This is a genomic window from Rhizobium sp. BR 250 (assembly GCF_047445855.1).
GTDB classification, from domain to species: Bacteria; Pseudomonadota; Alphaproteobacteria; order Rhizobiales; family Rhizobiaceae; genus Agrobacterium; species Agrobacterium tumefaciens_I.
Window position 1 is genome coordinate 1 of the sequence record NZ_JARWKW010000014.1, and the last position, 115,343, is coordinate 115,343.

At 60.0% G+C, this 115,343-nt stretch carries 108 protein-coding genes and 2 tRNA genes (1 of these 110 running past the window's edge); 65 read left to right on the plus strand and 45 right to left on the minus strand.

Features of this window, described 5'->3' with window-relative positions; translation table 11 throughout:
* Window positions 1–133: 133 nt before the first annotated feature.
* Window positions 134–210 (plus strand) — tRNA-Met (locus tag QD336_RS20375).
* A 160-nt stretch (window positions 211–370) separates the two neighbouring features.
* Here QD336_RS20375 and QD336_RS20380 read toward each other — a convergent pair.
* The 6 genes from QD336_RS20380 to QD336_RS20405 form a co-directional block, all read right to left on the minus strand.
* Entirely contained in the window at window positions 371–772 is a 402-nt protein-coding gene (locus QD336_RS20380; RefSeq protein WP_499172059.1) for an FCD domain-containing protein, read from the minus strand.
* Window positions 720–1,619, minus strand: coding sequence for a bifunctional methylenetetrahydrofolate dehydrogenase/methenyltetrahydrofolate cyclohydrolase FolD (folD, locus tag QD336_RS20385; protein WP_499171980.1), 900 nt, complete (start codon window positions 1,617–1,619; stop codon window positions 720–722). The genes QD336_RS20380 and folD overlap by 53 nt, the downstream gene beginning before the upstream one ends.
* Window positions 1,620–1,642: 23 nt before the next feature.
* Window positions 1,643–2,179, minus strand: coding sequence for a sarcosine oxidase subunit gamma family protein (gene soxG / locus QD336_RS20390; RefSeq protein ID WP_499171981.1), 537 nt, complete (start codon window positions 2,177–2,179; stop codon window positions 1,643–1,645).
* On the minus strand, window positions 2,172–5,135 hold the full coding sequence (locus QD336_RS20395; RefSeq protein WP_499171982.1) for a sarcosine oxidase subunit alpha: 2,964 nt from the start codon (window positions 5,133–5,135) through the stop codon (window positions 2,172–2,174). The genes soxG and QD336_RS20395 overlap by 8 nt, the downstream gene beginning before the upstream one ends.
* Entirely contained in the window at window positions 5,132–5,407 is a 276-nt protein-coding gene (locus QD336_RS20400; RefSeq protein WP_499171983.1) for a sarcosine oxidase subunit delta, read from the minus strand. The genes QD336_RS20395 and QD336_RS20400 overlap by 4 nt, the downstream gene beginning before the upstream one ends.
* A 77-nt stretch (window positions 5,408–5,484) precedes the next feature.
* A complete protein-coding gene (locus QD336_RS20405) occupies window positions 5,485–6,735 on the minus strand; it encodes a sarcosine oxidase subunit beta family protein (protein ID WP_499171984.1) in 1,251 nt (416 codons plus the stop codon).
* Window positions 6,736–6,824: 89 nt separating this feature from the next.
* Between QD336_RS20405 and QD336_RS20410 the strand changes: the two genes are divergently transcribed.
* The 29 genes from QD336_RS20410 to QD336_RS20550 all read left to right on the plus strand — a co-directional run bounded on the left by QD336_RS20410 (window position 6,825) and on the right by QD336_RS20550 (window position 34,429).
* Complete coding sequence (locus QD336_RS20410; RefSeq protein ID WP_499171985.1) at window positions 6,825–7,799, plus strand: GlxA family transcriptional regulator; 975 nt, start codon at window positions 6,825–6,827, stop codon at window positions 7,797–7,799.
* A 34-nt stretch (window positions 7,800–7,833) separates the two neighbouring features.
* Window positions 7,834–8,511 (plus strand): helix-turn-helix domain-containing protein, encoded by a 678-nt coding sequence (locus tag QD336_RS20415; RefSeq protein ID WP_269341364.1) that lies wholly within the window; start codon window positions 7,834–7,836, stop codon window positions 8,509–8,511.
* Between the two features lie 96 nt (window positions 8,512–8,607).
* Window positions 8,608–9,513, plus strand: a complete 906-nt coding sequence (locus tag QD336_RS20420) for a class II glutamine amidotransferase (protein ID WP_499171986.1) — start codon at window positions 8,608–8,610, stop codon at window positions 9,511–9,513.
* 37 nt (window positions 9,514–9,550) lie between these two features.
* Window positions 9,551–10,237, plus strand: a complete 687-nt coding sequence (locus QD336_RS20425; protein ID WP_269340122.1) for a GXGXG domain-containing protein — start codon at window positions 9,551–9,553, stop codon at window positions 10,235–10,237.
* Window positions 10,238–10,253: 16 nt separating this feature from the next.
* The gene (locus QD336_RS20430) at window positions 10,254–11,582 is read left to right on the plus strand and encodes an FMN-binding glutamate synthase family protein (RefSeq protein ID WP_010973662.1); all 1,329 of its coding nucleotides are present in this window, start codon (window positions 10,254–10,256) and stop codon (window positions 11,580–11,582) included.
* A gap of 85 nt (window positions 11,583–11,667) precedes the next feature.
* On the plus strand, window positions 11,668–12,975 hold the full coding sequence (glnT, locus tag QD336_RS20435) for a type III glutamate--ammonia ligase (protein ID WP_269340124.1): 1,308 nt from the start codon (window positions 11,668–11,670) through the stop codon (window positions 12,973–12,975).
* A gap of 89 nt (window positions 12,976–13,064) precedes the next feature.
* A complete protein-coding gene (gene purU, locus QD336_RS20440) occupies window positions 13,065–13,949 on the plus strand; it encodes a formyltetrahydrofolate deformylase (RefSeq protein WP_418137686.1) in 885 nt (294 codons plus the stop codon).
* 154 nt (window positions 13,950–14,103) lie between these two features.
* Window positions 14,104–14,799: a GntR family transcriptional regulator gene (locus QD336_RS20445; protein WP_173989702.1), complete on the plus strand. Its 696-nt coding sequence runs from the start codon at window positions 14,104–14,106 to the stop codon at window positions 14,797–14,799.
* A gap of 184 nt (window positions 14,800–14,983) precedes the next feature.
* The gene (locus QD336_RS20450) at window positions 14,984–15,844 is read left to right on the plus strand and encodes an ABC transporter substrate-binding protein (RefSeq protein WP_499171987.1); all 861 of its coding nucleotides are present in this window, start codon (window positions 14,984–14,986) and stop codon (window positions 15,842–15,844) included.
* A gap of 75 nt (window positions 15,845–15,919) precedes the next feature.
* Window positions 15,920–16,609, plus strand: coding sequence for an amino acid ABC transporter permease (locus QD336_RS20455; RefSeq protein WP_046799979.1), 690 nt, complete (start codon window positions 15,920–15,922; stop codon window positions 16,607–16,609).
* A 29-nt stretch (window positions 16,610–16,638) separates the two neighbouring features.
* Entirely contained in the window at window positions 16,639–17,370 is a 732-nt protein-coding gene (locus QD336_RS20460) for an amino acid ABC transporter ATP-binding protein (RefSeq protein WP_269341365.1), read from the plus strand.
* An 80-nt stretch (window positions 17,371–17,450) separates the two neighbouring features.
* Window positions 17,451–18,629, plus strand: coding sequence for an iron-containing alcohol dehydrogenase (locus tag QD336_RS20465; protein WP_499171988.1), 1,179 nt, complete (start codon window positions 17,451–17,453; stop codon window positions 18,627–18,629).
* 117 nt (window positions 18,630–18,746) lie between these two features.
* Window positions 18,747–19,349 carry an amino acid synthesis family protein gene (locus QD336_RS20470; RefSeq protein ID WP_006316014.1) on the plus strand — a complete coding sequence of 201 codons (603 nt, stop codon included), beginning with the start codon at window positions 18,747–18,749 and terminating at the stop codon, window positions 19,347–19,349.
* Window positions 19,350–19,360: 11 nt separating this feature from the next.
* The gene (locus tag QD336_RS20475) at window positions 19,361–20,206 is read left to right on the plus strand and encodes an alpha/beta fold hydrolase (RefSeq protein ID WP_499171989.1); all 846 of its coding nucleotides are present in this window, start codon (window positions 19,361–19,363) and stop codon (window positions 20,204–20,206) included.
* The gene (locus QD336_RS20480; RefSeq protein ID WP_499171990.1) at window positions 20,203–21,141 is read left to right on the plus strand and encodes a flavin reductase family protein; all 939 of its coding nucleotides are present in this window, start codon (window positions 20,203–20,205) and stop codon (window positions 21,139–21,141) included. The genes QD336_RS20475 and QD336_RS20480 overlap by 4 nt, the downstream gene beginning before the upstream one ends.
* Window positions 21,138–22,178 (plus strand): LLM class flavin-dependent oxidoreductase, encoded by a 1,041-nt coding sequence (locus tag QD336_RS20485; protein WP_499171991.1) that lies wholly within the window; start codon window positions 21,138–21,140, stop codon window positions 22,176–22,178. The genes QD336_RS20480 and QD336_RS20485 overlap by 4 nt, the downstream gene beginning before the upstream one ends.
* A 4-nt stretch (window positions 22,179–22,182) precedes the next feature.
* On the plus strand, window positions 22,183–23,649 hold the full coding sequence (locus QD336_RS20490; protein ID WP_499171992.1) for an aldehyde dehydrogenase: 1,467 nt from the start codon (window positions 22,183–22,185) through the stop codon (window positions 23,647–23,649).
* Window positions 23,650–23,653: 4 nt separating this feature from the next.
* A complete protein-coding gene (locus QD336_RS20495; RefSeq protein WP_499171993.1) occupies window positions 23,654–23,968 on the plus strand; it encodes an NIPSNAP family protein in 315 nt (104 codons plus the stop codon).
* Window positions 23,969–24,024: 56 nt separating this feature from the next.
* Window positions 24,025–25,035, plus strand: coding sequence for an ABC transporter substrate-binding protein (locus tag QD336_RS20500; protein WP_499171994.1), 1,011 nt, complete (start codon window positions 24,025–24,027; stop codon window positions 25,033–25,035).
* Window positions 25,036–25,095: 60 nt separating this feature from the next.
* Window positions 25,096–25,971, plus strand: a complete 876-nt coding sequence (locus QD336_RS20505; protein WP_499171995.1) for an ABC transporter permease — start codon at window positions 25,096–25,098, stop codon at window positions 25,969–25,971.
* 1 nt (window position 25,972) lies between these two features.
* Window positions 25,973–26,773 (plus strand): ABC transporter permease, encoded by an 801-nt coding sequence (locus QD336_RS20510; RefSeq protein ID WP_173989717.1) that lies wholly within the window; start codon window positions 25,973–25,975, stop codon window positions 26,771–26,773.
* Window positions 26,770–27,852, plus strand: a complete 1,083-nt coding sequence (locus tag QD336_RS20515; RefSeq protein WP_499171996.1) for an ABC transporter ATP-binding protein — start codon at window positions 26,770–26,772, stop codon at window positions 27,850–27,852. The genes QD336_RS20510 and QD336_RS20515 overlap by 4 nt, the downstream gene beginning before the upstream one ends.
* A 12-nt stretch (window positions 27,853–27,864) precedes the next feature.
* Window positions 27,865–29,319, plus strand: a complete 1,455-nt coding sequence (locus tag QD336_RS20520; protein ID WP_499171997.1) for an NAD-dependent succinate-semialdehyde dehydrogenase — start codon at window positions 27,865–27,867, stop codon at window positions 29,317–29,319.
* Window positions 29,320–29,853: 534 nt separating this feature from the next.
* Window positions 29,854–30,546, plus strand: a complete 693-nt coding sequence (locus QD336_RS20525) for an aspartate/glutamate racemase family protein (RefSeq protein WP_269340144.1) — start codon at window positions 29,854–29,856, stop codon at window positions 30,544–30,546.
* Window positions 30,547–30,755: 209 nt separating this feature from the next.
* Complete coding sequence (locus tag QD336_RS20530; protein ID WP_499171998.1) at window positions 30,756–31,346, plus strand: TetR/AcrR family transcriptional regulator; 591 nt, start codon at window positions 30,756–30,758, stop codon at window positions 31,344–31,346.
* A gap of 69 nt (window positions 31,347–31,415) precedes the next feature.
* Window positions 31,416–32,045, plus strand: coding sequence for a hypothetical protein (locus tag QD336_RS20535; RefSeq protein ID WP_499171999.1), 630 nt, complete (start codon window positions 31,416–31,418; stop codon window positions 32,043–32,045).
* A gap of 92 nt (window positions 32,046–32,137) precedes the next feature.
* Window positions 32,138–32,986: a cytochrome b/b6 domain-containing protein gene (locus QD336_RS20540; protein WP_499172000.1), complete on the plus strand. Its 849-nt coding sequence runs from the start codon at window positions 32,138–32,140 to the stop codon at window positions 32,984–32,986.
* Window positions 32,983–33,759, plus strand: coding sequence for a molybdopterin-dependent oxidoreductase (locus tag QD336_RS20545; protein ID WP_499172001.1), 777 nt, complete (start codon window positions 32,983–32,985; stop codon window positions 33,757–33,759). Before QD336_RS20540 ends, QD336_RS20545 begins: the two co-directional genes overlap by 4 nt.
* Window positions 33,760–33,853: 94 nt before the next feature.
* Window positions 33,854–34,429 (plus strand): DUF308 domain-containing protein, encoded by a 576-nt coding sequence (locus tag QD336_RS20550; RefSeq protein WP_499172060.1) that lies wholly within the window; start codon window positions 33,854–33,856, stop codon window positions 34,427–34,429.
* A gap of 118 nt (window positions 34,430–34,547) precedes the next feature.
* Here QD336_RS20550 and QD336_RS20555 read toward each other — a convergent pair whose 3' ends face one another.
* Entirely contained in the window at window positions 34,548–36,584 is a 2,037-nt protein-coding gene (locus QD336_RS20555) for an oxidoreductase (protein WP_499172002.1), read from the minus strand.
* A 143-nt stretch (window positions 36,585–36,727) separates the two neighbouring features.
* Between QD336_RS20555 and QD336_RS20560 the strand changes: the two genes are divergently transcribed.
* From QD336_RS20560 to QD336_RS20575, 4 genes are all read left to right on the plus strand, one after another.
* Window positions 36,728–37,366: a TetR/AcrR family transcriptional regulator gene (locus tag QD336_RS20560; protein WP_499172003.1), complete on the plus strand. Its 639-nt coding sequence runs from the start codon at window positions 36,728–36,730 to the stop codon at window positions 37,364–37,366.
* Window positions 37,367–37,523: 157 nt separating this feature from the next.
* Complete coding sequence (locus QD336_RS20565; RefSeq protein WP_269340154.1) at window positions 37,524–38,198, plus strand: response regulator transcription factor; 675 nt, start codon at window positions 37,524–37,526, stop codon at window positions 38,196–38,198.
* Complete coding sequence (locus tag QD336_RS20570) at window positions 38,195–39,646, plus strand: sensor histidine kinase (protein WP_499172004.1); 1,452 nt, start codon at window positions 38,195–38,197, stop codon at window positions 39,644–39,646. The genes QD336_RS20565 and QD336_RS20570 overlap by 4 nt, the downstream gene beginning before the upstream one ends.
* Before the next feature lie 274 nt (window positions 39,647–39,920).
* Window positions 39,921–40,550 carry an outer membrane protein gene (locus QD336_RS20575; RefSeq protein WP_499172005.1) on the plus strand — a complete coding sequence of 210 codons (630 nt, stop codon included), beginning with the start codon at window positions 39,921–39,923 and terminating at the stop codon, window positions 40,548–40,550.
* A gap of 134 nt (window positions 40,551–40,684) precedes the next feature.
* Here the strand turns inward: QD336_RS20575 and QD336_RS20580 are convergent, their stop codons facing one another.
* On the minus strand, window positions 40,685–41,071 hold the full coding sequence (locus tag QD336_RS20580) for a hypothetical protein (protein WP_269340157.1): 387 nt from the start codon (window positions 41,069–41,071) through the stop codon (window positions 40,685–40,687).
* Between the two features lie 142 nt (window positions 41,072–41,213).
* On the minus strand, window positions 41,214–41,645 hold the full coding sequence (locus QD336_RS20585; RefSeq protein ID WP_269340159.1) for a MarR family winged helix-turn-helix transcriptional regulator: 432 nt from the start codon (window positions 41,643–41,645) through the stop codon (window positions 41,214–41,216).
* A gap of 205 nt (window positions 41,646–41,850) precedes the next feature.
* On the opposite strand from QD336_RS20585, the gene graD reads away from it, so the two are divergent.
* The 7 genes from graD to QD336_RS20620 all read left to right on the plus strand — a co-directional run bounded on the left by graD (window position 41,851) and on the right by QD336_RS20620 (window position 48,489).
* Window positions 41,851–42,390 carry an FADH(2)-dependent resorcinol hydroxylase reductase component gene (graD, locus tag QD336_RS20590; protein ID WP_499172006.1) on the plus strand — a complete coding sequence of 180 codons (540 nt, stop codon included), beginning with the start codon at window positions 41,851–41,853 and terminating at the stop codon, window positions 42,388–42,390.
* A 38-nt stretch (window positions 42,391–42,428) separates the two neighbouring features.
* On the plus strand, window positions 42,429–43,658 hold the full coding sequence (graA, locus tag QD336_RS20595) for an FADH(2)-dependent resorcinol hydroxylase oxygenase component (RefSeq protein WP_499172007.1): 1,230 nt from the start codon (window positions 42,429–42,431) through the stop codon (window positions 43,656–43,658).
* 46 nt (window positions 43,659–43,704) lie between these two features.
* Window positions 43,705–44,688 carry a gamma-resorcylate decarboxylase gene (gene tsdA, locus QD336_RS20600; RefSeq protein ID WP_499172008.1) on the plus strand — a complete coding sequence of 328 codons (984 nt, stop codon included), beginning with the start codon at window positions 43,705–43,707 and terminating at the stop codon, window positions 44,686–44,688.
* Window positions 44,689–44,691: 3 nt separating this feature from the next.
* Window positions 44,692–45,747 (plus strand): maleylacetate reductase, encoded by a 1,056-nt coding sequence (locus QD336_RS20605; protein WP_499172009.1) that lies wholly within the window; start codon window positions 44,692–44,694, stop codon window positions 45,745–45,747.
* Between the two features lie 12 nt (window positions 45,748–45,759).
* Window positions 45,760–46,647 carry a hydroxyquinol 1,2-dioxygenase gene (graB, locus tag QD336_RS20610; RefSeq protein ID WP_499172010.1) on the plus strand — a complete coding sequence of 296 codons (888 nt, stop codon included), beginning with the start codon at window positions 45,760–45,762 and terminating at the stop codon, window positions 46,645–46,647.
* Window positions 46,644–46,973: a YciI family protein gene (locus QD336_RS20615; protein WP_499172011.1), complete on the plus strand. Its 330-nt coding sequence runs from the start codon at window positions 46,644–46,646 to the stop codon at window positions 46,971–46,973. The genes graB and QD336_RS20615 overlap by 4 nt, the downstream gene beginning before the upstream one ends.
* A 229-nt stretch (window positions 46,974–47,202) precedes the next feature.
* Window positions 47,203–48,489, plus strand: a complete 1,287-nt coding sequence (locus QD336_RS20620; RefSeq protein ID WP_499172012.1) for an MFS transporter — start codon at window positions 47,203–47,205, stop codon at window positions 48,487–48,489.
* 98 nt (window positions 48,490–48,587) lie between these two features.
* Here the strand turns inward: QD336_RS20620 and telA are convergent, their stop codons facing one another.
* From telA to mprF, 3 genes are all read right to left on the minus strand, one after another.
* Window positions 48,588–49,916, minus strand: coding sequence for a telomere resolvase TelA (telA, locus tag QD336_RS20625; protein WP_499172013.1), 1,329 nt, complete (start codon window positions 49,914–49,916; stop codon window positions 48,588–48,590).
* Between the two features lie 280 nt (window positions 49,917–50,196).
* Window positions 50,197–51,582 carry a virulence factor gene (locus tag QD336_RS20630; RefSeq protein WP_269340170.1) on the minus strand — a complete coding sequence of 462 codons (1,386 nt, stop codon included), beginning with the start codon at window positions 51,580–51,582 and terminating at the stop codon, window positions 50,197–50,199.
* Complete coding sequence (gene mprF / locus QD336_RS20635; protein ID WP_499172014.1) at window positions 51,579–54,179, minus strand: bifunctional lysylphosphatidylglycerol flippase/synthetase MprF; 2,601 nt, start codon at window positions 54,177–54,179, stop codon at window positions 51,579–51,581. The genes QD336_RS20630 and mprF overlap by 4 nt, the downstream gene beginning before the upstream one ends.
* A 277-nt stretch (window positions 54,180–54,456) precedes the next feature.
* On the opposite strand from mprF, the gene QD336_RS20640 reads away from it, so the two are divergent.
* A complete protein-coding gene (locus QD336_RS20640) occupies window positions 54,457–54,750 on the plus strand; it encodes a hypothetical protein (protein ID WP_269340173.1) in 294 nt (97 codons plus the stop codon).
* A gap of 59 nt (window positions 54,751–54,809) precedes the next feature.
* Here QD336_RS20640 and QD336_RS20645 read toward each other — a convergent pair whose 3' ends face one another.
* The gene (locus QD336_RS20645) at window positions 54,810–55,850 is read right to left on the minus strand and encodes a dipeptidase (RefSeq protein ID WP_499172015.1); all 1,041 of its coding nucleotides are present in this window, start codon (window positions 55,848–55,850) and stop codon (window positions 54,810–54,812) included.
* 234 nt (window positions 55,851–56,084) lie between these two features.
* Between QD336_RS20645 and QD336_RS20650 the strand changes: the two genes are divergently transcribed.
* The 7 genes from QD336_RS20650 (at window position 56,085) to QD336_RS20680 (ending at window position 64,059) form a co-directional block, all read left to right on the plus strand.
* Window positions 56,085–57,680: an ABC transporter substrate-binding protein gene (locus QD336_RS20650; protein ID WP_499172016.1), complete on the plus strand. Its 1,596-nt coding sequence runs from the start codon at window positions 56,085–56,087 to the stop codon at window positions 57,678–57,680.
* A gap of 2 nt (window positions 57,681–57,682) precedes the next feature.
* Window positions 57,683–58,696 carry an ABC transporter permease gene (locus QD336_RS20655; protein WP_269341367.1) on the plus strand — a complete coding sequence of 338 codons (1,014 nt, stop codon included), beginning with the start codon at window positions 57,683–57,685 and terminating at the stop codon, window positions 58,694–58,696.
* Complete coding sequence (nikC, locus tag QD336_RS20660) at window positions 58,693–59,595, plus strand: nickel transporter permease (RefSeq protein ID WP_004433196.1); 903 nt, start codon at window positions 58,693–58,695, stop codon at window positions 59,593–59,595. The genes QD336_RS20655 and nikC overlap by 4 nt, the downstream gene beginning before the upstream one ends.
* A gap of 3 nt (window positions 59,596–59,598) precedes the next feature.
* The gene (locus QD336_RS20665; RefSeq protein WP_004433197.1) at window positions 59,599–60,429 is read left to right on the plus strand and encodes an ABC transporter ATP-binding protein; all 831 of its coding nucleotides are present in this window, start codon (window positions 59,599–59,601) and stop codon (window positions 60,427–60,429) included.
* Window positions 60,426–61,166 carry an ABC transporter ATP-binding protein gene (locus QD336_RS20670; RefSeq protein WP_004443516.1) on the plus strand — a complete coding sequence of 247 codons (741 nt, stop codon included), beginning with the start codon at window positions 60,426–60,428 and terminating at the stop codon, window positions 61,164–61,166. The genes QD336_RS20665 and QD336_RS20670 overlap by 4 nt, the downstream gene beginning before the upstream one ends.
* 231 nt (window positions 61,167–61,397) lie before the next feature.
* Window positions 61,398–62,909: a serine hydrolase domain-containing protein gene (locus QD336_RS20675; protein ID WP_499172017.1), complete on the plus strand. Its 1,512-nt coding sequence runs from the start codon at window positions 61,398–61,400 to the stop codon at window positions 62,907–62,909.
* 253 nt (window positions 62,910–63,162) lie between these two features.
* The gene (locus QD336_RS20680; protein WP_499172018.1) at window positions 63,163–64,059 is read left to right on the plus strand and encodes a LysR substrate-binding domain-containing protein; all 897 of its coding nucleotides are present in this window, start codon (window positions 63,163–63,165) and stop codon (window positions 64,057–64,059) included.
* 66 nt (window positions 64,060–64,125) lie between these two features.
* On the opposite strand, the gene QD336_RS20685 is transcribed toward QD336_RS20680, so the two are convergent.
* From QD336_RS20685 to QD336_RS20725, 9 genes are all read right to left on the minus strand, one after another.
* Entirely contained in the window at window positions 64,126–64,992 is an 867-nt protein-coding gene (locus QD336_RS20685) for a D-amino-acid transaminase (RefSeq protein ID WP_499172019.1), read from the minus strand.
* A 19-nt stretch (window positions 64,993–65,011) separates the two neighbouring features.
* Entirely contained in the window at window positions 65,012–66,070 is a 1,059-nt protein-coding gene (locus QD336_RS20690; protein WP_499172020.1) for a DmpA family aminopeptidase, read from the minus strand.
* 140 nt (window positions 66,071–66,210) lie between these two features.
* A complete protein-coding gene (locus QD336_RS20695) occupies window positions 66,211–67,170 on the minus strand; it encodes a sugar kinase (RefSeq protein WP_499172021.1) in 960 nt (319 codons plus the stop codon).
* A gap of 111 nt (window positions 67,171–67,281) precedes the next feature.
* Window positions 67,282–68,340, minus strand: coding sequence for an ABC transporter ATP-binding protein (locus QD336_RS20700; RefSeq protein WP_269340190.1), 1,059 nt, complete (start codon window positions 68,338–68,340; stop codon window positions 67,282–67,284).
* A gap of 103 nt (window positions 68,341–68,443) precedes the next feature.
* The gene (locus QD336_RS20705; RefSeq protein ID WP_170985890.1) at window positions 68,444–69,265 is read right to left on the minus strand and encodes a carbohydrate ABC transporter permease; all 822 of its coding nucleotides are present in this window, start codon (window positions 69,263–69,265) and stop codon (window positions 68,444–68,446) included.
* Window positions 69,266–69,279: 14 nt separating this feature from the next.
* Window positions 69,280–70,218: a carbohydrate ABC transporter permease gene (locus QD336_RS20710; RefSeq protein ID WP_499172022.1), complete on the minus strand. Its 939-nt coding sequence runs from the start codon at window positions 70,216–70,218 to the stop codon at window positions 69,280–69,282.
* On the minus strand, window positions 70,218–71,549 hold the full coding sequence (locus QD336_RS20715; protein ID WP_499172023.1) for an ABC transporter substrate-binding protein: 1,332 nt from the start codon (window positions 71,547–71,549) through the stop codon (window positions 70,218–70,220). Before QD336_RS20715 ends, QD336_RS20710 begins: the two co-directional genes overlap by 1 nt.
* Before the next feature lie 102 nt (window positions 71,550–71,651).
* Window positions 71,652–72,308: a GntR family transcriptional regulator gene (locus tag QD336_RS20720; protein WP_499172024.1), complete on the minus strand. Its 657-nt coding sequence runs from the start codon at window positions 72,306–72,308 to the stop codon at window positions 71,652–71,654.
* A gap of 20 nt (window positions 72,309–72,328) precedes the next feature.
* Window positions 72,329–73,213, minus strand: coding sequence for a dihydrodipicolinate synthase family protein (locus QD336_RS20725; RefSeq protein WP_269340195.1), 885 nt, complete (start codon window positions 73,211–73,213; stop codon window positions 72,329–72,331).
* Window positions 73,214–73,520: 307 nt separating this feature from the next.
* On the opposite strand from QD336_RS20725, the gene QD336_RS20730 reads away from it, so the two are divergent.
* From QD336_RS20730 to rutF, 7 genes are all read left to right on the plus strand, one after another.
* Complete coding sequence (locus QD336_RS20730; protein ID WP_499172025.1) at window positions 73,521–74,132, plus strand: biliverdin-producing heme oxygenase; 612 nt, start codon at window positions 73,521–73,523, stop codon at window positions 74,130–74,132.
* 395 nt (window positions 74,133–74,527) lie between these two features.
* Window positions 74,528–75,619: a pyrimidine utilization protein A gene (gene rutA / locus QD336_RS20735; protein WP_269340197.1), complete on the plus strand. Its 1,092-nt coding sequence runs from the start codon at window positions 74,528–74,530 to the stop codon at window positions 75,617–75,619.
* Window positions 75,616–76,356 (plus strand): pyrimidine utilization protein B, encoded by a 741-nt coding sequence (gene rutB, locus QD336_RS20740; RefSeq protein WP_269340198.1) that lies wholly within the window; start codon window positions 75,616–75,618, stop codon window positions 76,354–76,356. Before rutA ends, rutB begins: the two co-directional genes overlap by 4 nt.
* A 26-nt stretch (window positions 76,357–76,382) precedes the next feature.
* The gene (gene rutC, locus QD336_RS20745) at window positions 76,383–76,769 is read left to right on the plus strand and encodes a pyrimidine utilization protein C (RefSeq protein ID WP_003492069.1); all 387 of its coding nucleotides are present in this window, start codon (window positions 76,383–76,385) and stop codon (window positions 76,767–76,769) included.
* 12 nt (window positions 76,770–76,781) lie between these two features.
* Window positions 76,782–77,573 (plus strand): pyrimidine utilization protein D, encoded by a 792-nt coding sequence (gene rutD, locus QD336_RS20750; protein ID WP_499172026.1) that lies wholly within the window; start codon window positions 76,782–76,784, stop codon window positions 77,571–77,573.
* A 16-nt stretch (window positions 77,574–77,589) separates the two neighbouring features.
* Window positions 77,590–78,180, plus strand: coding sequence for a malonic semialdehyde reductase (locus tag QD336_RS20755; RefSeq protein WP_269340200.1), 591 nt, complete (start codon window positions 77,590–77,592; stop codon window positions 78,178–78,180).
* Between the two features lie 26 nt (window positions 78,181–78,206).
* On the plus strand, window positions 78,207–78,731 hold the full coding sequence (gene rutF / locus QD336_RS20760) for an NADH-dependent FMN reductase RutF (RefSeq protein ID WP_499172027.1): 525 nt from the start codon (window positions 78,207–78,209) through the stop codon (window positions 78,729–78,731).
* Between the two features lie 130 nt (window positions 78,732–78,861).
* On the opposite strand, the gene QD336_RS20765 is transcribed toward rutF, so the two are convergent.
* The 3 genes from QD336_RS20765 to QD336_RS20775 all read right to left on the minus strand — a co-directional run bounded on the left by QD336_RS20765 (window position 78,862) and on the right by QD336_RS20775 (window position 83,974).
* Complete coding sequence (locus tag QD336_RS20765; RefSeq protein WP_269340202.1) at window positions 78,862–80,307, minus strand: NAD(P)(+) transhydrogenase (Re/Si-specific) subunit beta; 1,446 nt, start codon at window positions 80,305–80,307, stop codon at window positions 78,862–78,864.
* A gap of 20 nt (window positions 80,308–80,327) precedes the next feature.
* The gene (locus QD336_RS20770; protein ID WP_499172028.1) at window positions 80,328–81,902 is read right to left on the minus strand and encodes a Re/Si-specific NAD(P)(+) transhydrogenase subunit alpha; all 1,575 of its coding nucleotides are present in this window, start codon (window positions 81,900–81,902) and stop codon (window positions 80,328–80,330) included.
* A 188-nt stretch (window positions 81,903–82,090) separates the two neighbouring features.
* Window positions 82,091–83,974 carry an MFS transporter gene (locus tag QD336_RS20775; RefSeq protein ID WP_499172029.1) on the minus strand — a complete coding sequence of 628 codons (1,884 nt, stop codon included), beginning with the start codon at window positions 83,972–83,974 and terminating at the stop codon, window positions 82,091–82,093.
* A 498-nt stretch (window positions 83,975–84,472) separates the two neighbouring features.
* On the opposite strand from QD336_RS20775, the gene QD336_RS20780 reads away from it, so the two are divergent.
* Together QD336_RS20780 and QD336_RS20785 are read left to right on the plus strand one after the other, a co-directional pair.
* The gene (locus QD336_RS20780) at window positions 84,473–85,507 is read left to right on the plus strand and encodes an aspartate-semialdehyde dehydrogenase (RefSeq protein ID WP_003522626.1); all 1,035 of its coding nucleotides are present in this window, start codon (window positions 84,473–84,475) and stop codon (window positions 85,505–85,507) included.
* 220 nt (window positions 85,508–85,727) lie between these two features.
* Window positions 85,728–86,543, plus strand: coding sequence for a lytic murein transglycosylase (locus QD336_RS20785; protein WP_269340205.1), 816 nt, complete (start codon window positions 85,728–85,730; stop codon window positions 86,541–86,543).
* Between the two features lie 191 nt (window positions 86,544–86,734).
* Here the strand turns inward: QD336_RS20785 and QD336_RS20790 are convergent, their stop codons facing one another.
* Entirely contained in the window at window positions 86,735–87,376 is a 642-nt protein-coding gene (locus QD336_RS20790) for a carbonic anhydrase (RefSeq protein ID WP_269340206.1), read from the minus strand.
* Between the two features lie 175 nt (window positions 87,377–87,551).
* The gene (gene pdxY, locus QD336_RS20795; protein ID WP_269340207.1) at window positions 87,552–88,427 is read right to left on the minus strand and encodes a pyridoxal kinase PdxY; all 876 of its coding nucleotides are present in this window, start codon (window positions 88,425–88,427) and stop codon (window positions 87,552–87,554) included.
* A 293-nt stretch (window positions 88,428–88,720) separates the two neighbouring features.
* On the opposite strand from pdxY, the gene QD336_RS20800 reads away from it, so the two are divergent.
* Together QD336_RS20800 and QD336_RS20805 are read left to right on the plus strand one after the other, a co-directional pair.
* On the plus strand, window positions 88,721–90,181 hold the full coding sequence (locus QD336_RS20800) for a phospholipase D-like domain-containing protein (protein WP_499172031.1): 1,461 nt from the start codon (window positions 88,721–88,723) through the stop codon (window positions 90,179–90,181).
* A 49-nt stretch (window positions 90,182–90,230) separates the two neighbouring features.
* Entirely contained in the window at window positions 90,231–91,076 is an 846-nt protein-coding gene (locus tag QD336_RS20805) for an endonuclease/exonuclease/phosphatase family protein (RefSeq protein ID WP_269340209.1), read from the plus strand.
* Between the two features lie 33 nt (window positions 91,077–91,109).
* Here QD336_RS20805 and QD336_RS20810 read toward each other — a convergent pair whose 3' ends face one another.
* From QD336_RS20810 to QD336_RS20825, 4 genes are all read right to left on the minus strand, one after another.
* Window positions 91,110–91,307 (minus strand): hypothetical protein, encoded by a 198-nt coding sequence (locus QD336_RS20810; protein WP_269340210.1) that lies wholly within the window; start codon window positions 91,305–91,307, stop codon window positions 91,110–91,112.
* 291 nt (window positions 91,308–91,598) lie between these two features.
* The gene (locus QD336_RS20815; RefSeq protein WP_269340211.1) at window positions 91,599–94,793 is read right to left on the minus strand and encodes an efflux RND transporter permease subunit; all 3,195 of its coding nucleotides are present in this window, start codon (window positions 94,791–94,793) and stop codon (window positions 91,599–91,601) included.
* 130 nt (window positions 94,794–94,923) lie between these two features.
* The gene (locus QD336_RS20820; protein WP_269340213.1) at window positions 94,924–96,114 is read right to left on the minus strand and encodes an efflux RND transporter periplasmic adaptor subunit; all 1,191 of its coding nucleotides are present in this window, start codon (window positions 96,112–96,114) and stop codon (window positions 94,924–94,926) included.
* A gap of 118 nt (window positions 96,115–96,232) precedes the next feature.
* A complete protein-coding gene (locus QD336_RS20825) occupies window positions 96,233–97,039 on the minus strand; it encodes an alpha/beta hydrolase fold domain-containing protein (RefSeq protein WP_269340215.1) in 807 nt (268 codons plus the stop codon).
* 248 nt (window positions 97,040–97,287) lie between these two features.
* Between QD336_RS20825 and QD336_RS20830 the strand changes: the two genes are divergently transcribed.
* Window positions 97,288–98,187, plus strand: a complete 900-nt coding sequence (locus QD336_RS20830; protein ID WP_269340217.1) for a LysR family transcriptional regulator — start codon at window positions 97,288–97,290, stop codon at window positions 98,185–98,187.
* Window positions 98,188–98,294: 107 nt separating this feature from the next.
* Here the strand turns inward: QD336_RS20830 and QD336_RS20835 are convergent, their stop codons facing one another.
* Both QD336_RS20835 and QD336_RS20840 read right to left on the minus strand, forming a co-directional pair.
* A complete protein-coding gene (locus tag QD336_RS20835) occupies window positions 98,295–100,253 on the minus strand; it encodes a methyl-accepting chemotaxis protein (RefSeq protein WP_499172032.1) in 1,959 nt (652 codons plus the stop codon).
* A gap of 306 nt (window positions 100,254–100,559) precedes the next feature.
* Window positions 100,560–100,634: transfer RNA gene (locus QD336_RS20840), tRNA-Gly, on the minus strand.
* Between the two features lie 376 nt (window positions 100,635–101,010).
* Here QD336_RS20840 and QD336_RS20845 point away from each other — a divergent pair.
* On the plus strand, window positions 101,011–101,232 hold the full coding sequence (locus QD336_RS20845; protein WP_269340219.1) for a hypothetical protein: 222 nt from the start codon (window positions 101,011–101,013) through the stop codon (window positions 101,230–101,232).
* 70 nt (window positions 101,233–101,302) lie between these two features.
* Here the strand turns inward: QD336_RS20845 and dps are convergent, their stop codons facing one another.
* The 9 genes from dps to QD336_RS20890 all read right to left on the minus strand — a co-directional run bounded on the left by dps (window position 101,303) and on the right by QD336_RS20890 (window position 109,524).
* Complete coding sequence (gene dps, locus QD336_RS20850; protein WP_499172033.1) at window positions 101,303–101,791, minus strand: DNA starvation/stationary phase protection protein Dps; 489 nt, start codon at window positions 101,789–101,791, stop codon at window positions 101,303–101,305.
* Between the two features lie 122 nt (window positions 101,792–101,913).
* Entirely contained in the window at window positions 101,914–102,672 is a 759-nt protein-coding gene (locus QD336_RS20855) for an iron ABC transporter ATP-binding protein (RefSeq protein WP_499172034.1), read from the minus strand.
* A complete protein-coding gene (locus QD336_RS20860; protein WP_499172035.1) occupies window positions 102,669–103,637 on the minus strand; it encodes an iron chelate uptake ABC transporter family permease subunit in 969 nt (322 codons plus the stop codon). Before QD336_RS20860 ends, QD336_RS20855 begins: the two co-directional genes overlap by 4 nt.
* Entirely contained in the window at window positions 103,630–104,595 is a 966-nt protein-coding gene (locus QD336_RS20865; protein ID WP_499172036.1) for an ABC transporter permease, read from the minus strand. The genes QD336_RS20860 and QD336_RS20865 overlap by 8 nt, the downstream gene beginning before the upstream one ends.
* Window positions 104,596–104,795: 200 nt before the next feature.
* The gene (locus QD336_RS20870) at window positions 104,796–105,734 is read right to left on the minus strand and encodes a siderophore ABC transporter substrate-binding protein (RefSeq protein WP_499172037.1); all 939 of its coding nucleotides are present in this window, start codon (window positions 105,732–105,734) and stop codon (window positions 104,796–104,798) included.
* Window positions 105,735–106,127: 393 nt separating this feature from the next.
* Complete coding sequence (locus tag QD336_RS20875) at window positions 106,128–106,388, minus strand: hypothetical protein (RefSeq protein ID WP_499172038.1); 261 nt, start codon at window positions 106,386–106,388, stop codon at window positions 106,128–106,130.
* A 128-nt stretch (window positions 106,389–106,516) separates the two neighbouring features.
* Entirely contained in the window at window positions 106,517–108,034 is a 1,518-nt protein-coding gene (locus QD336_RS20880; protein WP_269340227.1) for a tripartite tricarboxylate transporter permease, read from the minus strand.
* 93 nt (window positions 108,035–108,127) lie between these two features.
* Window positions 108,128–108,619 carry a tripartite tricarboxylate transporter TctB family protein gene (locus tag QD336_RS20885; protein ID WP_499172039.1) on the minus strand — a complete coding sequence of 164 codons (492 nt, stop codon included), beginning with the start codon at window positions 108,617–108,619 and terminating at the stop codon, window positions 108,128–108,130.
* Window positions 108,616–109,524, minus strand: a complete 909-nt coding sequence (locus tag QD336_RS20890; protein WP_442864871.1) for a Bug family tripartite tricarboxylate transporter substrate binding protein — start codon at window positions 109,522–109,524, stop codon at window positions 108,616–108,618. The genes QD336_RS20885 and QD336_RS20890 overlap by 4 nt, the downstream gene beginning before the upstream one ends.
* A gap of 334 nt (window positions 109,525–109,858) precedes the next feature.
* On the opposite strand from QD336_RS20890, the gene QD336_RS20895 reads away from it, so the two are divergent.
* A complete protein-coding gene (locus QD336_RS20895; protein WP_499172040.1) occupies window positions 109,859–110,854 on the plus strand; it encodes an alpha/beta hydrolase in 996 nt (331 codons plus the stop codon).
* A gap of 2 nt (window positions 110,855–110,856) precedes the next feature.
* Here QD336_RS20895 and QD336_RS20900 read toward each other — a convergent pair whose 3' ends face one another.
* Entirely contained in the window at window positions 110,857–111,924 is a 1,068-nt protein-coding gene (locus QD336_RS20900; RefSeq protein ID WP_499172041.1) for an ABC transporter substrate-binding protein, read from the minus strand.
* An 81-nt stretch (window positions 111,925–112,005) separates the two neighbouring features.
* Between QD336_RS20900 and QD336_RS20905 the strand changes: the two genes are divergently transcribed.
* Together QD336_RS20905 and QD336_RS20910 are read left to right on the plus strand one after the other, a co-directional pair.
* Complete coding sequence (locus QD336_RS20905) at window positions 112,006–112,686, plus strand: response regulator (RefSeq protein WP_003491888.1); 681 nt, start codon at window positions 112,006–112,008, stop codon at window positions 112,684–112,686.
* Window positions 112,683–114,077, plus strand: a complete 1,395-nt coding sequence (locus QD336_RS20910) for a sensor histidine kinase (protein ID WP_499172042.1) — start codon at window positions 112,683–112,685, stop codon at window positions 114,075–114,077. The genes QD336_RS20905 and QD336_RS20910 overlap by 4 nt, the downstream gene beginning before the upstream one ends.
* A 37-nt stretch (window positions 114,078–114,114) precedes the next feature.
* Here the strand turns inward: QD336_RS20910 and purU (QD336_RS20915) are convergent, their stop codons facing one another.
* Both purU (QD336_RS20915) and QD336_RS20920 read right to left on the minus strand, forming a co-directional pair.
* Entirely contained in the window at window positions 114,115–114,999 is an 885-nt protein-coding gene (gene purU, locus QD336_RS20915) for a formyltetrahydrofolate deformylase (RefSeq protein ID WP_269340238.1), read from the minus strand.
* Between the two features lie 204 nt (window positions 115,000–115,203).
* Window positions 115,204–115,343, minus strand: partial view of a YbaY family lipoprotein gene (locus tag QD336_RS20920; RefSeq protein WP_269340240.1) — the 3' portion only. 637 nt of this gene lie beyond the right edge of the window; only the last 140 of its 777 coding nucleotides appear in the window; its start codon lies beyond the right edge, outside the window; the stop codon is at window positions 115,204–115,206.

Genomic DNA, 115,343 nt, shown 5'->3' on the forward strand with positions numbered 1-115,343 from the left:
TCTCAAGACGCGGGAGAGTAGGTCGCTGCCAGGTCTGCAAAACGCAACTTCAAATCTTCTCATTCACAAAAACGGGCTCAACCCCAATCAAAAGGCCGCTACTGCGGCCTTTATGCTATAATAAAACTATCAACGCGGGGTGGAGCAGCCCGGTAGCTCGTCAGGCTCATAACCTGAAGGCCGCAGGTTCAAATCCTGCCCCCGCAACCAAATTTATCTAGAGATTATCAAAGGGCTCCGGGGAAACTCGGAGCCCTTTTTGCGTTGCTGCTCCAGCTCAAACTCGCCGCTACGAAGCTTATCCACGTAGTCGTCGCGCTTCAGCACCTCGAACTACTTATCCATGATCGTCGGTGATACCTTTTCTGGGTTATCTTCTTACGATGATCCGGTCGCTTGCGAATGATACGGGTAGTCCAATTGGAATGGTATGCGACTGTTTTAAAGGTCGTCGGGCTTGGGAGCGTGACCATCGGAATAGATTGTCGAGAATGGCGCCCAGCCGGCGGCTGCCGGCCATCACCGCGATCTGCCTGTGAAAACGGGCGTCTGGCTCAAGATGGGCTCGGGCATTGCTGCGCTCGAGCCGATAGGCGTCGGTCAATTCGTTGCGGTGGCCTTGCAGCTTCTTGATGGTAGCGGCTTCCGGGCGGCGCGATAGGCGGCCGGAATTTCCAGAAGGAAGCGAAGCGAGAACAGCAGCGTATCCTTTGCCAAAATCAGAGCAGCGGTGGTTTCTCGCCAGCGGCTCGATATGCAGAAATCGCAGTATTTGCCATCAGCATGGCGATCGTCATCGGCCCGACGCCACCCGGAACCGGCGTTATGGCGGCTGCGAGGTTCCTGGCTTCATCAAAGGCAACGTCGCCAACAAGGCGTGTCTTGCCTTCTCCCTTTTCGGGTGCTGGAATCCGGTTGATACCGACATCGATGACCGTTGCGCCAGGCTTCACCCAATCACCCTTGACCATCTCAGGGCGGCCGACGGCTGCGACGAGAATATCGGCGTTGCGGCAGATGGCCGGCAGATTCTTGGTACGCGAGTGAGCGATGGTAACTGTGGCGTTGGCGTTTAGCAGTAGCTGCGCCATCGGCTTGCCGAACAGGTTCGAGCGGCCAATGACGACGGCGTTGAGGCCTGAAAGATCCTCCCCGTGCGTGCGACGAACGAAGACCATGGCGCCGGCCGGCGTGCAGGACACCAGGCCGGTTTCAAGATCGCCGGTGGCGAGTTTGCCGGCATTGACGACATGCAGGCCATCGACATCCTTCTCCGGCAGGATTGACTGAATGATCGGCTCGCTGTTCAACGGCTTCGGCAGCGGTAGTTGCACGAGGATGCCGTGGATCGACGGATCGGCATTCAACGAGGCGACAAGCGAGCCTAGTTCCTTCTGGCTGGTTTCCGCAGTCAATGTGTGCTGCACGGATTTGAAGCCGCATTCCCTGGCAATTCGGCTTTTGGAGTTAACATAAGCATGGCTCGCCGGATCGTCACCGACTATGATGACGGCCAGTCCTGGCCTGACGCCGCTGCGTTCTTCGAGCGTAGCGCTTGCCTGCCTGACGGTATCGATCACCGAACTGGCGGTTGCTTTTCCATCAATGATTATTGTCACGTCCGTATCTCTAATTGCGCGTCTCAATTGAACTCGAGGCTCATCCGGGCAAGATCGTCCCACAGGCTTTCGGCAAAACCGCGTAGCACGATGACTTCGAAGACCTGTCCGTCAACGCGGGTGAGGTGGGCGGCGATGTGGCCGATCAGCGTCGTGGTGGCGCGTCCCACCGGGAAGGCTGCGAGAGACAGGTCGACCGCCGTGCCTTTGGCCAGTACCCGGTCGCTCAGCCTGCCTTCGATGCGGATGCGCACGCGCCCCTGGCTCTGGTCGACACCCGTTGCCTGAGGTTCGAGCGCTGTAAGAAGCGCTTTCATATCAGCGTGAGGCAGAGGCTGTTCACCGACGATGAACCATTGGCCCGGTGAGACCGCGCGTACATCGCCTATGGTGAGGCCGCGAAGGCGGGCTTCCAGATCCGCTGCGCCGGGTGCGGCCAGAACGTGGATGATCGCGCCTTCCGGCAAAGGGAAGAGTTTGATGGCGGTGGAGGCAATCGCTCCCTTTGCGCCCAGCACCGGGCGGAGCGCCGGCCGGAAGTCAGACTTGAAATCAGACATGGAGTTTCTCGTTTTGAGGATCGACAAAAACCGGGTTGCAAAGGCGGGCTTGGGTAAATTCGTTGCGCAGGCCGTTCCAGACCATGACCTCCTCACCATGTCTTTCCGGACCGTTCTTGACGAGGGCGAGACCGATGGTTGAGCCTAGATGGGGTGAGAATGCGCTGGAGGTGACATAACCCTGATCGTTCTCCAGCGTTGCCGCGGCATCTCTGGCGAGAATATGCGAACCGGTGCGGAAGGACTGTTTTGGATCAAGCGGCAGGACACCGACGAGGCTCGGACGGTCGGTGGCGGAAAGCCCCTCGCGCTCCAGCATCCGCCGGCCAATGAAATCGGCCTTGGTGGTGGAGACCATCTTGCCGAAGCCGAGGTCGGCGGGCACCACCGTGCCGTTGATCTCGTTGTGGGTGACATGGCCTTTTTCGATGCGCAGCACGCCAAGCGCCTCGACACCATAGGGCATGATGTTCTCCGGCTTTCCTGCTTCCATCAGTGCATCGGCAACGCTTTCACCGTAACCGGCCGGGACGGCAAGCTCGTAGGCCAGTTCGCCGGAGAAGGAAATCCGGAACAGGCGTCCGTGCAATTGCCCGCCAAATAGTGAGACTTCTTTGGCCGCAAGAAAGGGGAAAGCCTCGTCGGAAATATCCTCATCGACGATTCTTTGCAGAATGGCGCGTGCCTTCGGCCCGGCAATCGCCATTTGCGCCCATTGATCGGTGACGGAGGCAAGCCGAACGTCGAGACCCGGCCAGAGCGCCTGGGCGCAGAATTCCAGATGGTTCATGACACCTGCCGCATAGGCCGTGGTGGTCGTCATGAAGAAGCGGTTTTCCTCCAGCCGGCTGGTGGTGCCGTCATCATAGATCATGCCGTCTTCACGCAGCATCAGGCCATATCGTGCCTTGCCGATGGGCAGCTTTAGGAAAGCGTTGCAATAAACCCGGTTAAGGAATTCGGCGGCGTCGCTGCCGCAAATCTCGATCTTGCCGAGCATTGAGACATCGCAGAGGCCGGCATTTTTGCGCACATTCAGAACTTCGCGGTCAACGCTTTCCCGCCAGCTGCTTTCACCTTTGCGGGGAAACCAGGAGGAGCGATACCAGAGACCGGTTTCAACGAAGATGGCTCCATTTTTTTCGGCCCAGCCGTGCAGTGGCGATTTGCGTACCGGCTGGAAATGATGGCCGTGATAAGCGCCGGTGAGCGCACCAAAGGAGACGGGTGTGTAGAACGGCCGGAACGTGGTGGTGCCGACATCCGCCGGGGAAACGCCGCGCGCTTCGGCCAGCAGCCCGATGGCGTTGACGTTGGAAAGCTTGCCCTGATCAGTCGCCATGCCGTTCGTGGTGTAACGTTTGGCCAATTCGACATGGCCGTAACCTTCGCTGACGGCGAGACCGAGATCTTTGCGATGAACATCATTCTGGTAATCGACAAAGGCTTTGGCCTTGATGCCGGGGATGGACCAGAGTGCCTTCGTGGGCGGGGCAACGACATCATTTTCCACGCCGCCGAATGTCGGTGTTGTTGCCGTAAAACCGAGATCCTGCGCAAGCGCCGCACCCTTTCGCGCGCCATCCTCAAGGCAGGCGGCGATGCCATTTATCGCGGATACTGCGCCGGCGAGTTCGAGCCCCTTGAGATTGGCGGGTGCGAGGAAGGCAACATTGTCTTCCGACCAGACCGGTTTTCCGCCGCGATGGCAGGCAAGATGGATAACGGGGCTGAAACCGCCCGACATGGCGAGCGCATCGATATTCATGCTTTCCGTGCGGCCATTTGCATATATCTCAATGGCGGAAAGCGCCTTGCCACCCTGCGCATTCGAGACGACGCCACCTTTGATGACACGCGCCTTGCCTTCGTAGCGCGGATTACCCTGCTCACGGCTGTCGATGATGGCGGCAAGAGCGATGCCCTGCGCCTCCAGATCGCGGGCAAGCGCATATCCGCTGTCGTTGGTGGTGAAAATTGCCGTCGTCGTACCGGGGCTTACGGCATAACGGTTGAGATAGCTGCGCATGGCGCCCGCCATCATCACACCGGGAACATCGTTACCGCCGAACACCAGCGGCCGTTCTTCCGCACCGGTTGCAAGCAGCGCTCGTTTGGCGATGATGCGCCACAGGCGCTCCACGGGCACATGTGCTTTCGGATCGGGCAGGTGCTTTTGCACCCGTTCCACCGCGCCGAAGACGTTGCCGTCATACCAGCCGAAGGCCGTGGTTCGCGTCAGCACCGTTACATTCGACAAAGCGTCGAGTTCGGCGACGCATTGCGCCGCGAAATCCGGAGCGCTCTTGCCGCCGATGGCCGCTGTCTCGGAAAGAAGCCCGCCGCCGGCGAGGGAATGTTCATCCACAATGATGACGCGCGCGCCGGCGCGTCCTGCGGCAAGGGCTGCGGCGAGCCCGGCCGCGCCGGAACCGATCACCAGCAGGTCGCAATGCGCCCAGCATTTGTCATAGGTATCCGGATCGGCTTCGTAGCTTGCTTTGCCAAGACCGGCGGCTTTGCGGATGAAGGGCTCGTAGACCTTTTCCCAGAAGGCGGCAGGCCACATGAAGGTCTTGTAATAGAACCCCGCGCCGAGGAAGGGCGACAGAAGGCCGGTCAGCGCGCCGATATCGAAATCGAGAGAGGGCCAGCGGTTCTGGCTTCTGGCTTCCAGCCCGGCATAAAGTTCCTGCATGGTGGCGCGGGTGTTCGGCTCTGTACGGCCGTCGCGGCCGATGGTCATCAGCGCGTTCGGCTCGGCTGCACCCGCCGTCAATATACCGCGTGGGCGGTGGTATTTGAAACTGCGGCCTACGAGTTGCTGGCCATTGGCGAGCAGGGCGGAGGCAAGGCTGTCGTCCGCAAAGCCTGACATCGGCTTGCCGTCGAAGGTGAAGGAAAGTGGTTTGGAGCGGTCGATCAGACCGCCGGTCTTCAGGCGGTTGGAACTCATGCGCTTGTCACTTTCGTCTTGTCGGCCGCGTCGCGGCAGGCGGATATCTCATGGGTGACGGTATCGCGGGCGACGACCAGCCAGCGGCGGCAGCCGGAGGTGTGATGCCAATATTCCTCGTAGGTTCCGCGCGGATTGTCGCGCAGATAGACGTAGTCGAACCATTCCTCAGTGCCGGCATCTGCCGCAGGCCTTTGAAGGGCAGCACCCTTGATGGTGAATTCTTCCTTGGGTCTTGGCCCGCAATGCGGGCAGGGCACGAGACTTGCCATTTCGAATGTCCTTGATCCGCGAGATAGCGGGATGGCGAAAAGTGTGAGCGGTTTTCGCCTGAAATCCCGCTTTGGATTTAGTGGAGGTTGGGCTGGGCGCCCTGGCCCTTTTCATCGATGAGATTACCGCGCCGGAAGCGGTCCAGCCGGAAAGCAGTCGCCGTTTCCTGGGGTGCGCCGCGCGCCAGAAGATGGGCGAAGCAGAAACCGGAGGCGGGCGTTGCCTTGAAGCCGCCGTAACACCAGCCGGCGTTGAGATAGAGATTGTCGATCGGGGTCTGGTCGATGATCGGCGAACCATCCATCGACATATCCATGATGCCACCCCAGGAGCGCAGCACCCGGACGCGGGAGAGTGCGGGTATCATCGCCTTGCCGGCTTCCGCCACATGCTCGACCGTCGCCAGATTGCCGCGCTGGGCGTAGGAATTATAGCCGTCTATATCGCCGCCGAAGACGAGGCCGCCCTTGTCCGATTGCGAGACGTAAAAATGGCCGGCACCGAAGGTGACGACGCCGTCGATGAAGGGCTTCAGCCCTTCCGACACGAAAGCCTGAAGGACATGGCTTTCGATTGGCAACTTCAGCCCGGCCATGGCGGCGACCTGAGAGGAATTGCCCGCCGCCGCCAGCGCCAGCTTGCCGCAACCGATGAAGCCGCGGCTCGTCTCGACGCCCACGACCGCGCCGTTTTCCCGGCGAATGCCCGTCACCTCGCAGCCCTGGATGATATCGACGCCGCGGCTGTCTGCGCCGCGCGCATAACCCCAGGCCACGGCATCGTGACGGACGGTGCCGCCGCGCCTTTGCAGCAATCCACCCTGAACGGGAAAGCGTGCATTATCGAAATCGAGAAACGGCAGCATAGTCTTTACCGAGGCGCGGTCCAGCAACTCGGCGTCGACACCGTGCAGCCGCATGGCATTGCCGCGCCTCGTATAGGCATCACGCTGCGCATCCGAGTGAAAGAGGTTCAACACACCGCGCTGGGAAACCATGGCGTTGAAGTTGAAATCCTGCTCCAGCCCTTCCCACAGCTTCATCGAAAGCTCGTAGAACGGATTATTGCCCGGCAGCAGGTAATTGGAGCGGATGATCGTGGTATTGCGGCCGACATTGCCGGAGCCGATATAGTTTTTCTCCAGCACCGCGACATTGGTGATGCCGAATTCCTTGGCGAGATAATAGGCCGTCGCCAGCCCATGCCCGCCGCCGCCTACGATGATGACGTCATAATGCGGTTTCGGTGACACATCCCGCCATGCGGGTTTCCAGGATTTGTTGCCAAAAAGGCCGTTCTTGAAAATGGAAAAGGCGGAATAGCGCATCTGCGTACCTCGAACGATATCGCACAAGCTTACTGAGGCCATTCGAAAGACGATTGCAGATAAGGGACATTATGATCTAGAAAAGAGACATGACGGTTATCGAGCAAAAAAACACGCAGCGTATCGGTTTTATCCTTGTCCCGAATTTTGCGCTGATGTCCTACGCCTCGGCGGCGGAGCCGCTTCGGGCCGCCAATCTCATCGCCGGGACTGATCTTTATGAGGCCGTGCCTTTGTCCTTCGGTGGTGAAGCCATCAGAAGTTCGTCGGGAATCCTCGTTGACTGCCAGTCACTCCCCGTGGTGGGCGAGCGATGCCATACGATCTTCGTTTGCGCCGGCGGTGGACCGCAGGACTGGGTGGTGGCGGAAGGTTCGTTCGGCATGTTGCGGCGACTGGCGCGCCAGGGCGTCAGGATTGGCGGTATTTCCAGCGGCGCTTACCTGCTGGCGGCGGCAGGCCTGCTGGATAATCGCGATTTCACGATCCACTGGGAACACGCGCCGGTGCTCCGGGAAGCGTTCGCCCATCTCACGCCCAGACAAGCCCGCTTCGTCATTGATGGAGACCGCATCACCTGCGCCGGCGGCGTCGCGCCCCTCGACATGATGCATGCGATGATTTCGCAGAGAATGGGCGCCCATTTTGCAAGGCGTGTCAGCGACTGGTATCTGCATACGGCCGTGGCCGAACCCGGTGCACCACAACGCGGCTCTTCGGCGGAGCGTTATGGTACCAACCATCCGGCCTTGCTGACCGTGCTGGAAAAAATGGAAACGACCATTGAAAGCCCGCTCGACCGGCAGACCATGGCAAAGCTGGCGGGCACAAGCGCGCGCCACCTCGACCGGCTTTTCGCGACGCATATGAAGTCGACATTTCTGGAGACATACCGCGCAATCCGCCTCGACCATGCTCGGCGATTGCTGGAGCAAAGCCCGCTCTCCATCGCGGAAGTGGCCTTCGCCACCGGCTTTTCCAGCGCCGGACATTTTTCGGGAAGTTTTAAGGCCCGGTTCGGTCAAACGCCGAATGCCATGCGGCAAAGATTTCCTCGGGATTAAAATAGTTTTCCTGTAAGGAAGGGAAAACACGATACTGCCGGAGGACACCATGGCCAAGGATGCCACCAAGACCGAAGCTGCGTTCCCGTCGCAGGACCCGCATGCCGTTCGCGAGCCAAGGGTCAACAATCTGGAAATGGCGATCGGCCACGAGGTGCGCGCCTACCGCAAGAAGCTCGGCATCACTGTCACCGATCTTGCTTCGGCCACCGGCGTTTCCGTCGGCATGCTTTCCAAAATCGAGAACGGCAATATCTCCCCGTCGCTCACCACGCTGCAGACGCTTTCAAAAGCGCTCGGCGTGCCGATCACGGCCTTCTTCCGCGGTTTCGAGGAGCCGCGCAGCGCCACCTTCGTCAAGGCGGGGCAGGGCGTGAATATCGAGCGCAGGGGCACCCGCGCCGGCCATCAATACAGCCTGCTTGGCCATATCGACAACAATACCAGCGGCGTCACAGTCGAGCCTTATCTCATCACGCTGACCACGGATTCGGATGTGTTCCCGACCTTCCAGCATGAAGGCATGGAGTTTCTCTACATGCTGGAAGGCGAGGTGGTTTACCGCCACGGTGAGCAGCTTTTCACCATGCAGGCCGGCGACAGCCTGTTTTTCGACGCTGATGCGCCGCACGGGCCGGAAGAGCTGGTGAAACTTCCTGCCCGTTATCTGTCGATCATTTCCTATCCGCAAAGGCGGATGACCAACGATTGAGAATTTGCCTTAGAAGAAAAAAATATTCCTGATAGTTGACGGAACGGAATTCCATATGTTAGCCCTTCATTCAGAAACGAATGGAGGTGCCTGTCGATGTGCGGCATTGTTGGACTATTCCTGAAAGACAAAAGCCTTGAACCGCAGCTGGGTCAGCTGCTCTCGGACATGCTGGTCACCATGACCGATCGCGGGCCGGATTCGGCCGGGATCGCGATCTATGGAAGTGCGGCCGATGGCCGTGCGAAAGTGACGATCCAGTCTGCCGATCCCGCCGCTGATTTTTCCGGTCTCGCCGAGGCGCTGAAGGAAAACGGCGTTGACGCCTCGGTCACGGTGAAAAGCACCCATGCGGTTCTGGATATTCCGTCCGAAAAGCTGGATGGTATCCGTGCGGTTCTTGCCGCTATCCGCCCGAATGTGCGGGTGATGGGCTCCGGTGATAGCGTAGAAATCTACAAGGAAACCGGCCTGCCGAAGGATGTGGTCACCCGCTTTGACGTGCGCTCCATGGCTGGCACCCATGGCATCGGCCACACCCGCATGGCAACGGAATCGGCAGTGACGACGCTTGGTGCGCATCCCTTCTCCACCGGCGCCGACCAGTGCCTGGTGCATAACGGTTCGCTTTCCAACCACAATAATCTGCGCCGCGAACTGGTGCGCGAAGGCATGACGTTCGAGACCCAGAACGACTCGGAAGTCGCCGCCGCCTATCTCACGGCGGAGATGGCCAAGGGGAAGGATCTGGGCGAGGCGCTCACGGGCGCGCTCGATGATCTCGACGGTTTCTTCACCTTCGTTGTCGGCACCAAATCCGGTTTCGGCGTGGTGCGGGATCCCATCGCCTGCAAGCCTGCGGTGATGGCCGAGACCGACCAATATGTCGCTTTCGGTTCGGAATACCGCGCGCTCGTCAACCTGCCCGGCATTGAAAACGCCCGCGTGTGGGAGCCGGAACCGGCGACCGTCTATTTCTGGGACCATGAAAAGGCCGCCTGAGACCCGTCATCGGCGCCTGTTTTGAAAGTCATAATCCATGCCAGTTTTTGATCTCTCCCACACGCCTTTGCGTGAATTGAATAGCGCACTTCACGGCCTTTCCTCCGGTGTCAACGATACCGAATTCGAAGTCGTCAATCCGCGCGGCCACCATGCCGTCGCTGTCGGCATCGACAGCCCCGTCACCGTCGATGTGCACGGTTCGGTCGGTTATTATTGCGCCGGCATGAATGATGGCGGTACCGTCACCGTTCACGGCTCGGCCGGGCCGGGTGTCGCTGAAAACATGATGTCCGGTACCGTCGTCATCGAGGGTGATGCTTCGCAATATGCCGGTGCCACCGGGCGCGGCGGGCTTCTGGTCATCAAGGGCAATGCCGCTTCCCGCTGCGGCATTTCCATGAAGGGCATCGATATCGTCGTGAAAGGCAATATCGGCCACATGTCCGCCTTCATGGGCCAGTCCGGTCACCTCGTCGTCTGCGGCGATGCGGGCGATGCGCTGGGTGACAGCCTTTATGAGGCAAAGCTTTTCGTGCGCGGCTCGGTGAAGAGCCTGGGTGCCGATTGCATCGAAAAGGAAATGCGGCCCGAACATCTCGAAAAGCTTGCAGAACTCCTCGAAAAGGCCGGCGTCACGGATGTCAGCCCTGGTGAGTTCAAGCGCTATGGCTCGGCCCGCACGCTCTACAATTTCAACATCGACAACGCCGACGCGTATTGAGGCGAGGGATATTCCGATGAGCTATCACAACCCCTTCACCCCGCCGCGCAAATCCGCAACCTTTGACGATCATACGCTGGCGGAAATCCGCCGCGCGGCGGCGACCGGCATTTATGACATTCGCGGCGCCGGCACGAAGCGCAAGGTTCCGCATTTCGACGACCTGCTGTTTCTCGGTGCTTCCATCTCGCGTTATCCGCTCGAAGGTTACCGCGAGAAATGCGATACGACCGTCACGCTCGGCACACGTTTCGCCAAAAAGCCGATCACGCTGAAAACGCCGATCACCATTGCCGGCATGAGCTTCGGCGCCTTGTCAGGCAATGCTAAGGAAGCGCTCGGCCGCGGCGCGACCATCGCCGGCACGTCTACGACGACAGGCGATGGCGGCATGACGGATGAGGAGCGTGGCCACAGCCAGACGCTGGTCTATCAATATCTGCCCTCGCGTTACGGCATGAACCCGAAAGACCTGCGCCGTGCGGACGCCATCGAGGTCGTGGTCGGCCAGGGCGCGAAGCCGGGCGGCGGCGGCATGTTGCTTGGCCAGAAGATTTCTGATCGTGTCGCCAATATGCGCAACCTGCCGAAGGGCATCGACCAGCGCTCCGCCTGCCGTCATCCCGATTGGACTGGCCCGGACGATCTGGAAATCAAGATTCTCGAACTGCGCGAAATTACCGACTGGGAAAAGCCGATCTATATTAAGGTCGGCGGCGCGCGGCCCTATTACGACACGGCGCTGGCGGTAAAGGCCGGTGCCGATGTGGTGGTGCTGGATGGCATGCAGGGCGGCACGGCGGCCACGCAGGATGTCTTCATCGAAAATGTCGGCATGCCAACGCTGGCCTGCATTCGGCCAGCTGTTCAGGCGCTGCAGGACCTCGGCATGCACCGCAAGGTGCAGCTCATCGTCTCCGGCGGCATCCGTTCGGGTGCCGATGTTGCCAAGGCACTCGCACTCGGCGCCGATGCTGTCGCCATCGGTACTGCGGCGCTGGTTGCACTGGGCGACAATGATCCGCATTGGGAAGAGGAATATCAGAAACTCGGCACAACGGCCGGCGCTTATGATGACTGGCACGAGGGCAAAGACCCCGCCGGCATCACCACGCAGGATCCGGAGCTTGCCGCCCGCCTCGACCCCGTCGCGGCCGGTCGCCGCCTTGCCAATTATCTGAAGGTCATGACGCTTGAAGCGCAGACCATCGCGCGCGCCTGCGGCAAGAACCATCTCCACAATCTGGAGCCGGAAGATCTGGTGGCGCTGACCATGGAGGCGGCTGCCATGGCGCAGGTTCCGCTGGCGGGAACGAACTGGTTCCCGGGGAAAGGCAGCTTTTAAGCCATAAAGAACGGACGGGCGCATTTGGGAGGATGTGCCCGTCTTTTTTCAATGAAGTGTCTGATACCAAAAAAAGGGGAATGACGTGACACTGGACCTCTCCAAATTTGCTGCCGAAAAGGGCATCAAATATTTCATGATCAGCTATACCGATCTCTTCGGCGGCCAGCGCGCCAAGCTGGTGCCGGCGGAAGCGATCGCCGATATGCAAAGGGGCGGCGCGGGTTTTGCAGGTTTCGCCACATGGTTCGATCTGACGCCTGCCCATCCTGATCTTTTCGCCGTGCCCGATGCCTCTTCGGTCATCCAGCTTCCCTGGAAAAAGGATGTCGCCTGGGTCGCTGCCGATTGTGTCATGGAAGACCAGCCGGTGGAGCAGGCGCCGCGTGTGGTTCTTAAGAAGCTCATTGCGGAAGCGGCGGGCGAGGGGCTGCGGGTCAAGACAGGTGTCGAGCCGGAATTTTTCCTGATTTCGCCTGACGGTGCGAAAATCTCCGACGAATACGACACGGCGGAAAAACCCTGCTACGATCAGCAGGCCGTCATGCGCCGTTACGATGTGATCGCCGAGATTTGCGATTACATGCTGGAGCTTGGCTGGAAGCCCTATCAGAACGACCATGAGGACGCGAATGGCCAGTTCGAGATGAACTGGGAATATGACGACGCGCTGCAGACCGCCGACAAACATTCCTTCTTCAAGTTCATGGTCAAGTCCGTTGCCGAAAAGCACGGACTGCGCGCCACCTTCATGCCCAAACCGTTCAAGGGGCTGACCGGCAACGGCTGCCACGCCCATATCTCGGTCTGGGACCTCGACGGCAAGGTCAATGCCTTCGCCGACAAGGCAATGCCGTTCGGACTGTCGGCCAAGGGCAAGACCTTTCTTGGCGGCATCATGAAACACGCATCCGCTCTTGCGGCCGTCACCAATCCGACAGTCAATTCCTACAAGCGCATCAACGCGCCGCGCACCATTTCCGGCGCGACCTGGGCGCCGAATACGGTGACCTGGACCGGCAATAACCGCACCCATATGGTGCGCGTGCCGGGGCCGGGGCGTTTCGAACTGCGCCTCCCGGATGGTGCGGTGAACCCCTATCTGCTGCAGGCCATCATCATCGCCGCCGGCCTCTCCGGCGTTCGCTCCAAGGCCGATCCCGGACGGCACTACGATATCGACATGTATCGTGAAGGCCATACCGTCACGGATGCACCGAAGCTGCCGCTCAATCTTCTCGATGCGCTGCGCGAATATGAGAAGGATGCGGAGTTGCAGCAGGCGCTCGGCATGGAGTTCTCGAAGGCCTATCTGAAGCTCAAGCAGGGTGAGTGGAACAGCTATTGCGCGCAGTTCACCGCCTGGGAGCATCAAACCACGCTCGACGTCTGAGCCCGGTTTTCCCCGCCGCCCTTGCGGCTTTTCCCGCGCGTGTCAAACCGCGCGGGTTTTTCCCATATCGATGACAGAGAGATCGCCAGATGACGAACTTCGTCCTGACCGTAACATGCAAATCCACCCGTGGCATCGTTGCCGCCCTTTCAGGCCTGCTGGCGGAGAAAGGCTGCAACATCGTCGACAGTTCGCAGTTCGATGATCTCGGCACCGGTCGCTTCTTCATGCGCGTGGGTTTCATCTCCGAGGAAGGTGCGACGCGGGATGAGCTGATGGCGGGGCTGGCACCAATTTCGAAGACATTCGGCATGGAGGTGGCGCTGCACGACCAGTCCGAGCGGATGAAGGTTCTGCTGATGGTCTCGCGTTTCGGTCATTGCCTTAATGACCTGTTGTATCGCTGGCGTATCGGAGCGTTGCCGATCGATATTGTCGGCGTCGTCTCCAACCATTTCGATTACCAGAAGGTGGTCGTCAATCACGACATCCCCTTTCACCACATTCCGGTGACGAAGGAGAACAAACCGCAGGCCGAAGCCCGGATCATGGAGATTGCTGAAAGCACCGGCACGGAACTCGTCGTGCTGGCGCGCTACATGCAGGTGCTTTCCGACAGGATGTGCGAGGCCATGTCGGGCAAGATCATCAATATCCATCATTCCTTCCTGCCGTCCTTCAAGGGCGCAAACCCTTACAAGCAGGCCTATCAGCGCGGCGTGAAGCTGATCGGTGCGACTGCCCATTATGTGACGGCCGATCTGGATGAAGGACCGATCATCGAGCAGGATATCGTGCGCATCACCCATGCCCAGTCGGCCGAGGATTATGTCTCGCTCGGCCGTGACGTGGAGGCGCAGGTGCTGGCGCGCGCCATCCACGCCCATATTCATCGGCGTGTATTTTTGAACGGCAGCCGAACGGTGGTGTTTCCGCCCAGTCCCGGCTCCTATGCATCGGAAAGGATGGGATGAGGTATTCCGGGCTGGTCAGGCTGCCCGCCGTGCGTCCGCTGTTGCCATAAAGGTGATGCGCGGCTAAATAAGTTGGTACGCCATAATATCAAGAGCCAGAACCTGCTTCGGCGTGCGGCGAGCGCAGGCGGGATGTGCCAAACGAGGTGATACCATGACCGGTGCTTTGCAGGGAACTGCCATTCGTGTTGAGCGTCCGACAAAGACGCTGAGGGAACTCGCGCTCGACAAGGTGCGGGACGCGATCGTGAATGGTTATTTCCGCCCCGGCGACCGTCTCGTGGAGCGTGATCTCTGCGCCCAGCTCGGTGTTTCCCGCACCATCGTGCGCGAAGTTCTGCGGCATCTGGAATCCGAAGGGCTGGTGGCGAACCTGCCGAACAAAGGCCCGATGGTTGCGCTGCTCGATCTCGACGAGGCCAAGCAGATCTACGAAATCCGTGGTGCGCTGGAGGGAATGGCGGCGCGTCTTTGCGCCGAACGCCGGGACCCGGCCATTGTCGAGGCACTGGAGGTTTCACTCAAGCACATCCGCGAAAGTTATGTCGCGAAGGATATGCCGGGCGTGCTGGCGCATACCTCGTCCTTTTACCAGACATTGTTTAGCAAGATCGACCGGCACGTCGCCTGGGGCGTCGTCAATCTGCTGACGGTGCGGATCAATCATCTGCGCTCCATGACCATCAAGACGAAAAGCCGTGATACCGAAGGTCCGGCCCAGATGGAAAAGATCGTCGAGGCCATCCGGAAGGGTGACGGGGACGCCGCTTATAAAGCCGCGCTTGATCACGTGACCAGCGCCTGTGCCATTGCCGAAGCCGTTCTGACGGCGCAAAAAACCGCCGACTGACGGATTTTTCGGCTGAGATCTACCCATCCTTGTGGCTTCCCGCCGGGAGCCGCACGGATGTGGTTTTTCTTATTTTATTGTTGTTTTACAATAATTTAGAAAATCAATTTTCCGCTTCTTGACAGGCTAAACCATTTGATGTGATGGTATGCCATAATCAATAATATAAAGAGCGGAGCTTAATATGAACTGGAATCCGATTTCCCGGAAATGCATAGTCGTGCGCGCCAAAACCCTGTTGGCCGGTGCCGCACTCACTCTTTTTGCCGGTGCCGCCGTGGCACAGGACTGCACGCCGAAAATATCCGACGACCACCTCATCAAGCCCGGTCACCTCGTCATGGCCACCAGCCCGACCCTGCCACCGATGGCCTATGCCGATCAGCAGGGTGTGTTGAAGGGGCTTCGTATTGAACTCGGCTATGAGATAGCCAAGCGGCTTTGCCTGAAACCTGAATATATCAGCACTGAATATGCCACCATGGTGCCGGGTTTGCAGGGCGGGCGCTGGGACATGATCAACGCCGGCCTGTTCGTCACGGCGGAGCGGCGCAAGATCCTGTTCATGATCCCCTATGAAAACCTTGCCATCAGCATTTCCACGGCCGTCGGCGCGTCCGATCCCATCACCAAGGTTGATGATCTCGCGGGCAAGGCCGTCAGCACCGATATTGGCGGTTATGCCGAGCGCAAGATCAAGGAACTGAACGAGGACTTCAAGAAGCGCGGTCTCGCGCCGATGACGATCAATCTGTTCGATAACTACGCGACGGTTTATCAGGCGCTGCGCGCCGGTCAGGTGCAGGCGGCGGTCTCTATCGATCCTGTCGCCAAGCAATATCAGGATCGCGGTGAATTCACCCACGCGCTATCAGGCATGTATCCGACCCCCGGTTCGCTTTCCTTCGGCAGCAAGGACGTGGCCGATGCCGTCTCCGCTGCGCTGAAGGAGATGAGGGCAGACGGTTCGCTCGAAAAGCTGATGGGCGGTTACGGCGTCAGCATGGCGCCGGGCGACCTCGCCGTTCTCGGCCCGGAAGGCTGAATTCCATCCATCTGAACTGTCATCGCGGCGGAAAAACTTTCGCCGCGACCGTTCCCGCATGAATTGGAGAAAGACGTGAAGGGTTGGAACTGGGAAGGTTTCTTCGAATATCTGACGAATTATTATCTGTTCGAGGGCGCGCTGGTGACGCTCGGCCTCACGGTCTTCGCCATGACGGCGGGTCTTGCGCTGGGTTTCGTCATTGCTGTCATGCGCATGTCGAAATACCGGTTCCTGTCCGGGCCGGCCTATTTCTACACCTGGATTTTTCGCGGCACGCCGCTTCTGGTGCAGCTCATCATTATCTATACCGGCCTGCCGCAGATCGGCATCAAGCTCACCGTCCTGCAATCCACCCTGATCGGCCTGTCGCTCTGTGAGGCGGCCTATCTCTCGGAAATCGTCCGGGCGGGTATCGCAGCCGTTCCGAAAGGCCAGATCAATGCCGCCCGCGCCATCGGCATGACCGAGGCGCAGGTGATGCGGTACATCGTTGCCCCGCAGGCCTTCCGCATCATCATTCCGCCGCTCGGCAATTCCGTCAACGGCGTGCTGAAGACGACGTCGATCGCCTCGATCATCTCCATGGAAGAGCTTCTGCGCCGCACGCAGGTGCTCATTCAGGAAAAGTTCCTTGTTCTGGAGCTCTTCATGGTCGCGGCCCTTTATTACCTTGCCATGACGACCGCCTGGGAACTGATCCAGCGCCGGATCGAAAAGCGGTTCGGCAAGGCCTATGGCCCCATGTCGACTGACGTACATTAAGGAGCGGTCCGATGTCGCAAGCAACCAGCATGATCGAACTGCAATCCGTCAATAAATGGTACGGGCCAAGCTTTCAGGTTCTGACCAATTGCAGCCTGAATGTCGCCAAGGGTGAAGTCGTCGTCATCTGCGGCCCATCCGGCTCCGGCAAATCGACCCTGATAAAATGCGTCAACGCGCTGGAGACGATCGGCAACGGCGTCATCATGGTCAACGGGGTGGAGGTGACCAACCCGAAGACCGACATGCCGAAACTGCGCTCCAAGGTGGGCATGGTGTTCCAGCATTTCGAACTTTTCCCACATATGACGATCCTCGAAAATCTCTGCATCGGGCAGGAGAAGGTTCTGGGCCGCTCACCCGCTGAAGCGCTGGCCAAGGCCAATGCGCTGCTTGAGAGGGTGGGGCTGACGGCGCATGCAAAAAAATATCCCGGCCAATTGTCGGGCGGGCAGCAGCAGCGTGTTGCCATTGCCCGCGCGCTGGCGATGGACCCGGTCGCCATGCTGTTCGATGAGCCTACATCGGCGCTCGATCCGGAGATGATCAACGAGGTCCTCGACGTCATGGTCTCGCTCGCCCAGGAGGGCATGACGATGATGGTGGTGACGCATGAGATGGGATTTGCCCGCAAGGTGGCGGACCGCATCGTCTTCATGGACGGCGGCGAGATCGTCGAGATCGGGGAGGGCGACAGCTTCTTCACCGATCCGAAAACCGATCGCGCGCGCTCCTTCCTGTCGAAAATCCTGGCCCACTAGGTCCATGCATGCCGGAGCAGGTGTCTAAACCCGCTTCGGCCATTCCGAACAACACAGTCCGATAGTGGCGGAGAACCGCAATGATAAACCGTGTCCTGATGCCCCGCGAAATGCTCATCGGCGGCGGCAGCCGTTTTCGATTGCCGGCCGTGGTAAAATCGCTTGGCGTCCATCGGCCGCTGCTGGTCTGCGATCCTGTGATGCAGAAGCTTGGCCACGCCGAGGCGCTTTTGCAGGCGCTTGCCGGGGAGGGCATCGAGGCTTCGGTCTTCTCCGACGTTGTCGAAGACCCGACGGATATATCCATCGTCGCTCTGGTGAAACGTATTTCCGATGGCGGCCATGACAGTCTTGTCGCACTCGGCGGCGGCAGCGCCATGGATACGGCCAAGGCGGGCGCCATCGTTGCAACGAGCGGGGAGGATCTGCGATCCCTGAAAGTGCCGCGGATCGTGGATTTCGCCGTCATGCCGGTGATTGCCATTCCCACGACGGCCGGAACCGGCTCGGAAGTCACGCGCGCCGCCGTCGTGACGGATACGGTCGCGAGTGAAAAAATGCTGATCCTCGGCACTGCCGCTTTGCCGGTCGCGGCCATCATCGACTATGAGCTGACGCTGACATGTCCTTACCGTGTCACGGTCGATACCGGCATCGATGCGCTGACCCATGCACTGGAGGCGCTGGTCAACCGCAACGGCAATGCCCATTCCGAGGCGCTGGCGCTTTCCGCGCTGAAGCTGATCGGCGCCAATCTTGAAAGAGTGGCGAACAACCCGGATGACAGGGATGCGCGTGAAGCGATGATGCTGGGCGCAACCCACGCCGGGCTTGCCGTCTCCAATACGTCCACGGCACTGATCCATGGCCTCAGCCGGCCGGTCGGCGCCTTTTTCCATGTGCCGCATGGCATGTCGAATGCGATGGTGCTGCCGCTGGTCACGCGGTTTTCGCTGAACTCCGCTCTTCCACACTATGCGGCGGCCGCACGGGCGCTTGGCTGTGCCACCGCGGCCGATAGCGACCAGATCGCCGGCGCGAAGCTGGTTGAGGCTTTCATCGGACTGAACAGGCGGCTGAAGGTGCCGACCCCGCAGGAATTCGGCATCGACAGGAGCCGTTATGTCGATCTTGTGCCGGAAATGGTGCGCCAGGGCCTCGCTTCCGGCACACCGGCAAATAACCCCCGAGTGCCCACAGTTGCGGAAATGACGCGTCTGTACGAGCTCGCCTATGACGGAAGCATCGCGGAATTTTAGTCCATAAATCGCTGTTAAAATTGATGATTTTCGACTTTCTGACGAAAAATCATGCGGCACTTGACAGTCATATATTATGGCATACCATAAGACATCATATTTACGGAGAGAACGCCCATGTCCATCCAGATCCGCAAGACCCTGCTGCAGGTCGAAACGACGTTGATTGAGGGAGGCAAGGCCGCCGCAACGCCTCTGAAACTGTTCAGCGCCATCGCGGTGGTGAAAAATCCCTGGGCGGGAAAAGGCTTCGTGGAAAATCTGAAGCCGGAAATTCATGCGGGTGCGCCGGTGCTCGGTGAGTTGCTGACGAAGATGATCCTCGATGCGGTCGGTTCCGGCGAAGCTGTTGAGGCTTATGGCAAGGCAGCGGTCGTCGGGTTGGATGGCGAAATCGAACATGCTTCCGCGCTCATTCACACGCTGCGCTTCGGCAATCACTATCGCCAGGCAGTGGGAGCCAAGTCCTATCTCGCCTTTTGCAACACCCGCGGTCCGGGCAATGCGCCGATCATGATCCCGCTGATGGACAAGAACGACGAAGGTCGCCGTTCGCATTATCTGACGATCCAGACCGCCATTCCCGATGCACCGGCTGCGGACGAGATCGTCGTTGCGCTTGGTGCTTCGGTTGGCGGCAGGCCCCATCACCGCATTGGCGACCGCTACCAGGATCTGCAGGATCTCGGTCAGGACGTCGCCAATCCGGCCGGCGTCTGAGGGCGCAGCCAATGCAAGATGCCGCCGCTACCTCACGGGTCAATGTTGCAAAGGCAGGTGCTGCCGCGCTCCCTCGCAGGACGACAGAGGGTGGGGCGGCCTATTTTGAAGCCGGTGCCGGCGAGGACCTGATCCTCATCCACGGCGTCGGCATGCGGCTCGAAGCCTGGGAGCCGCAGATCGATGTCCTTTCCCGGACCCACCGCGTCATCGCGGTCGACATGCCGGGTCATGGCGGCAGCGAACGGTTACCTGCGGGCAGCACGCTTACGGATTTTGTCGGCTGGTTCGGCCGTTTTCTGGACGATATGCGGATCACCCGCGCCAATGTCGCCGGGCATTCCATGGGGGCGCTGATTTCCGGCGGCGCCGCTGCGAGCTTCGGTGATCGTGTCGCGCGCGTCGGTTACCTGAACGGTGTCTATCGCCGTGATCCTGCCGCGAAGGCGGCGGTGCTCGCGCGGGCTGCGGCCATCCGCACCGAGGGCGTGGACAAGGAAGGCCCGCTGCTGCGCTGGTTCGGTGATGACGCCAAGAGCCAGCATGCGCGGGAACTGACACGCGGCTGGCTGGAAATGGTCGACCCGGAAGGTTACGCGGTTGCCTATACGGCCTTTGCGGGTGGAGATGAGACCTATGCGGATCGCTGGCCGTCCGTCACCTGCCCGGCGCTGTTCCTGACCGGTTCCGACGATCCGAATTCGACGCCGCTGATGGCCGAGCAGATGGCGGCGATCACTCCGCGTGGTTACGCTCGCATCGTCGAAGCGCATCGGCATATGGTCAATCTGACCGCACCTGAAACTGTCAATGCATTGATGGCCGAATGGCTGGCTATTGAGGAGGAGCCGCAATGACTGTTGCAACGCTTGACCCGCGCACCTTGCGCGACGCCTTCGGCGCTTTCGTGACGGGAGTAACGATCGTGACCACGCGGGATGATGCGGGAAAGCCCGTGGGCTTCACCGCAAATTCCTTCACTTCCGTTTCGCTCGACCCACCGCTGCTATTGATCTGCCTCGCACGTACCTCGCGCAATTTTGCGACAATGACCGGCGCGAAAAACTTCGCCGTCAACGTTTTGTCGGAAAGCCAGAAGGACCTGTCCAATACCTTTGCGCGCCCGGTGGAGGATCGTTTCGCCGCCGCCGAATGGTCGGATGCGCCGCAGGGTTCACCCGTGTTCGCCGATGTCGCGGCGTGGTTCGAATGCACCATGCAGGAGGTTATCGAGGCGGGTGATCATGTCATCCTGCTCGGCCGCATCGGTGCTTTCGACAATAGCGGCCTGAATGGTCTCGGTTATGCGCGTGGCGGTTATTTCACGCCGATGCTGGCCGCCAAGGCGGTGTCGGCGGCGGCTGAGGGCGAAATTGTCGTCGGCGCGGTGCTGGAGCGGCGTGGCGAGATTTACCTTGTCGGCGAGGATGTGCTGTCGCTTCCCGGCTGTGTTGTGGCGGGTGGCGATCCGGTCGCTGCGCTGACGTCGCGGCTTGAGGAACTTACCGGACTGTCAGTCCGTACTGGCTTTCTTTATTCGGTCTATGAAAACAAGACGGATGGCCGCCAGCATATCGTCTACCACGCACTTGCCGAGGGCGATGATGCCCCGCGTCAGGGCCGCTTCCTGTCGCCCGGCGCGCTCGGCTCCGCAAAATTCGATTCCGGCGCAACGGCGGATATCGTCAGTCGTTTCGCGCTGGAAAGTTCCATCGGCAATTTCGGTGTCTATGTCGGCGACGAGACCGCCGGCAAGGTCCATCCCATTTCCATGAAGGGGGCAAACCCATGAAATTTTCGCTCTTCGTTCATATGGAGCGGCTGGACGCCTCGCAGGATCACAAGACCCTCTATGAGGAGTTCGTTACCCTTTGCGAAATCGCCGATCGCGGCGGCATGCATGCCATCTGGACCGGCGAACATCACGGCATGGATTTCACCATTGCCCCGAACCCCTTCGTGACGATTGCCGATCTGGCTCGTCGCACGAAGACGGCGCGTCTCGGCACCGGCACTGTCATCGCGCCCTTCTGGCATCCGATCAAGCTTGCCGGCGAAGCGGCGATGACCGACCTCATCTGCGATGGTCGTCTCGATATCGGCATTGCCCGCGGCGCCTATTCCTTCGAATATGAGCGGCTGCTTCCCGGCCTCGATGCCTGGGGCGCCGGCCAGCGCATGCGTGAACTGATCCCCGCCGTCAAAGGCGTGTGGGCGGGCGACTATGCCCATGATGGCGAGTTCTTCAAATTCCCGGCCACGACTTCCGCTCCCAAGCCGCTGCAGCAGCCGTTTCCGCCGATCTGGGTGGCGGCGCGCGATCCGAATTCTCACGAATTTGCCGTTGCCAATGATTGCAATGTGCAGGTGACGCCGCTGTGGCAGGGTGATGACGAGGTGGAGACCCTGATGGGCCGCTTCAACGATGCCTGCGCCAAGAACCCGGAAAAGCAGCGGCCGAAAATCATGCTGCTGCGCCATACCTATGTCGGTTCCGACGAGGCCGATATCGCGCAGGCCGCCCATGAGATGAGCGTCTATTACAATTACTTCTTCGCCTGGTTCAAAAACGAGAAGCCGGTTCATCAGGGGCTCATCGAGCGTATTTCACCGGAGGATATTGCCGGAAATGCCATGCTCTCCGGCGACGTCATGCGCAAGAACAATGTCGTCGGCGATGCCGATGAGGTCATTGCCCGGCTCAAGGCGTACGAGGCCATGGGTTATGACGAATATTCCTTCTGGATCGATACGGGCATGAGTTTCGAGCGGAAGAAGGCGTCGCTGGAACGTTTCCTGTCCGATGTCATGCCGGCTTTTGCGGAGTAAGATGATGCGCCGTTTTCAGTGCTATATCGATGGACGTTTCGAGGATGGCGAGGCGAGTTTTTCGAGCCTCGATCCCGCAACCGGCCAGCCCTGGGCTGAGATGCCGGAAAGCCGCGAGATGGATATCGGCCGCGCCGTCGAGGCTGCGCATCGGGCGCTTTACGAGGATGCGGCCTGGTCGAAACTGACGGCGACGCAGCGCGGCAAGCTGCTTTACCGGCTGGCCGATCTGGTTGCGGAAAATGCGAAGACGCTCGCTGAACTTGAAACCCGCGATACCGGCAAGATCATCCGCGAAACCTCGGCGCAGATTGCCTATGTCGCTGATTATTATCGTTATTATGCGGGTCTGGCCGACAAGATCGAGGGCGCCTACCTGCCGATCGACAAGCCGGATATGGATGTCTGGCTGCGACGCGAGCCGGTTGGTGTGGTGGCGGCGATCGTGCCGTGGAACAGCCAGCTGTTTCTCGCCGCCGTGAAGATCGGTCCAGCACTGGCCGCAGGCTGCACCATTGTCGTCAAGGCTTCGGAAGACGGGCCGGCACCGCTTCTGGAATTTGCCCGGCTGGTGCATGAGGCTGGTTTTCCTGCTGGTGTCGTCAACGTTGTTACCGGTTTCGGTGCCTCGTGCGGCAATGCGCTTACCACCCATCCGAAGGTGGCCCATATCGCGTTTACCGGCGGTCCGGAAACGGCGCGTCACATCGTTCGCAACTCGGCGGAAAACCTTGCCTCCATATCGCTGGAACTGGGCGGTAAATCGCCGATCCTCGTTTTTGCCGATGCCGATCTCGAAAGTGCCGCCAACGCCCAGGTGGCAGGCATCTTCGCGGCGACCGGCCAGAGTTGCGTTGCCGGTTCGCGGCTGATCATCGAAAAAAGCGTCAAGGACCGTTTCCTCCAGATTCTGGCAGCAAAGGCTGAGGCGATCCGCATCGGTTCGCCGCTGGATATGGCGACGGAAGTGGGGCCGCTTGCAACGGAGCGTCAGAGGAAGCACATCGTTTCGCTGGTTTCCGCTTCGGTAGATGCCGGCGCCAAGGTGGTGACAGGCGGCGCACCCGTTGACGGTGATGGTTATTTCTACCGTCCGACCATTCTCGATTGCGACGGCATCCGATCCCCCTCGATGGAGAAGGAGTTTTTCGGCCCTGTTCTTTCGGTCGTTTCCTTCGAAACCGAAGCGGAAGCCATCGCGCTGGCCAATGACACGGTCTACGGCCTCGCCTCCGGCGTCTTCACGCAGAACCTGACACGGGCTCACCGGCTGATGAAGGCGATCCGCGCCGGTATCGTCTGGGTGAATACCTATCGCGCGGTTTCGCCGATTGCGCCCTTTGGCGGCTTCGGCCTTTCAGGAGATGGCCGTGAGGGTGGGCTTGCGGCAGCGCTCGATTATACGCGCACCAAGACGATCTGGCTCAGAACCTCCGACGATCCGATCCCCGATCCTTTCGTGATGCGGTGAGCCGATGTTTTACGAGATCCGCACCTATCGGCTGAAGAACGGCACCATCCCGGCCTATCTCAAGGTCGTGGAAGAGGAGGGTATCGAAATCCAGAAGAGCCATCTTGGCGAACTGGTGGGTTACTTCTTTTCCGAGATCGGTCCGATCAACGAGATCGTCCATATCTGGGCCTTTTCCAGCCTTGACGATCGCGAGGAACGGCGCGCCCGGCTGATGGCCGATCCACGCTGGTTATCCTTCCTGCCGAAAATCCGCGATCTCATCGAGGTCGCGGAAAACAAGATCATGAAGCCGGCACGGTTTTCACCGTTGAAGTGAAAGGCGCCGGCCAAGACGTGCATGCCAACAACAAACTCTAAATGGAGTAAGGGAACATGAGATCGAAACTGGTATTGTCGACATGCGCAGCACTTTTCGCCCTCGCGGCATCCGCTGAGGCGAGTGACCTGGTTTTTTCCAGCTGGGGAGGAACCACGCAGGACGCCCAGAAGGCGGCCTGGGCTGAGAAATTCATGGTCGAAACCGGCATCAACGTGCTGCAGGACGGCCCGACCGATTATGGCAAGCTGAAAGCCATGGTCGAGGCAAACGGCGTGACATGGGATGTGGTCGATGTCGAAGGCGACTATGCTGCGCAGGCCGGTCCCAAAGGCCTCCTGGAAAAGCTCGATTTCAGCGTCATCGATAAAACGAAGCTCGACCCCCGCTTCGTGACGGATTATTCCGTCGGCAGCTTCTATTATTCCTTCGTCATCGGCTGCAATGTCGATTCAGTCGCTGCCTGCCCCAAAAGCTGGGCCGATCTTTTCGATACGGCTAAATTTCCGGGCAAGCGCACCTTCTACAAGTGGTCAGCGCCGGGTGTGATCGAAGCAGCACTTCTGGCCGACGGCGTTACGGCCGACAAGCTTTATCCGCTTGATCTGGACCGCGCTTTCAAGAAACTCGACACGATCAAATCCGATATCATCTGGTGGTCCGGTGGCGCGCAGTCGCAACAGTTGATTGCGTCGGCGGAAGCACCCTTCGGCAGCGTCTGGAATGGCCGTATGACCGCTCTCGAGCAGAGCGGCGTCAAGGTGGAGACATCCTGGGCGCAGAATATCACCGCGGCGGATTCGCTTGTCGTCCCGAAGGGAACGAAGAACAAGGATGTGGCGATGAAGTTCATCGCCCTGGCGACTTCCGCGCAGGCGCAGGCGGATATGGCGACGGCGACGGGTTATGCCCCGGTTAATATCGAATCCGCCAAGCTGATGGATCCAAAAATCGCCAAGTCCCTGCCGGACCAGCAGACGGCAAGCCAGGTCAATGCCGATATGAACTACTGGGCGCAGCATCGCGATGAAATCGGCGAGCGCTGGTACGCCTGGCAGGCGAAATAAGATAACGGCGCGGGCTGCCACCGGCGCCCGCGCAATTTTCCACGTCCGGGAGGTTTGGACATGGTCTCGCTTACCGATGAAACAGTCAGGACAAGGCCGAAGGCGTGGACGCCCTTCCGGGCCGGCAATTTTGCCGCCACCCTGCCGGCGCTTGGTTTGCTCATCCTGTTTTTTGTCGTTCCTGTCCTCATCCTGCTGTCGCGCAGCGTGACCGAACCCGTCTTCGGCCTTGGCAACTATGCCGAACTTCTGGGCAGTTCCACCTATCTGAAGATTTTCTTCAATACTTTCGCGGTGTCGGCGCTGGTGACGATCGTGTCGCTGGCAATCGGTTTTCCGGTCGCCTGGGCGCTCGCCATCATGCCTTCGCGGCTTGCCTCCATCGTTTTTGCCATCCTGCTTCTGTCTATGTGGACCAATCTTCTGGCACGCACCTATGCCTGGATGGTGCTGTTGCAGCGCACGGGCGTCGTCAACAAGACGCTGATGGGGCTGGGCATCATCGACAAGCCGCTGGCGCTGGTCAACAATCTCACCGGCGTGACGATCGGCATGACCTATATCATGCTGCCGTTCATCATCATTCCGCTCTATGGCGTCATTCGCAAGATCGATCCGGCCATTCTGCAGGCGGCGTCTCTGTGCGGAGCCACCCGCTGGCAGGCACTGACGCGTGTTCTCATTCCTCTTGCTGCACCCGGCATGATGGCCGGCGCGCTGATGGTCTTCGTCATGTCGCTCGGTTATTTCGTCACCCCGGCGCTGCTCGGCGGTACGGCCAACATGATGCTGGCCGAACTCATCGCCCAATTCGTGCAGTCACTGGTCAACTGGGGCATGGGCGGGGCAGCCGCCTTCGTCCTGCTGGTGGTCACTCTCGCTCTTTATGCGGTGCAGCTGAAATTCTTCGGCGCGGCCGGGGCAGGGGGGCGCTGAGATGCTTTTGAATTATAACAGCCTCGGCCTCTGGAAATGGCTGCTTCTCCTCATCACCGTGCTGACCTCGGCATTTCTGATCCTCCCGATCGTTTTCATCGCCGCTTTGTCCTTCGGCTCGTCACAATGGCTGATCTTTCCGCCGCCCGGCTGGACGCTGAAATGGTATGCGGATTTCTTCGCTGACCCCAGATGGCTGGAGGCCGCCTGGACGAGCCTGCGCATCGCGCTGATGGTCACGGTACTCTCCGTGCTGATCGGTCTCGTGGCGTCGTTCGGGCTGGTGCGTGGCCGGTTCATCGGGCGCGGCACGCTGCGCGCGCTGTTCATGACGCCGATGATCCTGCCCGTCGTGGTTCTTGCGGTGGCGCTTTACGCCTTTTTCCTGAAACTCGGCCTTGCGGGTACCACCACCGGTTTCGTCATCGCCCATCTCGTCGTTGCGCTGCCTTTCTCCATTCTGGCGCTGACCGGCGCGCTTGAGGGTTTCGACAAGTCGATTGAGGATGCGGCGGTGCTGTGTGGCGCCAGCCCGTTGCAGGCGAAAATCCGCATCACACTTCCCGCCATCAGCCACGGGCTGTTTTCGGCGGCGATCTTTTCCTTCCTCACCTCCTGGGATGAGGTGGTGCTGGCGATCTTCATGGCAAGCCCGACATTGCAGACGCTGCCGGTGAAAATCTGGGCGACCCTGCGTCAGGATCTGACGCCCGTCATCGCCGCAGCCTCCACGCTTCTCATCGCGGTGACCATCATTCTCATGCTGCTTGTCGCGGCTGTGCGAAAAGGACTGAAAACATGACCAAACCGCTCCTGCAAATTCGCGGAATCCGCAAGCAATACGGACCGGTCGTCGCCGTTCAGGATGTCAATCTCGACGTGCAGCCGGGCGAGTTCATGACATTTCTCGGCCCTTCCGGTTCGGGCAAGAGCACCACGCTATACATCCTTGCCGGTTTCGAGCAGCCGACCGCAGGTGACATCCTGCTGAACGGCGCGAGCCTGCTTTCGACGCCGTCGCACAAGCGCAATATTGGCATGGTCTTCCAGCGGTATACCCTGTTTCCGCATCTGTCGGTCGGTGAGAACATCGCCTTCCCGCTGAAGGTTCGCCGCAGGAGCAAGGCGGAAATCGACACCAAGGTGAAAGAGATGCTGCGGCTCGTTCGCCTCGAAGGTTTCGAGGACAGGAAGCCTGCGCAGATGTCGGGTGGCCAGCAGCAGCGCGTGGCGCTGGCGCGGGCACTTGCTTATGACCCGCCGGTGCTTTTGATGGATGAGCCGCTATCGGCGCTCGACAAGAAGCTGCGCGAGGAAATCCAGTTCGAAATCCGTCGCATTCACCAGCAGACGGAGGTGACGATCCTTTATGTCACCCACGATCAGGAAGAGGCGCTTCGCCTTTCCGACCGGATCGCGGTGTTTTCAAAGGGGGTGATCGACCAGATCGGCACGGGCCCTGAGCTTTATGCTCATCCGACCACCCGTTTCGTAGCCGAATTCATCGGTGACAGCGATTTCATCGCCTGCGACCTGCTTGCAGCATCCGGCGGCAAGGCGACGGTTTCAGTGGGTCGGGATATCGTCTTTGATCATATTCCGATGCATGGCGAGGCTGCGCCGGGCAAGAAAGCGGCGCTGATGCTGCGTCCGGAACGCCTGCAGCTCAGCCGCAACCGGCCGGCTTCTTCCGCCGGTTTTCAGGCCACCGTCAGCGACATCACCTTCCTTGGTAACAACGTCCATGTGGTTGCCCATACCGGTTCGGGCGAACCGCTTGCCGTGCGACTGCCCTTCGGCCACGAAGCGATTTCCGGTCTCAACCGAGGCGATCTCGTGCACTTGGCGTTCGACCCGGCGTCAGCCCAGGTTTTCTGTTGAGGGATCGGCTCCATGCACCTGAATGACCCCACACTCCTAGGTGAAAAAGTGCCCGTGGCCGGACGCTGGATCGGCTGCGATGGCCGCGAAACGGTGATGATCCGCAATCCCGCGACGGGGGAGATCGTCGGGCAGGTTCCCGAACTCGGCGCAACGGAAACGCAGGAGGCAATCGCTGCCGCCGTGATTGCCCAGAAGGCATGGGCGCGCCGCACAGCCGGCGAGCGTGCGACGATCCTGAAGGCGTGGCACCGGCTCGTCATGGAAAACCGGGATGATCTCGGCATGATCCTGACGCTGGAACAGGGCAAGCCCCTGGCGGAAGCCAAAGGCGAAATCGCTTATGGTGCAAGCTTCATCGAATGGTTCGCCGAAGAGGCACGTCGCATCAATGGTGAGACGGTGCCCGGCCATCAGCCGGACAAGCGCATTCTGGTTCTCCGCCAGCCGGTCGGCGTCATCGCGGCCATCACGCCGTGGAATTTCCCCAATGCCATGATTACCCGCAAAGTCGGCCCGGCGCTMGCCGCCGGCTGCGCGGTGGTGCTGAAACCGGCGCCGCAGACGCCGTTTTCGGCCATAGCCCTCGCCATCCTCGCCGAGCGCGCGGGCCTGCCGCTCGAACTTTTCAGCATCGTGATGGGACCCGCCGCGGAAATCGGCGGCGTGCTGACCGCAAGCCCGGATATCCGTCTCCTGACCTTCACCGGCTCGACGCGCACGGGAGAACATCTTTATCGGCAATGCGCGCCGACGATCAAGAAACTCGGGCTGGAGCTCGGTGGCAATGCGCCCTTCATCGTGTTTGATGACGCTGATCTCGATGCCGCGGTGGAAGGGGCGCTGATTGCCAAGTTTCGCAACAATGGCCAGACCTGCGTCTGCGCCAACCGGCTTTATGTGCAGAGCGGTGTTTATGATGCCTTCGCTGAAAAATTCGCACGGGCGGTATCCGCGCTGAAGGTTGGCAACGGATTGGAAGAGGGAAGCATCCTGGGGCCGCTCATCGATGGCAACGCTGTTGCCAAGGTGGAAGCCCATATCGCCGATGCGCTTTCAAAAGGCGCTCAAATTGCCTCGGGCGGCAGCAGGCATGCACTCGGCGGCAATTTCTTCGAGCCGACGATCCTGCGCAACGTGACTGCCGGCATGCAGGTCGCTCGTGAGGAAACATTCGGGCCACTCGCCCCGCTTTTCCGTTTCGAAGACGAAGAGGATGTGATCGCGCAGGCCAACAATACCGATTTCGGTCTTGCCTCCTATTTTTATGCACGTGACCTGTCCCGAGTTTTCCGGGTCGCCGAGGCGCTCGAATATGGCATGGTCGGCGTCAATACGGGCGCTATTTCCACCGCTGAAGCGCCTTTTGGCGGTGTCAAAATGTCAGGTCTCGGCCGGGAGGGGTCACGCCACGGCATCGAGGAATATACCGAACTTAAATATGTCTGTATCGGTGGCATCGGCTGAGACCGGACCTTGAAGAATGATGCCTATGTCAGCAGCCCGCGCATGATCAGGTCAAGATGAACCTTAAGAACGGCCTGCCTGCCCGGTACCTGCTGGCGAACCCGTATTTCCGTTTTCTCTCGAAAAGCCCGCTTCCAAGCGGGCTTTTTGCGTTCGGGCACTATCGGCCATCGTTCCTGTCACCTGGCAGCATGACATCGCCGTTCGTGGGCGCACCGATTTCATCAAGAATCCCCACAAAAGGAAGTAGAAACTGGCGGCGGGTTACGGGGATGTTAGCCATGACATCTCGTCGCGATCATGTGGTTGATGTGTTCAATACGCACAATTCAGCGGCAATCGCCACTAGTTAAACTGATGGTTGATTCTGGGGAGACGAGACAAGCGACGGCGCTACCAAGCGTAGCGAGCATCGGCGGGGCCGAGATAGGTTCTTTCCGTGCCACTTGTTTTTGCCTATGTTGCAGGCCCACCTGCGGCCGGATCAAACTCCAAGATTTAACGGCCTTTGAAACCTCCTGACGGATTCATGTGATGAAAGTCATCGGCATATTGGGCGGCATGTCGGCCGCCTCGACGCAGATCTACTACCGCAAACTTTGTGAGATCACCCGAGACCGGCTTGGTGGCCTCCATTCCCCCGAGCTTTTGATCCGCTCCCTCGATTTTGCGAAAATAGAGGCCTTGCAGGTGAGCGGCAATTGGGATGAAGCCGCACGCATATTGAATGCAGAGGCAAGGGCGCTGGAGCGCGGCGGCGCGGAAGTCCTGGTGCTTGCTACTAACACGATGCACAAGCTCGCTGAAGCGATGATGGAGGCCGTGTCCATTCCGCTGCTTCATATCGCGGACGCCACTGCGGAGCGAATAGTCAAGGCAGGCCTCAAACGGCCAGGGTTGCTGGCGACGGCTTTTACCATGGAGCAGGGCTTCTATGTGGACCGGCTAAAGGCGGCATCGCTGCATCCGGTTCTCCCGGACGCAGCTGATCGCGGAGAGTTGCATCGCATCATCTATGAGGAGCTTTGCAGGGATATCACCACAGATGAGAGCCGATCCATCTACGAAAACATCGCGCGGCGCGTGGCTGAAGCGGGCGCTGACTGCATGATCCTCGGCTGCACCGAGGTCGGTATGCTGCTCCACGAGGGGAATGTCCCGGTTCCGGTCTTCGATACCACGCTGATCCATTGCGAGGCCGCCATAGATATGGCTTTGTCAGGGTGACGAGCGATCGCATCCCTGCGATCCTCTCATACCGTTTGACGACTTTTCGGATGACGAAGCTGAGGGGATGTCCTCCGTCAGATGCGGATCGAACTCTCAGCCACGTCCATGAACAGCAGCGGCCGGTGGCGGGGAAGCGGATTGAGCCAGCCGGAACGCTATTGACTTAACGCTTGACATGGCTACCTACCGGAAGGTAGGTAGACGATATGAGCAATTTATCGACAACCTCCGACGACATTCTGGCTTCCGCACGGGCTCTGATCATGAGCGGTGGGTATAATGGTTTCAGCTATGCCGATATTGCCGAGGTTGTTGGCATCCGCAAGGCGAGCATTCACCATCATTTCCCGAGCAAGGTTGACCTTGTCCGGACGCTCGTCTCACGTTATCGCGAAGACGCTCAAAACGGTGTCGCCGCGCTTGAGCGGAATGTCGAGCAACCGCTTGAGATTTTGCGGGTCTATGCGGATCATTGGGCGAAATGCATAGAGGATCAAAGCCGGCCTTTCTGCGTCTGTGCCCTGCTGGCAAGTGAACTGCCTTCGCTGCCACCGGAAGTCGCCACCGAGGTAACCGCTTTCTTTCGTTTTCTTTCAAAATGGCTGACCACGGTCATGGAGCGTGGTGCGGAAGCGGGCACTTTGGCCCTGTCTAGCACGCCTGAGGTTGAGGCCGAGGCTTTCATGGCCTGCGTGCATGGTGCGATGCTGTCGGCTCGCGCCTATGGGCGGGCGGATGTGTTTGCCAACATACTTGCGCCGACATTAAAGCGCCTGTCCGCAACCGCCGTTCAGTAATTCCTTTGGCGAAAGTCGCCAAAGGCAAAACTGCGCATCGCAAACCTATCAACTAGTAGGAAGATTCCAATGATCAAGAAATCCATTTCCGCCATGGCGCTCGTGCTTTCAGCCATGTCGCTGGCGACGATGATGTCTGCACCCGTCCGCGCCGAGGGTGCCGCAGGCAATCATGTCAATGTGCGGGGCAACATCGTATCCCACGCTGGTTCCACCTTGACCGTGAAAACCCGCGAGGGCGAGACCCTTGATATCAATCTTGCCGAAGACTTGCAGGTCTCGGCTGTCGCGAATGCCAGGATCGAGGATATCAAGCCGGGTGACTTCGTCGGCATCGCATCTTTGCCCAAAAAGGATGGCGGCGACGGCGCGCTTGAGGTTCTCATTTTTCCGCCGGCGCTCAAGGGGGCGGGCGAGGGCAGTTATGGCTGGGATTTGAAGCCCAACAGCAGCATGACCAACGCAACCGTTGCCGATGCCGTCACGGGTGTCGATGGCCGAACGGTCACGGTCTCCTACAAAGGCAAGGAAAAGAAGATCTCGATCCCTGACGGGACGCCGGTTGTTACCCTCGCGCCAGCCACAAAGGAGGATCTGGTTCCGGGAGCCGTCGTTTTCGTGCCGGCCGAGAAGGCTTCCTCCGGCACTGTGGCCCAGCGGCTTGTCGTCGGAAAGAATGGCGTGGTTCCGCCCATGTGACCACGTCGGCGGCCGGTCGGCCGGAGTACTCTCCCGTCGACCGGCCGCCGCCCCCTTCGCAAACCTAGACAATGCAAGGAGCAGGGTCGGACATGGATGCCACCGACGACAACATTCAACATCCGCGGACGATCTTCATCCGTCGCCACGCGCTTGTGACCCGCATCACGCACTGGCTGAACGTGCTTTGCCTGAGTTTTCTGCTGATGAGCGGCCTGCAGATATTCAATGCGCATCCCGAGTTGTATTGGGGGCACTATGGCGCGGACGGCGACCCTGCCTTCCTGACGATCGGTTCCGCAGGGGGTGGTCCTGACGCCCGAGGCTTCCTGCGGATGGCTGGCCTCGAGGTTACGACCACGGGCGTGCTCGGAATTTCCGATATGGATGGCCAGGCCGTGGCGCGAGCGTTTCCGGTCTGGGCGACAATTCCCTCGTTTCAGGATCTGGCGGCCGGCCGCCGCTGGCACTTCTTTTTTGCCTGGCTGTTTCTCATCAACGGCCTTGTCTATGCGGCCTCTGGTGTTCTTGGCGGCCACTTCAGGAAAGATCTGGCGCCGAAGGTCAGCGAGCTTTCTCCTCGCCATCTCTGGCATGAGATCGTCGATCATGCGCGCCTGCGTTTCCCCAGGGGAGAAGAGGCAAGACACTATAATGCATTGCAGAAACTGACCTATCTCGCGGTGATCGCGGGTCTTCTTCCACTGATGATCCTGACGGGCCTGACGATGTCACCCGGCATCAATGCCGCTCTCCCCTGGCTTGTCGATCTCTTTGGCGGTCGGCAGTCCGCGCGGACGATCCACTTCATAACGGCGTTGCTGCTGGTGCTCTTTGTCATCGTGCATATCGCAATGGTCGTGCTGTCAGGCACCTGGAACAACATCCGGTCGATGATCACCGGCCGTTACGCCATCAAAGAAACGGGGCCGAATTCATGAGCCATCTTCTTACCCGCCGTCGGTTTCTGATCGGCAGCACACTCGGCGCCGGTGCCGTGACCATTTCCGGCTGCGATCTTCTCGATCAGAACACCGACGTCTTGAACCTCGTCCGCTCGGCAGAAACGCTGACGATGAAGGCGCAGCGCCTGCTGCAAGGGCGTGATGCCCTGGCCCGGGAGTTCACCGAAGCTGACATTTCTCCATCCTTTCGTGTCAACGGCACGAGCGCTCCCGATAGCGAGGAATATGCGGAACTCGTCGAAAGCAAGTTTGCGAATTGGCGGCTCAGGATCGATGGGCTGGTCGAAAGGCCGCTGCAGATTTCGCTTGCCGAACTCAGGATGCTGCCGGCCCGCACCCAGATCACCCGCCACGACTGCGTGGAAGGTTGGAGTGCCATCGGCAAGTGGACAGGCGTGCCGTTGGGCATGCTTCTGAATACGGCTGGACTTGCGCCAACCGCCCGCTTTGCCGTTTTCCATTGCGCCGACGAACTCGAGAAGACGCTGGACGGAAGCGGCCGCTATTATGAAAGCATCGACCTGGTCGACGCCTTTCATCCGCAGACCATCCTTGCATACCAGATGAACGGACAGGATCTCACTGTCGGTCACGGTGCGCCGCTGCGGCTGAGGGTCGAGCGGCAGCTTGGGTACAAGCAGGCCAAATATCTCATGCGGATCGAGATCGTGGACAGTTTCACCGGCTTCTGGGGCGGTAATGGCGGCTTCTGGGAAGACCGCGGATACGAATGGTACGCCGGGATCTAGCGGCTTCAGCGCCTGCGCATGTCCCGACCCGGCAGAACAGGAATGGCCTTTCTCGGACAGAGGCCGGAACCCTCCAAGAACAAGGAATAACGCCATGGGCAACCGAACATCAGCCATCGTCAATGACAATGAATATTGGCTGAAGCGCTATTATTTCATCCGCGCGGCATTCTCCATCATTTGGGTTATCGCAGCACTCACCGCGGGAAGGCAGTCCTTTGGTATCGCAGCTTTCCTGCTGGTCATTTATCCCGCGTGGGATGCGGTGGCGAATTTGATCGATGCCATGCGAAACGGCGGGCCGGCGAAAAATCGCAGCCAGACGTTTAATGTCGCAGTCAGTTCGCTGATGACCGTGATCGTGATCTTCGCCTTGCGCATGAGCATGAATTGGGTGCTCGCGGTCTTCGGACTATGGGCGATTTTTTCAGGCCTGCTCCAGTTGAGCGCCGCCGTTCGCCGTTGGAAACATCATGGCGGGCAGTGGGTGATGATCCTGAGTGGCGGACAATCCGCCGTCGCAGGCATCTTTTTCATTCTGCAGGCGCGCGTGCCGGATGAGCCATCGATCGCGACCATCGCCGGATATGCGGGACTGGGTGCATTTTATTTCCTCGTCTCTGCCATCTGGCTGAGCGTCAGCCACCTGCGGCGCGAGGCAAAAGCATAAGGTCATCCACAATGTGATGGCCGATTGCCGTGGATGGCGGTAGTTGCCGGACAGCTTGTCGCCGGACCGCGCACGGCTGAACGGCGATTATCTGACCTCACGGCAGGGTTTGCGGGCCTCAGATGTCCTTTGCCAGACGCAGCGCATCGTAGATCGCCGCATGGGTATTGCGTGCGGCGACCGCATCACCGATCCGGAAGAGCTGGTAAGTGCCGGCCGGATTACGCTCCACCGTCTGGGCCGTTCCTTCCAGCAAGTCGTCATAGGAGATTTCGCCGAGATTCTTCGAACCGGGTTTCAGTTCGAAATAAAGGTCGTCCAGCGGAACCGTGCCATGATTAACGACGATCTGATCCACGGTCCGTGATTTCGTCACGCCGCCATAGTCGCTGCCGACGCGGACAACGAGTTGATTGCCGTTTCTTTCCGCCGCTTCCAGCCGATAGGTGACGGTGAAGGTGACATCGAGTTTTTGCAGTGCCCGCATATAGGGAACGAGGTTCATGGCCATGACTTCCGGGGCGAAGGCCCGGTCCGGGGTCATGATCTCCACTTTCGCGCCCGCCTTTGCCAGGAATTCGGCGGCCTGCAGGCCGGCATGATCGCCGGCATCGTCGAAAACCAGCACAGTCGCGCCCGGCTTGACGTCCCCGGAAATGATATCCCATGCCGAAACGACGAGATCGTTGCCCTTGGAAAGCACCTCGGTATGCGGCAATCCGCCGGTGGCGATGATGACCACGTCCGGGTTTTCCGAAAGGACCGTATCCGCCTCCGCCCAGCTGTTGAAATGGAAGGTGACGCCAAGCCTTTCGCACTGGCTCATGCGCCAGTCGATGATGCTGATCATCTCACGGCGGCGTTCGCTTTGCGCGGTGAGGCGGATCTGGCCGCCGGGATCGTTCGCGGCCTCGAAGACGACCACCTCATGGCCACGCTCGGCGCAGACACGTGCGGCCTCAAGGCCTGCCGGGCCGGCGCCGACGATCACCACCCTGCGCCGTTCCGCCGCCCTGGCGATCTCATGCGGCATGGTCTCCTCGCGGCCCGTTGCCGCATTATGGATGCAGAAGGCGAGGCCGCCCTGATAGATGCGGTCGAGGCAATAATTGGCGCCCACGCAGGGGCGAATGTCGTCCTCCCGTTTTTCCATGATCTTGCGCACGATATGCGGGTCGGTCATGTGGGCGCGCGTCATGCCCACCATGTCCACCTTGCCGGAGGCGATGGCGTGGCGGGCGGTGGCGACATCGGGGATCTTGGCGGCATGGAATGTCGGGAAACCGGTCGCGGCGCGGATTTCACCGGCAAAGTCCAGATGCGGCGCATTGGCCATGCCCTGAATGGGAATGACGTCCGTCAGGCCCGGATCGGTGTCGATGTGACCGCGAATGACATTGAGATAGTCGATCAGGCCGCTATCCTTCAGCCGTCTGGAGATTTCGAGGCCCTCCGCCTTTCCGGTGCCGCCCTCAAGACATTCGTCGGCGGTATAACGAACGCCGAGGATGAAATCGTCGCCCACGCGTTCGCGCATCGCCCTGAAGACGTCAAGACAGAAGCGCATGCGGTTTTCCAGCGAACCGCCATAGGAGCCATCCAGCTCGTTGGTCAGCGGTGAGACGAACTGGTCGATGAGGTGGCCATAGGCCTCCAGCTCCACCCCGTCCATGCCGCCCGCCTTCATGCGTTCCGCGGCGTCGGCGAAGTCCTTGATGATGCGTTCGATATCCCAGTCCTCGATCTTCTTCGGAAAGGCGCGGTGGGCGGCTTCCCGATGATGCGAAGGGGCCAGCACCGGCAGCCAGTCGCCCTTGTCCCAGCGGGTGCGGCGGCCGAGATGCGTCAGCTGGATCATGATTGCCGCGCCCTGTTCATGCACGGCGTCGGTCATCTCCCGGATCCACGGGACGATTTCATCCTTGTAGGCGAGCAGGTTGTTGAAGACGGGTGGGCTGTCCCTGGAGACGGCGGCCGAGCCGGCGGTCATCGTCAGGGCCACGCCGCCCCTAGCGCGCTCCACCGTATAGGCGCGATAGCGCCCTTTCGGCATGCCGTCTTCGGGATAAGCGGGCTCATGCGAGGTGACGATGATGCGGTTGCGCAATGTGAGATGCTTGAGCCGGTAGGGCTGAAGAAGGGGATCATTCGACATGGCCGTTCTCCGGGTGGGGCTGATGGGAGAAGGCTAGAAGGAAATGTACATAAGTGTCAATTAATAAAACACATGTGTTTATGATTTTGACACGAGTGGACATTCGCCTTGTCGCAACCCGGCGGATTTGCTAGAAAACCGTCATGGAAGCGACATTGAACGAGACCGGCTGGCGCGGATCGCAGGAAGGATGGCTGGAGGCCGCCTATCAGGCCCTGCTGGAATCGGGCGTGGATTCCGTCAAAATCCTGCCCTTGGCGAAAAAGCTCAATCTGTCGCGCACCAGCTTCTACTGGTTCTTCAAGGACCGGGAGGAACTGCTGGCCGCGCTGCTTTCCCGCTGGCGGGAAAAAAACACCGGCAACATCGTCAGGCAGTCTGAGGCCTATGCGGAGAGCCTGGCGGAAGCAATGTTGAATATTTTCGATTGCTGGATCGATCCCGCCCTCTTCGACAGCAGGTTCGAATTCGCGGTTCGCAGCTGGGCGCTTCAGTCGGATGATATTCTTGCCGAGGTGCGCAAAGCCGACCAGACCAGAATGGACGCGCTTTCGCGCATGTTCGTGCGTTTCGGCCATTCCGAAAACATGGCGGATGTACGCGCCCGAACCACCTATCTCGTGCAGATCGGCTATATCTCCATGCAATCCGAAGAGGATGTGGCCGTGCGGATGAAAAGAATTCCGGACTACATTGCAATCTATACCGGCGAGGTGGCGCAGCAGCGCGAGCTTGATCGGTTTTATGCAAGGCACGGATACAGGCCGGGGGCAGACAGCTAGGGGCTGTCCCGGCGGCCTTGTGAAAAGCATGCGATGCCGGTCGGCTTGTGCCCGGCAAAGTGGTAAGGAGAGCAGTCCGGCTCCCCGCCCTGCAATGTAACTGCAATATTCACCGGCCAGTGGTGGGCTGCAAGAACGCATCTCTGAGGAAAAGTCGTTGCGAATCCTGCTTCTTGAGGATGAACCCGAAATGGCGCGAGCGCTCCTCGAAGCCTTGCGCCGGCGCGATGTGCTCGCGGATCACGTCAGCACCATCGGCGATGCCGATGTTCTGGCGCGCGACGGGGCCTATGACGTGCTGGTTCTCGATCGCCGCCTTCCCGATGGCGAGGGGCTGAACCTCGTGTCCTCGCTTCGCCGGAGAAAACACACCGTGCCGATCCTTGTCCTGACGGCGCTAGGCAGTGTCGATCATCGCGTCGACGGGCTCGATGCCGGGGCAGATGATTATCTCGCCAAACCCTTTGCGATCGAGGAATTGCTCGCTCGTCTTCGCGCGCTCCACAGGCGCGGCCCCACGCTTTCCGACAAATATGTGAGTTTTGGAAATCTGAGCATCGATCCGAAGAGCAGCGAAATCAGCGTCGCCGGTTCCATCATCGAGTTTCGGCGTCGCGAATATCTGGTGCTCGAGGCGCTGATGCGACGGCCGAACCGCATCGTGACGCGCGCCAATCTGGTCGAGGCGGTTTACACTCTTGACGACGAGATCGAGTCCAATGCTCTCGATGCCCATATCTCCCGGATCAGGAAGAAGCTGGCGCAGGCCGGCGCCACGGTCGAGATCAGGGCCGTGCGCAATATCGGTTATCTTATCCGGTTGAATACATGAAGGAAAAACGCAACCGATCGCTGCGTTGGGCGCTGATGAAGCGCCTTTTCGTGTTGCAGGCCTTCCTGCTCGTTCTTTTTGTCGTCCTCCTCATCGGCTGGATCTGGATCATCAATCCGCAACTGGAAGACGCCAATGAAGAGGCGGTCCGCATCGTTGCGGAAAGTGTGGCAAGGGATGGGCAGGGCCGGGTGCAGGTGGTGGCTACATCCGGATTGGCGGCATTAGAACAGCGCTACCCGAACCTTTGGTTCGTGGTACGGGACGCCGATGACGTCACCCTGCAATATGGAGAGGTCCCGTCGCCCGCTTTGACGGCGGTTTTCCCCCGCACCATCGAGAGGGCGCGTCTGGAAGCTGCGGAAACAGTCCGGGCCACCATGGAAAACCGCGATACGTCCGCCGGGCGGCTGCAATTCATCGCCGGGACGGAAAAAAGCACCCCGAATGACGGCCTCAGCCTCTGGATCAGCATGCAGCTGGATCTGGAAAGGGATGCCGACGGCGCCATCCGCTGGCTGACCGTGTTGCCCGGCGTGGGCTTCATCATCCTTATCGTTGTCGTGCCCATGTTGATCCTGACGGGCATCGCGACGCTGCTCGTTACCCCAAGGGCGGTCGGGCGCTCCCTGGGCGGCCTCATGGAAACGGTCAAACAGGCGAAATCGATCGATTTCGAAAACCGTTCCGCCCGCATCGATCGCTCGAAGGTGCCCCATGAAATCATTCCCCTGGTGGATGCCTTCAACATTGCGCTTTCCAGGCTGGATGAGGGATATAATCGCCGTAACCGCTTTCTTGCCGATGCCGCACATGAGTTGAGGACGCCGATTGCCATTGCCCGTATTCGGGCCGATCTCTTGCCCGATGACGCGCTGAGCCGGCAGCTCCGGGCCGATATCGACCGTCTCACGCGCGTCGCGCATCAGCTTCTCGAAATGCAGGCTGTCGGCGCGGTGGAATTGCCCGCCGTGCCGCAGGATCTCAACAGTCTTGTCGAGCGCATCGCGACCGATCTTGCACCGATTGCGATGGATGCCGGCTATGAATTCGATTTCGAGCCGAGCGAAGGGCATGTCGTGCTCACCATGCAGATCTCGATCATCGAGATGGCGGTGGTCAACCTTGTCCGCAACGCGATCGATCATGGCGGCGGCAAAGGCGCTATCACGATCCGGGTCGGTGCGACGGGCGTCGTAGATGTCTGCGATGAAGGGCCGGGAATACCCGTCTCGGAGCGCGAGCAGGTGTTCGAGCCGTTTCACCGCGTCAACGCCAATGCGCCGGGAGCCGGCCTTGGGTTAAATCTGGTCCAGAAGGCGGCCGAGCTTCATCACGGGCGTGTTTCGTTCCTCGATCTCAATCCCGGCTTCTGCGTTCGGCTGGAAATTCGATCCATCGCTTCCAAGGAGGCTGCGACCGCCACGGCCGGGCTGCCGGGGTTTTGAACGATCGGATGTGTTCCGACAATGAATTTCCTTACTATTTGGTTAAGGAAATTCAGATAACTCATTTAAATAAATAAATTATTTTTAATAAAATTCGTTTCGTGCAATGCAAGCGCAATTCTCGTCGGGAAAATCCCCTTATCTGCTGAACGCATCCGCACCCCGTGCCAGGCCGCGCAGCAGATGAACGGGAGCCGGTTTCCGGTTCTTCAACGCAAACTGAAACCCAAGAGGCGCCGCACGATGGCGCATCGGTTTCGTCTGGAGTCTTTTCATGTCGATAATCAGAAAATCGCTTGCCGCCGGGGCCATTGTCGTTGCGGTGGCAGGCCATGCCTATTCGGCCGACCTTACGAACTACAATACGCAGCAATCCTTTGACTACGGCAATCCGCCTGCTTTTTCATGGGACGGAGCCTATGTCGGTGTGCATGGTGGCGTCGCCTCACCGAGATTTAATCCATTGGCCAGCGGTCGCGGTCTGACGGGCGGTGTTCAGGCCGGCTATAACGTCCAGTTCGGCTCTGGCGTTATCGGCGCGGAACTGGAAGGTTCCTATCTCGGGAACGAGGCGCGTGTGCCGAACGGCCGGCTGCGGGAGCGTTTCCGGGGTGCGGCCAAGGTGAAGGCCGGCGTGGCGCTCGACCGCACGCTTCTTTACGGCACCGCAGGCCTGACAACGACGAAGTTCAAGGATGGCAATGGCGTAACAGGTCCCGATGGCTGGAAGCAGGGATATCTGGTCGGGGCAGGTGTCGAACAGAGCTTCGGCGGCGGCTTGTCGGCCAAGTTTGAATATAATTATGTGAGCACGGGAAATGTGGCCACGACGACCGCCAGCGGCAAATCGAAGACCGATGTCAGCGATCATGTCATCAAGGCCGGTCTGAACTATCGTTTCTGATCGGCCTATCCCATGACGGCTTTCAGGGAGAATTCACAAAAGAACGCCGCCGCTTTCCGCTTGGAAGCGGCGGTAAAGCAGGGGCATGGAGCAAACATGCGCTACCGGGCCGAAATCCGGAATGCCGGAAACGGTCATTCGCATTCGAGCGATGGTTGCCGGAAACTCGTCACATACCATTCGCTGCCGGAATTGCGGGTGTAGAACGTATAATAGCAGTCGATCCGTTCGACATAACCCGGCGTTTCCGACACTTCATAACGTTCGCCACGCCGCGTTGTCCGCACCTCACCGCTCGATGAGCCGGCGACGACCTGTGTCTTGTTCTTGCGCCATTGATAGGCCTGCTGGCCGGGGCCTAGGCCGTAGATATTGTCGGGTGGCCCATAGTCCAGCATGACGCTGGTGATGGGTGCGCCGATATAGCTTTTCATGACGGTCGAGGCGCAGGCCGCGAGCAGGGCCGATGCGGTGATAAGGGCGATCGCCGCCGGGAAGGCGGGTGACGATCGGTCGGTCATGGGAATTCTCCTCCGCTGTGGTGGGTTTCCACAGGGATAGGAACCGGCCATTACAAGTACATTGCACGCGACGATCGTGAAGGCGGCCATGGATTCCCGTCGGCTCTCAGCCGGGGAAGATCTCCTAAGCCGGCTATCTCTATCAAAGACCGGCGATATTGAGGCCGATATGGCGCAGGATGCTTTTGAAAAGTTTCACTTCTGCGGGGTCGAGGCCTTCGATCGCGGTTTTTTCGAACATGGCGGCGATGGGCATCAGCTCGTCGGCAAGTTCCTCGCCCTTCGGGGTCAGCGTGATGCGCACGATGCGCGCATTGTCGGCCGGTCGCTCACGGCTGACGAGGTTGCGGCGGACCATCAGGCCGACAAGGCGGGAGAGGGTGGAAATTTCCACCGACACCATGTCCGAAAGCTCGGTCAGGGTCTTGCTTTCCTGTTGCCTGAGCGTCGCCAGCACGCGGTACATCGGCAATGTGATGTCATAGGAGGCCAGTCTCACGGAGAAGCGCTCGCCCAGCCGAACGCCCACCCAGTTGAGCAGGTAGGGTACCGAGTCGGTGAACTGATAAGACACGAGCAAATCCCCGTTTGAGAACCATCTGCGCAGATGCTGATGTGCGCCTATCGGCTGTACCGGCACAATCCATCCGTTTCAATAGCTTCGCTCCACAAGGCCGGGGAATGGCGGGTTTCCCAACCACAGAAAATGACGAAAAACATTTGCATTGACAAATGTTGCAAATGAAAATAAATAAGATTGCAGGATTTGGGAGGATCTCATGACATCAGCATTGTTTGGCCTGAGCAGTCTTGCGCCTGAAGGCGTCGGCCAGAATTTCCGTTCGACGATGCGTCGTTTTCCGGCAACCGTAACGGTCATCACCGCCTGTGCCGCCGGTGATCAGCGCGATCACGGCATGACCGTGACGGCCGTTACCTCCGTCTCGATGGAGCCGCCTTCCCTGCTGGTTTGCCTTAATAACCGCACGCTGCTGCATGAATTGCTGCTGTGCCGGCCCGATTTCATCGTCAATGTGCTGACGCAGGACCAGATCGCGCTTTCGGATGGCTTTAGCGGCAAGGTGCCGCCGGAGGAGCGTTTCCGCGACGGCAGCTGGCAGCGCCATGATAGTGGCGTTCTTTACCTGCCCACGGCCCATGCCGCCATCGCCTGCCGCCGGGTTGCGGCCATGCCCTATGGAACCCATACCGTCTTCATCGGACAGGTGGTTTCAGCCGATGTCAGCGAGACGACACGGCCGCTGCTTTACGAAAACGCCCAATATTGCGCCGCAAGCCCCGCGAGCGAACCCGCCTGAATTTTTAGCGGTTAGATCATTCCCGCAAGGAGATAATCATGAACGATATGAGCCATGCGCCGCAGCCGGCGCAAACGAACCCGCATGTCCGCCTCGCCAGCCGCGTTGCCGGCATAGCCGATCTTTTCCGCTCAAGCGCCAGGCAGACGGAGGAAGCGCGGCGCGTGCCCCCCGGCCATATCGAGGCGCTGCGTGGCATCGGTTATTTCGATATCGTCAAGCCCCGAGCCTTCGACGGCAAGGGTGGCGATTTCGCCGAGCTGGTGGAAGCCAATATTGAACTTTCGGCGGCCTGTGCGTCGACGGGCTGGGTCGCCGGCCTGCTGTCTGCCCATCAATGGCTGCTGGCGATGTTTCCCGAAGAGGCGCAGGCCGATGTCTGGGGTGAAAATCCCGACGCGCTGCTGTGCGGTTCCTATGCGCCGGTGAAGATGGCCGAGGCTGCCGATGGCGGTTATCGCCTCGGCGGTAAATGGGCCTTCGCCTCGGGTTGCGAAAACGCACAATGGTCCCTCTGCGCCGCCATTCTGCCGCCGAAGGGTGAAGGAAAGCCGGTTCCCGCCTTTCTGCTCGTTCCCGCCAGCCAATATATCATCGAAGACACCTGGCATGTGGTGGGGCTGGCCGGCACCGGGTCGAAGACGCTGGTTCTCGACGATGTCTTCGTGCCCGAACATCGGGTTCTGACCTTTCCGGACGCCACCAGCGGCCGCACGCCGGGCGGACGATATTATGCGGAAGAGGGCCTGTTCAACATGCCGCTTCTGACGGGCATTCCCTCCTGTCTCGCGGCGGCCGGTGTCGGCGCCGCCAAGGGTGCGCTTTCCGCCTATGTCGATCATGTCGGCGGCCGGGTCACACGCGGCGCGGTGGCGGGTGGTAATAATCGCATGGCGGAATTCCCGACCATCCAGCTGCGCGTCGCGGAAGCCGCGGCGAGCGTTGACGCAGCCTGCGAGATCCTGCTGCGCGATGTGGCGAGGGCACAGGTGCTGGCGCAGGCCCGGATCGAAGGTCGGGCGGAATTTACGGTGGATGACCGCCTTCTGAGCCGTCGCGGCCAGTCCTTTGCCGTGTCTCTCTCGTTGCGTGCGGTACAGGCGCTGAACGATTCCACCGGCGGCGTCGGGCTCGATCTGGCGAACCCGGTGCAGCGCGCCTGGCGGGATGCCAATGCGGTCGGCCGCCACATCAGCATGAACTGGGATGCCGTCGGCACGATGATTGGCCAGAGCATGCTCGGCCTCGAACCCAAGGGCCAATTTTGATCGCCACTCCGGCGGCAGACCAACAGAGAATTTCGGAGGAAACCACATGCAAGGCAAGGTCGCTCTCGAGGAGCATTTCGCAATCCCGGAAACGCTTCAGGACTCAGCCGGTTTCGTGCCCGGCGATTACTGGAAGGAACTGCAGCACCGTCTGCTCGACATTCAGGATACACGCCTGAAGCTGATGGACGCGCATGGCATCGAGACCATGATCCTGTCGCTGAATGCCCCGGCGGTGCAGGCCATTCCCGACACGAAGAAAGCGATCGAGATCGCGCGGCGCGCCAATGATGCGCTGGCAGAAGAATGCGCCAAGCGGCCGGATCGTTTCCTCGCTTTCGCCGCGCTGCCTTTGCAGGACCCCGATGCGGCGACGGAGGAATTGCAACGCTGCGTCAACGATCTCGGTTTCGTCGGCGCGCTCGTCAATGGGTTCAGCCAGGAAGGTGACGGCCAGACGCTGCTTTATTACGACCTGCCGCAATATCGCTCTTTCTGGGGTGAAGTCGAAAAGCTCGACGTGCCGTTTTATTTGCATCCGCGCAACCCGCTGCCGCAGGATTCGCGCATCTATGACGGCCACCCCTGGCTGCTCGGCCCCACCTGGGCCTTTGCGCAGGAAACCGCCGTCCATGCGTTGCGCCTCATGGCGTCCGGCCTGTTCGACGAACATCCGCGCCTCAATATCATTCTCGGCCATATGGGCGAGGGACTGCCTTACATGATGTGGCGCATCGACCATCGCAATGTCTGGGTGAAGCTGCCGCCGCGTTATCCGGCCAAGCGCCGTTTCGTGGATTATTTCAACGAAAATTTCCACATCACCACCTCGGGCAATTTCCGCACCCAGACGCTGATCGACGCCATTCTGGAAATCGGTGCGGATCGCATCCTGTTTTCCACCGACTGGCCCTTCGAGAACATTGACCATGCCTCTGACTGGTTCAACGCGACGAGTATTGCCGAGGCCGACCGGGTGAAGATCGGTCGTACCAATGCACGCCGCCTCTTTAAGCTGGACGGACGCTGAGCCATGCAGCCTTTCGTTTATATGGCGGTGCCCGCCCGCATTGTCTTTTCGGCGGGCAGCTCGGCGGGTGTGGCGGAGGAAATCCACCGCCTCGGCTTCTCGCGGGCGCTGGTACTATCCACGCCGCAGCAAAAGGGTGATGCCGAGGCGCTTGCCGCCCGGCTTGGCCCGCTTTCGGCGGGTGTTTTTTCCGAAGCAGCCATGCATACGCCGGTCGAGGTAACGAAAAGCGCGGTTGAGGCCTACCGCGCCGCGGGTGCCGATTGCGTCGTCTCTTTGGGTGGCGGTTCCACCACCGGTCTCGGTAAGGCAATCGCCCTGCGCACCGATGCGGCGCAGATCGTCATTCCCACGACCTATGCCGGCTCGGAAGTCACGCCCATTCTCGGCCAGACGGAAAATGGCGTGAAAACCACCATGCGCGGGCCGGAAATCCTGCCGGAGGTGGTGATCTATGATGCGGAACTGACGCTCGGTCTGCCGGTTGCGATCAGTATGACGAGCGGGCTCAACGCCATGGCGCATGCGGCGGAGGCGCTTTATGCACAGGACCGCAATCCTATCGCCAGCCTGATGGCGGTCGAGGGGCTGCGGGCGCTGATCGAGGCGCTTCCGGTCATTCGGGAAGCGCCGCAGGATATCGGCGCGCGTGAGACGGCACTTTACGGCGCATGGCTTTGCGGCACCGTGCTGGGTGCGGTCGGCATGTCGCTGCATCACAAGCTCTGCCATACGCTGGGCGGCAATCTCGATCTGCCGCATGCGGAAACCCATGCGGTGCTGTTGCCGCACACCATCGCTTATGTGGAAGAAGCGGTGCCGGAACTGCTTCTGCCGCTTGCTGCCCTTGTCGGCGGCCGGGCAGGGCTGGGGCTTTTCGATTTCGCCGCCAGGCTTGGCGCGCCCGCGAGTCTGGCCGCTCTTGGCGTGGGAGCGGCCGATCTTGACCCCATGGCCGAGCTTGCAACGGCCAATCCTTACTGGTGCCCGCGGCCGATCGAAAAAACCGCGATCCGCAACCTTTTGCAGCGTGCCTTCGAGGGTACGCGGCCGGAGTGATGGGAGGAGACTATGGATATGAAGATGACCAGCGACGACGGCTACTTCGTTGAGGAACGCTCGGCTGAAACCGTGATTGCCCGCATGCGCGATTGTGACGATCCGCGCCTGAAGGAGATCATGGCGGTCGTAACCCGCAAGCTGCACGAGGCAGTGAAGGAAATCGAGCCGACCGAGGAGGAATGGATGAAGGCCATTCATTTCCTCACCGAAGTCGGGCAGATCTGCAATGAGTGGCGGCAGGAATGGATCCTGTTTTCCGATATTCTCGGTGTTTCCATGCTGGTCGATGCCATCAACCACCGCAAGCCGAGCGGCGCGTCGGAATCCACCGTTCTCGGGCCCTTCCATGTGGCCGATGCACCGGAAATGCCGATGGGCGCCAATATCTGTCTCGATGGCAAGGGCGAGGATATGGTCGTGACCGGCCGCATTCTCGATACCGAAGGTGCGCCGGTCGCCGGTGCGCGCATCGATGTCTGGCAGGCCAATGATGAAGGCTTTTATGACGTGCAGCAGAAGGGCATCCAGCCCGATTTTAATCTGCGCGGCGTCTTCGTGACCGGCGAGGACGGGCATTACTGGTTCCGGGCCACGAAGCCGAAATGTTATCCGATCCCGGATGACGGCCCGGTGGGGCAGCTGTTGCGGGCGATGGGGCGGCATCCTTACCGGCCGGCGCATCTGCACTACATCGTTTCGGCAGAAGGTTTCAGCCCGCTTGTCACGCATATATTCGATCCTGACGATCCCTATATCCGTTCGGATGCGGTGTTCGGTGTGAAGGAAAGCCTGCTGGCGGATTTTCAGCGGGTGGAGGATGCGCAAAAGGCGCGGGACTTCGGCTTCATCGGCGACTGGTTCTGGTCGGTGAACCACGATTTCGTGCTTGCCCGATGAGCGGCGCAAGCAATCGACCCAGGCTTTACGTGCGTTTTGCCGAAAGCGATCCCGATGCCACGCGGCAGCGGGTGGCGCAGCTGGAAGCGCACAAGGCCCATTTGCGCAATGGCGAGGCGATGGCCGAAGGGTTCAGGATCCTTGTTTCCGGTCCGATGAGCGCTGTTGCGGAGGGTCCGTCTGCCGCGCTCATCATCGCCGAGGCATGCTGTATTGAAGACGTTATCGCCTTCAGCGACGCCGATCCCTTCGTCATTCACGGGGTCTACAATCGCGTTCGTATTTTGAACTGGACGCCAACGCTATCGATGATTTCCGGGCTGTAATCCCGCTGATTTCAGCCGCCGTAGGGTGGTTGGCATTTATCAATATTGCATTTGCAATTTTTGCAAATGCAATATTTAATCAACGGCGAGTGATACCGGCGACATGTGGCTTGACAGAAGCAGGGCACATATCAGGGTGGAGCAAGCCGGGCACTCACGGAGGATAATGCAGGGACGGGGAGACGCTGATCCATTCCGGATGGCGCGTTCATGCGTGAAAGGGAGGAATATGTCCACGAATTATCTGAGCGCCGCCTCTGCGCGGACGAAAAACCCGGCCGGCGTCATTGCGACATGCGGCCTGATGATCATGTTCGACGGGTATGATCTGGTCGTTTATGGCGCGGTCGCACCGGCGCTGCTGAAAGAAAGCGCCTGGGCACTCAATCCGGCCATGGTGGGCCGTGCCGCTGCTTTGACGCTCGTTGGCATGTTGCTCGGTGCGCTGTTTGCCGGCACCATGGCAGACCGTATCGGCCGCCGGAAGGTGGTGCTTCTCAGCCTCGCCGGATTTTCGGCGATGATGATCGCCTCGGCCATGACGCCGAATTTTCTCGCCTTCGAAATCACCCGCTTCTTCGCCGGTCTCGGGCTCGGGGCGCTGTTGCCGACGGTTACCGCGCTGGTGCTGGAGTTTTCGCCACCACAGCGCCGGGCGCAGGCCAATTCGCTGTCCTTCCTCGGTTATCTTATCGGTGGCATCATTTCCGGCGTCATGGGCATGCTGCTCCTGGAGAGCTATGGCTGGCGCCCCTTGATGCTGATCGGTGGCCTGCCCCTCATTCTGCTGCCGATCTTCATGCGGTTCCTGCCGGAATCGCCGGAATGGCTGGCGAGCAAGGGCCGGCAGGCGGAGGCTGACGGCGTCTGCGACACTTATGGTCTGCAACGCATCGTGCCGCACGCAAAAATGCAGAAGGGCGGCGTCGGCGCGCTGTTTTCGGAAGGCCGGCTGGCCTCGACGCTGAATGCCTGGGGCATTCACTTTTGCTCGCTGCTGCTCACTTTCGGCATGGTCAACTGGCTGCCCACCATCATGAACAAGATGGGTTATGACATCAGCTCGGCGCTCAGTTTCTCGGTCATGCTTAATGTCGGCGCCGCGATCGGCATCCTTATCGGTGGGCGCTTCGCGGACAAGGGCAACGTCAAGGTGGTGGTGGCGATCCTGTTTGCCATCGGCGCCGGATCGATCTTCGCCCTGACGGTGAACAAGGGTCCGCTTCTTTATGCCTTCGTGGCGCTTGCGGGTGCCGGAACCATCGGAACCCAGATTCTCGCCAATGTCCTCGTCGGGCGGCTTTATCCCGTCCATATTCGCGGCACGGGTCTTGGCTTCTCGCTGGCGGTCGGGCGGCTTGGCGGCATCGCTGGCCCGATGATCGGCGGCCTCGTGCTGCAACGGGGTCTGGCGCCCGAGTGGAATTTCTACATTTTCGGCTCGGTCGCGCTGGTAGGGCTGGTGCTGACGGTGTTGACCCTGCTTTACCGCACGTCCGGTGATGCGCGGGCCTGATGGGGAACGACTGGCCGTGGGACTGGAATCCGCGGCCGGATACCAGGGTATCTCTTTACAAGCCCGGACGGAAAGCCGGGCTTTTTTGCTGAGATGCTCTAGGCTTTGCGGGAAGCCGGTGCGATTGCCGCCATTTGCTGCAATGCCCTTTCATTCGTGCGTTTGGCCCGCGCCAGCGCGTCGTCGCGATCTTCGGGCAGCGTATAGGTCATGTAAGACAGCGAGGTTTCGAGGTCGTTATTGTTATGTCCGAGAATGGCGGCGAAATAGCTGTTCTTAGTCACATGTGGCGGCGCGAAATTGTGATAGGCCACCTCGGCATAGAGATGTCTGAGGCCATAGGGCTTGGGAAGTTCTTCCTTCGGCCAGAGATTCTCGAACAGGCTGAAAACCGTGTCCCTGAGCAGCAGGCGGGTTTCCGAGGAAAAATCGTCGATCGACATGCCATGCCACAATTTTCCCTGGCCGCTTTCGCGCAGGCGCCCATAGGCGGACAGGATCGTTTCGGAGCGGGTCAGGACCGGGATTTCATAGGTAATCCCGAATTTCGTACCCTCGCCCTGTTTTGTCTTGGCCTGGCCATTGAATAGAAGGCTCCATTTGGAAACGCCCTTGCCATAGGGGGCAGGCGTAAATTCGGCCTGGGTGAAGACTTCGTAGGGCCGGCGTCCCGTCATGCCGATCAGGCCGATGCCAATCATCAGCGGATCGCTGGACCTGAGACAATCCTCGCAGATTTTCAGAACCTGCCGGTAATTCTCGAATGTGATCAGCGCGCCGTGCTTTTTCGCGATCTTTTCCATCTTCACCCGGCGTGCATCGTCATACATTGCGGCATCGCCGGTGGCGATCTTCAGCATCGGGTGTTCGTCGCCGAAGGCTTCGCGGATAGCGTTGCGATATTTCGTAATGTAGGAAATGATCGTCGTCTGGGCCCTGCCTTTCATGGTGCTGATTTCAGCGTTCCACAGGGTCTGCATCTCGTCCTTCGTCCCGATGCCGTTCATCGCCGAAATGAAATCCGCGATGCGCAGAAGAACGGTCGGCTTGCGGCCGGCGGTGTTGAACTCCGCCCGCTCGATTTTTTCGACAATCGATATTGCGACGCCGGTTTTGGGGTAGTCGGCTCGTTCGATATAGGTTTTCAGCCGTTCGCGCAGCTTCTTCATGTTGCAGATGGCAAGCGGGGTGCTCTTCGGGCCGAACTCGGCCTTCAGCGCATAGCGATATTTCATGATGTAAAGTTCGAGCGTCTTTTCCGTGCGGCCATTGTCGAAATGGTAGCGGACCTCGGCATCCCACAGGTCACGGATTTTTCTGTTTCGCGAGGCGTCGTCGCTCTTCATCGCCTCCCTGACCTCGCCAACGAATTGATCGATGCGCTCCACGAGGACCGGTGTTTTTGTTTTTCGTTTTAAGGCGGGCATGCGGCGGCTCCCTGAACCGGTCCGGAAATATAAAATCCATGGTTGGCTATCGACAACAGCACGGTTGCGGAAACGCGATGAACATTCGCCGCAGGCCAGCTTCTTTTGAATAATAGTTTAACCGATTCCGCAAGCACGGCCGCGATGGGGAGAAGCATCAAAGACGGTTTGCGGGCGGCATCGTTCGCCCGCAAACCGCGAATATTGGTTCAGGTGGATGAAATCCAGCGGAATATTCGTGTGGCTTCGGACTGTTTCCGAAGCCGCCAGGACTGAAAGCTTATTTCTGCAGCCGGGTTTTCAAGGACGCCACGATCTTGTTGGCAAGCGCCTCGTAATCCTCGTCGAAATGGTGGCCGCCCTCGATGCCGAGCGTTTCCACGCCCTTTGCCTTCAGGCCGGGGCAGGGGTCTTCATCCTCTTCCTCCGTGCCATAAATGCACTGCACCAGCTTCGGGTCGATCTTGGCGATGTCGTCGACGGTCTTGCCGCCCTTGCCTTCACCCGCTACGCCAAGCCAGCCCTGAACGGAAATCTCGAAATCCACTTCCGTCGACAATCCCATGAGAGTGAGTTGCACGACATGCGATTTCGCACGTTCCGGCAGCCGGTTGAAGGTTGCGGGAATGATATCGGCACCGAAGGAATAACCGATCAGCACGACGTTTCGAACCTTCCATTCCTTGCGATAGGTGTCGATGATGCGTGCAAGGTCGTTTGCGACGTCCTGCGGCTGTTTTTCCTTCCAGAAATAACGCAGTGCATCGACACCGATCACGGGTATGCCCTGCTTCTGCAGCGCGCCGCCCACTTCCTCATCGAGATCGCGCCAGCCGCCGTCGCCGGAATAGATCACCGCCATGGTGTCCATCACCGGGCTTGTTTCGAGAACCTTGATCGGCAGGCCGAGCGGGTTGTCTGTATCGCCGGCGGCATCGACCTGGTCGGACAGGGTCTGGGTCAGAACCTCGTCCGCCTTGTCATCCACATCCGTCACGTCGATATCGGGATGCAGCTTGACGAGCGCGTTGACGTGGTCGCGGCCCTTCTGGTCGGCAGCGGGCGTGAACAGCACGCTGACCGGCGCCGGCAGCGGGCCGTCGGTGAGGCCATAGACCGTCTCGCCATCCACCTTGTCCTTGGTGGCGGGCGTGCAGAGGATCTTCTCAAGCGGAAGGCCGGCCTTGGGGTCGACGGCGATGGCTTCCCGCACGGTGGAAACCGGGCTTTGCGCGATCATGGCCAGTGCGAGCGTTCCGCCCTTGCCGATGCCGGTGAGAATGGGCTGGCGATAGCTGCTGGTGCCGGCGGTGCGCTGGATCTGCTGCGACAGCGACTCGATGTCCGAAATCATGTAGATGCACTCGTCCTCGTCCGCTTCGAGTGCCTTCAAATATTCCTTGAAGTCGATGCCGACCACGGCGGCGCCTTTTCCCACCAGCGTCTTTGCACGTTCCTCATCGGCGGCGGTCCAGCCGTCCGCGTCGGAAATCAGGAAAACGCTGGCGAGAATATCGCCGTCGGGCACCATGATGTGCTCGGCCGGGATCATGCCGGTCTCATAGGCGGGCTTGTCCTGGCCAAAGGCGGCGCCGGAGGAAAATAACGGGGCGGTAAACAGGGCGGAAGCGGCAAGGATTGCCTTCAGCATGCTGGATTTTCTCATTTTCCGATTACTCCTCTGACACCGCCGCTGATTAGAACCGTCGCGTCCATCAGCGCCAGAGCGGCGTCTGCACCGTTCTGCACGGCAAGGTAACGCGGTTCCCATTTCGGGTGGAACTTCGCCTTGAAGGCGCGAAGGCCCTTGAAGTTGTAGAAACGTTCGCCGTGTTCGAACAGCGTGCTGCCGATACGATCCCAGACGGGGGCCGTATCGCGCTTCGACATGCCGGACATGGGCGCCATGCCGAGGTTGAAGCTCTCGTAGCCAGCCTCGCGCAGATATTGCATGATGCTGACGAAGAGGAAATCCATCGCGCCGCGCGGCGCATCCGGCGAAAAGCGCATGAGATCGACGGTGGCTTCCTTTTTCGTCTCCGTCACCATCAGATTGGCGAAGGCGGTGATTTTTCCATCCTTGCGCAGCACGGCGACGGGTTGCGACAGAATGTAATCCGGTTCGAAAGCACCGAGCGAGAAGCGTTTTTCACGCGTATTGTGGTGTGCGAGCCAGCCGTCGGAGACCTGTTGCAGCTCATCCAGAATATCGGGCACCTGCGCCTTTTCGACAACCTCGAACGTCAGGCCGTCGCGCGCACCGCGGCTCAGCGACTGGCGAAGGGTCGCGAGCTTGCCGCCCTTCAGTTCGAACGCGGTAAGATCGACCAGCGCCAGTTCCCCGAGCTTGAAGGCGCGCAGCCCTGCATCGGCGCAATGGGAGAGAAGGAAAGGCGAAATCTGGTAGAAGGCGGCGCGAGCGCCCGCCGCACGGGCGGCCTCCACGAATTGCCAGACGAGGTCCGGAAAATCCTCCTCGTCGCCGACCGGATCGGCAAAGGCGATCCAGGAGCGGCCCTGAATGCCATACATGATGAAGGCATTGCCGCTTTCGGAGAACATGACGTGCTTGTCGCCCATGCGCACCAGATTGGCGTCGGCCGCATCCTGTTGCGTGACGATGTCAGTGGCGCGTTCCACGTCCTCGGACTGGATGGAATCCGGCTTGAAGATAACCGGCCGCATCAGGCTGAAAATTGCGATGGTCGAGGAAGCGAGCACCAGGCCAAGGAGGGCGCGCAGCCCGCGCGGGGCTTCTTCGGAGAACTCGAATTCCCACCACAATGTATGACTGTAATCGGTATCACGATAGACGAACAGGAGGATCGTTGCCGCGCCGGCGATGATGACGGCCATTGCGGCGAGCCAGCTTGGTCCCAGTGCCTGTTTGACCAGTGAGGCGTGCCGGTTGAAGCTGCGCACATTGAGGGCGAGTGCCGCAATGAAGATGCCAAGGAATACCGCCTCGAAGACCGCGATGGCCTTGAGGATGGAGAGGATGAGGGCGAGGGAGGCCGCGATGAGGGCGATCCACCAGGCGCCGTCCAGTCTCTGCCCGAGGCCGCGTGAGGCGACGACGAGGCCGAGGCCGAGAATGCTCGTCAGAAAATGCGCCGCTTCGATGATCGGCAAGGGCACGAAATTCGAGAGGAAATCGAGGTTGCTGTCCGGCGTCGGCGTCACGCTCGAAAAAATCAGCATGGTGCCGAGAATGATCGCGAAGGTGGAGAGCAACGGCGGCGCCAGCCGCACGGCAAGCTGGCTGATATCCGAAACCACGGGCTTGGCCGCGAACTGCTTCATCTCGGACAGGATCATGACCAGAATGGCGACGACCAGGGGCAGAACGTGATAGATGACGCGGTAGAGCACGAGGCTTCCGAGCAACTCATCGACGCTGATCGCATTGCCGAGACCCGCCACCATGACGGTTTCGAAGACGCCGAGGCCTGCGGGGACATGGCTGAGAACGCCGAGGCCCACGGCGGTGGCATAGATCGCGAAGAAGGTCGGCCAGCCGAGATGCGTTTCCGGCAACAGCACGTAGAGAACGGAGGCAGATGCAGCGATGTCGAACGCCGATACGAGGAACTGCCGCGACGACGTGCGGCTGTCGGGGAGGCGCAGCCGCCATTTGCCGATGCGGATCGCCTTGCCGTCGCGGCCGATATAGGCCGTGATCACAAGAATGGCGATGACGGCAAGGGCCGCACCCCTCAGCACCAGCGGGTCGAAGCCGACGATGGCGGCGATGCGGGGTGCAACGATGAAGGTCGAAAGCGCGCTGACGGAGAGAAGCCCGAGGCCGAACGACAGGGTGACGAAGGCGATGACGCGGGCGATATCACCCGGCGAGAGGCCGAGCCGGGAATAGGCGCGGAAGCGGATGGCGCCGCCGCTCAGCGGACCGAAACCTGCCGTGTTGCCGATGGCATAGGCCGCAAAGGCCGTGGCCGCCATCGACGGGAACCGGACTTTCTTGCCGACATATTCGATGGCATTCGCATCGTAAAAGATGAGGGACAGGAAGCTCAACGCCGTAAACACGATGGCGAGCAGAATGGAGGAAAACGATGTGCCAAGAAGGGCGGCGATCACATCGTCATATCGTACTTCCGATGTGAGGCGGTAAATCGCAAACGTCATCATCACGAAGATGAGCGTTATGGCGATGGCCGTCAGATAGGGCCGGTTTCTGGCAAAAAAGCTTTCAACCGGGGATTCGCTAATATCGGTCTCTATAATTTCGCTCTTGTCTGCCATTTACTTTTTCCAGCGCCGGTCCCGTTGGTTGGCGAACCACAGGATTGTGTCGCTAATTCGTTTCGGTTGAGGAAATTTGCTTAGCAGAATTGCGTGACGTGTCGATGTGAAGTTTGTTCCCGGGGTCGATCGATTTTGCCAAGTGTAGCGGCGAAAATGCAACCGGGAAATGTGAGATTTCCAGGCCCGGTAAAAATACGACAAAATTAAACGTGGTGGTTGCCTGGTGGCGGCATTTGATGCAACTAAACGCTCCTTTCGATTGAAGGAGATGCCAATGAACATGCCCACAAGAATAGTTGTTTCGCTCGTTGTCGCCCTCGCTGCCGGTGGTGGGTATATGACGATGGATAAGATGCGCGGTGCCGAATGGGTGGTTTCTCCGCAACAGATCGCCGAGGCCAAGGCAAAGGGGCAGATGGGTTATGAGTCCCGTCCGGGCACGGTGACCGTGCTGCCGATCCGCAGCGAGACGGCGGACGTGCTGCCGATGAAATGGGCGATGGTCGGCCTCGTCGCCGGGCTTCTGGCTTTCCGGGCGACCGGCAAGAAAAAAGCGGCAAAGGCTTAAGGGCCCGCCGCTTCCATGTCTCCGGCGCATGGCGCCGGAGATGAAATTCACCTTTTGCCTTATGCGCCCCAGGTTTTTTCCAGCACGCGGATCCAGTTGCCGTGGCAGATCTTGTTGAGCGCCTCATCGTCATAACCGCCCTTGCGCATGACCTCGACCAGCAATTGCAGATCGCCCGCATCCTTCATGGCGGCGGGAATGGTGGTGCCGTCGAAATCCGAACCGAGCGCGACGTGGTCGATGCCAATGCGGTTGACGATGTAATCCACATGGCGGACGAGTTCGTTGAGGTCGGTATCCGGGTTCTTCACGCCGTCCTGGCGCAGGAACAGAACGCCGAAATTGATGCCGGCAAGGCCGCCCGTATCGCGGATGGCGTCCAGCTGGCGGTCGGTCAGGTTACGGCTATGATTGCACAGCGCGTAAGCGTTGGAGTGCGATGCCACCAGCGGCGCGTCGGAAATCTTGGCGATATCCCAGAAGCCCTTTTCGTTCATGTGAGAGAGATCGACCATGATCTTCAGCTCGTTGCAGGTTTTGACCAGCCGTTTGCCGGTATCCGTCAGGCCCGGGCCGATATCCGGCGTCGAGGGGAAACGGAAGGGAACGCCGTAAGCGAAGATGTTCGGGCGGCTCCAGACCGGTCCGAGTGTGCGCAGACCCGCCTCGTGCAGAACGTGCAGCCCGTCCAGGTCGTCGCCGATCGCTTCCGCGCCCTCGATATGAAAGACCGAGGCGAAGGCGCCTTCGGCCATGGCGCTGCGGATATCGGCGGCCGTGCGGCAGACTTTCAGCGCACCATTGGATTGTTTCTCGGCGCGGAACAACAGGGCCGCCATGCCAAGCGTCGCCTTCAGCGCGTCTGCCTCAGACGGTGTCGAGAAATCACCGTTGGTGTCCTTTTCCATGCTTGGCGAGGGCACGTAGATGGCGCAGAGACCGCCGGCGAGGCCGCCTTTTTTCGCGCGCGGCAGGTCGATATGGCCAACCGTATCACCTTCGATCAGAAGTGTTTCGGGAGAGGCATTGCCTGATCGCCATAACCGCAGAAGCACGTCGTTGTGGCCGTCGAAGACGGGTACGGTTTTTTGATCGGTCATGGTCATTCACCTTCGGATAGGGGGAGGGCGCGAACGCGCGTCCATCAGACTTTTGGGAATTGGTAGAGGAAAGGTCAAGGCAGGAGCAAATGCAATCCATGCATAGGCTCTGCCAAATTTGGAATTGGTCGGGCCTCGTTTGCTCGTGGTAATCGCGGGAAAACATAAAAAAAACGACTGGATTGGGGCAAGCCCACCATTTTCCGAAAAATAAGGTCCGAAAGGGGATTTTCGATGATTTCAAGACGCAACCTGTTGATTGCCGGCGCTGCCGTTCCGTTCCTGTCCTATGGGCGCATTCCGGCCTTTGCCGCGACGCCCAAGGATATTCTGGTCGTTGCCCAGCAGCTGGACAATATGACGAGCCTTGACCCGCATGAAGGTTTCGAGGCCGTCGGCGGTGAAATCATCTCCAACATGTACCAGAAGCTGGTGCGCGCCAACCGCGAGGATTCCACCAAGGTCGATCCCGTCATCGCCAAGTCCTGGGAAGCCGACGCGGACAGCAAGGTCTTCACCTTCGTGATCGGTGATGAAGCGACCTTCGCGAGCGGCGCGAAAGTGACTGCAGAAGACGTTGTCTTCTCGCTGCAGCGCGCCATCAAGATGAACAAGAGCCCGGCCTTCATTATCAGCCAGTTCGGCTTCACGCCTGAGAATGCAGAGACGACCATCGTTGCCGCCGACGACAAGACGGTGAAGCTGACGACGGCAAAGCCGACCGCCATCTCCTTCCTGCTCTATTGCCTCTCCGCCAATATCGGCGCGATCGTTGAAAAGAAGGCGGTTCTTGCCAATGCATCGGGCGAAGACCTTGGCAATGGCTGGCTGCAGAAGAACAGCGCCGGCTCCGGCGATTTCGTGCTGCAGGCCTGGAAGCCGAGCGAAAGCGTTGCGCTCGCGGTCAATCCGAACGGCCCCTACAAGGGCAATATCAAGCGTATCGTGCTGCGCCACGTCACCGATCCGTCTTCCCAGCTTCTGATGCTGCAGAAGGGCGATATCGACATTGCCCGCGACCTGACGTCCGAGCAGCTGCGCACCGTCAAGGACGATGCCAATATCGAGCTGGAGCGCAAGTCCATCGCTTCGCTGGTGCTGATCTCGCTCAACCAGGGCAATGAGAACCTCGCCAAGCCGCAGGTCTGGCAGGCCATCAAGTGGGCGCTGGACTACAAGGGCATGCAGGAAAACATCGTGCCGCTGACGCATGAAGTGCACCAGAGCTTCGAGCCGAAGGGCTTCCCTGGTGCCGTCAACGACATTCCGTTCCAGCGCGATGTCGAGAAGGCCAAGGCGCTGATGGCCGAAGCCGGTCTCGCCGATGGTTTCGAAATCAGCATGGACCACTATTCTGCACAGCCTTATCCGGATCTGGCACAGGCCATTCAGGCGAACCTTGCCGATATCGGCATCAAGGTGCGTCTGCAGTCGGCGGAAAACCGTCAGGTCCTGACCAAGATGCGCGCCCGCGAACATCAGATGGCGCTTTCCGCATGGGGCACGGATTATTTCGATCCGCATTCCAACGCCGATGTCTTCAACATCAACAAGGACAATGGCGACGACGTGAAGTCCAAGCCCTTCCTGTGGCGTTCGCGTTTCAAGAACGACGATTTCGCCGCCAAGGCGGAAGCCGCTCGCGACGAGCGTGATCCGGCAAAGCGTATCGAGCTTTATGAAGCCCTGCAGCGCGAGCACATGCAGAACAGCCCGTTCGTCTTCATGTTCCAGACGACGAAGACGGCTGCCTTCCGCAAGGGCGTATCCGGCTTCGAACTCGGCGTTCTCTCCGAGGGCAATTCCTACCACGATGCGAAGAAAGCGTGACATTGAACAAGCGCGTTAAAAGCATATCGTCGATACTGGGCAGCGTCATCCTGACGCTGTTCGGTTTGATGGTCATCACCTTCATGATCGGGCGCGTCATGCCCGTCGATCCCGTCATTGCGGCGGTCGGCGACAATGCGCCCGAAGACGTCATCGTGCGTGTGCGGGCCGAAATGGGCCTCGACCAGCCGCTGGTCGTGCAGTTCTTCCACTATGTCACGCAGGTCCTGCATGGCGATTTCGGCAATTCGATCCTGACCCGCAATCCGGTCTGGATCGATATCAAGCGCGTTTTCCCCGCCACGTTCGAACTTGCTACCGCAGCGCTTATCCTCGCTGCGCTGATTGGCATTCCGCTCGGTGTCTGGGCGGCCGTGAAGCAGGGCAAGCTGACGGACCAGGTGATCCGCGTCGTCTGCCTTGCCGGTCACTCCGTGCCCGTCTTCATGCTGGCGCTGATTTCGCTGCTCGTCTTTTACGCCACGCTTGGCGTCGCACCGGGGCCGGGCCGTCAGGATATCATCTATGACGGCATGATCACGCAGGTTACCGGCCTGATGACGGTCGATACGCTGCTTGCCGGCGACTGGGACGCCTTTTACGACGCCATCGCCCATATGGTGCAGCCCGTCTGCATTCTCGCCTATTTCAGCATGGCCTATATCACCCGCATGACGCGCGCCTTCATGATCGACGCGCTGAAGGGTGAATATGTCATCACCGCCCGCGCCAAGGGGCTTTCTGCCATGACCGTGATCTGGGGCCACGCCTTCCCGACGGTCGCCGTGCAGCTCGTCACGGTTCTGGCGCTCACCTATGCCGGCCTTCTCGAAGGTGCCGTGGTGACGGAAACCGTCTTCAGCTGGCCGGGCCTTGGTCAATATCTCACCGTCTCGCTCATGAACGCGGACATGAACCCGGTCGTCGGAGCAACCCTGTTGATCGGCTTCATCTATGTCGCCCTCAACCTGCTCGCAGACGTGCTTTACAGAGTTATGGATCCTCGCGTTCGATGATGTTAGCTAATTTCAGAAACTGGGCTCTGGATGAGACACCGCATTCCCGCACACAGGCTGCCTGGGGAAACCGGTATCGCATCTGGCTCAACCTCAAGTCCAATCCGCTGGCGGTGATCGGTCTGACCATCATCGTCCTCTTCATCGCTCTGTCGCTGCTGGCGCCGCTGCTTGCCCCTTATGATCCGGCGACGCAGAATCTCGGCAACCGTCTGGCGTTTCCGAGCGCCGAGCACTGGTTCGGCACCGATGAGCTTGGCCGCGACATTCTCTCGCGTATTCTCTATGGCGGCCGCGTCACGCTCGGCATGGTCATCGCTGTCGTCGTTCTCGTCGCACCCATCGGGCTCGCCATCGGCTGCATCGCCGGTTATTTCGGCGGCATTGTCGATACGGTGCTGATGCGGGTGACGGATGTGTTTCTGGCCTTCCCGCGCCTCATTCTGGCGCTCGCCTTCGTCGCGGCGCTGAAGCCCGGCGTTGAAAGCGCCATTCTCGCCATCGCACTCACCGCATGGCCGCCCTATGCGCGTCTTGCGCGCGCCGAAACCATGACGGTGCGCGGCAGCGACTTCGTCGCGGCCTATCGCCTGACGGGCGCTTCCGCCTGGCGCATTATCGCCCGCCATATCGCGCCGCTCTGCGTACCGAGCCTTATCGTGCGCATCACGCTCGACATGAGTTCAATCATCATCACGGCTGCCAGCCTTGGCTTCCTCGGCATGGGCGCGCAGCCGCCTTCGCCGGAATGGGGTGCGATGATTGCCACCGCCAAGCGCTTCATCTTCGAACAATGGTGGGTCGCCACCATTCCCGGCATCGCCATCTTCCTCGTTTCGCTCGCCTTCAACTTCCTCGGTGATGGTCTGCGCGACGTTCTCGACCCGAAGGGACATTGAGCCATGCTGGTCGAAATCGAAAATCTGAAGATCGCTTTCCAGACCCGCACCAGCCGTTTCGAGGCGGTGCGTGGTGTGTCCATGAAGCTCGGCACCGAAAAGCTCGGCATTGTCGGCGAATCCGGTTCGGGCAAGAGCCTGACGGCGCGCGCGCTGATGAAGCTTCTGCCCTCCAATGCGGATATCCGCGCCGACAAGCTTGCCTTCGACGGTATCGACGTGCTCTCCGCCAGCGAAAGGCAGATGCGCCAGATCCGTGGCAAACGGGCGGGCTTCATTTTGCAGGATCCGAAATATTCGCTGAATCCGGTGAAGACCATGGGTGCGCAGATCGCCGAAGCATGGCGTGCGCATAAGGGCGGCAGCAAGCGGGCCGCCATGGAAGCGGCAATCGGCCTGCTCGATCAGGTGAAGATCCGCAATCCGCGTCAGGTTGCCTCGTCCTATGCGCATGAGGTTTCCGGCGGCATGGGCCAGCGCGTGATGATCGCCATGATGCTTGCGCCCGACCCCGAACTCCTTATCGCTGACGAGCCGACCAGCGCGCTCGACGCCACGGTGCAGGCGGAAATCCTGCGGCTGATCGAGGAACTGGTGTCGGAACGCGGCATGGGCCTCATCCTCATCAGTCACGATCTGCCGCTCGTTTCGCATTTCTGCGACCGCGTCGCCGTCATGTATTCCGGCCGGGTGATGGAGGAACTGAAGGCCTCCGAACTCCTGAAAGCCGAACATCCCTATACAAAGGGACTTCTGAACTGCATTCCCTCGCTGACGCATCCGCGCGAGCGTCTTCCCGTTCTCAACCGTGATGCAGCGTGGTCCAGCCAATGATCGACGTCGATAATCTCCGTATCAAGTTCGGCGACCGCGAAGTCGTGAAGGGCGTGTCCTTTTCGGTGGAAAAGGGCGGCAGCTTCGGCATCGTCGGCGAAAGCGGCTCGGGCAAGTCCACCATCCTGCGCGCCATGGCGGGCCTCAATGAAAGCTGGGAAGGCCGCATCGCCTTTGCCGGCAAGGATGCGCCGCTGAGGCGGACGCCGGAATTCTTCCGGCAGGTGCAGATGGTGTTTCAGGACCCCTATGGCTCGCTGCATCCGCGCCAGACCATCGACCGTATTCTTAGCGAATTGCCGCTGGTGCACGGCATGGACAATATTGAAAAACGCATCCAGCAGGCGCTGTCGGACGTGGCGCTGCCGCAGGCGGTACGGTTCCGTTTTCCGCACCAGCTTTCCGGCGGCCAGCGCCAGCGCGTGGCAATCGCGCGCGCGCTGATTGCCGATCCGCAGGTGCTGCTGCTCGATGAGCCGACTTCGGCGCTCGATGTTTCGGTGCAGGCGGAAATCCTGAACCTTTTGCAGGATCTTCGTGCGGCCCGTAACCTCACCTATATCCTTGTGAGCCACAATCTGGCGGTCATCGCGCATCTTTGCCCGCAGGTGGGAGTGATGCTGAACGGGGAGATGGTGGAGCAGCTGAGTGCGGGCGATCTGCGCGAAGGCCGCACGAAACATCCGCATACGGAAGAGCTGCGCAGCCTGAGCATCAGGCTGGAAGAGCCGGCCTGAGGTCGCACCTACCGGGGATGCGTATAGATCGAGCGGGTGCTGCCCGCTTCTTCTCCCCGAGGCGGAGAAGGTCGCGGCAGCGGGATGAGGGGGGCAAGCTCTCCGCATATCGCTAGCGTTGCTCCCCTCATCCGACCCTTCGGGCCACCTTCTCCCCGGTGGGGAGAAGAAACGAGCCGCAACGTCGAGGCTTGTCCATCTTTAACTGAGCCGAAAAGACGAGACCGAACCATGCCACTGCAATTCGACTGGAACGCCGCTTCAATCCTTTCGCAGAGCTTCGTCTCGCAATGGGCGAGCAATGAGCCCGGCGGCGCTGTCATCGGTTTCGATCTCGATGGCATCCGTTTCGCCCATGCCGGCGGTGTCGAAAGCCTCTCGACCTTCGCAGCTTTCACCCCACAAAGCGTGGTCCGTTATGCCTCCGTCACCAAACACGCCTTCTGCGCCATGGTGCTGGCCCATTCCGATCTGATTGGGCTCGACGATCCGCTCGGTAAACATCTGCCGGAGCTGCAAGCGCCGCTTCGCGATGTCACCGTCGGGCAGGCGCTGGATATGAGCGGCGGGCTGCCGGATACGCGCGAATGCCTGTCGCTGCTCGGTCTTTCCGTTTACACCGAAACGAAGGCCGGTCCGCTGCTCGATTATCTTACACGCCTGACCCGGCTCAACTTCGCAGCCGGCAGCGAGGTTTCCTATTCCAATACGGGCTATCGCCTCGTGGAAGCGGCGCTGGAGCGCCGGGGGTTCCGTTTCGACGATTTCGTGCAGGCGCAGATTGCCGGTCCTTTCGGCGTATTTCTGAAGGCGCCGGATGTCTGGAACGATCCGGTTGATGGATTGGTGCCGGGTTACTGGAAGTCCGAAGAGAACTGGCAGCTTTCGGCCGCCGGTCTGCATATCTCGGCCTCGGGTAGCCTTGCCGGCAGTGCCGAGGCGCTGACTCACTGGCTGCAGGGCCTTATGCGGGGCGAGGGTAGCTTTGCCGGTGTTCTGGATAGGCTTTCCGCCGGGCGGCCACTGGCCGATGGGCGGATGAGCGAATATGGGCTTGGTCTTCGCTGGTCGCATCTGGGTGACCGGCGTTTCGTTGGCCACGGCGGTTCGCATCCGGGCTACAAGACCTATTTCCTGCTCGACCCTGAAAACGGAACGGGTTTCGTGGTGGTGTCCAACCGTGAGGATACTAACGGTTTCAAGATCGCGCTGGAAGGCATGGCGGCTCTGACTGGCCTGCCTCTGCCGAAACCCGCCGCCAGCCTGCCGGAAGGCCTCTATGTCACCGAAAGCGGGCCGTGGTGGCTGGAGATCAAGGGCAGCACATCCACCTTCATCGATGGCGACGACACGCTTTATGAGGATGCCGACGGTTGGGTCTCTTCGCGTTCGGCATCCTCGCCCATGCGGCTGAGGCTGGATGGCGAAGCGATCGTGGGCGAGGCTGGCCATGCCACCCGACGCTTCCTGCCGGTCGGCGAACATGCCGTGCCAGATGACCTCTCGGGAACTTGGCGATCCGATGAGGGGGCCGAATTTTCGATCAACGGTTCGTCGCTGACGATGGGCATTGGCCCGACGCGCCGCAGCATGCCTTTGAAGGCCCTCGGCAATGGCCGCTTCCTGTTCACGCTCATCGATGGGCCGTGGACAAAGCGTGTCTGCCTCAACCCGCTCGGTGACGACAGGATCGAGCTGGTGTCCAGCCGGGCGCGGATGATCGAATATTCAAGGGGCCGCTGACGACTGAGATCGACCCAGTCGCGCCCCACAAACTCGACGTCATCCTCGGGCCTGTCCCGAGGATCTGCAAACAATTGATTTTGTTGACGTGCTTAGATCCGTGGGACAAGCCCAAGGATGACGGAAGCGAGGCTTAGGCTATTTTCTCAACAGCCCGAAGCTTTCTAGTGGGTTTCAATCAGCTTCTATTGCTCCTAATAAAGACCCATGTTCCCGGCAGCCCGGGACGGCATCTTTGTGGGAGAACAGGCCCTTGGAAGTCAAATGGCTCGAGGATTTCCTGGCGCTGGCCGGAACGCTCAATTTTTCGAAGGCGGCGGATGAGCGGCATGTGACGCAATCCGCCTTCAGCCGGCGCATCAAACAGCTGGAAGCCTGGGTGGGCGCGACGCTGGTCGACCGCGCCTCCTATCCGTCGCGGCTGACCGAGGCGGGCGTGAAGTTCGTGCCGGTGGCGCAGGAGACGCTGAAGCAGCTCTACCATGCGCGGCGCACGCTACTGCAGGAAGAAGGGGCCGATGCGAGAACCATTCGGCTGACGGCCCTGCATACCCTGTCCTTCACATTTTTCCCGGACTGGCTGAAACGGGTGAACGAGACGGCGGGACCGCTGTTTTCAGTTCTGCGGCCCGATTCCGGCAGCATGGAGGAAAATCTCAATTCGCTGGTGGACGGGCAGAGCGATTTTCTTCTGACCTATGCCCATCACGAAGTGCCGATGCTGCTCGATGCGCAGCTGTTCGAGTTTCGTGTGCTCGGCGCGGAAAACATCATTCCCGTTTCAGCGCCCACTCAGGATGGCGCACCGCTGCATGCGCTGGTGGAAAATGCGAAAAAACCCTTTGCCTATCTGGATTATGAAAAGGCGTCGTTCTTCGGGCCATTGCTGCGCGATCTCTTAAGCGCGCGGCTGCCGCAATTCGAGCGGGTGCATGAGGGCAGCATGTCGGTGGGGCTGAAAGCCATGGCGATGGCCGGCTGGGGTGTCGCCTGGGTGCCGGAAAGCCTGATGCGGCAGGAGCTGGACAGCGGCACCCTTGTGCGCGCCGCCGATCCGAGTTTCGATATTGCCGTCGATATCAGGCTTTATCGTTCAAAGGAGAACCGCCGGCCCGTGGTCGAGCGCATATGGGCGGTTCTCGAAGACTAGGAGCATTTCCAGGAAAAGTGGACCCCGGTTTTCCGTCCGGAAATGCGACAAACAAAACGCTTTCGATCAGATGGCCGTGCGGCGGGCGTTTTCGAGGTAGAGCGCGCGCAGGCGGCTTACCATCGGGCCGGGCTTGCCGTTGCCCACCGGCTTGCCGTCGATCTTGGTGACCGAGACAACGAAGTTGGAGGCGCTGGTGAGGCAGGCCTCGTCGGCATTCAGGGCTTCTTCCAGCGTGAAGGGGCGCTCTTCCAGCGTGAAACCAGCTTCCTTGGCTAGTTGCAGGGCGGCGAGGCGGGTGCAGCCGGGCAGGGTCTTGTTGCTGTTGCCGCGGGTGATGATCTTCTTATCGGCGGTGACGATATAAGCGGTCGAGGACGCGCCTTCGGTGACGAAACCATCCTCGATCATCCACGCCTCGTCGCAGCCTTCGGCCTTGGCGATGCGTTTTGCCATGACCTGCGGCAAAAGGCAGACGGTCTTGATATCGCGGCGTTCCCAGCGCTGGTCGGGAACGGATTTGACGGCGATGCCTGCTTCTTCGACGGGGGTGCCGATCAGCTTCTTTGCCTGGGTGAACATGACGAGCGTCGGCTTCAGATCGGCCGAGAACAGGAAGTTGCGGTCTTCCGCGCCACGCGTCAGCTGCAGATAGATCATACCCTCGACGAGATTGTTGTCGGCGATCAGACGGCGCTCGGCCTCGACGATTTCCTTCGTCGTGACCGGCAGGGCTACGTCGATTTCGCGGGCACTGCGTTCCAGCCGGGCCATGTGCAGGTCGCTGTCGATCAGCTTGCCTTCCAGAACGGAGGTAACTTCATAAATGCCGTCGCCAAACAGGAAACCGCGGTCGAAGATGGAAAGGCGGGCGTCCGCCTCGGGCAGGAATTCGCCGTTGACGTAAACGATGCGGCCGGATTGGCTGGTCATGAAAACTCCGTCTGGAAGATCAGGCTGAAAGAAGGGTTTTAAGCGTGTCGATGGAAATGGCTTCGACTTTGGAGGCCTTGCCGGTGCCGGCATTAAAGCCCGATGTCGTATTGGCTGCGCAGAGTGAATTGAGGATCGCCTCCTCGGTTGCCTCTATCGCGGCTTCGAAGAGCGGCGAGATCGCATCGTTGGAAAGCTCCGGGTATTCTGCCACCGCCTTGCGGCGTGCGGGCGTGCGGCGAAGACGCTCATCGGTGGAAAATGCCAGTGCGTAATCACCGGAACCGTTGCTGAGTGCTGCGCCCGTGCGTGCCAGCCCGCCGAAGCTTCTGGCCGCGAGGCGCTTGAGATTGCGGGAGGAGAGCGGCGCGTCGGTTGCGACAATGATGACGATCGAGCCGTCCTTGTCCTTATGGTCAGGGCTGACATAGGGCTTGCCGCAGACCAGCAGATGGCCGCCGTAATTGGACTGGACGAGAATGCCGATGGTATAGGTCTGACCGGAAATGGTGACGCGGCGGGAGGCTGTGCCGATGCCGCCCTTCATGCCGAAGGCGACCGTTCCGGCTCCGGCACCAACGCTGCCCTCGGCCACCGGGCCTGTGGCAGCATTTTGCAGCGCGGCCGAGATCTCATCGACCGTCGGGCGGCCGGCGCGGATGTTGTTCAGGCGGGAATCGTTGGTTTCGCCGACGACGGCGTTGATCGAAACGACTTTCTCATTGCCCGGCTGCGCCAGTGTATGGCGGTTGATCGCCTCTATGGCCCGGCCGGTTGCCAGCGTGTTGGTGAGGATAACAGGTGTCTCGAGTTCGCCGAGTTCCTCGATCTGGGTGGAGCCGGCAAATTTGCCGAAGCCGTTATAGACGGCGAAGGCGGCGGGCACCTTGTCCTGAAAGAGATTGCCGCCATGCGGCAGGATCGCTGTTGCGCCGGTACGGATCGTCTCGCCCTCGATGACGGTCGAATGGCCGATGGTCACGCCTTCGACATCAGTGATGGCGTTGAGCGGGCCGGTTTCGAAATGGCCGGGCCGGAAACCGATATCGCGCAGTCTCGGGCGGGTCGTCTGATGCATCGGGCGATCACTTTTGCGGAATAAAGGCTCAAGGTGGAACAGGCGCGGCTTGCGAAAAGCTTTGCTCTGACTTGACGTTAGACTACTTCGCCGGGAAACGGCATCGCAAAAATGGAATAGTTTTATGCGGGCAATGGCGCTCAGGAGGCGCGTAGCGCCGCTTCGCCTTCACGCTCCAGCCATTGCCGCATCGCGTCTTCCGTCTCTTCGCGCGTCGGTGCGCCGATGCGGCCGCCGAAGACGGTACATTTGAGTGCGGCGGCAACGGAGGAGAGGCGGATGGCCGCGCGGCTTTGCATACCTTCAGCCATCGCAAGCGCAAAGGTGCCGTGGAAGATATCGCCCGCTGCCAGCGTATCCACCGCCTTAACCTGCATGGTCGTCTGGAAATGCACCGTGGGATCGCCCGCTTCCGTCCACCAGCAGCCCGCCGGTCCGGCGGTGACGGCGATGAAGGTTTGCGGATAACGGGCATGCAGCACCGGCAGCATGTTTTTCACCGTTTCAAGCCCGGTCAGCCGGGCGGCGGCGGGTTCGGAAAAGACGATATGGGTCGCGGCAGGGGCAAGCTTCTCCAGCGTTTCCACCGGCGCAACATCGCCATCCAGAATGGCGGGTTTGCCAAGCGCACGCGCCACGTCAAGCACATCAAGCGCCAGTTCCGGCCAGCGTACGTCCACCAGAACCGCATCGAAGGGAGCAATATCCGCCGGTGTGCAGGCGCGTTTTTTCTCATGCAGGCGATGATCGTAAAAAGGCACGATCAGCCGTTCGCCCCGGTCGTCGATGATGATCGTCGACAGGGCTGAGCGTGCGCCGGGCGCAACCGTCATGCCGCTCGTATCTATGCCGCTTTCGCTGAGATCGCGAAGGATGCGGGCACCGGTCTCGTCGTCGCCCACCGCACCCCACAGGCTGGCGCGGCCGCCCATGCGATGGATGGCATAGGCGGCGCTGGAGGCCATGCCCTCGGCGATCTGCAGCATTTCATAGGGCAGGACCTTGCCTTCGCCCTTTGGCATGTCGTGCACGCGAAACAGGGTGTCGAGCACGGCTGCCCCCACGCAGAGCACATGTTTGCCATCCTGTTTGCCTGCCATGCTGTTCACTCCTGTCGCCCTTAGAGCGTTCTGGCTTCGCCAAAGCGCTCTAACTCATTGTTTTCCGCGTTTCCGGACGGAAAACCGGGGCCCACTTTTTCTGGAAATGCTCTAGAGACGCTTGCCGCTGTCCTTGTCGAACAGATGCACCGTTGCCGGATCGATGGCAATGTGGATCGTATCGCCGAAGCGCACGTTGAGACGCTCGCGGAACAGGCAGGCGATGTCGTCACCCTTGCAATTGAGCTTGGCGTAGATTTCCGAGCCGGTGCCTTCGACCAGTTCGACCCGGCCTTCGATGCCGGTCTCGGCAGCGCGGATATGTTCCGGCCGCACGCCGTAGACGAGGTCGCGGCCGCCGAGCTTGCCGATATCGGCATGGGCGGGCAGCGGCAGGTTGAGGCCCTTGGCGGTGCGGAACACGCCTTCCTCCACCCGGCCACGAATGAAATTCATGGCGGGCGAACCGATGAAACCGGCAACGAAAAGATTGGCAGGATTGTCGTAAAGCTCGAGCGGCGCGCCGATCTGTTCGATGACGCCGTCATGCAGCACCACGATCTTGTCGGCCATGGTCATGGCTTCCACCTGATCGTGGGTGACGTAAATGGTGGTGGTGCCGATGCGCTGGTGCATGGCCTTGATCTCGCCGCGCATCTGCACGCGCAGCTTGGCGTCGAGGTTGGAGAGCGGCTCGTCGAACAGGAAGACCTGCGGATCGCGCACCAGAGCGCGGCCCATGGCGACACGCTGGCGCTGGCCGCCGGAAAGCTGGCGCGGATAACGGTCCAGCAGCTTTTCCAGTCCCAGAATGGCGGCGGCCCTGTCCACCTTGGCCTTGGTTTCCTCGGCGCTCACCTTCTTCAGCTTCAGCGCGAAGCCCATATTGTCCTTCACCGTCATGTGCGGATAAAGGGCGTAGTTCTGGAAGACCATGGCGATATCGCGGTCGCGGGCAGGCAGGTTGCTGACTTCGCGCGAGCCGATGTGGATTTCGCCGTCGCTCAGCTCCTCAAGCCCCGCAATCATGCGCAGCAGGGTGGATTTGCCGCAGCCGGATGGGCCGACGAGCACGACGAATTCGCCATCCTTGATGTCGATATCAATGCCGTGGATGATGTTGACTGCGCCGAAGCGCTTCTGGACGTTTTGAATATTGACCGGTGCCATGTGCAGGTTCCCGTTACGAGCAATTCCAGCAAAAGTGCGTCGCGGTTTTGCGTCCGGAATTGCGTTAAAAGAGTAAGGGCATGGACTGCCCTAATTGGTTGGTTCAGCCGCCCTTGACGGCGCCGGCGGTCAGGCCCGCCACGATCTGTTTCTGTGCGAACATGGTGAGCAGCAGCACCGGCAGCGTGACGATGAGCGCAGCCGCGGCAAGCGGACCCCAGCTGACCTGCTCGAAGGACAGCATGTTGTAGACCGCGACCGGCAGGGTGCGTGTTTCACGGCTGGCCAGCACGATGCCGAAGACGAAGTTGTTCCACGAGAAGATGACCGCAAGGATGAAGGAGACGACGATGCCGGGCTTGGCAATCGGCAGCGCCACCAGCCGGAACACCTGCCAGGAGGATGCGCCATCGATGCTTGCCGCCTCTTCCAGTTCCTTCGGGGTGGTCTCGAAATAACCGATCATGATCCAGACGACGATCGGTACCGTGACCACAAGATGGATAATGATCTGCGGCCAGAGCGTGCCCAAGAGGTTCAGCCATTGGAACAGCAGGAACAGCGGAATGAGGAAGGAGAGGCCGGGCGTCATGCGGGCGATCATGATAACGACGGCGGATTTTTCCGCCTTCAGCCGGGCGATGCCGTAACCGGCCGGCACGCCGATCACCAGCGCCAGAATGGTGGCGGCACCGGTGACGAGGACCGAATTCCAGAAATAGAGGAAGAAGTTATTCTCCTCGAACACCTTCACATAGTTCGACCAGGCGAACCGTTCGGGGATCAGGATCGGCGGATAGGCGCCGTTGTCGATTTCATATTTCAGCGACAGCGAGATCATCCAGATGAAGAACAGGATGACCGGCGAGATCATGACCAGCGCCACGAAGAACAGGCCGATGCGGTCGAGATTTTTGCGTTTCAGGATCTTTGCGGACATCAGTGTTCCTCCATCTCGTTCCATTGCGAGCGCTGGCGCACCATCAGAAGCACAAAGGAGAGCGCCACGATGATGATGAAGAAGACGACGGCCATGGCCGAGCCGTAACCGATGTCGTAATAGGAAAATGCCGTATTATAGAGGTAGATGTTGATGGTTTCCGACGCGGTGCCGGGTCCGCCCTGGGTCATCGCATAGATGATGTCGAAGCTTTTGACGGCATCGATGGAGCGGATGATGACGGCGATCATCAGGAACGGCGCAATCATCGGCATGGTCAGGTAACGGAACTTCTGCCAGGCATTGGCGCCGTCGATTTCAGCACTTTCATAGGGTTCGCGCGGCACGGCGGCGAGACCGCCGAGCACGATCAGCATGACGAGCGGCGTCCACTGCCAGGTTTCCACCAGCACCAGCGAGGGAATGACGGTGGACTGGTTGTAGATCCATTCCAACGGCCCGATGCCGATCAGGGAAAGCAGATAGTTCAGGACGCCAAGCTGCGGGTGGAACATCATGGTCCAGACGAGCGCGATGGCGACCGGGGTCGCCATCATCGGCATGACGAAGACGCCGCGCAGAAAACCGCGCAGCGGAAACTGCGCATCGAAAACCAGCGCCGCCAATGTTCCGAGGATGAGCGGGGCGACGACCGACAGCACGGTATAGACGAGCGTGTGCCACAGCGATTCCCAGAATCTGAAATCGCTTGCGAGCCTTATATAATTCTCGAAGCCGATGAAGCTCTGCTCTTGCCCGAGCGTCCAGCGATGGGCGCTCATCCAGAGGGTGAACACCCACGGAAAAACGATCACGGCTGAAATGACGACAAGTGCCGGTATGACGAAAGGCCAGTAGTTGGGAGCAAGCCTTGCCGGCCTGCTCCCTTCTCTGCGGCTTGCGCCTGTCTTGGTGTTTTCGATGCTCACGGAGGCCATTATCCCTCGCTACGTGCCAGAACGGGTGCGAATTGTTCCGTTGCCTTTTTCAGTTCTGCTGCCGGATCGGCGCCGCCGATCATGTTGGTGAGGCCGACACCGTAAATGTCGCGGAACTCCGTCACCGGAATGATGACCGGCAGGGCAAGCTGCGAGACCTTGCCGGAACCGACAACTGCATCCAGCCAGGCGGCCGGCATCGTCACGCCTTCGCGGACCTTCTGGTCCTCGAGAATGGACTGGCGGAACGGGACGCCGGCGCCGGCCTGCAGCAGACGCGCACCCATTTCATGGGAGATCGCCCATTGGCAGAAGAGGTAAGCGGCTTCCTTCTTGCTGCTGGCTTCGACGACGCCGAGGCCATCACCAAAAGTGCCGGCGGCCTGGGTTGCCGGGCCCTTCGGGATGACGCCGTAACCGACCTTGCCGACCACGCGGGATTTTTCCGGGTTCTCGATCGGCGGCGCAAAACCGACGCCATCGAACCACATGCCGATCTTGCCCTGCAGGAAGGCCGACTGCGCTTCAGCCCAGTTGAAGCCGGAGACGCCGGGAGGGGCGGCCTTGGTCATCAGGCGCTGATAAAGCGCTGCCGCTTCCACCGCTTCCTTGGATTCGGTGTTGACCTTGCCGTCCGCGCCGATCGGTTTTGCGCCATAACCCAGCATCAGCGAGGTCCAGACGGGAGTATTGGCATTTTTCAGGCCGCGCGCGACGAAACCGTAAGTGTTGGTGGAGGGATCGGTGATCTTTTCCGCCGCCGTCACCAGTTCCTCGAAGGTTTCGGGGTATTTCAGGCCCTTGGCTTCGAAGAGTTCCTTGTTCCAGTAGACGATCCAGTAATCCACCGAGAAGGGCAGCGAACGCAACACGCCGTCGCTATCCTTGGCAAACAGCATGCCGGCTTCGGCGAAGTCCTTTTCGACGAGCGACGGATCGGTGAGCGACGGGTCCTTCAGGAAGCCGCTGATATCGGCGAGCCACTTGCCCTTTTCAAACTGGCGCTTCTGCACGTGATAGCTCAGATGCACGACGTCGAAGCTCGGCTTGCCGGACGAAAGCTCGATCACAACTTTCTGGCGCTGCTGCTGTTCAGGCGTTGCCTCGGCATTGACCTTGATGCCGGTCAGCTCTTCGAATTCGCCGAGATATTTGATCAGCGTTTCGCTGCGCGGGCTTTTGACGAGGTTGACTTCGAGCGTCGTGCCGGCGTGTTTTTTCCAGTTCACCGCCGCCGATGCAGGGCGAATGCCGAGCACCGCGCTGCCGCCAATCGCGGCCGTGCCTGCCAGAAAGGCGCGACGCGTGGGGTTGAGCAATGAATGCGTCATATCAGTTCTCCTCCAGTTAGCCGGAAATTCTCCTCACCCCGGCTTGTTGCTTATTTCCTGCAAGTCCAGCGCAGACCCTCTTTGGTCCTCGCCAGAGTTGCCTTACACCGCCAGCGCCCTGTCCCTTGCGTTGCGGATATGGGCGGTCAGCCGTTCCACGGCGTCTTCCACGGATCGCCTCTCGATGGCTTCGAGAACGGCGAGATGTTCCTTCATCACCGACTTCACATGGCCGGCGATGCGAAAGCGCTCCTGGTTGATGAGGCGCATCTTGATGGAATTGACGCGGTAGGCATTCGAGATGATCGAATTGCCAAGACTATCGATGAAGGCATCGTGCATGCCCCAGTCCACCTGCTGCGCATGCTGATCCAGCTCCGGCGATTCCCCGCCATTTTCCGCTGCCTCAGCAATATCGCGGTGCTGTTTCAAAAGCTTCGCGATGGCCTCATCGGAAGCCGAGCGTGTGAACAGCGCCACGGCTTCCTTTTCAAGGAAGATACGGAACTGGAATGCTTCGCGGATAAGGTTGATGTCGATATGGGCGACCTGCAATCCCCGCTGCGGCACGGTCTTGATCAGGCCTTCCGCCTCCAGCCGCGGAATTGCCTCCCGGATTGCGCCGAGCGGCAGTCCCGTCAGTTCCACGAGCCGGCGCTGCGAGATGAATTGCCCCGGACGAACGTCACGCGAGAGAAGGTGATGCGTAAAGCTCTCATACGCCCGTTCCCGCAATGTCTGTTCGCCGGTATCGTCCATGCTCAACCTTTCAGCTTTGTTCAGGCGGCCTGCCTGCGAAACAGCGCGTCAAATGCGCCTTCTATCTGCCGCCGTCCTTCCGGTGAAATCGCGACGAGCGGCGCGCGCACATCCGACCAGATAGCTTCCCCTGTCGTGTGTGATACCAGCACCTTGACGGCGGGCGTAACCGGGAATTTCAGAAGTTCCACAACAAGATCGACGATGCGTGGGTCGTCCTTGCCGTCAACGGCCATGGCGCGCACTTCCTGCGTCAGGAAATTGGCGACGCCGGAGATGGCACCCTGACCGCCGAGGCGAACGCCCCTGGCGAGATCACGCTCATCGCCGATCAGGATGGCAAGGTCGCCATGTTCCTTCAGCAGGCGCTCGGTATGGCTCCAGTTGCCGGAGGAATCCTTGACGCCGGTGACGATGCCCGGAAACGCCGCCTTAAGCCGTCCCACCAGCTCGACGGAGAGTGTTACCATGGTCACGGAGGGAATGTTGTAGACGAGGATGTCGCGTGCATCCTTGCCGATCTTCGAAAAGACCGCCGAGAACCAGGCAAACAGGCCGTCATCGCTGACATTCTTGAAATAGGAGGGCGGGGCGAGCAGAATATTGCGGGCGCCGGCTTTCAGAGCCTCAGCCGACTGGTCTGCCGCATCCTCGATGGAATCAACGAGAACGCCGGTGACGATGTGCGACGGCGCAATGCCTGCTGCGATGAAGCTGGAGAGGATTGCCTGCCGTTCGCGGCTGCCGACGGAGCAGCCTTCACCCGTCGTACCGAACAGTGTCACGCTGTCGCAACCATTTGCAAGGCAGCGGCGGGCATGGGCGATCATGGCATCGATATCGACCGTTCCGTCCGTTTTGAAAGGGGTCGTCAGGGCTGCCGAAAGGCCGAATTTCTGGGTCAATTAAGATGCTCCTCCAAGGTGACGGCAGATTGATGGCATACTGACATGTTAGTTGTAAAGAGCTAATTGCAATATGATTGTTCGGAAGATGGAGATGAAGGGATTTGCTTCGGAGGCGGGTGGGGGCACGTGTTTGTAAGCGCCGGCAAGGAATGATCGGGTCGGTCCGCATGGACATGGATTTATCACGGTGCGAGACGATGACAGTCGCCTCGGCAGGGGAAGGAAAAATGCGAAAATAAAATTTGACTGTTGGAGTAAAGATTTTTATCAGGCAGTCTGAATAGAGGGATAAGGGACCATCATCATGACCATTGCGGAGCCGGCAGCGCCTGTAGCAGAAATCGAGCAGAGCCGCGTCAAGCGCCTGAAAGCGGCGACACGCGGTGCGCATGGCGATCTCGATAGTTTCATCATGGCATCGAAGCCGTTCGAGAGCCGCGAGAACTTCGGCAAATTTGTCGAAACGCAATATCTTTTCCATCGCGATCTTGATGCCTTTTTCTCCAATGCAACGCTTGATGGCCTGCTGCCCGACCTCAAGGGCCGCCGCCGTCTTTCCCTGATCGAGCAGGATCTTTCCGATCTCGGTCTTGCTGTTCCCGAAACGGCTGAGCCGCGTTTTACTGCCGAGACGCCTTTCGATCTGCCGGAGGCCATGGGCTGGCTTTACGTGGTCGAAGGCTCCAATCTCGGCGCGGCCTTCCTGCTGAAGGACGCGGCGAAGCTCGGTCTTGGCGAAGAATTCGGCGCGCGCCATCTGGCCGGCGCTCCCGAAGGTCGCGGCCTGCACTGGCGCACATTTACCGCTGCGCTTGATGAAATTTCGCTGACGGTCGAAGAGGAAGAGCGCGTCGTCGCCGGTGCTGAGGCCGCTTTCCGGGCGGTTCACGCCTATGCGCAGCAGCGGCTGGGTTGAGTTTTTGGCATAGCTTGATCGCGGGAAGCCCCCTTGTTCTTGGCATGCCGTCGACAGCGCTCCATACGCGACGTCATCCTCGGGCTTGACCCGAGGATCCATTGGTTTCAGTGGGTTATGGATCCTCGGGTCAAGCCCGAGGATGACGGCAAAAAAGTCGGGGCTCTTCCGTCCCAAAATTCAAGGCAATCGAAGGATCGACTTTTCCTTTTATTTCTGCCGAATAAACAGGCAAATATTTTGACCAAATGATAAATTTTTTATCTTTTGGTCAAAGCTCCCTCACGACCCAAAATTTTATCCATTTGATAAAATTATTTTATTTGGTCTGGCACAGAACCTGCTACTCTTTTGTCAAGTCAGGAGACACCTGACGCTAAAAAGGGAACAGCAAAATGGAAGTTGGTGTTTTTATCCCGATCGGGAACAATGGGTGGCTTCTTTCCGAAAACGCGCCGCAATACAAGCCGAGCTTTGACCTGAACAAGGCGATCACGCTGAAGGCGGAGCAATATGGTTTCGACTTCGCGCTGTCGATGATCAAGCTGCGCGGTTTTGGCGGCAAGACTGAATTTTGGGATTATAATCTGGAATCCTTCACCCTGATGGCGGGGCTTGCCGCCGTCACCTCCAAGATCAAGCTGTTCGGCACCGCCGCCACTTTGGTCATGCCGCCGGCGATCGTCGCGCGCATGGCGACGACGATCGATTCCATTTCCGGCGGCCGTTTCGGCATCAACCTGATAACCGGCTGGCAGCGTCCGGAATATAGCCAGATGGGGCTCTGGCCGGGCGACGATTATTTCGGCGACCGTTACGAATATCTCGGTGAATACACCACCGTCCTCAAGGAACTGCTGACGGACGGGCAATCGGATTTCAATGGCAAGTTCTTCAAGATGGAGGATTGCCGCATGAAGCCGGTGCCGCAGGGCGATGTGAAACTCATCTGCGCCGGTTCCTCCAATTCCGGCATGGCGTTCTCGGCCAAATTTGCCGATTACAGCTTCTGCTTCGGTGTCGGCGTCAATACGCCGAAGGCCTTTGCTCCCACCAATGAGCGACTGCTGGCGGCGACGGAAAAGACCGGCCGCGAGGTGAAATCCGTCGTGCTGACGATGGTGCTTGCCGAGGAAAAATCCGAAGATGCCTGGGCGAAATGGGAGCACTACAAGGCGGGTGCGGATGAAGACGCGATCAAGTGGCTCGGTCTGCAAAGCGCGGTCGACACCAAGTCCGGTTCGGACACCAATGTCCGGCACATGTCCAATCCCGTCTCGGCGGTCAACATCAACATGGGAACGCTGATCGGCTCCTATGAAGAAGTGGCGGCGATGCTGGACGAGATGAGCGAAGTGCCGGGAACGGGTGGCGTGATGCTGACCTTTGACGATTTCCTCGAGGGCGTCGAAAAATTCGGCAAATATGTGCAGCCGCTGATGAAGAGCCGGGCGCATGTTCAGGCGGCACTGGAGGCAGCGGAATGAGTGAAGCCGTCGTGGCGGGTTACAAGGGGCCGGAGAACCGTTCGGAAAGTGTCACGCTTCCCGCAAGGCCGGAGCCGATCACCCTGAAACCCAGCGAGACCGCCGTTGTCGTGGTTGACATGCAGAATGCCTATTCGACCGAAGGCGGATATGTCGATCTTGCCGGTTTCGATATATCGGGGGCCAAGGGCACCATCGCCAACATCAAGAAGACGCTGGATGCCGCACGGGCGGCGGGCGTTCAGGTCATTTATTTCCAGAATGGCTGGGACAAGGATTATGTCGAGGCGGGCGGGCCGGGCTCGCCCAACTGGCACAAGTCCAATGCCCTGAAAACCATGCGCAAAAGGCCGGAACTGCAGGGCCAGCTGCTGGCCAAGGGCACATGGGATTATGCCATTGTCGATGAACTGCAGCCGCAGCCCGGCGATATTCTGGTGCCGAAGACGCGCTACAGCGGTTTCTTCAACACCAATATGGACAGCGTGCTGCGCGCCCGAGGCATCCGCAATCTGGTCTTCGTCGGCATCGCCACGAATGTCTGCGTCGAAAGCTCGCTGCGTGATGCCTTCCATCTCGAATATTTCGGGGTGATGCTGGAGGATGCCACGCATCATCTGGGTCCGGACTATATCCAGCAGGCGACGGTCTACAATGTCGAGAAGTTTTTCGGCTGGGTCGCCACCGTCAACGATTTCTGCGGCGTCATTTCGCAGGCCGCACCCGTCAGCGCTTGATATCCAACCACAAAGAGGAGAACGAAATGCCGAAAAAGATCGTCGTGCCTGCCGGTACCAGCAAACCCATCGCACCCTTTTCGCCGGGAACCCTTGCCGATGGCGTGGTTTATGTGTCCGGCACGCTGCCCTTCGACAAGGACAATAATGTCGTGCATGTGGGTGATGCGAGCGCGCAAACCCGCCATGTTCTGGAAACCATCAAGTCCGTCATCGAAACCGCCGGCGGCACGATGGAAGACGTGACGATGAACCATATCTTCATCACCGACTGGGCGAATTACCAGGCCGTGAACACGGTCTATGCCGAATATTTCCCCGGCGACAAGCCGGCGCGGTATTGCATCCAGTGCGGCCTCGTGAAGCCCGACGCGCTGGTGGAAATCGCCACCGTCGCCCATATCGGCAAATAGACGAGACGGCAGATGATGCATTTCGAGGTTCATGGCCGCACCGATGCCGAGGCGCCCACCATCCTTTTGTCTTCGGGGCTGGGCGGATCGGGTGCCTATTGGGTGCCGCAAATCGAAGCCCTTTCCCGTGATTTCCGCGTGATCACCTATGACCATCGCGGAACCGGCAGGACGGGCGGCGAAGTGCCGGAAGATGGCGGCATATCGGCGATGGCGGATGATGTGCTGGAAATCGTCTCGGCCCTGAACCTCGAAAAATTCCACTTCATGGGTCATGCGCTTGGCGGTCTGATCGGCCTCGATATCGCGCTGCGGCGGCCCGGTCTCATCGACCGGCTGGTGCTCATCAATGCATGGAGCAAGGCCGATCCGCATTCGGGGCGCTGCTTCGACGTGCGGATCGAGCTTCTGGAAAAATCCGGCGTCGAGGCCTTCGTCAAGGCCCAGCCGCTGTTTCTCTATCCGGCCGCCTGGATGTCGCAACATCAGGAGCGGCTGGCGCGGGACGATGCCCATGGGGTCGCGCATTTTCAGGGCAAGGCGAATGTGCTCCGCCGCATCGCGGCGCTGAGGGCCTTCGATGTGGACGCCCGACTTGGTGAGGTCGGCAACCCGGCGCTGGTGGTGGCGACGAAGGACGATCTGCTGGTGCCCTACACCCGCTCGCTGCGGCTGGCGGATGGCCTGCGGCAGGGCGAGCTCTGTCTTCTCGATTTCGGGGCGCATGCGGTCAACATCACTGAGCCCCAGCTTTTCAACAAACGGCTTTTGCAGTTTCTGCTGCCGGCCCAGCAAACATTCTGACAGGATTTTTAGGACAATGACGACAGCACTCGACGACAAGGCACTTGCAGCACTTTTCACCGCAGCACGCACCCATAATGGCTGGGCTGACAAGCCGGTCGGTGACGAGACGCTGAGAGCGCTTTACGATCTGACGAAGATGGGTCCGACCTCGGCCAATTGTTCGCCCGCGCGTTTCGTCTTCGTGCGCAGCCCGGAAGCGAAAGAAAAACTGAGGCCGGCGCTTTCTTCGGGCAATCTTGAAAAGACCATGGCAGCCCCCGTCACGGTGATCGCCGCCATCGACCGCGAATTTTACGAGAAACTGCCGGAACTGTTTCCGCATGCCGATGCCCGTTCGTGGTTCACTTCCAGCCCGGCCGTGGCCGAGGAAACGGCCTTCCGCAATGCCACGCTGCAGGCGGGTTATCTCATCCTCGCAGCCCGCTCGCTCGGGCTGGATACCGGCGCCATGTCCGGTTTCGACAAGGCCAAGGTGGATGCGGCGTTTTTTGCCGGCACGACGTGGAAATCCAATTTCCTGATCAATCTCGGTTATGGCGATCCCTCGAAGCTCTTCGGCCGTCTGCCGCGTCTTGCCTTTGAAGACGCCTGTGTGCTGGCTTGATGGCCTGTTAAGGAAGGATGGGTTAGATGCAGAGGATGTCTCTTGAAAAGGAAGTGGAAATGGAGACGAAGACTGCTGAGCAACGCAGCCTCGATTATAGAAACGCCATGGCGCGGCTCGGTGCGGCGGTCAACATCGTCACCACCAATGGTGCGGCAGGCCGCACCGGTTTTGCCGCGACGGCCGTTTGCAGCGTTTCCGACAATCCGCCCACACTTCTCATCTGCCTCAACCGCAATTCTTCCACTTACAAGGTGGTGAAGGCCAATGGCGTCGTCTGCGTCAACACGCTCGCCGCTCATCACGAGGTGCTGAGCACGCTCTTCGGCGGCAAGACCCCGGCGGAGGAACGTTTTGCCGCCGGCAGCTGGGGCGTGCTCGAAACCGGCGCCCCGGTTCTGGAAGATGCGCTCGTCTCCTTCGATTGCCGCATCCGCGAAGCCCATGATGGCGGCACGCATGACATCCTCATCTGCGAGGTTGTTGATACAAAGATCAATGCGGGCGATGAGGCGCTGATGTATTTTAATCGGCGTTATCGGGTGCTTTGAGGGCGGTCTATCCGCGAAGTCCCGCAGGACGGTTCCGGGTTGCGGGGGCGTAGCATCCGCGCCGCCTCACCCCGGACTTGTTCCGGGGTCAAAAAAGGGCGTTCCCGGTCTCCCGGAAACGCCCTTTTCATTACTTGATCAGCGGTAGAAGATCGTTGATCGACTTCTTCGCATCGCCATAGAACATGCGCGTATTGTCCTTGTAGAACAGCGGGTTCTCGATACCGGAATAACCCGTGCCCTGGCCGCGCTTGGAGACGATGACGAGCTTCGACTTCCACACTTCCAGCACCGGCATGCCGGCGATCGGCGAGTTCGGATCGTCCTGGGCAGCCGGGTTGACGATGTCGTTGGAGCCGATGACGATGACGACGTCGGTATTGGGGAAATCGTCGTTGATTTCGTCCATTTCCAGCACGATGTCGTAGGGCACCTTGGCTTCGGCGAGCAGCACGTTCATGTGGCCGGGAAGACGGCCTGCCACCGGGTGGATGGCGAAACGCACGGTCTTGCCGTCGGCGCGCAGCTTGCGGGTCAGTTCGGAAACCGCGGCCTGCGCCTGCGCCACCGCCATGCCGTAGCCCGGAACGATGATGACGCTGTCGGCGTCGTTCAGCGCTGCGGCCACGCCTTCGGCGTCGATCGCCACCTGCTCACCCTCGATTTCCATCGCCGGGCCCGTCGTGCCGCCGAAGCCGCCGAGGATGACGGAGACGAAGGAGCGGTTCATCGCCTTGCACATGATGTAGGAGAGGATCGCACCCGAGGAGCCGACCAGTGCGCCGGTGACGATCAAGAGATCGTTGCCGAGCGTGAAGCCGATGGCGGCGGCCGCCCAGCCGGAATAGCTGTTCAGCATCGAAACGACGACAGGCATGTCGGCGCCGCCGATGCCCATGATCAGGTGGTAACCGATGAAGAAGGCGGCAAGCGTCATCAGGACGAGGGTCCATGCGCCGGCGCCGTTGCAATACATGATGAGCAGCACGAGCGACAGGATCGCAGCGCTGGCATTGAGCAGATGTCCGCCGGGCAGTTTCTTCGCCTTGCCGTCCACCTTGCCGGCAAGCTTGCCGAAGGCGACGACGGAGCCGGTGAAGGTGACCGCGCCGATGAAGACGCCGAGGAAGACCTCAACCTTCATGATCGCCAGTTCGACCGGCGTCTTGTGGGCGAGGATCGCGGAAAAGCCGGTCAGCAACGAACGCGCCGCCTCATCCAGTGAGGCGACATGCGCTTCCTCGATATGGGCATTGAAGCCGATGAAGACGGCGGCAAGACCGACGAAGGAGTGAAGGGCTGCCACAAGCTGCGGCATTTCGGTCATCTGCACGCGGCTTGCGACGAAATAACCGAGAACCGAGCCACCTGCCAGCATCAGGAGCACGACGAGCCATTGCCCGACGCCCTTGCTGATTTCAGGGCCGAAAACGGTGGCGACGATGGCGAGGCCCATGCCGACGATGCCGTACCAGACGGCGCGCTTGGCGCTTTCCTGTCCGGAAAGGCCGCCGAGGGAAAGGATGAAAAGAACGGCTGCGGCGACATAGGCCGCGGAAACGATACCAATGGTCATTTATTTAAATCCCCGCACGCTCAGGACTTCTGGAACATGGCGAGCATGCGCCGTGTCACGAGGAAACCGCCGACGATGTTGATCGTCGCGATCAGGACGGAAAGCGAGGCAAGGATCACCACCAGCCAGTTGCCGGAACCGATCTGCAGCAGCGCGCCGATGATGACGATGCCGGAAATCGCGTTCGTTACCGCCATAAGCGGCGTGTGCAGCGAATGGCTAACATTCCAGATGACCTGGAAGCCGACGAAGCAGGCGAGCACGAAGACGATGAAATGGCTCATGAAGCTTGCAGGCGCATAAAGGCCGACGAGCAGCAGCACCGCCGTGCCGGCGGCGAGCAGCCCGACCTGGCTCTTGGTCTGCGCCCTGAACTCGGCCCGTTCCTTGGCGTGTTTTTCCTCGGGCGTAAGCTCTTTCGCCTTTTCTTTCGGCTTCTGCGCGGCAATCGCCTGGATTTTTGGCGGTGGCGGCGGGAAGGTGATCTCGCCCTGATAGGTGACGGTCGAGCCGCGGATAACGTCGTCTTCCATGTTGTGAACCGGCTTGCCATCCTTGGCGGGCGTCAAGTCGGTCATCATGTGACGGATATTGGTGGCGTAGAGCGTCGAGGCCTGCGTTGCCATGCGGCTCGGGAAATCCGTGTAGCCGATGACGATGACGCCATTGTCGGAAACCACACGCTGGTCGGGAACCGTGAGGTCGCAATTGCCACCGCGTTCGGCTGCGAGGTCGATGATGACCGAACCCGGCTTCATCATCGCCACCATATCGGCGAGCCACAGTTTCGGGGCGTCGCGGCCCGGAATGAGCGCCGTGGTGATGACGATATCGATCTGAGGCGCCAGTTCGCGGAACTTCTCGAGCTGCTTCTCGCGGAATTCCGGAGAGGAGGGAGCGGCATAACCGCCTGTTGCCGCACCATCCTGCTGCTGATCGGCGAAATCGAGATAGACGAATTCGGCGCCCATGCTTTCGATCTGTTCGGCCACTTCCGGACGAACGTCGAAGGCATAGGTGATGGCGCCGAGCGAGGTGGCGGTGCCGATGGCGGCAAGACCGGCAACGCCGGCACCGATCACCAGAACCTTGGCGGGCGGCACCTTGCCGGCGGCGGTGACCTGACCGGTGAAGAAGCGGCCGAAATTATTGCCGGCCTCGATCACCGCGCGATAACCGGCGATATTGGCCATGGAGGACAGGGCATCCATCTTCTGGGCGCGGGAAATGCGCGGCACCATGTCCATGGCGATGACGTTGGCGCCCTTTTCCTTCGCCTGCTCCAGAAGGTCCTTGTTCTGGGCGGGGTAAAAGAACGAGATCAGCGTCTTGTCCGAAGACAGGCGATCAATCTCCGATGTTTCCGGTGGGCGAACCTTGGCGATGATGTCGGAACCGGTGTAGAGCGCCTCGGCGGTGTCGACCACGGTGACGCCGGCCTTGCGATAGGCGTCGTCGGAAAAACCGGCGGCCTTGCCGGCGCCGGCCTCGATCACGCAATCATATCCGAGTTTCTGCAGTGCTTGCGCGCTGTCGGGCGTCATGCCCACGCGCGCTTCGCCCTCATATAATTCCTTAGGCGTTCCGATTCTCAAAACTGCTCTCCCATTTCCCGTCCTGATAAGCCGTCATAGCCCATTTCGGGCGTTTTTGTCTTGTTATTGCTGTTTTTCTACCTGCGGCGGATTGACAGGCGGGAAAAGGCCATTTCGGGCGGTGGCGGTACGGCGGCAATAAAAAACCCGGCGCCGTGGCGCCGGGTGGTTGTTTCGGTGCTTTTCGCTCAATCCATGGTGTGGATGTCGCGATCCTTGGTTTCCGGCAGGAACAGCAGGCCGACGACCAGCGTGATGCCTGCAAAGATGATCGGATACCAGAGGCCGTAGTAGATATCGCCCTTCGCCGCGCTCATCGCAAAGGCGGTGGCGGGCAGAAGGCCGCCGAACCAGCCGTTGCCGATGTGGTATGGCAGCGACATGCCGGAATAGCGGATGCGGGTCGGGAACAATTCGACCAGAAGGGCCGCGATCGGGCCATAGACCATCGTCACATAAATGACGAGGACGGTCAGCACCGCAATGATGACGACCCAGTTCACCGCAGCCGGATCGGCCACCATGGAGAAGGCACCACCACCGGCAATGGTGTAGACGGCCATTTCTGGCGCACCGCCGGTCTCGGTTGCGGTCAGCAGCTTGTCTGCTACCAGCTTGTCGGTCGCAACCATCTTCTTGTCGGTGGCGCGAACCGCATCGGCATTGAGGCCAAGTTCCGGGTTTGCGGCAATGAAGGCGTCCAGTTTCGCGTCCGGCACCTGCGCCGCGCCGCGCACCAGCGGGTAACCGCCGTCATGCAGGGCGATGTTGACCTGCTTCTGGAAGGCCTTGTCCTTGGCACCCGCATCCGCACCGGCTGCGATCGCGTCGTAGCTGGCGATGGTGGCGTCACCGATCTTGACGCTGGCCGGCTCGCCGGCGGCTCCCGCAACCACGTCATAGGGCACGGAATTGCGCGTCAGGAACGAGGTAGCGATATCGCACGACGTGGTGAACTTTGCCGTACCCGTCGGGTTGAACTGGAACTTGCAGTCGCCGGGGGCGGCGGTCACGGTGGCGCGAACGGTGGACTGGGCTTCGGCCAGCGCCGGGTTGCCCGCCCATGTCAGTGCCTTGAACAGCGGGAAGTAGGTCAGCATCGCGAGGACGAGGCCGGCCATGATGATCGGCTTGCGGCCGATCTTGTCGGAAAGCCAGCCGAAGATCACGAAGAAGCTGGTGCCGAGGATGAGTGCCGCCGCGACCATGATGTTGGCCGATTGCCCGTCGACCTTCAGGATGCTCTGCAGGAAGAACAGCGCGTAGAACTGGCCGGTGTACCAGACGACGGCCTGGCCGATGACGGCGCCGACAAGCGCAAGCAGGGCGATCTTGGCGTTTTTCCACTGGCCGAAGGCTTCGCTGAGCGGGGCCTTGGAGGTCTTGCCCTCTTCCTTCATCTTCTTGAAGGCGGGGGATTCGTTCATTTTCAGACGGATCCAGACCGATACGCCAAGCAGCAGAACGGAAACGAGGAAGGGAATGCGCCAGCCCCAGGCGGCGAAGGCTTCCTTGCCGAGTGCGAACTGCACGCCGAGAATGACCACCAGAGACAGGAACAGGCCGAGCGTCGCCGTCGTCTGGATCCACGAGGTGTAATAGCCACGGCGGCCGTTCGGCGCGTGTTCGGCCACGTAAGTTGCGGCACCGCCATATTCACCGCCGAGCGCCAGGCCCTGCAGCATGCGCAGCGCGATCAGGATGATCGGAGCGGCAATGCCGATTTGCGATGCACTGGGCAGGACGCCGACGAGGAAGGTCGAAACGCCCATGATGAGGATCGTGATGAGAAAGGTATATTTACGGCCGACAATGTCGCCCAGGCGGCCGAATACCAGCGCGCCGAAGGGCCGCACGAGGAAGCCGGCGGCGAAGGCCAGCAACGCAAAGATGTTGCGTGTCGTTTCCGGATACTGGCTGAAAAAGTTCGCGCCGATATAGATCGCGAGCGAGCCGTACAGATAAAAATCGTACCATTCGAAGACTGTTCCGAGAGAAGAGGCGAAAATCACCTTCTTCTCTTCACCCGTCATTGGACGGGCGGCGCCGCTCACGGCTGCAATATCTGCCATTGTCTGTCCTCCACAGATGTCCCAATTGGCGCATTGCGGAGCCCATCTCTCTCCTCCGGACTCACCTTGCGGCTGCAATGCGCGGAGTGTCAGAGTGACAGAAAATTAACCCCAATAAGAGCGATGCTTTCGGATTATGACTTTAGTCTAATGAAAGGCGTCCCGAAAATGTCGCGGGGCGGATCGCAGGGCACCGGCAGGCTGCGCCTTTTTCCTTGACAGAAACGAGAAACCTTCTAATAGCTTCTCGCGAAGAAGGAGCATCACCTTGCGCATGCATGTTGCAGACATGTTCGTCATGGAAGGACCGGCACATTTGGCCGGCGATGATCCGCGCCTTTCTTATTCTATCCGAATTACGGCCAAAACGACGATTAAAACCGTCTGACGTCTCTGGCCACCGCTCTCTCCCCGGTTTGGCCGGGGATCGAGGAAGCCGCGATCTGTGCGGGTTCCCCACCTCACCAAAAAGAGGAGAGACAGAAAGAGAGCTTGATCATGGGTTTCAAAGTTGCAATTGCAGGCGCCACCGGCAACGTCGGTCGCGAAATGCTCAATATCCTGGCCGAACGCGGTTTTCCCGCCGATGAAGTCGTGCCGCTCGCTTCCGCCCGCTCCCAGGGCACGGAAGTCTCCTATGGCGATCGCACGCTGAAGGTTTCGAACCTCGAAAACTACGATTTTTCCGATACGGATATCTGCCTGATGTCGGCCGGCGGCGATGTGTCCAAGAAGTGGTCGCCGAAGATCGGCCAGCAGGGCTGTGTCGTCATCGACAACTCGTCGGCATGGCGTTACGATCAGGACGTTCCGCTGATCGTTCCGGAAGTCAATGCCGATGCGGTTGCCGGCTTCACCAAGAAGAACATCATTGCCAACCCCAATTGCTCCACGGCACAGCTCGTCGTCGCGCTGAAGCCGCTGCATGACTTCGCCAAGATCAAGCGCGTTGTCGTCTCCACCTACCAGTCCGTTTCCGGTGCCGGCAAGGAAGGCATGGACGAGCTGTTCCAGCAGACCCGCGCCGTCTTCGTGGCCGATCCGGTCGAAGCCAAGAAGTTCACCAAGCGCATCGCCTTCAACGTCATTCCGCACATCGACGTCTTCATGGAAGACGGTTACACCAAGGAAGAGTGGAAGGTTCTGGCCGAAACCAAGAAGATGCTTGATCCGAAGATCAAGGTCACCTGCACGGCTGTCCGCGTTCCCGTCTTCATCGGCCATTCGGAATCGGTCAATATCGAGTTCGAAAACGAGATCACTGCCGATCAGGCACGGGACATCCTGCGCGAAGCACCGGGTTGCCTCGTCATCGACAAGCGCGAAAACGGCGGTTACATCACCCCGGTTGAATCCGCTGGCGAAGACGCGACCTATATCTCGCGTATCCGCGAAGATGCGACGGTCGAAAACGGCCTCAACCTCTGGGTGGTTTCCGACAATCTGCGCAAGGGTGCTGCCCTCAACGCCGTCCAGATCGCCGAACTGCTGATCAATCGTGGTTTCATCAAGCCCCGCAAGGCGGCTGCCTGATCCACGATACGATTTTTTAAGGTTCGTTAAGTATAACCCGTCTGTTCTGTGTGGGGCAGGCGGGTTTTATAATTGGCGAGATCACGGCCAGTTTATTTGCAGGCCTTGCTGCCGAAAGGCAATTTAGGCCGCCAAATAACAATTTGGCACCTGAATCATACAGTATTTACGGTTTGGGTCTCGGGATGAATTCCCCAAAGGATATCAAAGGCAGATTTTGATGCGGGCAATGAAGGCAATTCTGGCTGGTGTGGCCATGGTCTCGGTTTTGGCAGCGACGCCGGTTATGGCTGCGCAATGCGGCAACACTTCGGCAGGCTTCGAGGCCTGGGTCGGCACCTTCAAGCAGGAAGCGGCGGGCCGCGGCGTCAGCGCTTCGGTGCTCGACCGCGCTTTCTCCGGCGTCTCCTACAACCGGGCGACCATCAGCGCCGACCGTGGCCAGCACAGCTTCAAGCTGTCTTTCGAACAGTTCATGCAGAAGCGCGGCGGTCAGACGATCATTTCGCGCGGCAAGGCCATGAAGAAGAACAATGCCTCCCTCTTCGCCTCGATCGAGAAAGCCTATGGCGTGCCGGCCGGTCCGCTTCTCGCCATCTGGGGCATGGAAACCGGTTTTGGCAGCTTCATGGGCAAGCAGCACACGCTTTCCGCCGTCTCCACGCTCGCCTTCGACTGCCGCCGCTCGGATTATTTCACCGAGCAGCTTTATGCGGCGCTGAAGCTCGTCGGCAGCGGTTCGCTGAACGTCAACGCCAAGGGCGCTGCCCATGGTGAAATCGGTCAGACGCAGTTCCTGCCCTTGAACGTCGTGCGCTACGGCGTCGATTTCGACCGTGACGGCCGCATCGATCTCGTAGGTTCGCGCGCCGATGCGCTGGCCTCCACCGCCAACTTCCTCGTCGGCCACGGCTGGCAGCGCGGCGCGGGTTATCAGCAGGGTCAGGCGAATTATGCCGCCATCCAGGGCTGGAACGCCGCAAGCGTCTACCAGCAGGCCATCGCCTTCATCGGCAAGGCGATCGACGGCCAATAAGGCTGTTTTCTACGAACCAAAATTTCACTTTCGTCATGCCGGACTTGATCCGGCATCCAGCCACGGCGCGTCTGCGCCGTGAAAGGACTCTCCCGCGATCAAGGATTTGATCGCGCTGGACCCCGGATCAAGTCCGGGGTGACGGAATGCGGATAAGGCGACGGGCGGCTTTTCAGCAACTACCGCTTCAATCACAGGTCCGGGCGGCGGAAGTCGCCCGTTTTGCTGTCCATCACCCACAATTCGCCGGTCGAAATATCGAACCATGCGCCGTGCAGCTTGACCTTTCCGGCGGTTTCCTGCGCCTTGACGAAGGGGAAGCCACGCAGATTGGCGATGGAATTGCGGATCGAAACGCGCTCCAGCGCTGTCTGACGCTCAGAGGCGGTCATGACGTCATTGCTCTGGATCTGTTCGGCCGCGGACTTGACCATGTTCATCCATTTGCCGATGAAATCGCCCGGCGACAGCGGCTCGAGATTGGGATCGAGTGCTGCCTGAATGCCGCCGCAGCGGCCATGTCCCATGACGACGATATCCTTCACCTTCAGAACCTGCATGGCATATTCGATGGCCGCCGACGTGGCGTGATACTGGCCGTCGGGCTCGAAGGGCGGCACCATGTTGGCAACGTTGCGGACGACGAAAAGCTCTCCCGGTCCGCAGTCGAAAATGGTTTCCGGCGCCGAACGGGAGTCACAACAGGCAATGAACAGCGTCTGCGGTTTCTGTCCGGTATCTGCCAGAACACGGTATCTGTCGCGCTCGTCGGCATAGCGGCCGCTCATGAAGTTCTTGTAGCCGTTGAGAAGGGTTTCCGGAAAATCTTTCATCTATCGCAGTACCGTTATGGTTGGACCAAGATCAAGAGAAGAACTCGGTGCGTTGAAGACCAATCCTCTAGAGCATTTTCGCTTTTCTTCGAACCGCGAAACCGCTCCAACTCCTTGTTTGCCGCATTTCCGGACGGAAAACCGGGGGCCACTTTTCGTGGAAATGCTCTAGCCGCTATTTGCGCTTGCTGCGCGAAGGATGCAAGAGATGACGCATCTGCACCATGGCCATGGGTGTGGAGAGGCTTGAGGAGTCCGTCTCCAGCGTCAGTTCGTTCATGTCGCGTTTTTTGGTGCGGGCCAGAATTTCGAACACGCTGGCGGTCGCCAGTTGCAACGCCTTTTCATCGTCCAGCCCCTCCAGCAGGCGGGCGAGGAACAGCGCCGACATCAGGTCGCCGAGGCCGTTCGGCGCATTTTCGATGGCGCGGTGTTCGGCAAGCAGCGCATGGCGGCCGCTGAGGTAAAGATTGCCGGTGCCGCCCGTCATCATCGGCACGGCCGAAGTGACCAGCATTTTCGGCGGACCGAGTGCGAGCGCGGCATCCATGATGGCGTTGTTGGTTTCAAGCTCGGCGCCGCTCATCCATGCCAGTTCGTAACGGTTCGGTGTCGCGACGGTGGCAAGCGGGATGAGGTGATCGCGGATGGCTTCGGCGGTCTCGAGGGGAATGTAGAGCCCGCCCAGATCGCCCATGACCGGGTCACAGGCATAAACGAGCGCCGGGTTCTTTTCCTTGAGATTGCGGATCAGCCTTGCGACGGAGCGTACCTGTGCGGCGCTGCCGAAATAACCGGTCAGAACGGCCTTGACCTCGCCGACCCATTTGGCGTTTTCGAGGTCGGTCATCGCCTTGTCGAAATCGTCATCCTGAAAGCGCATCCGCGTCGAGGGGCCGTGGCCGGGATGCCAGGGCATGACGATGGTGGGCACAGCCCAGACGGGATAACCGAGCGTCTCCAGCGCGAAAACGGCAGCGCGGTTGCCGACGGAGCCACGCATGACGTGGCTGGAAATGACGATGACGGCGCCTTGGGTATTTTCCTGCATCACGGCCTTCTTGCTTTCCAACGTCGCAGAAAGCCCGCAAGTGCACCCCGCGTTGCCACTGCCCACAGATCAAGATGCGCTCTCATGACATATCGCAAGGCCGGTTTCCACCGTTAATCCCGCAAGGGTCTGTCCCGCAAAAGCGTGGGCGGGAAGCGCACGCGCCGCTTGCCCTCGCGTCCGCCCGCCGGGTCATCACGGCGGGACCGGTGAATTGCCTATCTTTTTGTTTACGCGTCCGCTTCTCCGAAAACCGCGTTACACTTTTCGGCCCGATGCCCTATAGTTGCATCATGCTCGACCTCGTCATCGCCTATTGGCCCCATATACTTGCCGTCCTTTCCATCTTGATGGGAACCGTGGCGGCCGTGCATGCCACGATGACGAAGGAAGAAGTCCGCTCGGCGCTCGGCTGGGTGGGCGTCATCGTGCTGTCACCCATCGTCGGTGCGGTGATTTATGCGATTGCCGGCATCAATCGCATTCGCCGGTCGAACATCACGCAGCAGCGCTCCTTCATGCTGGACGAGATCATGGATCGCGTGGCGCGCCTTGATGCCAGCAACGACATGATCGCCACGCGTTTCGGCCGCCGTTTCGAAGCGATGAAGACGCTGGGAGACCGGGTGACACGCCATGCGCTGACGACCGGCAACGGCATAGAGCCGCTGGTGACCGGTGATGTCGCCTATACCGCCATGCTGGAAGCGATCGGTGAAGCGAAGCGGTCGATCATTCTCGAAACATATATTTTCGACAATGACCGGATCGGCGCGCGTTTCGTCGCAGCGCTGGAAAGGGCGAAGCTGCGCGGCGTGGAGGTGAGGGTGCTCATCGATGCTGTGGGCGCTCGTTATTCGGTGCCGAGCATCCTGCCGACGTTGAGAGAAAAGGACATCGTCGCTGATGTCTTCAACGGCAATGTCATCATGGGGCTGCGGCTGCCCTATGCCAATCTGCGTACCCACCGCAAGATCCTGGTGGTGGACGGGCGCATCGCGTTCAGCGGCGGCATGAATATCCGCGAGGGCTTCACCCTGGAATTCGGCGGCGAAAAACAGTCGCACGACACGCATTTCAAGATTACCGGGCCGGTCGTCTCCGATTTTTTCTCCATCGCCGCGGAAGACTGGCGCTTCACGACGGGGGAAGTTCTGGACGCGCCGGTCTGGGATATTGCCATTCCCGACGGCGTACCGGGCTCTGAGATCGTCGCCCGCGTTTGCTCCTCTGGACCGGACAAGAGCATCGAGACCAGTCACAAGATGCTGATGGGTGCCTTTTCCGTCGCCCGTTCCTCCATTCTCATCATGTCGCCCTATTTTCTCCCCGATCGGGAGCTTATTTCGGCGCTCATAACCGCGGCGAGGCGGGGGGTGGTGGTCGATATCATCGTGCCGAAAAGCAACAATCTGGTGCTTGTGGACCGGGCGATGACGGCGCAATTCGACCAGATGCTGCAGAATTATTGCCGTATCTGGCGGGCGACGGGGGCTTTCAATCATTCCAAGCTTTTGGTGATCGACGAATGCTGGACCTATATCGGCTCTTCCAACCTCGATCCGCGTTCGTTGCGGCTGAACTTCGAGATCGACCTCGAGGTCATGGACGAGCCGTTCGCCACGATGATCGGGGAGCGCATCCGCGATGCACGGGCGACCGCAATACCCGTCCGGCTGAGCGAACTGAATGCGCGGCCATTCGTTGTCCGTTTTGTGGAGCGTGTCCTTTGGCTCGCTTCGCCCTATCTTTAGAGCGCCGTGCGTCCGAAAGGACGATGCGCCAGACCGGAGGCATTGACGCGTGAAGAAGAACGGCTTGCTGGATAACGAAAAAACGGCGCTGGCGAAGAATGCCAGCCTGCCGGCCTTCGTCATGCAGTCGCTGCGCGAGCGCCGCCAGCGGCAAAATGCGGTGCCGGCGATAAAAGACCATTCCTTTCCGGTCATCGCTTCCTACAATGTGCATAAATGTGTCGGCCGCGACCGCAAGTTCGATCCGGATCGCACCAGCCGTGTCATTCAGGAAATCGGAGCGGATATCATCGCCCTCCAGGAGGCAGACAGCCGTTTCGGCGAGCGCACTGGCCTGCTCGATCTTGCCCGGCTGGAACGGGAAAGCGGGCTCATCCCCGTGCCGGTGCAGGCCGGCGTGAAGGCGCATGGCTGGCACGGTAATGTCGTGCTGTTCAGGGAAGGGGCGGTGAGGGACGTTCATACGCTGAAATTGCCGGGGCTTGAGCCACGCGGCGCACTCGTCGTGGAGCTGGACCTGAAGAGTGGTGGCACGTTGCGGATCATCGCCGCCCATTTCGGCCTTCTCAGACATTCCCGCGCCCAGCAGGCCAAGGCGTTGGTCGGGCTTCTGGAAGCGCGCAACGAATGCGCGACCATCCTCATGGGAGACCTGAATGAATGGCGTCTCGGCAACGGTTCGTCGCTCAATACGTTCCGGGACGCTTTCGGCGGCCTGCCGCCGGCAGTGCCGAGTTTCCCGTCCAACCTGCCGGTGCTGGCGCTCGACAGGATCATTGCCAATCGCGAAGGGCTGATCGAGCAGGTGGAGGCGCATGACAGCGCATTGGCACGCATCGCCTCGGATCACCTGCCGCTGAAAGCCGCGATCCGGACCGATCTGCTTCCGGCCTGAGCCACTGCCGTATCCGGCGCGACTGGCAGTCCTTCACGCCGCCGTCAGGTAATCGCCGCGCGAACGGGCTTCGAGTAGCGACGTGCGGATGGCTTCCATCAGCCGCTCACGATTGTTCCTGGTCTTGCCCCTGTCCAGATTCTGCGCGGAAAGCGCGAGATCAAGACCCTCATGCATCACGATCGAATAGGCAACGGTGGTTGCCCAGTTTTCGTAATCCTGCTCCATCATGTCGCCCCTGAACTAAATCATTTAGTCCGAATCACCCCGTTCTTGGAAATTACCACAAAATACAAAGCATAAAATACCACTGTTTCTTTCCGAGCCAGTTGTTCGTTTCAGATATATTGGCTTTCATCATTTTTTATGCAGTGCAACATGGAGATGTTCTCTGCTTAAGCATTTGAAACGGATTCTATTTCAGCGACGTCGCATGAATGCCTCCAGCCATGAAAAACGCCGCGCATCGGGGGATGCGCGGCGGGCTTGCGTCGAAGGTGGCGGTGGATGGGAGGTGAGGCGTCAGCCGGCCTTTTCGAGCTTGTAGTCCGAATTGGCCGGTTCTTCCTGCTTGTGCTGGATGAGCGGGCGGTTGCCTGCGAGCTTCCGCACCAGCACGTAGAAGACCGGTGTCATGAAGATGCCGAAGAACGTCACGCCGATCATGCCGGAGAACACCGCGACACCCATGGCCGCGCGCATTTCCGCACCTGCACCGGTGGAGACGACCAGCGGCACCACGCCCATGATGAAGGCGAGCGAGGTCATCAGGATCGGGCGGAGACGAAGCCGGCTTGCCTCGATGGCCGCCTGAAGCGGCGTTCGTCCCTCGAATTCCAGTTCCCGGGCGAATTCCACGATCAGGATCGCGTTCTTCGCCGAGAGACCCACAAGGACGACAAGGCCGATCTGCGTAAAGATGTTGTTATCCCCTCCCGTCAGCCAGACGCCTGTGAGGGCCGCGAGCACACCGAGAGGTACGATCAGGATGATCGCGATCGGCAGCGTGAGGCTTTCATATTGCGCGGCGAGCACGAGATAGACGAGCAGCAGCGCCAGCGGGAAGACCACGATGCTGGAGTTACCGGCGAGGATCTGCTGATAGGTCAGGTCCGTCCACTCGTAATCGACACCGGCGGGCAGGGTTTCGGCAAGGATCTTCTCGATCGCCGCCTGTGCCTGTCCCGAGGAGAAGCCCGGTGCCGGTCCGCCATTGATATCGGCCGCAAGGAAGCCGTTATAACGGTTGGTGCGTTCCGGTCCCGTCGTGGCATCCACCTTCAGCAGAGTCGAAAGCGGGATCATCTGACCCGTTGCCGAACGCACCTTCAGGCGGCCGATATCTTCGGCATGGGCGCGGAACTGCGCATCTGCCTGCACACGCACGCTGTATGTCCGCCCGAAGGCGTTGAAGTCGTTGACATAAAGCGAGCCGAGATAGATCTGCAGCGTCTGGAAGACGTCGCTGACCGACACGCCGAGCTGTTCGGCCTTGGCGCGGTCGAGATCGGCGAAGAGTTGCGGCACGTTGATCTGGTAGCTGGAGAAGATACCCGCCAGCTCCGGCGTCTGGTATGCCTTGGCGATCACGGCTTTCGCCGCCTCGTCGAGCGTCTGGTAACCGTAACCGGCGCGGTCTTCGATCTGCAGCTTGAAGCCGCCCGTCTGGCCGAGACCGTTGACCGGCGGCGGCGGGAACATGGCGATGAAGGCATCCTGAATGCCGGCATATTTCTGGTTCAGCTGCATGGCGATGGCACCGCCGGACAGTTCCGGTGTCTTGCGCTTTTCGAAATCATCGAGAACCGCAAAGACGATGCCGGAATTGGAGCCGATGGTGAAGCCGTTGATCGACAGGCCGGGGAAGGCGATGGCGTGGCTGACGCCGGGCGTTTCCATGGCGATGTCGCTCATCCGCTTGATGACGCTTTCCGTGCGGTCGAGCGTCGCGCCGTCCGGAAGCTGGGCAAAACCGATCAGGTACTGCTTGTCCTGTGCCGGCACGAAGCCGCTCGGAACCGTGGTGAACATGCCATAGGTGGCGGCCACCAGTGCCATATAGACCAGCATCACTAGGCTCTTGCGCGTCACCAGCCCGCCGACGGTCTTGCCGTAGCCGTTCGAAGCCGCGCCGAAGGCACGGTTGAAGCCACGGAAGAACCAGCCGAAGATCTTGTCCATGAAGCGGGTGAGCCAGTCTTTCGGCGCACCGTGTTCCTTCAGCAGCAAGGCCGCAAGCGCGGGCGACAGCGTCAGCGAATTGATGGCCGAAATGACGGTGGAGATGGCGATCGTCAGTGCGAACTGCCGATAGAACTGGCCGGACAGACCGGAGATGAAGGCAAGCGGCACGAAGACCGCGACCAGAACCAGCGCAATCGCGATGATCGGTCCGGACACTTCACGCATCGCCTTATAGGTGGCGTCACGCGGCGAGAGCCCGTTTTCGATGTTTCGCTCGACGTTTTCGACGACCACGATCGCGTCATCCACCACGATGCCGATGGCGAGCACGAGCCCGAACAGCGTTAGCGCGTTGATGGAGAAACCGAAGGCATACATGACGGCGAAGGTGCCGATGATCGAGACCGGGACGGCGATCAGCGGGATGATCGAGGCGCGCCATGTCTGGAGAAAGAGGATGACGACAAGCACCACGAGGCCAACGGCCTCGAGGAGTGTATCGACAACCTTCTCGATGGAGGAGCGTACGAATTTCGTCGTATCGTAGACGATCTCGTATTTCACGCCATCCGGCATAGCCAGCTGCAGATTATCCATCGTGGCGCGGACATTGTCAGCGATTTCGATGGCGTTGGAACCGGGAGCCTGAAGCACGGCAACAGCCACGGCAGGTTCGCCGTCGAGCAGCGAGCGCAACGTGTAATCGGCGGCACCGAGTTCGATGCGGGCGACATCGCGCAGGCGGGTGATTTCGCCGTTGGCGCCGCTCTTGACGATGATGTTGCCGAATTCTTCCGGCGTTGTCAGACGGCCCTGGGCATTGACGTTGAGCTGCAGGTCCACACCATTCGGGCTTGGCGAAGCGCCGATGACACCGGCTGCCGCCTGCACGTTCTGCTGGCGGATGGCGTCGGAGACGTCGCTGGCGGCGAGGTCATGCTCGGCCACCTTCTGCGGATCAAGCCAGACGCGCATGGAATAGTCACCGGCGCCGAAGACCTGTACCTGGCCGACACCTTCGATGCGGGCAAGGCGATCCTTGACGTTCAGCGTCGCATAGTTGCGCAGATAGGTGATGTCATAGGCATCGGTCTTCGACACGAGGTTGACGACCATGATGAAGTCGGGCGAGCTCTTGACGGTGGTGATGCCGAGCGCGCGCACTTCCGAAGGCAGGCGCGGTTCGGCCTGCGACACGCGGTTCTGCACCAGCTGCTGCGCCTTGTCGGGATCGGTGCCGAGCTTGAAGGTGACGGTCAGCGTCAGCACGCCGTCCGATGTCGCCTGGCTCGCCATATAAAGCATGTCCTCGACGCCGTTGATCTGTTCTTCAAGCGGTGTCGCGACGGTTTCGGCAATAACGGTCGGGTTCGCGCCGGGATAGGTGGCGCGGACGACGACGGATGGCGGAACGACTTCCGGATATTCGGAAATCGGCAGGGCGCGCATGCCGAGTAGGCCTGCCACCACGATCAGGATCGACAACACGCCAGCGAATACCGGCCGGTCGACAAAAAATCTGGAAATATTCATATCCAGTCCCTCTCCGGGTCTTTGGGAATGCGAAGGCCGTTCCGGCGGCAATTCTGCCGCCGGTGAAGCCGGTTCTGTCTGAAGGGGCGTCTCGCGAAAGCGCGGGACGCTTATTGATCAAAGAGGCGGGTTACTGCGAGGCAGCAACCTTGTCTTCCGCCTGCGGTGCGATGGTGGCGCCGGGGCGGATGCGCTGCAGGCCGTTGACGACGATCGTATCACCGGCGGCAAGGCCGCTTTCGATGATGCGCTGGCCGTCAGCCGGAGCGCCGGGCTTGATCTGGCGGTAGCTCACCTTGTTTTCGGCATCGACCACGAAGACGAAGCGCTTGTCCTGATCCGTGCCGATGGCGCGATCGCTGATGACGATGCGGTTTTCCGGCTTCGGTTCGCCCATGCGCACCCGCACGAACTGGCCGGGGATCAGCCTGCCATCCGGATTGTCGAAGACGGCGCGGACACCGATGGTGCCGCTTGCCGAATCCACCTGGTTGTCGATCAGGTGCAGCGTGCCCTTGATCGGCGTGCCTTCATCCGAAAGCGTGCCGATTTCCACGGGGATCTGTTCCAGAGCGGGCAGGGCGCCATCGGTTTTCGGCAGTTCGGCGAGCGCCTTGGCTACCACGCCTTCGCTGGCGTTGAAGCTGGCATAGATCGGATTGACCGATACCAGCGTCGTCAGTGCCGGCGAGGTCGAGCCGGCGGCGACGAGGTTGCCGGCGGTGATCTCGATGCGGCCGACCCTGCCGGAAACCGGCGCGAGGATTTCGGTGTAGCCGAGATCAAGCTGGGCGGTGGTCAGTGCTGCGCGGGCGGCGCGAAGCTGGGCTTCGGCATCCGCAAACGAGCTCTGCCGCTGGTCGAGATCGCTCTGGGAGATGGTGCGATTATCGGAAAGCCGGCGGCCACGGTCGAGCTCCGTCTTTGCAAGGCTGACCTTGGCTTCGGCGGAAGCGACCTGTCCTTCAGCGCCTGCAACGGCAGCCTGATAGGGGGCGGGGTCGATGGTGAAGAGCGGGTCGCCTTCCTTGACGAGCGCGCCTTCACGGAAATGCACGGCCTTGATCTGGCCGGCGACACGCGAGCGAATCTGCACCCGGTCGACGGCTTCGAGACGGCCGGAAAATTCTTCCCAGCGCATCACGTCACGACTTTCCACCTTGGCGACGGTGACCGGGATCGCCGGCATTTCGGCAGGCGTGGAAGCGGCCGTTGCGTCGCGGCTGGTGGGGAGATCGAAAAACAATGCTGCGGCTGCAACGGACATGGCAAGCCCGATACCGGCACCCGTCAGGGCCCGGCGCTTGGTGTTCAGCGTCATGGGTTTCTCCTTGGCTCCTGATCAGGAGCAGGTCAGTTCATCTATCTCTTTGTTTTGTCACATGATCCGGACGTAAAACCGCTACGCACTTTTACTGGACATGCTCAAAATGCGGTATTCAGTGTCTCAACTGGTCAACGAAGGTCTTGAACTCCGAACAGACGGATGAGACCCATCCGCCGCCCTCTCCTTGATAAAGCCCCGTCCAGCCGACGCCGGCGGGGAAAACATGGCTCCGGACGCTGACACCCGAGGCGATGAGGCGGTCTCCATAATTGACCGTTTCGTCGCGCAGAGGGTCATCCTCGGCGGTAAAGATCAGCGCCGGCGCCACCCGGTTCAGCCGCGTGCACTGGCAGGGCGCGGCATAGGGGTGGAAAAACCCGCACGCCTTGGCAAGGTAATGGCTCCAGCCATCGGCCCAGCGCTGGCGCATGCCGATCCTGTCCGCGTTGCGGAAGGATTCCGTCGTCATCATCGGATCGATCATGGGCGACAGAAGAATCTGGCCTGCGAGTTTGCCCGGCATGCGGTCACGAGCCTTCAACGCAAGGCCCGCCGCCACATTACCACCAGCCTCTTCACCGGCCACGAACAGCAGCGATTTCGCGCCACCATAATGCTTGCGATCCCGGCTCAGATGGTCGAGCGCTTCGTAAGCGCAGTCAATGACCATCGGAAACTCATTGCCGGACGGCTTGCTGTAATCGGCTTCCACCACCACCGCGCCGCTTTCCGCAAGCGCGCGTGCCACCGGAAGCTCGGGGCAACTGCCGCCCGGTTCAAGACCGGGTTCCAGAAACGATCCGCCACGCAGGTAAAGCACGATAGGCGGATGGCTGCAGAGGCAGGAACCTTCATAACGGCGCACGGAAAGCTTCGACGCGGACGTCTCACTCCCCATATTTTCCCAATGCGCGTTCATGACTCCAGATCCTTTGCGCCGCCACTTAAAGCGTGTTGCGATCTTTCGGATACGCTCCTGCGCTTTAAGTTTTTATCTTGCCGCATGTCGTCACCGCAAAACCGCAACGCGCTTTTGCGCGACATGCTTAAGGCGGATCATATTGCAAAATCTGAAATCCATATTATTGTTCGGATCGAAACGATCAAGCATGCAAAATTGAAAACACTATTCCGAAATCACGGATAATCATATCTCCGAGGCAGTGAATGGATCAGCTCTCCGCCATGCGGGTTTTTACGCGGGTCGTGGAAACCGGCAATTTCAGCCGCGCCGCCACCGCGCTGAACATGCCGAAAACCACGGTTACCAATATGGTGCAGGCGCTCGAGGCGCATTTGCAGACCACGCTTCTCAACCGCACCACGCGGCGGGTGATGCTGACAACGGACGGCGCTCTCTATTATGAGCGGGCATCACAGATTTTATCGGAAATCGAAGAACTGGACGGCAGTATGTCCAGCGCACAGGTACAACCCTCTGGCCGGTTGCGGGTGGAAATGGCCGGTGTCTTTGCGGACTTGGTGGTTATCCCACATCTTTGCGAATTTTACCAGCGTTATCCGCAAATCCGTCTCGACCTCGGCGTTGGCGACCGTTTGGTCGACTATATCGCGGAAAATGTCGACTGTGCCCTGCGCGTGGGTGTGCTGCGCGATCAGTCGCTGATTGCCCGTAAAGTCGGCGAACTCCGGTTCGAGACCTTTGCCTCGCCAACCTACATCGAAAATTTCGGCATGCCGCGCGAGCCGGAGGATCTGGAGAAGGATCATTATTCGGTGGGCTATCTCAATGCCACCACCGGCCAGATCATGCCGGCCTCCTTTGACAATGGTGTGCGCAGCGTCGAACTGACCCCGAATTACGTCGTCTCGGTGAATGACAGCCGCACCTATCTCAATGCGGCTCTGGCCGGCATGGGCATCGTGCAGCTTCCCGTCTTCATGGTGAAGGATGCGCTTTCGCGCGGCGAACTGGTGCCGGTGCTTTCAGAATGGCGGCGCGAGGCCATGCCGATCTATGTGGTCTATCCGCAGACCCGGCATGTGACCAACAAGGTGCGCGTTTTTGTCGACTGGCTGGCGAAGCTGGTTCATGGGCTGGTGTGATGTTGCTTATATTTCCCGGTTATTCCGGCGGATAATCGTCCCACACAGCTCGGGTGGGACGATGAGAGACCCGGACAACATATCCGGGGGGCTTGTCAAAGGACGGATCAGAATTCGGCCCAGCTTTCTTCTTTCAAGGCTGTGGAGACACCGAGTGCGGCGGCCACCTGGCCGATCATGCGCCGCGCCGGGGATGGTCTCGGCTGTGCACCGTTCGTAACGCGCATCGGTGCCTGATGACGTTCGGTTCGAGCGGTACCGACGTTCAAGATTGTGCCATCCAGCCTGAACTCGCCGATGATCTGGCGGAGTTTCTCGGCATCGCCTGCGAGCGACGTGCTGGAAGCCTTTGCCCTTTCAACCATTCCAGCGTTTTGTTGGGTGACCTGGTCCATCTGGTTGACCGCGCTGTTCACTTCGGCCAGCCCGGCGGACTGTTCCCTTGCAGACGTCGCGATTGCGTCGAGATGCGTATTGATGGCGATGACGTGACCTTCAATAACCTGCAGGGCGTCACCGGTGGCGGTCACAAGTTTGACGCCGTTTTGAACCTCATCGGCGGAATTGCGGATAAGTTCCTTGATTTCCTTGGCGGCTTGTGCGGAGCGTTGCGCAAGTTCACGCACTTCCTGTGCAACAACCGCAAAGCCTTTGCCTGCCTCACCGGCACGGGCAGCCTCCACGCCCGCATTGAGTGCCAGAAGATTCGTCTGGAAGGCAATCTCGTCGATGACGCCGATGATGTTGGAAATCTGGCTGGAGGAGTTCTCGATACGCTTCATGGCGTCGACCGCACTTGCGACGACCTGGCCGGACGTTTGCGCTGACCTGTTCGCCTCAACCGCCACGACCCGCGCTTCTTCCGTCCGCTTTGTGGAATTATTGACGTTGCCGGTGATCTGGCCGAGTGCCGCCGCCGTTTCCTCCAGTGAGGCGGCTTGCGTTTCCGTGCGCCGCGACAGATCGCCGGCGCTGGTATTCAACTCGCGAGAGCCGTCATCGATAGCGGCCGTGACGTCGGCAACGGAAAGCAGCGTTTTGTTGAGCTGGCTTACGGCCATATTAAAGTCCGCTCGCAGGCTTTCGAAGTCTGCCGCGAAAGGCGTTGTCAGCTGGTAGGACAGATCGCCATCGGCCATATGTTTCAAACCCTCGGCCAGACCGCTCGTCGCTTCCGTCATTTCGGCGGCACGCTTGCGGTCCGTTTCGATGGTTTTTTGACGGTCCGATTCGGATTGGTCGCGCTCACGTGCCGCATCCGCTTCCAGCTGGCGGGCCTTCAGCTCGTTGTCCTTGAAGACCTGCACCGCCTTGGCCATCGTACCGACCTCGTCGCGCCGGTCCGTTCCATTCACATCGACGGCAAGGTCACCGTTGGAAAGCCTTTGCATCGTGCCGGCAAGTTTCTGCATCGGTGTGACCAGCCAGTTGCGGATCGCGAAATATCCGACGACGACGACGAGGAGGAAACCGAGGATGACCGCAGCGACGGTCACGAGCGCGGTCTGTTCGCTTGCCGCTGTCAGGGCACTGCTTTCTTTGTCGTTCCGGGCCGAAATTTCGGTGGCTATCTGCGTCAGTTTCGCACCGATTTTGGTGAAGATCGGCTGGCACTCCATGCCAAACGCCTTTTGCGATGCCAGTGCCTCATCCACATTTGATGCCGTTCTTCCCAGATGCCAGGCGTTTTTGCAGGTCACATTGTAGAGTGTCTGCGCTTCATTTTTGAGCAGGGGCAAACGGCCGTCATTCGGAGCCGAGGCAATGGCTCTGTCCATCAACTTCGCGAATTCGGTGAGGGTGGCTTTTACTTCAACTTCAGCGGCGGCATTGCCCTCTTCCGTAAAGGCAATCATCATATCTGCCAGGGCAGCGCGCCCATTCAACAGGGCATGGTTCGCAAGCGCCAGATTCAAGGCTGCCGTGCTTTCGTGCTTGATGAGGTCGCTATAGCTTTTATCGATCGTCTTGATCTGCACCGCGGAATAGGCGGCTATCAAGATTACGCAAAGACCGAACAGCGCAAACACAGTCAAAAACTTCGCAACAACAGGAAAATCTCTCATCGTGACAACTCCTATAAGGAAATTGATCCCTTCATGGGTTCTTTCTTGGCGTCATGCGCTTTGTCGTAAACTGATATACTTGGATAATTAAAGAATAATTATTGTTTATTAGCGATTTAATATTAAGTGTTTTGCTAAATTATTTAATCTATCAATAGTAATTCAAGCCGTGAGATGCATGTTTAATCATGCCACGCAAACTGGATTTGGGCAGCGGGACGGCCAATCCGGAGGCGACGATGGATAAAGACAAACCGTCGAGCCGAACCGAAAATTCGTGATATTTATCTGATTGTTTAGGAAAACTGGAGCGGGCGAAGGGATTTGAACCCTCGACCCCAACCTTGGCAAGGTTGTGCTCTACCCCTGAGCTACACCCGCTCAAATCCACCGGTCCGGGGTAGTTCGCTGAACCGTGGGCCACCGAAGCGGCGACGGGTGCTATATCGCTCAATCGTTTTTGGAATGCAACAGTTTCTTTTGCTGTTTCGGTGGAAATCCACCCTTTGGCGGAATTATCGGGAATGCCGGGGAAAGGATGGAGGCCGAACAGGGGTGCTCCGGGGGAAGATGTTGTTTCAATTTGTTTTTATCGCCCGAACCGGTAAGCCATAACTGACAGGTGGGCCAGAAAATAACCTATTTACATTTGGTTAAAATCTGATTCGACAAGTGATTCGTTCAGGTGTACAAATTTGATGTCCACGAAAAAAAGAAAACGATACTTGGCATATCATCATCATCGGGAGGATGAGCCTTGTCGTATGCAGCTTTTGAAAGAGTTGGCGCGCAGTTGTCGCCGGAGCAGATCAGCGATCTGCAGAATATTTTCGATGGCGTATGTTTCGAGTGCCTTCAAGATCGCAGCAGCCATGTCGCCAATGAGTGCGCAGCGGTTCTGATCCGCAGCGCCCAGCGCGGCATTCTCGACCATGAGATGCTGCGCGATATCGGGCTTGCCGTTCTGCGACGGCATTGACAATCCAATATGAAAAAAAGCGCCCGGATATTCCGGGCGCTTTGCTGTTGCGGGGTGGGCGGACGTCCGCTTAGCTCTTTTCCTGCACATGCGCTTCGAGGAACCACAGCGACTTGTCGAGATCGCGCGAGGCGGCGGTGAAGATATCGGCCGTCGTCGGGTCGCCGGCCTCATCGGAATCGTCGATCGCCTTGCGGATCATGTTCGCGACATCGCCATAACGCTCGATCAATTCGTCGAGATGGTCGTGGATCTTGTAGATATCGGTCGGATAGGCCTTGAGCTTCGTCGTCGAGGAGACGGATTGCAGGCTGCCGAGTGCCGTGCCGCCAAGCTGCACGACACGTTCGGCAATCGTGTCGCCGTGATTGTCGAGCTGGGTGCGGAAGGTGTCGAGAAGTTCATGCACGGCGATGAATTGCGGGCCTTTCAGGTTCCAGTGCGCCTGCTTGGTGGCGAGCGCAAGGTCGATCACCGAAGCCAGCGATTCGTTGAGAATGCCGATCACCGTCGCCTTGGCGTTGGAAGGCAGGTCGTTCTTCGTCTTGTGCGTCTTCATCGATGTCTCCTGAAGTTGCGGACGGAATGCCGCTTTGGAAAAGTCCGTCGTTTAACGTCCGGGCCTGAGGCCCTGTTCCATGCTAAGCACTGCGACGGTAAAAATCCTGCACAATCATCATGTCACTCATAAAACAGGCAGATGCGCCTGCCCTCTATCTCTTCGACACGGATCGGCATGTCATAGATATCCGCAAGGATATCCGGGCGGATGATCTCCTCTGCCGGCCCCTGATGGCAGATGCGGCCTTCGCGCATGGCGATGATGGTGTCGGAATACCAGGAGGCGAAGTTGATATCGTGCAGCACCAGTACCACGGTCTTCTTCAGCTCGTCGGCGGCGCGGCGCATGATCTTCATCATGCCGGAGGCGTGTTTCATGTCGAGATTGTTGAGCGGCTCGTCAAGCAGCACATAATCCGTATCCTGGCACAGCACCATGGCCACGAAGGCGCGCTGACGCTGGCCGCCGGAAAGCTCGTCCAGAAAGCGGCCGGCGAGGGCTTCGAGATGCAGATATTCGAGCGCCCGGTCGATATGGACCTTGTCTTCAATGGTCGGTCGGCCCTTTGAATAGGGGTAACGGCCGAAACCGACGAGATCGCGCACCGTCAGGCGCGAGGAGATGTGGTTGTCTTGCCGCAAGATCGAAAGCCGCTTCGCCAGCGTATCGGAAGGGGTTTTCGCCACATCCAGCCCGCCGACCGTCACGGTTCCGGCGTCCATGGACATCAGCCGCGCCATGATGGAGAGCAGGGTCGATTTTCCCGCCCCGTTCGGCCCGATGATGGAGGTGACGCCGCCTGCCGGAATGGAGACGGTCACACCGTCGACGACGAGGCTATCGCCATAGGATTTGCTGATCTGACTGGCGATGATCATCGCGCACCCCGCTTCAAAATAAGACCGATAAAGACGATGCCGCCCAGAAATTCGATGATGATGGAAAGCGCCGTATCGAAGGCGAAGATGCGTTCCAAAACCACCTGCCCGCCGACGAGGCAGATGACGGCGATAAGGATCGCCGCCGGCAGCACATAGGCGTGTTTGCCGTTGCCCGTCAGATAATGGGCAAGGGCCGCGACCAGCAGCCCGAAGAACATGACCGGGCCGACGAGTGCGGTGGAAACGGCGACCAGCACCGAGACCAGCACGAGGATGATGGTGACCGTGCGCTTGTATTCGACGCCGAGGCTGATGGCCGTTGCGCGGCCGAGCGAGAGAACGTCGAGCGTGTGCATCAGACGCGATCCGATGACGGTCACCAGGCCGATGATGATGGCGGAGACGGTGAGAAGCGTTGGATCGATGGAATTGAAGCTGGCGAAGAGCACATCCTGCAGCACCGTATATTCATTCGGGTCCAGCACGCGCTGCATGAAGCCCGAGAGGCTGCGGAAGAAGACGCCGAAGACGATGCCGACCAGCACCAGAAGATGCAGGCTGCGTTCGGCACCAACGAAAAGCCAGCGATAGAGCAGGGCCGAGAAAGCGACGAGCAGGGCGGTCTCGGTGAGGAATTTCAGTTGCGGATCGATCATGACCACGGTTGCCGAGCCGAACACGAAGATCAGCCCCGTCTGCATCAGCACGTAGAGCGAATCGAAGCCCATCACCGAAGGGGTGAGGATGCGGTTGTTGGTGACCGTCTGGAACAGCACGGTGGAGACGGCGATGGCATAGGCCACCAGCACGAGCGAGAGAAGCTTGATGCCGCGAAAGGGAAGCACGAAGCTCCAGCTTCCCTTGGCGCCAAGCGTCATGAAGGCGGCCATGGATATGAACGCCAATGCCGCAAGCACGATGAGAACGGTTTTTGCGCGCCGGTCGGGATGCCTCTCACGCATGGTGGCGTTTCCGCAGCAGGAGATAGAGGAAGAGAGCGCTGCCGATGACGCCGACCACGGTTCCGATCGGTATTTCATAAGGCGCGCGCACGGTGCGGCCGATGATGTCGCAGGAAAGTACGAAGACCGCGCCAAGCGTCGCCACCCAGGGCACGGAGCGGCGCATATTGTCGCCGATCATCAGGCTGACGACATTCGGCACGATCAGCCCGAGAAAGGGAATCATGCCGACCGTGACGACTACGACGGCGCTGACCAGCGAGACGATGGTGAGGCCGAGCGCCATGACCCGGCGATAATTGAGGCCGAGATTGGTGGTGAAATCGCGGCCCATGCCGGCCACGGTGAAACGGTCGGCGGCGAGATAGGCGGCAATGGCCAGGATGAAACCGACCCATAGCAATTCATAACGGCCGCGCAGCACACCGGAAAAATCCCCCGTCATCCATGTGCCGAGCGATTGTAAGAGGTCGAAACGATAGGCGAAGAAGGTGGTAACGGCGGCAATGACGCCGCCCAGCATGATGCCGATCAGCGGCACCAGCAGCACGTCGCGCAGCGGCACTTGCCGCAGGATACGCAGGAAGAGCGCGGTGCCTGCCAGCGCGAAAATGGCGGCCACCAGCATCTTGCCGAAGATCGGCGTATCGGGCGCCAGCAAGGTGACGGTGAGCAGGCCGAGGCCGGCGGATTCGGTGGTGCCCGCCGTCGAAGGCTCCACGAAGCGGTTGCGCACCAGCATCTGCATGATGAGGCCGGCAATCGCCATGGAGCTTCCGGCCAATATCAGCGCCAGTGTGCGCGGAATGCGGCTGACCAGCAGCACGCGCAGTGCATCCGCGCCCGTATCCGGCGCGAAGAGCGTGGTGAGCGAGACGTTGCTGACGCCGACGAACAGGCTGGTGGTGGCGAGCGCCAGAGCCAGAAGAAGGGCAAGGATGAGGGACAGGGATTTCACGTCGGTGGTGTTTCGAAAATGGTGAAAGCTCCGGCGGCCTCTGAGGTTGCGGAGAGGGTCCAACCTTCTCTCCGTCATCCTCGGGCTTGTCCCGAGGGTCTGCAACTCATTGATTTTACGATGCCTTGGTAGATCCTCGGGACAAGCCCGAGGATGACGTCGAGTTTGGCGCAGCCTTCAGGAACAGGTGCGTATAGTGCCTAAGACTTCTTCTCGGAAACGGCCTTGTAGACCTGATCGAGCAGGGTGGTGAGCGCCGTGTAACCGCTGCTGACGATATAGGCCGCCTGCGGGTCGAGATAGACGATCTGCTTTTTCTTCCAGGCATTGGTCTGGTGTACCAGCTCATTGTCCAGCACCTGTGCGGCGGCCTTGCCGGGGTCGGTGGCGCGGCCGATGCCAGCGTCGCGGTCGATCACGAACAGCCATTCGGGATTGACCTCGGCGAGATATTCGAAGGAGACGACGTCACCGCGGTCGAAGCGGTCATCGATATCTGCGGCGACTGGTTTGAAGCCGATTTCGGTGTGCAGCCAGCCGGTGCGCGAGCTTGGGCCATAAACACCAACCTTGCCGGCATTGGTGACGAGGATCATCGCCGTGCCGGAATTGGGCGCGATTTCCTTCAGCTTTGCCACCTTTTCATCGATCGCAGCATCGAGCTTTTTGGCTTCTTCCTGTTTGCCGAAGATATCGCCGAGCTTGGTGATGTTGGCCTTCACGCTTCCAATGAATTCCTTGGAATCGACCGACATGTCGATAGCCGGCGTGATCTTCGCGACATCGGGATATTTCGCCCGCGAACGGCCGCCGACGATGACGAGATCGGCCTCGGCCGCATTGATCGCCTCATAATCGGGCTCGAACAGCGTGCCGACCTTCAGATATTTGTCATCGGCATATTTCTGCAGATAGGTCGGCAAGTTGGAGCCGACCACGCCGGCGGGTTCGACGCCGAGTGCATCGAGATTGTCGAGCGAGGGAATATCGAGAACCAGAACCTTCTTCGGTGCCGCTTTCAGCACGGTTTCGCCCTGCGCGTGCTTGATCGTCATTTCCTGCGCGCCTGCGGTTATCGCGCCAAGGCTGAAGGCTGCTGCCGCCAGCAGTCGAACGGGGAAGGTGAAGTTGATGGCCACTTATATGTCCCTTGCAATATGGTTCTAAGCCCGCGGAAGGTTGTCCCGTGGGGTTAACTTGATGTCCGCTGTCAGCTTTATTGGCAAGGTTCGCGGAAATCAAAATTATGTTTTAGAACGGTTCTGAATTGCCGTGAGCGGGAAATGTGGGGCAGTGAAACACGCGCTCATCTCTCCCCGTCATCCTCGGGCTTGACCCGAGGATCCACTGCGGCGGGGTTGATGGATCCTCGGGTCAAGCCCGAGGATGACGTCGAGGGTTGAGCGAGGATCGGCGCCAGTCCCGTGTGCCATCTTCAGGTGCGCGGCATGTGACGGCGCGGGCGTGCCCCGATGGTGGGGCAGACCCGGCTTGTCTCTGCGCAATTGCATTCCGAACGTGACTGCCGTGTTTCAATCCTGCGGCCAATCGCCAACGATTTCGCGTCGCTCCAGTTTCAACGACCGGTCCGGCTGTACACGATAGGTCTCGATCGCCAGCCGCCCGTCGCCCATCACGAATTCATTGCTGAGCGTGCTGCCGATGGGGGATTTGGTCAGTTTGGTGCGCGGCTGCCCGCCATAGGTGATGCTGCCGGGAATGGGCTCCACATCGGGCGTGGCGGTGGTGCAGCCGGCGAGCGCCAGAACCATCATGATCGCGATCTTGCGCATGTTCTTCTCCTGCGTTTGCAGCAATCCTATCATGGCCGCATCTGTGCCACACATCCCGTTGGCGTGAATAAAAAAGGCCCCGCATCCGAAGATACGGGGCCAGTTGCCTTGGGAGGCTCCCTGGTTTCTCAGTCCTCGTTGGCGGCAAGCTGCGTCAGCACCTCGCCACGTCCGCGGATGCGCATGATCAGCGGGATGATGAAGGCGGCGGCCGCAACGATGAAGAGGCCAACGGCAATCGGTGAGGTGAACAGCACCGTCGGGTCGCCCTGGCCGATGGCAAGGGCGCGGCGCAGCTGCTGTTCGGCGAGCGGGCCGAGGATGAGGCCAACGACCGCAGGCGCAATCGGATAACCGAAGATGCGCATGATATAGCCGAGGATACCGAAGGCGAGCAGCATGCCAAGTTCGAACACCGACGGGTTGGCGCCAATGGTGCCAAGCGTCGCGAACAGCAGGATGCCGGCGTAAAGCCAGGGCTTCGGAATGGTCAAGAGCTTCACCCACAGGCCGACGAGCGGCAGGTTCAGAACCAGCAGCATCAGGTTGGCGATGAACAGGCTGGCGATCAGGCCCCAGACGAGCTGCGGATTGGTCGCGAACAAAAGCGGGCCGGGCTGCAGGCCATATTGCTGGAAGCCGGCGAGCATGATGGCGGCGGTCGCCGTCGTCGGCAGGCCGAGTGTGAGCAGCGGCACCAGCGTACCGGCTGCGGACGCATTGTTGGCGGCTTCCGGACCGGCGACGCCTTCGATGGCGCCATGGCCGAATTCTTCCGGATATTTGGTCAGCTTCTTTTCGGTAGCGTAAGAAAGGAAGGTGCCGATTTCCGCACCGCCCGCCGGCATGGCGCCGATGGGGAAGCCGATCAGCGTGCCGCGCAGCCAGGCTTTCCAGGAACGTGCCCAGTCCTGCGCGCTCATCCAGACGGAGCCTTTCACGGCTTCCACCTTGTCCGGGCCGGTGCTGCCCTGTGCGACGATGAACAGCGTCTCGCCGATGGCGAACATGGCGACCGCAAGTGTCGTCACTTCCACACCGTCGAGCAGGTCGGGAATACCGAAACTCATGCGGGTCTGGCCGGTCAGCTGGTCGATGCCGACAATGGCAAGCGCAAAACCGATGAAGAGCGAGGTGAGGCCGCGCAGCGCCGAATCCCCGAAGGCGGAAGATACGGTCACGAAGGCGAGAACCATCAGCGCGAAATATTCACGCGGGCCGAAGACCAGCGCCAGCTTGACGATATAGGGCGCGATGAAGGCGAGTGCCACGGTGGCGATGAGACCGGCGACGAAGGAGCCGATGGCGGCGGTGGCAAGTGCCGGGCCACCTCTGCCCTTGCGGGCCATCTTGTTGCCTTCGAGTGCTGTGACGATCGAGGCGCTTTCGCCCGGCGTGTTGAGCAGGATCGAGGTGGTCGAGCCGCCATACATGCCGCCGTAATAGATGCCGGCGAACATGATGAGCGAACCGGCGGGATCGAGCCGGTAGGTGACGGGCAGAAGCAGCGCCACCGTCAGCGCCGGGCCGATGCCGGGCAGAACGCCAACGGCGGTGCCGAGCGTGACGCCGATCAGCGCATAAAGCAGGTTCATGGGTTGGGCGGCAACCTCAAGACCGTGCAGCAGGAATTCAAAGGTACTCATGGACAGATGTCCCCCTGTCGGGCGGAACGGCTGGCTTTCGCGTCGTCGCGCGCCGGTTGTTCCTGTGATCTCGAATTTTGGTCGGAATGGCTGTTAGAACAACAGCCGTTCCAGAGGCCCGGCGGGCAGCGAAAGCTGCAGCAGCCGCGCGAAGATGAACCAGATGAAGAAGCTGAGCGCGATACCGATGGGGATCGAATACCAGAGCTTGCGTTTGCCGAAGGCGCGCGCCGTGAAGGCAAAGAGCAGGCCCGTCGCAATGGAGAAACCGGCGACGTTGAGCAGCAGCATCTGCGCGGCAAGGCCGGCGACGACCCAGATGACCGGGGCGATTTCCTGTCTGTCGCGTTCGGGAAAATCACCGCGCCAGGCCTCGATGGCCGTCCAGAGCGCGAGGCCGACAAGACAGAAACCGATGGCATAGGGCACGGTTGCCGGGCCGACCGGCGAATAACCGGTGACGCTGGCGAGACGCGCGCTGTCCCAGAAGATCACTGAGGCGATGAGGACGAGGAAGACGGCGATCGCCAGCGCCGCCCAGTCAGGGCGGCGCTTTTGATGTGAAGGGTTGGAACCCTGGCTCATTTTACCAGTCCGATGTCTTTGAGGATGGCGGCGGTGGCGTCGGTGTCCTTGGCAAGCTGTGCCTTGAATTCGTCACCGGCGAGATAGGTGTCCATCCAGCTCTTGGTCTTCAGGGTTTCCTGCCACTTGGCGGATTTTACCAGCTTTTCGATGTCGGCGTTAACGGCCTTTTCCTGTTCCGGCGTCAGGCCGGGAGGAGCGGCGACCATGCGCCAGTTCTGGACCACGACATCGAGACCGCTTTCCTTGAGCGTCGGGGCATCGACGCCTTCCAGCTTCTTTTCGCTGGAAACCGCGAGCAGGCGCAGCGTGCCGGCCTTAACCTGGCTTTCGAATTCGCCATAGCTCGAAATACCGGCAGTCACCTGCGAGCCGAGGATCGAGGCAAGGGCTTCGCCGCCGCCGGAATAGGCGATGTAGTTGATCTTGGTCGGGTCGACGCCGGCCGCCTTGGCGATCAGGCCAACGGCGATATGGTCGGTGCCGCCGGCGGAGCCGCCGCCCCAGGAAACGCTGCCCGGGTCTTTCTTCAGCTGGTCAACGAGATCGCCGATGGTCTTCAGCGGCGAGGACGCCGGAACGACGATGGCTTCATATTCGCCGGTCAGACGGGCGATCGGTGTTACTTCCTTGAGGGTGACGGGCGCGTTGTTGGTGAGGATCGCGCCGACCATCACGTAACCGCCAACGATCAGCGCGTGCGGATTGCCCTTCTGCTGGCTGGCGAACTGCGCAAGACCGATGGTGCCACCGGCGCCCGGTACGTTCTGTACCTGAACGCTCTTGGAAATGCCTTCTTCCTGCAGCACGGTCTGCAGCGAGCGCGCGGTCTGGTCCCAGCCGCCGCCGGGATTGGCCGGGGCAATGATGGTGTAATCTGCCGCAGCCGCCGGAAGGGCGATCATGCCCGCCAGAAATGTGCCGATAAGAAAATGTTTCACTTGGAAAACCCTCCTCAGGATGCCCTTATTTGGGCGTCGTTTTTCGTTTATGCGGAAGGGATTTCATGACGCAGCCGTGCCAGCGCTGAAAGCTCAGCGTGGGGCCTTGCAACCGTCCTGGATTTCCTCCCGCATCTTCTTCCGCCTCCACGGAATGAAGAAGGATTACAGAGCATCATAAAAAGCTGTCATCTAACTGACGCTACGCAAGTCCTTGCGCATTTACTCTCTATTAATTTGTGCCGGACGTCTACTGTGGCGTGTGGGGCGAGGTGGGCTCGAAGGGGAGGCGGGTTCAATGTCATTCGCAGAAAGAGATTGGAACGTGGCTCGTCCGGGCTTTACCCTCAGCGGCAGCCTGTGCCTGCCCGCCGGAGACGGTCCCTTTCCTCTTGTCCTCATTCTTCAGGGAAGCGGCAGGGTAGACCGCGACGGCAATGTGGGTGCCGGCGGACGTGGTCCTGGCCTTTATCTCAAGCTTGCCAGGGCGCTTGCCGGATACGGCGTCGCGAGCTACCGCTACGACAAGCGCGGCGCCGGCGCCAGCGGCGGCCATTTTCTCGCTGCCGGTTATCATGACCTCGTTGACGACGCAGAGGCGTGCTGGCATGCGCTCACCGTTGCGCCATTCAGCAATACCGGCCGTATGTATATGCTCGGTCACAGCGAAGGCACAGCCATTGCCGCCCAATTGTCGTCGAGCCTCGCCCACCCGCCGTGCGCGCTCATCCAGCTCTGCCCCTTCGATGATAGCGCGGAGACCATGCTGATCCATCAGGCGGAAGGGATAGAGCGCGAACTGCCCGGTGTGCCCGGCCTGCTGGGTATCCTGCTGCGCCTCGCGCGGCGCTTCAGCGAACCTTACGACCGGCGCATGCGGCGTAAGCTCGCGCATGTGCGCACGCTTGACGGCGGCACCATCCGTCTAGGCCCCACGCGCGTCAGCGCCCGCTGGCTGCGTGAATTGATCGATCTGGATGTCAACGGTCTCTACCGCGCCGTGCCTTGCCCCATGCTGCTGATCGCCGGTGAAAAGGACCTGCAATGCACCCCCGAAAGCGCCGAACGTTTGGCCCGGCTGGCTTTGGCGCCGACGGAATTTCATGTGGTGCAGAACATGATCCATCACCTCTCGGTCCGTGAGGGGCAGCCGGCGCTTCTGGATATGCGTGATATCGATGCGCTTCCGCTCGCGCCGCAATTGCTGGCGCTTCTTGAAAGCTGGTTCGCCCGCGAAAGAGCCGAAGATCTGCCGCCCGAACCCGGCGTGCCTCCGTTATCTGACGCGTATTGAACCTATTGCGAGCGCAGCGCCTCGTTCCAGCGCTCGATCAGGCGGCTGCGCTTGACCTGGTCCAGATAGACCATCAGGCCGGGGCTGACGGGGACGGGACGCAATTGCGCGCCGTGGATGGCCTGCATGGTGTTGGCGGTGTTTTCGCCCGCCACTTCCGGGCTGACGGCTGGGATTTGCAATTGCCGGGCCATGATCGTCTGGCCTTCCTTCGACATGAAGAATTCAAGGTAGCGACGCCCAAGGTCGGGATTGGCGGCGGCTTCCGGCACCAGCCCGATGCGCGACATGACGACGGTATAATCCTTCGGCAACACGATGCCGACATCGGGGTGGCGCGAGGCCCAGTCTGCCGCATAGGAGCCGAGAATATTGTATCCGAGCACGAAACGGCCGTCAGAAACCCGCTCCAGAATGGCCGAGGAAGTGGAATAGACCTTCACGCCCGCCGCCCCCATGGCCTTGATGACGCTCCATATATCGCCAAACTGCTCCTGATCGCGCGACATGAACAGGAAACCGACGCCGGAGCGTTCTATGTCGTAGGTGGCGATGCGGCCATGCACCTCCTTGGCGTGGCGTTCGAGATAATCGACAAATTCGGCACGGGTTGCGGGTGGTTTTTCGGTGGTGAAGCTCGGCTTGTGATAAACGAAGACCGCCGGCTCGAAGGTCAGCGCATAGGCCGTGTTGCGCCAGTTCGCCCAGGCCGGCCAGCGCGCGCTCATGGCAAGGTCGGAACGCTGGGCGTAACCATCGTTGCTCAGCTTCACCTGCAGGTCCATGGCGGAGGAGAAGGCGAAATCGGCCGTCTTTTTGCCGGCATCCGTTTCCTTGACGATGCGGTCGTAGATTTCGCCGGTCAGCATATCCTCGTAATGGACGGCAATATCGGGATTGGCCTTCTGGAAACCCTCGATCATCGGTGTCGCCAGCGGCTCATCCAGCGAGGAATAGACCACCAGCGTCTCGGCATTCGCCTTGCCTGAAGGGGCCGGAAAAACGGCGACCTGCGCAAGCGCGGGCGAGGCCATGCAAAGACAGAGGCAGAGAAAAAGGCAGATACGCATGGAAAAGATCATGCCGCACGCGCTTGCCATTCACAAGCGGCAAGGGCTTGGTTAAATTCGCAGGATTGCCGGAGGAAAGATTTGCGTATTTTGCTGGTCGAGGACAATCAGGTGTTGTCGGAAGGGTTATCCGCCCTTCTGCGCGGCAGTGGTTATGCGGTGGATGTGGTTTCCGACGGCGCTTCCGCCGATGCGGCTATTGCGGCGGAAAGTTTCGATCTCGTCATTCTCGACCTCAACCTGCCGGAAATGGACGGTATCGAGGTGCTGCGCTCCATGCGTTCGCGCCAGGACAAGGCGGCGGTGCTGATCCTGACGGCGCGCGGCACGCCGGAAGAAAAGGTCAAGGGTCTGGATCTCGGCGCCGACGACTACATGATCAAGCCCTTCGACATCACCGAATTCGAGGCAAGGGTGAGGGTGCTTCTGCGCCGCAATGCCGGGCTGCGCTCCTCCGCGCTCAGTTTCGGCAAGGTGCTGTTCGATCTCAATTCCCGCACCTTTTCGGCGGACGGGCGCCCGCTCGATATTCCGGCACGCGAGGTGGCGCTGCTCGAAGTGCTGTTCATGCGGGCGGGCAAGGTGGTCGCCAAGGAGGCGATCGTGCAATCGCTGACCGGGTTCGATGACGATATTTCCGCCAATGCCATCGAGCAATATGTCAGCCGCCTGCGCAAACGGCTTGCCCCCCACGGGCTGACGGTGAAGACGGCGCGCGGCATCGGTTATTATCTCGAAAAACTGCCGGAGATGGCGGAATGAGACAGGCCGCCTATTCGCTCAGGCGGCGACTATTAGGCTGGCTTCTCATCTCCACCGCCATCATCGGCTGCGCTGCGCTGACCGATACATGGCGCGAGGCGGTCAACACCGCCAATGTCGTCTCCGACCGGGTGCTTTCCGGTTCGGCGCTCGCCATTGCCGAGCGGGTGGTGGTGGCCGAGGATGGTTCGCTGGAAGTGGACATCCCCTATGTGGCGCTGGAAATGCTGACCTCTGCCGCGCAGGACAGGGTATTTTACCGGGTCGACGGGCCGAACGGGCAATTCCTCACCGGTTATCAGAACCTGCCGACAGTGGAGAACACGGCCGGCGATACGCCCGCCTATCGCGACGCGGTGTTTCGTGACGAGCCGATCCGCATCGCCGCCATCCGCCGGTTTGCGTCCACCGGCATCAATTCCGTACCCTTTTCCGTGACGGTTGCCGAAACCACGATTGCCCGCAGTCAGCTGGCGCAGGCCATCATCCTGCGTTCCGCGCTGCGACTGCTCTTGATGATCGTGGGGGCGGCGATCATCGTCTGGATCGCCGTGACGATTTCGCTGCGGCCGCTTTACCGGCTCAGCGAAGCCATTGCCGAGCGCAGTCCCAATGACCTGCACCCGATCCGCCAATCCGTGCCGGTGGAGGTGGAAAATCTGGTGGAGACGGTCAATTCCTTCATGGTGCGGCTGCAATCGGCGCTCGATGCGCTTCGGCATTTCACCGGCAATGCCAGCCACCAGCTGCGCACGCCGCTTGCCATCATCAGCACCCAGCTTGCGCTTTCCGCCCGCGCGTCAAGTCTTAAGGAGGCGCAGGCGGCGGCGCTGAAGGGCGGCGCTTCGGTGGCGCATGCCGAACATATCCTCGCCCAGCTCTTGCGCATGGCCAATATCGATGCCGCCGGCTCCAGCGAGAAACACGATTTTTCCGCGATAGACCTCGTGGCCGTTGCGCAGAATGTGACGGCCGATTTCGTGCCGCGTGCGGCCGACGCCGGCATCGATCTCGGTTTTGAAGGCGAGGGCGAGGCGACCATTTCCGCCGAACCGCTGTTGATCGGCGAGCTGATCGGCAACCTCGTTTCCAATGCCATCAATTATGCCGGGCGCGGCGCGGAAGTCACCGTTCGCGTTGGCAAGGAGACGGGCGCCGTCTGGCTGGAAGTGGAAGATAACGGCCCCGGCATCCCCCCGGAAAAACGCGCCATGGTGCGCCAGCGCTTCGCCCGTGGCGAAGCCAACACCGCCCCCGGCGCCGGCCTTGGCCTTGCCATCATCGAGGAGATCGCCGGCCTGTTCGGCGGGCGGCTGACGCTGGAAGACGGCGCGGGCGGGCGCGGCTTGAGGGCGCGGGTGGTTTTTGGCGGGACGGAAAGAATGGCATAACAGGGCGGTCTGTCAGGCAGCCATGTCTGCCGCCTTATCACCCCATCCGCTCGGAAGCATAGCTGCCCGGGCTTGGCGGGAAGACCACGGTGCGGTTGCCGTTGATGAAGGTGCGGTGGTGGATATGAGCGTGGATGGCGCGGGCCAGCACCTGGCTTTCCACGTCGCGGCCGAGCGAGACATAGTCGTCGGCTGACTGCGCGTGGGTGATGCGCACCGTGTCCTGCTCGAGGATCGGGCCTTCATCCAGGTCAGCGGTGACGTAATGCGCCGTCGCGCCGATCAGCTTCACGCCACGCTCATAGGCCTGCTTGTAGGGGTTGGCGCCCTTGAAGCTCGGCAGGAAGGAGTGGTGGATATTGATGATCTTGCCAGACATCTTGCGGCACAGGTCATCCGACAGAACCTGCATGTAGCGGGCGAGCACGACAAGTTCCGTGCCGCTGGTCTCGACCAGGTCCATCAACTGCGCCTCGGCCTTCGGCTTGTTCTCCTTCGTCACCTTGATGTGGTGGAAGGGAATGTCGTGATTGACCACCACTTTCTGGTAATCGAAATGGTTGGAGACGACGCCAACGATGTCGATCGGCAGTGCGCCGATTTTCCAGCGATAGAGCAGGTCGTTGAGGCAATGGCCAAAGCGCGACACCATCAGCATCGTCTTCATGCGCTGGCCGTCCGGATAGATATCCGCCTCCATGCCGAATTTTTTCGCCACCGGCTGAAAGCCTTCGGTGATGGCCTGAAGGGAAGCGCCTTCCTCCGAAATGAAGGAGACGCGCATGAAGAACTTGCCGGTCTCGAGGTCGTCGAACTGCGAGCTATCGACGATGTTGCAGCCTTTTTCCGCCAGATAACCGGAAATCGCGGCGACGATGCCGCGGGTCGATTTGCAGGCTACGGTCAGAACATAGGATGTCATTCGTTTTCCCTCAAAGACGTCGCGCCGGCGTCAGCCGGCGCAGTTCGGCGTGTTGCATAGCGCAGCTTGGCAGCGGAGCAAAGCGCCAAGGCGACATAGCCAAAGTCTTAGGGCGGGAAAGGACCGGGCGCCGTGCCGGAAACGACATGGAATGTTCCATGGCAAGCACGGCGCCGCCGGCATGTTGCAGGCAGGCGCTGCCGGTCAGGCGCGACGCAGGCGCATGGCGGTGCGGCCGCGGCCGTCGATCAGTTCCAGCGTGCCGCGACGCGGCTCCAGCCGGAAGGAGCGTGCGCCTTCCAGCGCCTCGATGAATTGCCGTTCCTGGCGCATGATATCGGGCG

Coding starts and splice junctions, on each gene's coding strand:
- soxG (WP_499171981.1), bottom strand. CDS start 2,179: ATGTCTGATTTCAAGTCTGACTTCCGGCCGGCGCTCCGCCCGGTGCTG.
- QD336_RS20395 (WP_499171982.1), bottom strand. CDS start 5,135: ATGAGTTCCAACCGCCTGAAGACCGGCGGTCTGATCGACCGCTCCAAA.
- QD336_RS20400 (WP_499171983.1), bottom strand. CDS start 5,407: ATGGCAAGTCTCGTGCCCTGCCCGCATTGCGGGCCAAGACCCAAGGAA.
- QD336_RS20405 (WP_499171984.1), bottom strand. CDS start 6,735: ATGCGCTATTCCGCCTTTTCCATTTTCAAGAACGGCCTTTTTGGCAAC.
- QD336_RS20410 (WP_499171985.1), top strand. CDS start 6,825: ATGACGGTTATCGAGCAAAAAAACACGCAGCGTATCGGTTTTATCCTT.
- QD336_RS20420 (WP_499171986.1), top strand. CDS start 8,608: ATGTGCGGCATTGTTGGACTATTCCTGAAAGACAAAAGCCTTGAACCG.
- QD336_RS20425 (WP_269340122.1), top strand. CDS start 9,551: ATGCCAGTTTTTGATCTCTCCCACACGCCTTTGCGTGAATTGAATAGC.
- QD336_RS20430 (WP_010973662.1), top strand. CDS start 10,254: ATGAGCTATCACAACCCCTTCACCCCGCCGCGCAAATCCGCAACCTTT.
- purU (WP_418137686.1), top strand. CDS start 13,065: ATGACGAACTTCGTCCTGACCGTAACATGCAAATCCACCCGTGGCATC.
- QD336_RS20445 (WP_173989702.1), top strand. CDS start 14,104: ATGACCGGTGCTTTGCAGGGAACTGCCATTCGTGTTGAGCGTCCGACA.
- QD336_RS20450 (WP_499171987.1), top strand. CDS start 14,984: ATGAACTGGAATCCGATTTCCCGGAAATGCATAGTCGTGCGCGCCAAA.
- QD336_RS20460 (WP_269341365.1), top strand. CDS start 16,639: ATGATCGAACTGCAATCCGTCAATAAATGGTACGGGCCAAGCTTTCAG.
- QD336_RS20465 (WP_499171988.1), top strand. CDS start 17,451: ATGATAAACCGTGTCCTGATGCCCCGCGAAATGCTCATCGGCGGCGGC.
- QD336_RS20470 (WP_006316014.1), top strand. CDS start 18,747: ATGTCCATCCAGATCCGCAAGACCCTGCTGCAGGTCGAAACGACGTTG.
- QD336_RS20475 (WP_499171989.1), top strand. CDS start 19,361: ATGCAAGATGCCGCCGCTACCTCACGGGTCAATGTTGCAAAGGCAGGT.
- QD336_RS20480 (WP_499171990.1), top strand. CDS start 20,203: ATGACTGTTGCAACGCTTGACCCGCGCACCTTGCGCGACGCCTTCGGC.
- QD336_RS20485 (WP_499171991.1), top strand. CDS start 21,138: ATGAAATTTTCGCTCTTCGTTCATATGGAGCGGCTGGACGCCTCGCAG.
- QD336_RS20490 (WP_499171992.1), top strand. CDS start 22,183: ATGCGCCGTTTTCAGTGCTATATCGATGGACGTTTCGAGGATGGCGAG.
- QD336_RS20495 (WP_499171993.1), top strand. CDS start 23,654: ATGTTTTACGAGATCCGCACCTATCGGCTGAAGAACGGCACCATCCCG.
- QD336_RS20500 (WP_499171994.1), top strand. CDS start 24,025: ATGAGATCGAAACTGGTATTGTCGACATGCGCAGCACTTTTCGCCCTC.
- QD336_RS20505 (WP_499171995.1), top strand. CDS start 25,096: ATGGTCTCGCTTACCGATGAAACAGTCAGGACAAGGCCGAAGGCGTGG.
- QD336_RS20510 (WP_173989717.1), top strand. CDS start 25,973: ATGCTTTTGAATTATAACAGCCTCGGCCTCTGGAAATGGCTGCTTCTC.
- QD336_RS20515 (WP_499171996.1), top strand. CDS start 26,770: ATGACCAAACCGCTCCTGCAAATTCGCGGAATCCGCAAGCAATACGGA.
- QD336_RS20525 (WP_269340144.1), top strand. CDS start 29,854: ATGAAAGTCATCGGCATATTGGGCGGCATGTCGGCCGCCTCGACGCAG.
- QD336_RS20530 (WP_499171998.1), top strand. CDS start 30,756: ATGAGCAATTTATCGACAACCTCCGACGACATTCTGGCTTCCGCACGG.
- QD336_RS20535 (WP_499171999.1), top strand. CDS start 31,416: ATGATCAAGAAATCCATTTCCGCCATGGCGCTCGTGCTTTCAGCCATG.
- QD336_RS20540 (WP_499172000.1), top strand. CDS start 32,138: ATGGATGCCACCGACGACAACATTCAACATCCGCGGACGATCTTCATC.
- QD336_RS20545 (WP_499172001.1), top strand. CDS start 32,983: ATGAGCCATCTTCTTACCCGCCGTCGGTTTCTGATCGGCAGCACACTC.
- QD336_RS20550 (WP_499172060.1), top strand. CDS start 33,854: ATGGGCAACCGAACATCAGCCATCGTCAATGACAATGAATATTGGCTG.
- QD336_RS20555 (WP_499172002.1), bottom strand. CDS start 36,584: ATGTCGAATGATCCCCTTCTTCAGCCCTACCGGCTCAAGCATCTCACA.
- QD336_RS20560 (WP_499172003.1), top strand. CDS start 36,728: ATGGAAGCGACATTGAACGAGACCGGCTGGCGCGGATCGCAGGAAGGA.
- QD336_RS20570 (WP_499172004.1), top strand. CDS start 38,195: ATGAAGGAAAAACGCAACCGATCGCTGCGTTGGGCGCTGATGAAGCGC.
- QD336_RS20575 (WP_499172005.1), top strand. CDS start 39,921: ATGTCGATAATCAGAAAATCGCTTGCCGCCGGGGCCATTGTCGTTGCG.
- QD336_RS20580 (WP_269340157.1), bottom strand. CDS start 41,071: ATGACCGACCGATCGTCACCCGCCTTCCCGGCGGCGATCGCCCTTATC.
- graD (WP_499172006.1), top strand. CDS start 41,851: ATGACATCAGCATTGTTTGGCCTGAGCAGTCTTGCGCCTGAAGGCGTC.
- graA (WP_499172007.1), top strand. CDS start 42,429: ATGAACGATATGAGCCATGCGCCGCAGCCGGCGCAAACGAACCCGCAT.
- tsdA (WP_499172008.1), top strand. CDS start 43,705: ATGCAAGGCAAGGTCGCTCTCGAGGAGCATTTCGCAATCCCGGAAACG.
- QD336_RS20605 (WP_499172009.1), top strand. CDS start 44,692: ATGCAGCCTTTCGTTTATATGGCGGTGCCCGCCCGCATTGTCTTTTCG.
- graB (WP_499172010.1), top strand. CDS start 45,760: ATGGATATGAAGATGACCAGCGACGACGGCTACTTCGTTGAGGAACGC.
- QD336_RS20615 (WP_499172011.1), top strand. CDS start 46,644: ATGAGCGGCGCAAGCAATCGACCCAGGCTTTACGTGCGTTTTGCCGAA.
- QD336_RS20620 (WP_499172012.1), top strand. CDS start 47,203: ATGTCCACGAATTATCTGAGCGCCGCCTCTGCGCGGACGAAAAACCCG.
- telA (WP_499172013.1), bottom strand. CDS start 49,916: ATGCCCGCCTTAAAACGAAAAACAAAAACACCGGTCCTCGTGGAGCGC.
- QD336_RS20630 (WP_269340170.1), bottom strand. CDS start 51,582: ATGAGAAAATCCAGCATGCTGAAGGCAATCCTTGCCGCTTCCGCCCTG.
- mprF (WP_499172014.1), bottom strand. CDS start 54,179: ATGGCAGACAAGAGCGAAATTATAGAGACCGATATTAGCGAATCCCCG.
- QD336_RS20640 (WP_269340173.1), top strand. CDS start 54,457: ATGAACATGCCCACAAGAATAGTTGTTTCGCTCGTTGTCGCCCTCGCT.
- QD336_RS20645 (WP_499172015.1), bottom strand. CDS start 55,850: ATGACCGATCAAAAAACCGTACCCGTCTTCGACGGCCACAACGACGTG.
- QD336_RS20650 (WP_499172016.1), top strand. CDS start 56,085: ATGATTTCAAGACGCAACCTGTTGATTGCCGGCGCTGCCGTTCCGTTC.
- nikC (WP_004433196.1), top strand. CDS start 58,693: ATGATGTTAGCTAATTTCAGAAACTGGGCTCTGGATGAGACACCGCAT.
- QD336_RS20665 (WP_004433197.1), top strand. CDS start 59,599: ATGCTGGTCGAAATCGAAAATCTGAAGATCGCTTTCCAGACCCGCACC.
- QD336_RS20670 (WP_004443516.1), top strand. CDS start 60,426: ATGATCGACGTCGATAATCTCCGTATCAAGTTCGGCGACCGCGAAGTC.
- QD336_RS20675 (WP_499172017.1), top strand. CDS start 61,398: ATGCCACTGCAATTCGACTGGAACGCCGCTTCAATCCTTTCGCAGAGC.
- QD336_RS20685 (WP_499172019.1), bottom strand. CDS start 64,992: ATGACCAGCCAATCCGGCCGCATCGTTTACGTCAACGGCGAATTCCTG.
- QD336_RS20690 (WP_499172020.1), bottom strand. CDS start 66,070: ATGCATCAGACGACCCGCCCGAGACTGCGCGATATCGGTTTCCGGCCC.
- QD336_RS20695 (WP_499172021.1), bottom strand. CDS start 67,170: ATGGCAGGCAAACAGGATGGCAAACATGTGCTCTGCGTGGGGGCAGCC.
- QD336_RS20700 (WP_269340190.1), bottom strand. CDS start 68,340: ATGGCACCGGTCAATATTCAAAACGTCCAGAAGCGCTTCGGCGCAGTC.
- QD336_RS20710 (WP_499172022.1), bottom strand. CDS start 70,218: ATGGCCTCCGTGAGCATCGAAAACACCAAGACAGGCGCAAGCCGCAGA.
- QD336_RS20715 (WP_499172023.1), bottom strand. CDS start 71,549: ATGACGCATTCATTGCTCAACCCCACGCGTCGCGCCTTTCTGGCAGGC.
- QD336_RS20720 (WP_499172024.1), bottom strand. CDS start 72,308: ATGGACGATACCGGCGAACAGACATTGCGGGAACGGGCGTATGAGAGC.
- QD336_RS20730 (WP_499172025.1), top strand. CDS start 73,521: ATGACCATTGCGGAGCCGGCAGCGCCTGTAGCAGAAATCGAGCAGAGC.
- rutA (WP_269340197.1), top strand. CDS start 74,528: ATGGAAGTTGGTGTTTTTATCCCGATCGGGAACAATGGGTGGCTTCTT.
- rutB (WP_269340198.1), top strand. CDS start 75,616: ATGAGTGAAGCCGTCGTGGCGGGTTACAAGGGGCCGGAGAACCGTTCG.
- rutC (WP_003492069.1), top strand. CDS start 76,383: ATGCCGAAAAAGATCGTCGTGCCTGCCGGTACCAGCAAACCCATCGCA.
- rutD (WP_499172026.1), top strand. CDS start 76,782: ATGATGCATTTCGAGGTTCATGGCCGCACCGATGCCGAGGCGCCCACC.
- QD336_RS20755 (WP_269340200.1), top strand. CDS start 77,590: ATGACGACAGCACTCGACGACAAGGCACTTGCAGCACTTTTCACCGCA.
- rutF (WP_499172027.1), top strand. CDS start 78,207: ATGCAGAGGATGTCTCTTGAAAAGGAAGTGGAAATGGAGACGAAGACT.
- QD336_RS20765 (WP_269340202.1), bottom strand. CDS start 80,307: ATGACCATTGGTATCGTTTCCGCGGCCTATGTCGCCGCAGCCGTTCTT.
- QD336_RS20775 (WP_499172029.1), bottom strand. CDS start 83,974: ATGGCAGATATTGCAGCCGTGAGCGGCGCCGCCCGTCCAATGACGGGT.
- QD336_RS20780 (WP_003522626.1), top strand. CDS start 84,473: ATGGGTTTCAAAGTTGCAATTGCAGGCGCCACCGGCAACGTCGGTCGC.
- QD336_RS20785 (WP_269340205.1), top strand. CDS start 85,728: ATGCGGGCAATGAAGGCAATTCTGGCTGGTGTGGCCATGGTCTCGGTT.
- QD336_RS20790 (WP_269340206.1), bottom strand. CDS start 87,376: ATGAAAGATTTTCCGGAAACCCTTCTCAACGGCTACAAGAACTTCATG.
- pdxY (WP_269340207.1), bottom strand. CDS start 88,427: ATGCAGGAAAATACCCAAGGCGCCGTCATCGTCATTTCCAGCCACGTC.
- QD336_RS20800 (WP_499172031.1), top strand. CDS start 88,721: ATGCTCGACCTCGTCATCGCCTATTGGCCCCATATACTTGCCGTCCTT.
- QD336_RS20810 (WP_269340210.1), bottom strand. CDS start 91,307: ATGATGGAGCAGGATTACGAAAACTGGGCAACCACCGTTGCCTATTCG.
- QD336_RS20815 (WP_269340211.1), bottom strand. CDS start 94,793: ATGAATATTTCCAGATTTTTTGTCGACCGGCCGGTATTCGCTGGCGTG.
- QD336_RS20820 (WP_269340213.1), bottom strand. CDS start 96,114: ATGACGCTGAACACCAAGCGCCGGGCCCTGACGGGTGCCGGTATCGGG.
- QD336_RS20825 (WP_269340215.1), bottom strand. CDS start 97,039: ATGAACGCGCATTGGGAAAATATGGGGAGTGAGACGTCCGCGTCGAAG.
- QD336_RS20830 (WP_269340217.1), top strand. CDS start 97,288: ATGGATCAGCTCTCCGCCATGCGGGTTTTTACGCGGGTCGTGGAAACC.
- QD336_RS20835 (WP_499172032.1), bottom strand. CDS start 100,253: ATGAGAGATTTTCCTGTTGTTGCGAAGTTTTTGACTGTGTTTGCGCTG.
- dps (WP_499172033.1), bottom strand. CDS start 101,791: ATGAAGACGCACAAGACGAAGAACGACCTGCCTTCCAACGCCAAGGCG.
- QD336_RS20855 (WP_499172034.1), bottom strand. CDS start 102,672: ATGATCATCGCCAGTCAGATCAGCAAATCCTATGGCGATAGCCTCGTC.
- QD336_RS20860 (WP_499172035.1), bottom strand. CDS start 103,637: ATGCGTGAGAGGCATCCCGACCGGCGCGCAAAAACCGTTCTCATCGTG.
- QD336_RS20875 (WP_499172038.1), bottom strand. CDS start 106,388: ATGCGCAAGATCGCGATCATGATGGTTCTGGCGCTCGCCGGCTGCACC.
- QD336_RS20880 (WP_269340227.1), bottom strand. CDS start 108,034: ATGAGTACCTTTGAATTCCTGCTGCACGGTCTTGAGGTTGCCGCCCAA.
- QD336_RS20885 (WP_499172039.1), bottom strand. CDS start 108,619: ATGAGCCAGGGTTCCAACCCTTCACATCAAAAGCGCCGCCCTGACTGG.
- QD336_RS20890 (WP_442864871.1), bottom strand. CDS start 109,524: ATGATCGCCCTTCCGGCGGCTGCGGCAGATTACACCATCATTGCCCCG.
- QD336_RS20895 (WP_499172040.1), top strand. CDS start 109,859: ATGTCATTCGCAGAAAGAGATTGGAACGTGGCTCGTCCGGGCTTTACC.
- QD336_RS20900 (WP_499172041.1), bottom strand. CDS start 111,924: ATGCGTATCTGCCTTTTTCTCTGCCTCTGTCTTTGCATGGCCTCGCCC.
- QD336_RS20910 (WP_499172042.1), top strand. CDS start 112,683: ATGAGACAGGCCGCCTATTCGCTCAGGCGGCGACTATTAGGCTGGCTT.
- purU (WP_269340238.1), bottom strand. CDS start 114,999: ATGACATCCTATGTTCTGACCGTAGCCTGCAAATCGACCCGCGGCATC.